Raw genomic sequence first — 109,386 nt, 5'->3', positions numbered from 1 at the left:
AGAGAATTCAGCACGCTGGAAGAAAGAAGAAGAAGAACGTAAGAAACGCGAAGAAACAGCGGATCATCATCTTACGACTTCAACTTATGCACGTGAAGCAGAAGATGTTGCCGATGCTCGTGATGAGCAAGGCACTCGCCGTGCTAAGAAAAAGAAAAAAGCGCCAGCAAAAGATAAATTTGCAGCGTCAAGAGGCCGTAACAAGTCTAAATTAAAAGCACCAGCATCGCTGCAGCATGGTTTCCAAAAACCAACTGTTGATGTTAAAAATGAAGTGCGTATTAGCGAAACAATTACAGTAGCTGAGCTTGCATCACGCATGGCTGTTAAAGGCGCTGAAGTTGTTAAAACAATGATGAAAATGGGTGACATGGTTACTATTAACCAAGTGATCGACCAAGAAGCTGCACAACTAGTTGCAGAAGAAATGGGTCACAAGGTTATCATTGTTAAAGAAAACGAATTAGAGCAAACAGTACTTAACGACCGCCATGAAGATGGTAAGTCAGAGCCTCGTGCTCCAGTAGTAACTGTAATGGGTCACGTTGACCATGGTAAAACATCGACTCTAGATTACATTCGTTCTGCGAAGGTTGCTTCTGGCGAAGCCGGTGGTATTACACAGCATATTGGTGCATACCATGTTGATGTAAATGGCAATATGATTACCTTCTTAGATACTCCAGGACATGCTGCATTTACATCAATGCGTGCTCGTGGTGCTAAAGCGACAGATATCGTAATCTTAGTGGTTGCAGCAGATGATGGTGTTATGCCACAAACTAAAGAAGCGGTACAGCACGCACGTGCAGCTGGCGTTCCTTTAATCATTGCTGTAAACAAAATGGATAAAGAAGGCGCAGATCCAGATCGCGTTAAAAACGAACTAGCTCAGCTAGACGTTATCCCTGAAGAATGGGGCGGCGATACGCAGTACGTTCATATCTCAGCTAAAACTGGTCTAGGTATTGATGACCTTCTTGAAGCCGTACTTATGCAATCTGAGCTTTTAGAGCTTTCTGCCCCTACCGAAGGTATGGCTGCAGGTGTTGTAATTGAATCTCGTCTTGATAAAGGCCGCGGTCCAGTTGCATCAGTACTTGTTCAATCTGGTACGCTTAACCAAGGTGACATTGTATTATGTGGTCTTGAGTATGGCCGTGTTCGTGCAATGCGCGATGAAAACGGTAAAGACATCAAGTCGGCAGGTCCATCTATTCCAGTGGAAATTTTAGGTCTTTCTGGTATTCCAGCTGCGGGCGACGAAGCAACTGTTGTTAAAGACGAGCGTAAAGCGCGTGAAGTTGCTTTATACCGTCAAGGTAAGTTCCGCGATGTTAAACTAGCACGTCAACAAAAAGCTAAGCTTGAAAACATGTTTACTAACATGACTGAAGGTGATGTTTCTGAAGTTAACGTGGTACTTAAAGCAGACGTTCAAGGTTCTATCGAAGCAATCTCTGATTCACTAACTAAACTTTCTACTGATGAAGTGAAAGTGAAGATTGTAGGTTCTGGTGTTGGTGGTATTACTGAGACTGATGCGACACTAGCTGCAGCGTCTAACGCAATTGTAGTTGGCTTTAACGTTCGTGCTGATGCTTCTGCTCGTAAAGTGATTGATACTGAAAACTTAGACCTTCGTTATTACAGCGTAATTTATGCCTTAATCGAAGAAGTTAAGCAAGCAATGTCAGGCATGCTAGCACCTGAGTTTAAACAAGAAATCATTGGTCTTGCGCAAGTTCGTGACGTATTCAAGTCTCCAAAAATTGGCGCAATTGCTGGTTGTATGGTTACTGAAGGTGTTATTAAACGTAGCGCTCCAATCCGTGTACTACGTGAAAACGTGGTTATCTATGAAGGTGAACTTGAGTCACTTCGTCGCTTTAAAGACGATGTTGCTGATGTTCGTAACGGCATGGAATGTGGTATCGGCGTTAAGAACTACAATGACGTACGTGTTGGTGACCAAATCGAAGTATTTGAAACAGTTGAAGTACAACGTACTCTTTAATTGTTAGCTCGCTAAACTAATAAATGGGGGCTTAGCCCCCATTTGTGTATCCATTATTTAATTAGCTTATTATTAAATTTCAATAAGTTATGATTTTAGGACAAATGCAATGAGAGAATTTTCTCGCACTGATCGTGTTGCACAGCAAATCCAAAAAGAAATTGCTGTAATTTTACAACGCGAAATTAAAGATCCACGCTTAGGTATGGTGACAGTGTCAGCGGTAGAAGTATCGCGTGATTTATCTTATGCCAAAATTTTCATCACTGTGTTTAACACACAAGATGAAGATGCAGCTAAGCAAAGCGCTAAAGTACTTAATGAAGCAACGGGTTATATTCGCTCGTTACTTGGTAAGCGTATTCGTGCTCGTATAATGCCTGAGTTAAAGTTTGTAGTTGATAATTCACTGATGGAAGGTATGCGTATTTCTAATTTAGTGGATTCTATTATCCGCGAAGATAACGCAAAGCATGTCGATGAAGATGTAGAAAGTGTTGATGCTGATATTTCAGATAGTGAACAAAGTACTAAGCACGTAGAAGATACAGATAGCGAAGAAGGCACTGATACAGATGGCAAAGCGCAGTAAAGGCCGTGCAGTTGACGGTATTTTGTTGTTAAACAAACCGCAAGGCATTTCATCAAATAAAGCTCTGCAGCAAGCGAAAGGTGTTTATTTTGCACAAAAAGCTGGCCACACTGGGGCTTTAGACCCGCTTGCTACAGGTATGCTGCCAATTTGTTTTGGTGAGGCGACTAAGTTTACGCAGTTTTTACTCGATACAGATAAAACCTATATTGTTCGTGCAAAACTGGGTGAGCGTACAACAACATCAGATTCTGATGGCGAAATTGTAAGCACGAAAGATGTGAATGTGACGCGTGAGCAGTTAACAAAAGAAATTGCAGCTTTTGTTGGTGAGTCTGATCAATATCCGTCAATGTACTCGGCACTTAAGTATCAAGGTAGACCATTATATAAGTACGCACGAGAGGGTATTGAAGTCCCTCGTAAATGCAGAAAAATAAATGTGTTTAGCTTATCGTTTGACGAATTTGATGAACAAAACAACGTATTACAAATGACGGCTCATGTATCAAAAGGGACGTATATTCGTACAATCGTTGATGATTTGGGCGAAAACCTAGGGTGTGGCGCACACGTTATAATGCTTCACAGAACTGCTGTTGGTCAGTATCCGGCAGATAAAATGGTTTCGCTTGATGAAATTGAAGCGTTGCTTGCTAAAGCGAAAGCAGAAGAGCTCGCGCCTTCTACTTATTTAGACTCGTTGTTATTACCTATAGACACTGCTTTAACTGATTTACCTGTTATTGAAATTTCGAAAGAGCAGGGCAAAGTATTTAGTCATGGGCAAGCAGTCGAGTTACCTGAAGCTTTACCTGAGGGGGCAATTAAAGTTGTTGCGGATGGTGTGTTTATTGGTACTGGCGAGCGCAACTCAAGTGGCCATTTAAAGGTTAAACGTGGTCTTGCTAGCCAGCAAGATGATTACGTAAAGCCTGAATAAGCAATTAGTGTGCCCAGCAGTGGCTTATTAGTTGTAGATGGGAATAATTAACTTGTAGTTATTCCCACAGTTGGTAGAATACGCCGGCTTAATCGTTTTGGCTGAATTAGTGATCGGCTAAGACATCTTTTAAATTTAATTTTTGGAGTTACTATGTCACTAAGCAATCAAGAAAAAATCGATATCATTGCTAAATTTGCACGTGCAGAAGGCGATACAGGTTCATCAGAAGTACAAGTAGCATTACTTACTTATGATATCAACAAGCTTCAAGGTCACTTTGCTGATCACAAGCATGACTTCCACTCACGTCGTGGTCTGCTTCGTAAAGTAAGCACTCGCCGTAAACTACTTGATTACCTTAAAGGTAAAGATATCACTAGTTATACTGCACTAATCAAAGAACTTGGCCTACGTCGTTAAGAACTAGATTATAGAAATGGGAGCTTTTTAGCTCCTTTTTTTGTGCCTAAAATTTGTGTTTGAAAATAAAACAAATTTATAAACTTATTGAATTATATTGTAAAACTCCTATTTCATAGCTTATCAAGCATCGTTGTATTTACCCACTCATTAGCCCAGCTTAAATCTAGTAGCTAGTGTGTGTTGACCTTTCGTGATTAATTTTGCAGCTGTATGTTTGGTCTTTAGGCAAGGCAGCGCCTATGTAGTGTGGTTATTCGCCACAAATAGGCGATAACGCAGCATTAATGCCAAACATGCGCTGCCCTGCGGGTTCATCCTAGGGGCGATTAACTCTTTGTTACTCGATTTTTACTTAGCCCACTAGGTTACAAATCTCGCGCCGTGATTAAATCGCCCCTAGATTGAACAAATTTCAATCCACAAAGATCAACACACCCTAGACTCGCATTTTGAAGTAGCTTTGGTATATACTATGCGCGTAGGTAAAAAGGTTTATCTGCAATTATTCACATCATTGCCAATTGTAGTACTTAATTGATTTCCAACTGAATACAATTATGTACTGTAATTGGTACTTTGATGACAACTTATTAGAATACATTTAAGGAATATTTTAAGTGCAAGCAATTATTAAAGAATTCAAACTAGGTCAACATACAGTGACTCTAGAAACTGGTGCAATCGCTCGTCAAGCAGATGGCGCTGTACTTGCAAGCATTGGCGACACTTCAGTTTTAGTAACTGTTGTTGGTAAGCGTGAAGCACAACCTGGTCAAGACTTTTTCCCACTAACAGTTAACTACCAAGAGCGTATGTACGCTGCTGGTCGTATCCCTGGTGGTTTCTTAAAGCGTGAAGGTCGTCCTAACGATGGCGAAACTCTTATTGCACGTCTTATTGACCGTCCAATTCGTCCACTTTTCCCAAGCGGCTTTGTAAACGAAGTACAAGTTATTGCTACTGTTGTTTCTGTTAACCCTGAAATCCAACCTGATATGGTTGCGATGATTGGTACTTCAGCAGCACTTGCTATCTCTGGTATCCCATTCAGTGGTCCAATTGGTGCATCTCGTGTTGGTTACATCAACGGCGAATACGTACTTAACCCTACATTAAAAGAGCTTGAAGAAAGCCAACTTGATTTAGTGGTAGCCGGTACTGATAAAGCGGTACTTATGGTTGAATCAGAAGCTAACGTACTTGCAGAAGACGTAATGCTTGGCGCTGTTGTATATGGTCATGAGCAATCTCAAGCGATCATTACTGCAATCGAAGAATTTAAAGCGCAAGCAGGCAAGCCTACTTGGGATTGGACTGCACCTGAGAAAGATGTTGCACTAGAAGATAAAGTAGCAACTATTGCTGCTGAAAAAGTAGGCGCAGCTTACTTAATCACTGATAAAGTAGCGCGTAAAGAAGCTCTTGGTGAAGCTAAAGATGAAGTTGTTGCAGTATTAACAGCTGAACTTGCTGAAGGCGAGTCTTTAGACAAGCAAGAAATTGGCAAAATCTTCGGTTCACTTGAGAAGAAAATCGTTCGTGGCCGTATAGCTGCTGGCGAAAAACGTATCGATGGTCGTGAACCAGATATGATTCGTGCACTAGACGTAATGACTGGCGTATTACCGCGTACTCACGGTTCTGCTATCTTTACACGTGGTGAAACTCAAGCGTTAGTAACAGCGACACTTGGTACAGAACGTGATTCACAGTTAATCGACGATTTAACTGGTACTCATAAAAACCACTTTATGCTTAACTACAACTTCCCTCCATTCTGTGTAGGTGAAACTGGTTTTGTTGGTTCTCCTAAGCGTCGTGAAATCGGCCATGGTAACCTTGCTAAGCGTGGTATTTCAGCTGTAATGCCTACTCTGACTGAGTTCCCTTACTCAATCCGTGTAGTATCTGAAATTACTGAATCAAACGGTTCTTCTTCAATGGCGTCTGTTTGTGGTACTTCTCTAGCACTTATGAACGCGGGTGTACCAATTAAAGCATCTGTTGCCGGTATTGCGATGGGTCTAGTTAAAGAAGACGATAAATTCGTTGTTCTTTCTGACATCTTAGGTGATGAAGATCACTTAGGTGACATGGACTTTAAAGTTGCCGGTACTGCTGCAGGTATTACTGCACTTCAAATGGATATCAAAATCGAAGGTATCACTCAAGAAATCATGCAAATTGCGCTTAAACAAGCAAAAGCTGCACGTTTACATATCTTAGAAGTGATGGATGAAGCGATTTCTGCTCCTTCTGAAGAGCTATCAATGTTTGCTCCTCGTATCTACACGATGAAAATCCCACAGAAGAAAATCGCTGAAGTTATTGGTAAAGGTGGCGCAACTATTCGTCAACTTACTGAAGAAACTGGTACAACGATTGAAATCGGTGACGACGGTACAATTAAAATTGCCGCTACAGATGGCGAAAGTGCAGCTAATGCCATTAGCCGTATTGAGCAATTAACAGCTGAACTTGAAGTAGGTACTATCTACGAAGGTAAAGTTGTACGTATTGTTGACTTCGGTGCATTTGTAAACATTCTTCCAGGTAAAGATGGTCTAGTACATATTTCTCAAATTAGTACTGAGCGCGTTAACAACGTGGCTGATCACCTTTCTGAAGGTCAAGAAGTTAAAGTTAAAGTACTAGAAGTAGATCGCCAAGGCCGTGTACGTCTAAGTATTAAAGAAGCAATGGAATCAGCAGCACCAGCTGTTGACGCGCCAACTGACGCGTAATTGCTAACTTATTAATCTAGTATATTAGCTAGATGATAAAAAAGGGGCTGTTTAGCCCCTTTTTTTATGCTTTAATGAAACCTTATTGGACAAGGTCTGTCTTATATTAATCGCGATATATCTTGGTATTAAGGATTTTAATGATACTCAAACATTTAGCTTTGGCATCTTTTGCTATTTTGTCTTTAAGCGCTTGCCAAACTACAACCGAATCAGAGCCAACCCCGATTGTTAATGTGCCATTTACTGCACCTTTAGCTTCTGACTTTAGAAGTGAAATTGCCATTGCACGCTACTCAGAGTTATTGAATAGAGCTGACTTAAGCGAAGAGCAACAAGCTAAGCTTTATTATGACCGTGGTGTACTTTTTGATAGTTTAGGTATGACCACTCTTTCGCGTATTGATTTTAACCGCGCAGTAAAGCTTAAACCTGATTTAGCTGAAGTATATAACTTTCTAGGTATTCAACATACGCTTATGCAGCAATACGAAAAAGCCTATGAGTTTTTTGATTCAGCCCTTGAGCTTGATGAAGAGCATGAATATGCTTATTTAAATAGAGGCATAGCCCTTTATTACGGTGATAGAGCAGGTCTTGCTAAAAACGACTTTGATGAGTTTTTAGCCCGCTCTCCAAATGATCCATACCGTGTTTTATGGGTTTACTTAGCCAGTGCACAAGAAGATAAAGCAGCAGCGCTTGAATCACTTAAAACTAATGCAACAGCACTTGATGAATCGCAATGGGCGTATCAGTTAATTTCTCTTTATACGGGGGATATGACTGAGTATGCATTTTTATCTGGCATTAGTGATGGTGTTAGAACCGAGCAAGAATATGCGCAGCGTTTATGTGAAGCTTATTTTTACTTAGCCAAAATGCATCAAGCAGCTGGTGAGCTGTATTTAGCATCAGACTATTTTAGGCTTGCGCTAGCAACCAATGTACACGAGTTTATTGAGTACAAGTATGCGCGTTTAGAACTTGAGTTGATGGAAGGTGTTGACGCAAGTTAAGCGTTTTAAGTTAATAGGTGTATTACTATGTTGTTTGTTAATTACAGGCTCGAGTAATCACCTTGGCGCTATTGGCTTTTGGCATGTTTTAAATACAAAAGCCAATGTTCTACAAAGTTATTGGAATTCACCCGTTCACTTTTCAGATCACCTAGAGAAGTTACCAAAGACCTCTTTAGCTATACTCGCTCGCAATCAAATTTCCTCAGCGCAATATATGTATTCTCTTAAGCTTATTAAAAGCAGTCAGAGTGAAACTGCAAAACCATTTTGGCTCTCCGCTATAAATGACTTAACAATCCCAGAGCGTAAAATATTAGCAGCAAAGTTGCTTGAGCAATCACGTTGGGGGGATTTAAAACTACTCGTTAGTAAAAACAAATTACCAGCAGGGGATGTGCTAAATCATCTAAAACTTCAGTTAAAAACACCACAGAGTAAAGTATCTACCGCGTTTATCCACAATCTTGGTTTTTCATCTTTAAGAAATATAAGCAAACCTAATAAGCAATGTATGTTTAACGTACTGACTATGAGCGATCATCGTAGTGGCTTATATAAACTTACAGAGTTTATTAATACTTATAATAAACAGCCAGAGCCCCGTGAAAATATTTTTTGCTTTTCAAAACCAGTTTACGTTGCGGGTATGCTTGAGTGCAAAAGTAGCACTAGTAAAATAGCAAAGTGTGACTGGGAATTATCTAAACTTAATAACCAGCTTCCTAACAATTATGATTTTATAGTGATGATGCCTAAAGACGGTACGGCTAATGTCACGAAGGGAACAATGCTAATAAACTCAAAAGCAAAATACAGTGTATTTTTGCACGAGCTGATGCATTTTAACGGTTTTGAGGATGAATACGCTTTGCCTAAAACTAAGCAAGCATGGTTGTGTGCAAAAACAGGTTTTGTTGCGCCTAATCTATTTATTTCTCATGGTGAGCCGCCGCCAACAGATTGGCATAAGGCAAAGAGTTGTCAGCAAGGAGGCATTGCTTATAAGCCCAGTGAAAATTGGTCCATTATGCAATATCAGCAGTTAGGTCTCTCAGCGCAGTATAGGCAACTTTGGTTGAAACATTTAGATACGACCAATGGTAAGTTTCATCGTCACTCTAGCGCGCTTACATTTGCAAATAAGACTATATTAAACTAACAATTATCACTATTAATTAATTGTTTTTTTAGGCTTAATAAATTGTTAGTTATTGTTTGAAAAATGTCCATATAGAACCGCTTTTTATAGACAAAATAAGTGTTTTTCAGTATAACTATAGTCATTAATGTCGTTTAAAAACAGGCAGTAAAAGCATCACTTAGTATTAAAAAAGAGATGCCCTGATAAACTTATGATTATAAAAGGCCCTACATTATGACTTTGCTCTGGATACCCTTGTTATCCTTAATTGGCAGTGTTATTTCTGCATGCACAGGTAAGTTATCCCGTAATTTAAGCACTAGTTTAACGGCTCTTGCGCCTTTGACTGCTTTGGGGATTACTCTATACCATGCACCTGCAGTTTTAGCGGGCGAAACAATTCGTTATTCTTTAGCTTGGATCCCGTCAATAGGACTCGACTTATCTCTGCGGTTAGACGGTCTTAGTTTATTGTTTATGTTTATGATTTTAGGCATAGGCCTGCTCGTTATCCTCTACACGCGTTACTACCTCAGTGCTAACGATTCAATGGCTAAGTTATATAGTTACTTAATGCTATTTATGACCGCAATGCTTGGCATTGTTATGTCTAATAATGTTATCCAATTGTGGCTGTTTTGGGAATTAACGAGTATAAGTTCATTTTTATTAATTAGTTTTTGGTGGCATAAGTCAGAAGCGCGTAAGGGCGCACGTATGGCGCTTGCAGTAACAGGGGCGGGTGGCTTAGCACTACTTGCTGGCTTAATGTTATTAGGAGACATTGTTGGTAGTTACGACCTAGATGTTATTTTAGCAAGCAAAGCAATCATTCAATCCCACGATTTATACGAAGTAGCATTGGTATTGGTACTATTAGGTGCGTTTACTAAATCGGCACAATTTCCGTTTCATTTTTGGCTTCCTCATGCAATGGCAGCACCTACTCCAGTAAGTGCGTATTTACATTCTGCAACTATGGTAAAAGCCGGTATATTTTTGTTAGCGCGTTTTCATCCTGCTTTAGCTGGCACGGATACTTGGTTTTTACTTGTAGGGTTAACGGGTTTAGCAACGCTATTGTTTGGTGCATACATAGCATTATTCAAACACGATTTAAAAGGATTGTTAGCCTATTCAACAATAAGCCACTTAGGTTTAATAACGCTGCTATTAGGACTTGATACTGAGCTTGCGACCGTTGCTGCTATTTTCCATATAATTAACCATGCAACCTTTAAGGCATCGTTATTTATGGCAGTTGGTATTATTGATCATGAAACGGGCACGCGTGATATGCGTAAATTAAATGGCATGTGGCGATACTTACCTTACACAGCTACACTTGCAATGGTCGCGGCAGCGGCAATGGCTGGCGTTCCGCTACTTAATGGTTTCTTATCGAAAGAAATGTTCTTTGCAGAAACACTGCATCAGCAAGTGCTTGGTTCTATGTCGTGGTTAATTCCAGTATTGGCAACTGTTGCAGGTGCTTTCGCTGTAGCGTACTCAGCCCGCTTTATTCACGACGTATTTTTTAATGGCGACCCGATTGATTTACCTCGAACGCCGCATGAACCACCACGTTATATGCGTGTACCAATAGAAATACTCGTTGTGATTTGTTTATTGGTGGGCATGTTCCCGCACTTTACAATTGACGGTATTTTATCTGCGGCATCTTTAGCTGTACTTGGAAAAGAAATGCCAGTGTACGAATTAGCTATCTGGCATGGGTTTAACTTACCTCTACTTATGAGTGCAATGGCGATTGCTGGCGGCTTATTTATTTACATTAATCGTAAATATCTATTTCAATTTCAAGCATCACTACCACCTCTCAATGCTAAAAAAACCTTTGAACGTGTAATTTTAAGTATCGTTGCTTGGTGTCAATCAAAGGTAAATAGTACAGAAAATGGTTCCCTACAGCGCTATCTTGTAATTATGTTAGCAGTAGTACTACTGTGTGCGGGTTGGCCATTATTTGAAATGCAACAGCTTGCCGGTAGCATGCCACTTACGCCGGTTGATGTGCACAATGCAATTGGAGCTGGCTTGTTGATTATTGGTGCACTTGCTACCGTTATTTGGCATCGCTCTCGAATGGTATCGTTGTTAATGCTCTCAATTGTAGGGTTAATGGTGTCGGTTGTATTTACACGTTTTTCTGCACCTGATTTAGCACTTACACAACTAACCGTTGAGGTTGTTACTATTATTTTACTTATGCTGGCATTGTTTTTTTTACCGCAGCATACGCCAAAAGAATCAAGTTCGTTACGCGTACTTCGAGACTTAGGCATAGCCTCTACGCTAGGTGTAGTTATAGCGAGTATTTGTTATGCATTACTTACACGTCCATTAGATTCAATTTCAGACTTCTTTATTGCTAACGCTAAGATTGGTGGCGGTGGTACTAACGTAGTTAACGTTATTTTGGTCGACTTTAGGGGCTTTGATACGCTTGGCGAAATTACCGTATTAGGTATTGCCGCATTAGGTATATTTAAAGTACTTTCTCGAATCCCATTATTTATGCCTGCAAGTGACAGTGAAGGGCGCCCATGGGCTAAAGAGCGTCACCCAATATTACTGGCGAGTATTTCACAAAGTTTATTGCCGCTTGCCTTATTGGTTTCTGCGTATATTTTCTTACGTGGGCATAACTTACCTGGTGGTGGCTTTATTGCTGGGTTAGTAACATCAATCGCGTTTATTTTGCAATACATGGCGCATGGTACGGCATGGATTAACGAACGTTTTGATGTTAATTATCGCAAAATTATAGCTTCAGGCATTGGTATTTCTTTGTTTACAGGTGTGGGTAGTTGGTTCTTTGATAAGCCATTTTTAACAACTTGGTTTGACTACTTTGATATTCCGTTTGTCGGTAAAACAGAGCTTGCCAGCGCGATTGCATTTGACCTAGGTGTTTACTTAACAGTTGTAGGCGCTACGTTAATGATTTTAGCAAGCTTAGGTAATATGACAGCAGATACCCAGAAAAAAGAGGTAAATATTTAATGGAATTATTGTACGCATCTTGCGTTGGAGTATTGGTCAGTTGCGGTGTGTTTTTACTGCTGAGAGCTCGTACATTCCCTGTAGTACTTGGGCTTACTATGATTTCATACGCTGTTAACTTATTTTTGTTCTCAGCAGGTCGTCTCACTATTAATAAAGCAGTAGTGCTTGGCACAGGATCAGATTATGCAGATCCTCTACCTCAAGCTTTAGTGCTTACCGCTATTGTAATCGGCTTTGCGATGACCGCATTTGTGGTTATTTTGGCAATACGTGGGCGCGCCGATTTAGGTAGTGACCATGTTGATGGTTATGTGCCTAATACCTCTGCAGATAATAAGGAGCAAAAATGATCCAACATTTAGCTTCGCTACCTATTTTATTACCTATGCTGACGGCAGTTATTTTATTACTGCCGCCGTGTGGTAAAAGCGTCAAAATTCGCCGCTTAGTTTCAATTGTAATGGCAATAGCTACTTTTGCCATTAGTGTGCTTTTACTGGTACATATTAATAATACGGGTATTAATGTTTACGCTATTGGTAATTGGTCTGCACCATTTGGGATAGTCTTAGTTGCTGATATGTTATCTACCTTATTAGTTACGTTAACTTCACTTTTAGGTTTGGGCGCTATTTTATATGGTAGTGCTGGCGATGATGAAAAGGGCAGCTTTTATCATCCACTTGTCCACTTTTTAATATTGGGTGTAAATGGCGCGTTTTTAACGGGCGATTTATTTAACCTATTTGTATTTTTTGAAGTGTTACTGATTGCATCCTATGCATTGTTAATGCATGCAGGTGATAAACAAAACACTCGTGCTGCACTGCAATATGTAATATTGAATTTAGTTGGCTCAAGCGTGTTTTTAATCGGTTTGGGTATTTTGTACGGTGTACTTGGTACGCTTAATATTGCAGATATGGCGCAAAAAGTATCCGAGCTTACGGGCGATGATGTATACCTAGCAAAGGCTGGTGGTTTATTACTACTCATTGTATTTGCATTAAAGGGCGCATTATTACCTCTGCATTTATGGCTTCCAAATACATATTCAAGCGCTAAACCTGTGGTTGCTGCATTATTTGCGATTATGACCAAAGTAGGCGTTTACGCTATGCTTCGTGTTTACACTGTGATATTTGGCGAACAAGCAGGGGCGCTTGAACATATGGCGCAGCCTTGGCTTTGGGGCTTAGCAATTGCCACGATTATAGTGGGTGCTATTGGTGTTATGGCAGCGCAAGACTTACGTAAACTCACTTCTAACTTAGTATTGGTATCAGTTGGAACGTTGGTTGCGCTAATCGCATTACAAAATGTAAATGCCACTGCTGCACTTTTATATTATTTAGTTCATTCAACACTTGTTAGTGCCGCACTATTTTTATTAGCAGATTTAGTTTCAATCCAGCGCGGTAAAGTTGGCGACAGGCTAGTAGCAGGTCGCTGCGTTAAACAACCATTTTTATTAGGTGTGTGCTTTATTGTTGCGGCTTTAACAGTAGTTGGTATGCCGCCACTATCAGGCTTTGTAGGTAAAATTTGGATACTTAAAGCCACATTAAATAGTGAGCAAGCTTTACTATTTTGGCCTGTATATTTAGTAACAAGCTTTGCGTTATTAGTAGCGCTTTCGCGTGCTGGCACGACCTTATTTTGGGAGCATAAAAGTAAAAAAAGCGAAAACGCAGATAGTGCAAATGCACACCCGTTGCAGGTAACTGTAATTATAGGTTTACTTGCTTGTTCGCCATTGCTAGTTATTTTTGGCGGGCCAATAAGTGACTACATGCTAGGTGCTGCTACTCAGTTACATGATATAAGCGGCGGTATTAATGCTGTACTTAAAGGAGGCATGTGATGAGATTACAAGCCCGTTTTCGTTGGTTACCAACACCATTTCGTAGCCTGTTTTTGTTTATGGTATGGTTATTGTTAAATAATAGCGTGTCGGTAGGACACTTAGTGCTAGCGACTATTTTTGCTATATTTATACCCCTATTAAGCTTTTCACTTCGCGAACCTCAACCTCTTATTTTAAGGCCTGGACTAGCATTAAAGCAGTTACTTATAGTGCTTTACGATATTATTGTTGCAAATCTACAGGTGGCTTTACTTATACTTGGGCCATCTAAAAACTTACGCCCGGCCTTTATAAAAGTACCGATTGATTTAACTCATGATATGCCAATTACTATATTGGCCAGTAGTGTATCGCTTACACCCGGTACAGTGAGCGCAGAGGTTTATCCAATTGCAGAATCGTTACCTGAAGGTGAAGAGCCAACACAACGTTACTTACTAATACATGTGCTTGACCTTAAAGATGAAGAAGCACTTATCAAACAAATAAAACAACGCTACGAAGCTCCACTGAAGGAGATATTTCAATGTTAGACACCGTATTACTCATTGTTTTTTCGATGATTGGCTTATCATTATTGCTTAATTTATGGCGATTGATTATTGGTCCGTCAGTGCCTGACCGTGTTTTAGCGCTCGATACAATGTACATAAATGTTATTGCACTGATTATTTTATACAGTATAAGTATGGACACAGGGCTTTACTTTGAAGCAGCACTGCTTATTGCCATGCTTGGTTTTATAAGTACAGTTGCAGTGTGTAAGTATTTACTACGCGGCGATATAATTGAATAAGGTGAAAACATGATCAGCGAATGGGTTGTATCAATACTATTGTTATTTGGTGGTACGTTTATTTTAATTGGCTCGATAGGCTTAATTAAACTGCCTGACTTTTTTATGCGTTTGCATGGACCAACGAAGGCAACAACGTTGGGTATGGCAAGTATGTTAATCGCAGCTATGGTTTATTTTGTAAATTCAGGCCATGGACTCAGTGTTAGAGAAATACTCATTACTATATTTTTACTAATTACGGCGCCGATTAGTGGTTACATGCTAATAAAATCAGCTATTCATCATAAGCTAAAAGCTAAAGAAGGCACTAAAGGTCTCGGTAATGTAGAGGACGATTAACGCAAATGCGCACTAATAAAAGGCCGAATAAACGCGATTTATTCGGCTTTTTAATGATTACCTGTCCCCTTTACAATACTAATTAATCATGTGACTATAAAACGATTATTTATATTAAAGGATATTATTGTGGGTAAGGTACTACTTTTATCATTACTGATTTTTTCTAGCAGTTTATATGCTGAGCAAAATACAAAACAGCAAAAAATAGATGAACTTATTAGTGTAATGAACTTAGATTCAATGGTTGATTCTATGTACGGGCAGGTTGAAGGTATGATGAAAGGTATGTCTGATCAAATGGGTGTTAAGCCTTCTGAACAGGCAATTTTTGATAAATACTATGGTGACATGACGACGGTATTAAAAACCGAAATGAGCTGGGCCAAAATGCAGCCGATGATGATTAGCGTGTACGACAAACATTTTAGTGAGCAAGAGATTGCTGATATGTTAGCATTTTACAAGACAGATACCGGGCAAAAAATACTTGAAAAAATGCCTGTTGTAATGCAAGAGTCTATGCAAATGTCTCAAAGCTTAATGAAAGATGCCATGCCTAAAATACAAACTTTAGCGCAGCAGCTAAGCGACGAATTAGAGCAAAGCCGTAGCGAATCAAACTAGGGCATGTAGATCTTTGTGGATTGAATTTATTCAATCCAAGGAAGATTAAATTGCGGCGCGAGGTTTGTAACCTAGTGAGCTCGGTAACTGCTCCTGCGTTACCCTACAGGCTTACATTCATGTAAGAATAAGCAAAAACCGAGCAAAGCTTCCGCGTCCTGCTCACGGCCCTTATCTATATCCATGTAGGCAACAAAGAGTTAATCGTCCCTAGAAATAACCCAAAGGGCAGCGCATGTTTGGTATTTGTGCTGCGTTATCGCCAACTTATGGGGAATAACCACATAAATAGGCTCTGCTTTGCCTAAAAACCAAACAGCCTGCTGTAAGTTTAACCACTAATGTTCAACAGGCCCTTAGATTAATACGCGCCTTACTTAGGCGCTTCTCTCCTGAATTCACCCCTCCTGATAATAAACGCCAGTATCAGCTTAAGTTAATTCTGTTTGTGTCATTATGCCAATGAGCAATAATACTTAATCATTTTTGATATACGACTGCGTGGAAGCAAGGTAATTAGTGATAACAACTAAATAATAAAATCTTTGCCTTGTTATCAACACGTTTTTATTCTCTCAAACAGGTCACTTAATTAAGCGAATTGGTATTATTTTATTAGCTTTAAAATAGTCATTGACCTATGTGTTGCACCTAGGTTTATTATGAAGCCACTGAAACACGACGGAGCCAAATTATGTATGTTAAACAACTCGCCAAGTTAATGGGCGTGACTGCCGATACTGTTCGTCATTACACGCGTGTTGGGTTACTTAATCCAATACGCAGTGAAGAAAATGGCTATCAAGAATATACAAAGCAAGACCAGCAGCGTTTAAAGTTTATCATTAGCTCTCGTCAACTTGGTTTTTCACTCAAAGATATTCAACACATTATAGGCGAGTCAGAGCAGGGAAATTGTCCTTGTCCTTTAACACGCAAACTCATTACTAAACGCCTAGAAGAAACCGAAGTACTATTTCAAGAAACATTAAAGCTACGAAACAGAATGCATGCAGCCCTTGAGCAATGGGAAACATCAGCCGATGGTGCAAATGCCAGTGACGTGTGTAGTTTAATAGAATCTTTTGTTGATCCAATAAACGATTCCGTAAATAAGGAGCAGCGTAATGACGACTAATACAAAAGACACCGCGCAAAACTTTATTATTGAAGGCGCTAATTGCGGCAGTTGTGTAGCCAAAATTGAAAAAGCCCTTAATAGCGTGCAAGGTGCGCAAAACGTGGAAATGAACTTTGCTGAGCGTACTGTACGCGTAGAAGGTAAAGCTGACGAAAGTACGCTTATTAAAGCAGTTGAAAACATTGGTTATTCAGCCAAACCGATGAGTAACGAGTCTGATCAAGATGCACTTGATGAAAAAGCAAAGTCGGACGAGGCACATTACAAAAAGCTAATGCGTAATATGATATTAGCGTTAGGAGTCGGTGCGCCGTTAATGATATACGGGCTTATTTTTGACATGAGTGTGACCACCGATACACAACGAATAGCATGGTTTTTAGTGGGTATAGTCACGCTTGTGGTTATGGCTATATCAGGTAAACAATTTTACAACGGTGCATGGCAGGCATTCAAAAACCATGCTGCCAATATGGATACATTAATAGCGCTTGGTACAGGTACTGCGTGGTTGTATTCAATGTTTGTGGTAATAGCACCAAGCTTATTACCACAAGTCGCAAGACACGTATATTTTGAAGCATCATCGATGATCATCGGTTTAATTAGTTTAGGGCTCGCTTTTGAAGTAAAAGCACGTGGGCGCACCTCACAAGCAATTAAACGCTTAATTGGCCTGCAACCAAAAACTGCACGCGTAATTCGTGGTGGCGAAGAGCAAGACATCGACATTAGTGATGTTGTAAAAAATGATGAAGTACGCGTACGCCCGGGTGAAAAAATCCCTGTGGATGGCGATGTTATTGAAGGCAGTAGTACAGTTGATGAGTCAATGCTTACTGGTGAGCCAATGGCCGTCCGCAAAAAAACGGGCGATAAAGTTGTTGCCGGAAATATAAATAAAAGTGGCACTTTATTATTTAAAGCCACGCACATAGGTAGCGAAACCACACTTGCCAATATTATCAATATGGTAAAGCGTGCACAAAACTCTAAGCCATCAATAGGGCGCTTAGCTGATGTTATATCAGGAATATTTGTACCAACAGTTATGATTATTGCGGTACTTGCAGGGCTTGCATGGTTAAACTTTGGACCTGAGCCATCAATTGCTTATGCCGTTGTTGCAGTAACTACGGTACTTATTATTGCTTGTCCTTGTGCGTTAGGACTCGCAACCCCTATGTCGGTTATGGTGGGTATTGGTAAAGCCGCTGAGTCAGGAATATTAATTCGAAATGGTGAGTCGCTGCAAACGACATCTAAAATCACCACCATGATTTTAGATAAAACAGGCACTATTACTCAAGGTACGCCGCAAGTTACCGATGTAGTTACCTTTAACAACAGTGATGAAAATACAGTAATGCAACTTGTTGCAAGCCTTGAAAGTAGCTCAGAGCATCCACTGGCAGAGGCAATTACAGCACACGCTAAAAAGCAGGGCTTAGCTTTAAGTAAAGTAGCCGATTTTGATGCAATTACAGGTAAAGGTGTAGCCGGCAGTGTTGACGCTCAAACATTGTTGTTTGGTAATAAAGCGCTAATGGATAAATACGATGTAGCCGTTGATGATGCAACCGAGCAAGCTCAAACACTTGCCAGTGATGCTAAAACGCCCATGTATTTTGCAAGTAATAATAAGCTAATGGCTTTAATTGCAGTTGCAGATCCGATTAAAGAGGATTCGGTTGAAGCTATTAAACGCCTGCAAAATAAAGGTATTCACCTAGTTATGCTAACAGGAGACAATAAAGCCACGGCGCAAGCTGTTGCTAAGCAAGTCGGTATTGATGACTTTATTGCAGAAGTAATGCCCGATGACAAAGTAAACGAAGTAACAAAACGCCAAGCAAATGGTGAAATAGTCGGTATGACAGGTGACGGTATTAACGATGCCCCCGCACTTGCACAAGCCGATGTAGGCTTTGCAATTGGCACAGGTACCGATGTGGCAATAGAAAGTGCAGACATTACCTTAATGCGTGGTTCGTTACATGGCCTTGCTGATGCAATTGCAGTAAGTAACGCAACTATTTCAAATATTAAACAAAACCTATTTGGTGCCTTTATTTATAACGTGGCGGGTATTCCGATTGCAGCCGGCGTGTTGTATCCATTTTTTGGCATACTACTTAACCCTGTTGTAGCCGGTGCAGCTATGGCACTGTCATCGCTTACAGTGGTAAGTAACGCTAATCGCTTGCGTTTTTTTAAACCAAATAAATCGTAATTTAAGCTAAGGAGTACATTATGTTGATGATTAATATAGGTGGTGCACTGTTAATAGCTGCAATTATTTATTGGTTTTGGCTATACAAACCAGAGCAAACACAAAGTGATGACAACAAAGTAACGATAGTGGTTGATAACGGCGTTTATAAACCGGGCCATATTAAAGTGGCAGCCAATAAAGAGGTTGTACTTACTTTTGATAGAAAAGACAGCGCACCGTGCGCCGAAACAGTGGTATTTCCACAGCTTGATATAAGTAAAACTCTAGCAATGGGTGATGGCAATACAGTTAAACTACCTGCGCTTGAAGCCGGTGAGTATGACTTTCATTGCCAAATGCAAATGTATAAGGGCAAGTTAGTTGCTCAGTAACCTGAACTAAGTAGGTGTTGGGGTCGTATAGTTGCCTTATAAAAGTTACTAGTAAGAGTCGCTATATTAAATGAATAAATTAAACCCTAAAAAATTATTGAATAGCAAATGGACCGCAACACCTGCTATAAATAAAGAAAAACACTTCATTATTGTTGAGGTGGAATTTGATGAAGACGGCAATGTAATTGAATGTATTACTGAGGCTGTTATGTCAAAAAATCAATATCCAATTAGTTGGCGAGATTTAAAGGATAACCAAAAGTGGCTGCAAGGGTGGAAGTAGTTTAAATCTATATAATTTACCTCACTCCAATAGCTGGCTGGCACACGATGTAGGTTTGCTTAACTCAAGCGAACCTATGCTTTACAGCGCATTAAATTATGAGTTTAATGCTACAACTTAGCTTTAGCATTGAAACCTTACTAGATAAATTCGCCATTTGGCAACAAAACAGTTAATTTCAAAATATCTTTCCAAAATTTTTATAATAAATTTCAAAAACAATATAACTTACTGATTATAAATAAATTAATTATTTAATAGCCGAAAATAAATCCGATGTAATTTTCATGTTCATATTCAGTTTATTTTGAAGGCTAACCTAAACGCCCCCTTATTGGCTTTTTAGCAAAAGTGTGTCTTTTTAATTAAACTTAACCAATTGATTTATAATGGTTTATTATTTTTAGTTAAATGGCTGTTGCTAAATAGCAACAATAACACCTCCCCAAATCAAGCTTCTCTCGCTTTATATCATTTAACTCATTGTTTTTAAATAATAAATAAAAAGTGGCACCGAAGTTGTAATACCTAGAGTGTATTAAGCAAAACGTGATGAAAGCCAAAGGCCTTAATCGCAACAACCCAATGAAGGAATACTATTATGAAAACATTTCAATCAACATTAGTACTAATGGCGCTAGCTTCTTCATCAGCGGCTTTTGCAGCAACAGATTTTGATACGCTAGACGTAGATGGTAATGGCGCAATCAGCCAAGCCGAAGCCTCAGTAGATGCTGAGCTTTTAAGCAAATTTGAAGAACTCGATACAAACCAAGATGGTGAGCTATCTGAAGATGAGTTTTCTAAGGCCTAAAATTAAAGCCTTAAGCAGTTAATGCTCTGTGATGTTATCTAAATTCTGAGTTGCCAAAGACAACCTAAGTAGGCAAGGGAGCCTACTAAAAAGAATAACCAGGAAGTGACTAGAGAGCACTATAGAGCAAATTTATTTAGGACACCGCATACTTTTGAAGGATTAAATTATGAAAAAGCTACAATCAACATTTGTACTTATGGCTATTGTTTCTTCGTCAGTAGTATTTGCAAGCACAGACTTTGAAACACGCGATGCAGACGACAACGCTTCAATTAGTCGCTCTGAAGAATCGGCGCAAGTGATAGAGCAATTTGACGAGCTGAATGTTCAAAGTAGCGGTGGTCCGACAGAAAATGATTTTTTTGAATATTAATTTATAGACACTTTACTCCTAAAGGATCTTTGAAAAGGACTTCTTACCCCTAATCAGGCCCAAAGCCTAAGGAAACGATTATGAAAACATTACATAAAACTCTAGCTCTTGTAGCCCTAGCTTCTTCTTCAGCGGCGTTTGCTGCGGTAGATTTTGATTCTTTTGATACAGATGGCGACGGCGTAATTAGCAAAACAGAAGCCCAAGTAAATTCGCAACTAGTACAGCTTTTTGATCAATTAGATACAGATGGAAATGGCGAGTTATCTAAAGAAGAGTTTTCGAAGGTTCAGTAATAAGCTCTATGTAGAACCTTACCAGTCATACTCACAAAGCAGCTAAGTAATTAATACTTAGCTGCTTTTTTGTGCATTTAATTTAATATATTACTATTTAGTCACCAAAGTAGTGCAAAGCTTGAGTTTGAATAGTGTCAAGTTACTGATTGTTAAGTTATTTTATTGTTGGTTTTAAACTTGCAAATCTATTTATAACTTAGGTTAATGAGTATTTAAAATGGCGCGAATGAGTTATATCAGTAGTGTTGAGCGCTACCACGAATATGAGCATGTAATACACAGTTTACTTGAATCTATTTTAATGAGTATTGAGGACGGATTAACTAAAGAGCGTGATACCCGCTATCTGATTAAGCAGTACCCATTTTTAGAATTACAATATTGTTTAAATGCAGAAGGTTTGCAGCAGGGTAATAACGTCTGCTTTAAACGCGCATACAGCAAAAAATTAGGTGAAAGTGGTAATCAACAAGATTTAAGCGAGCGACCCTATTTTTTGAACGCTAAAGCAAGTGATAAAGTGTGCTTTACTGATCCCTATATTTCTATAGCGACTAACCATTTATGTATATCGGCGATTAAAGAGCTAAAAAAACCAATTAATAATCAACATTACTTGGTCGTTGATGTGAGCTTAACGCAGCTTATTGAGTTTGTAATGGGTGATACTGCGCGCGCTAATATGTCGCCTTACTTCAAGGCGGGTTACGGTATTATTGTGGCGTGCTTATTTTGCTTAGTATTATTTTTACTAAATATCGTTTTTAGTGATATATACGCTCTATTAACTCATGTAGATACCTCATCAGACCCACTTGAACCCTTTAGTATCATTATTTACATCACCTTGGCATTGGCAGTATTTGATTTGGGTAAAACAATACTCGAAGAAGAAATCCTGATGCATAAGGATATTTTTAGGCACTCGTCTACGCGGCGCACTATTACACGATTTATCTCTACTGTGTTGATTGCTATATCAATTGAGGCGCTGTTAACTATGTTTAAAGCGGCTTTGGGGCAATCGGAGTATTTAATGCCTGCCATAGCGATGATGCTGGCAGTGGTAGGGCTTTTAATTGCACTGGCTATTTATGTTTATTTAGGGGCAAAGGCCGAAACGCTATTAATGCGCGCTCGTTTAAAACAAAAATCCTCCAAGTAGGAGGATTTTTTATATTACATAACTATTTAATAGCTATTTACTGCTTATCTTGCGCGCGTTTGGCTTTAAAGTCAGACTCGCTCGTCCACTTTGGCCAATCGCCATTATTTGCAAGCTGTGTGGCTATATCAACAATAAGATCTATATCTTGCTTAACACCACCTAACGACCAACCAGCTGAGTAGTCGTCTGCTTCTTTATGGTATTTATGCGCAATGTAATCAGGATCGGTATCACCCAGACTCATAAATAATAAACTAGGCACGCCTTGCTTAGAAAGCGAGAAATGATCTGATCTAAAAAACAAACCATTTTGCGGGCGAGGATCCATTTTAACAACACGGCCTTGTGATTTTGCAGCCTTTGCTAAATAGTTTTCCATTGTCGATAAATCTTTACCGTATTGTAAAATGTAGTCAGTGCCATCAAGCACGTTCATGCCATCAATATTTAATAGACCGACCATTTGTTTTGTAGGTACAACCGCACCCGATGCAAACTCTTCAGAACCAATTAACCCCGTTTCTTCTGCTGTAAAGTTAGCAAAAATAATTGAGCGTTTAAATGGTTTTTGCTTGTTCATTTTGCTCATTATACGTGCTATTTCAAGCGTGGCTGCAGTGCCGGAAGCGTTATCTACCGCGCCGTTATAAATCTTAGGGCCGGTATCAGTTTGTTTAGTACCAAAGTGGTCCCAGTGAGCGCTAATAACAACGTATTCGTCAGGTGATTCGCTACCTGTAATTTGTGCAACTACGTTATGCGATTTTGCATGTGATACTTCGTTTTTAAAGGCAAGGTTTGCTTTTAAGTTAAGTGGCGTCGCTTTAAAGTCATCATTTAATGCTGCTTGTTTTAAATCTTGGTAGTTAAGCTTTGCGGCGTTAAACATTTTCTCAGTCGCATCAAGTGTTAGCCAGCCCATAACCGGTAATTTAGACGCGTTTAAATTGTTATCCATTAACGTGTATTTAGTGCCGGTGTTTGAACTTTCAACTACGCCCCAAGGATATGCCGCAGGTGCTGTTTCATGAACAATAAATACAGCCTTTGCACCTTGGCGAGCGGCTTCTTCATATTTATAAGTCCAACGACCGTAGTAGGTCATTGCATTACCAGTAAAAAGGGCGTCGTTTTGAGTAGCAAAGCCTGGATCGTTAACTAGCACAACCACAGTTTTACCAGTTACATCGATATTTTTATAGTCATTCCAGTTATATTCTGGTGCATTAATACCATAGCCAACAAATACAACGTCAGAATTGCGTACATCAATTAATGGCTGAAGTTGCTCGGTACGTGCGGTAAAGTCTTTACCTGATTCAAAGCTTAAATCACCTACCTTTAACTGCATATCCTGATTAGCTGTCACCATTGCCATTTTTACAGGCTGTAAGTATTTACCTTTATAAGCACCGGTTAAACCCAGCGCTTTATATTGCTCGCTTAAGTAGCCTACGGTTTTTACTTCACCATGAGTAAGCGGGCCTCGGCCTTCAAAGTCATCAGAGGCTAGCGTTTTAATATGCTGTTTAATATTGCTAAGGCTTACACCTGCTGTATTTTCTAATGGAGTTTGTTCGCTTGCAGGCTCTGAGCAGCCAAAAAGTGCAACTAGCAAGCTTAGGCTAGCGCTTTTTAAAAGAGTAGATGCCATAGTCTTCATATTGTTATTTAATTAGGCTTTCAATATAAAGGAAGCACCGCAGCGATGTCGAATTTTTATAGAGAACTTTTCATTCAATTGCAGATTGATTTTATAAAGTGTATAAATAACGAACAACCTAAAGGAGCACATAATGGGCCAATGTAAAAAAGTGGGTATTTATTTATAGCTAATGGCATTGCATTTTTTGCTGCTGCAATATTAGCTGAGCAGGAGACATTTTTTGTGCTGTCTGCTTCTTTTATAATACTGGGCACTAAAAGCAAAAAACCAGCATTAGCTGGTTTTTTTGCATAGGTTGCAGTTAGCTTTATGCGTCTGCAAGTTTTACGCGGATCTTACTTTTATCAACAGTAGATTGGTTAAGTGCAGTAATTGCGCTTTTACTTTCTATGTCGTTTGGCATTTCTACAAAGGCAAAACCTTTAGATTGGCCAGTTTCTTTATCAAGTACCAAGTTACAAGTAGTCACTTTACCGTGCTCTGCAAATAAAGTACGAAGCTCATGCTCAGTGGTAGCACGAGACAAGTTACGAACTAATAGTTTCATAATGAACCTAAATAATTATGTCAGTATTAATTATCTCAAGTAACTCAGGTTTAACCTAATTTTATTTTAAAACAAATATAAATAAACATTCTATAGAAATATTTTTATGTATCACTTTGAAAATAATAGATTTTATAATTAAATTTAAAATATCAGTAAATTGGTAATATTAATTGGTAATTGAATTGTGGTTATTTGCACAATAAATTGGTAAATTCATATTTAATTAACTTACTATTAACCACAGAACTACTCATGTCTAAATATACCCTTAAACCCTGTAATACAGTTACAGCTATACTTCTATCTTGTTTAGTTACTGGTTGTGGCAGCTCAGGCTCTGATCCTACGGCGCAAAATAATGAAGCGATTTCTTCACAAACTCCAGCAACAATTGGTGGTAACACTCTAGGTGAAGTTATTAGCGATAGTAATGATGCAATAACAGGCTCGTTAACTATTACGGATCAACAATCAGGTGAAGGTGCTTTTGTAGCACAAGAAAATAGCGCTACAAGCTATGGTTTTTTTAGCTTAAATGCTGGTGGAGATTGGTCATACACACTTGACGATTTAAACGCTTCAATAACATCTTTAAGTGAAGGTGAAACACTACAAGATACAATAACAGTAAACTCTGTAGATGGTACCAGCGCACAAATTATCATAACAATTGTAGGTGCACCAATAGCTCAAGCTGATGGCTTTGAGAAAATATCACACGTTTTATTGCGATCAGATGGCGTTAATTCGGGGCTTGACGCATACACGCTTATTGAAAATGCCTTCGGCGAAGGGTCAATTGAATCTCCAGACTTATATGCTGGCAATCATCAAAGTGTTGTCCATATTCTTGAAGATACCGATACGATAATTGGTAACCATTTTGTCTTTTTAGCTCACCGAGATGATGACCAAGATAAAGACAAAGGCGTAAGTGATAGACAACGTAACGAAATAAAAACCTACGATAAATCACCACAAGAAACACTGGCGTTTGAGGGGGAGACATTTCAATATAGCTGGAAATTTAAAGTAAGCAGCGAGCTTGAGCTTACGAGTAAGTTTAGCCATTTTTTTCAAATAAAAGCTCGAAATGACAGCAACGATAATACTAATGGTAATGACGACCAGCCTATTATCACACTCTCAGGAGCACAAAAAAACAGTACAGGCAATCAACTGCAAGTGCGATATAGTGCAGGCTTTGATGAAAACGGTAACAGTACAGGGCTTGATAAAAACCTCATTGAAACCGACTGGTCACTCATTACAGATGAATGGGTCAAGGTATTTGTACAAGCTACATTTAGTGAAAACGGTAAGATTGATATGACGTTAACGCGCTTAAGCGATAATGCAGAGATATTTAATATAAGCGAGCAAAACATAGATATGTGGCGCGGCTTTAGTGATGCTGATTTTGCTCGTCCTAAGTGGGGAATTTACCGCTCGATTGTTGAAACCGACAGCCTTCGCGCTGATGAAGAACGTGTTAGGTTTGCTGATTTTTCTATTACAAAAGGTAAGATAGCGCAGTAAGCTATTTTATCAATTAGCATGAAAAAGCCGTTAATAATTATGCATCATTAACGGCTTTTTTAATTTTTTGATAAAAGTGATTATTTCACTTCTTTACCCGCTGCTTGTTGATCAGCATGGTAGCTTGAACGTACAAACGGGCCAGAAGCCGCGTGAGTAAAGCCAATTTCGTCTGCATACGCTTTTAAGCCGTCAAACTCTACTGGTGGCACGTAGCGCTTAACCGGTAAGTGATGCTTAGAAGGTTGTAGGTATTGGCCTACAGTTAGCATGTCAACGTTGTGAGCACGTAAATCGCGAAGTACTTCTTCAATTTCGCTAATTTCCTCACCTAAACCAACCATTAAGCCTGATTTAGTTTTTACTTCTGGGTGAGCTTCTTTAAAGCGACGAAGTAATTCTAAAGACCATTTATAGTCAGCACCTGGACGAGCTAGTTTGTATAAACGTGGCGCAGTTTCAAGATTGTGGTTAAACACATCTGGTGGCGTCTCGATTAGTATCTCTAGTGCGCGGTCCATTCGGCCACGAAAATCAGGTACTAAAATTTCGATAGTAATAGTTGGATTATGTTTACGAATCTCGCGAATACAATCGGCAAAATGCTGTGCACCACCATCACGTAAATCATCACGGTCAACTGAAGTGATTACAACGTAGCTTAGCTTCATATCTTTAATAGTAAGTGCTAGCTTTTCAGGTTCAGTGGCATCAGGTTTTAATGGGCGACCGTGAGCAACATCACAAAATGGGCAACGACGAGTACAAATAGCACCTAAAATCATAAAGGTAGCTGTACCGTGGTTAAAACATTCAGATAGGTTAGGGCACGAAGCTTCTTCACATACCGAGTGTAAGCCATGCTTACGTAGCGCTTTTTTAATACCGTCAATACGATCGGTTGATTTAGGTAAGCGAATTTTTAACCATTCTGGCTTACGCAACATTTCAGTTTTTTCTGTAGGTAAAACTTTTACTGGGATCAACGCCATTTTTTCTGCGTCGCGTAGTTTTACACCTGGTTCCATTTTGACTGGTTTATTCATTCGTTTTCAAACCCTTCAGTATGCTTAACCTGTGTTGCATTAAGCTTCTTGATCATATGTTTCACCAATCCTTCACCCGCACTTTCTAGGTTTTGAGGACCATCTAATTCTTTAGTTTGCACCATATTCATGCCCGCATAACCACATGGGTTAATGCGTAAAAATGGACTTAGGTCCATGTTAACATTTAATGCTAAGCCATGAAACGAGCAACCACGACGAACCCTTAAACCAAGGGATGCAATTTTACTGTCATTAACGTATACACCTGGTGCATCAGCTTTAGCATAAGCTTCAATACCATACTCGGCGAGTGATTCAATAATGCACTCTTCAAGCCAAGTAACCAGTTCACGTACACCAATCTTTAAACGACGTAGATTAAATAATACATACATCATTTGCTGGCCTGGGCCGTGGTAAGTTACTTGCCCGCCACGGTCAACTTTAATCACCTCAATGTCGCCAGGAGCTAGTAAGTGTTCGTCCTTACCAGCCTGACCTTGGGTGAATACACTCTCGTGCTCTACAAGCCAAATTTCATCTGGCGTATTTTCATCACGGGTGTCGGTAAAGTCCTGCATTTTTTGCCAAATTGGCATATAACGCTGACGACCCAGTTGGCGTACGATCAAAGTGTTTTCGTTCACAACAAATCTCAACTATGGATTAAAGCATGTGGCGTACGTCATCAATATTGCTGATCACGTTGTAAATTTCTTCAATGTGTTTGCCACTAGTAACTGTTGCTACAAGGCTTACTGACTCGTAATTACCTTTGCTGCTTGGTTTTACTTTAGGGGCGTAATCGCCAGGTGCTATTGGTTGTAACTTAGCTAAAATTTGATCAGTTAAGTTTACGTTAGCTAAACCCATTATTCTGAATGTAAATGGGCAAGGGTACTCTAGGTACTCATCAAATTTAGTATCTTTAACAGGTTGAACCACGACGGTGACTCCTCATACAAAAGTGTGGACTCTATGCAAGCTTGAAGCTTAATACAGATAGGCAATTAGCAGTCTTGCTTATATGGGGCGCATTCTAACATTTTTCAAGCAAAAAAAAACGCCTCACAGTGGAGACGTTTAAATTAGTTACCTAGTTAATAGGGGAGATATAAATTACTGCATGATCTGTAAGCGTAAGTAATCATAAATTTTGCTAAAGAAGCTGCCTTCTTCCACTTCTTCAAGTGTAACTAGTGGGTATTGAGCAATATCTTCGCCCTCTAGTTGTAAGAATAACGTACCTACTTTAGTACCTTTAGCAAGTGGTGCTTCAAGCGTATTATCTAGCTCAAAGTTAGCTTTAAGGTTTTTATGCTGACCACGTGGGATAGTAATTGGTGTATCTTCTAAAATACCTAAAGATACGTTCTCTTTGTTACCCATCCAAATACGTTGTTCTGCAAAGCTATCGCCTGCTTTGTACGGAGTAATTGTTTCATAAAAACGAAAACCATAGTTAAGTAGCTTTTTACTTTCTACTTTACGAGCTCGCTCGCTTGAGGTACCCATAACAACAGCAATTAAACGCATATCGTTTTTAGTAGCGGAGGTAACTAGGCTGTAACCAGCTTCTGATGTATGCCCTGTTTTAATGCCGTCAACATCTAAGCTTTCATCCCATAATAATGAGTTACGGTTATATTGCTTAATGCCGTTATAAGTAAATGACTTTTGCTTATAAAGTGCATATTCATCTGGCACATCACGAATAAGAGCAGCACCAAGTGTCGCCATATCGCGTGGAGTTGTGAAGTGCTCGTCAGTATCAAGGCCGTGGCTGTTGATAAAGTGACTGTTGCTCATACCTAATTTAGCAGCATGGGCATTCATTAAATCAGCAAATGCGCTTTCGCTTCCAGCAATATGCTCAGCCATTGCTACACATGCATCATTACCTGATTGAATAATAATACCGTGGTTAAGCTCATCAACACTAATTTGTTTACCTACTTCAATAAACATCTTTGAAGATTCTGGAAAGTTTTTAGCCCATGCTTTTTCGCTTACCGTTACCATATCGGTAGTGGCAATATTACCTGCTTTAATTTCAGTACCAATTACATAACTGGTCATCATTTTAGTTAAACTTGCAGGCGCTAGCTGTGTATCGGCTTCACCTTCAGCAATAACTTTACCAGTTGTAAAGTCGACTAAAAAATAACCTTTCGCATTAACTTGAGGTGGTGCCGGAATAATTTGGGCGCTGGCTGAGAATACGGCGGCTGTACAAACTAGGCCGCATACACCTTTGAGGATTTTATGTTTAATAGATTTCATCATACTCATTAATGGTTAAAGTTAAAGATTCGCGTTACGCCATTCTATACCCAAACTACCCCGAGATGCGAGCGTCGTTGGAGTTAAAAACGATTTAGGCAAGGCATTGATTGCAAATAATAGTTACTCTATTGTTCAAATCAATAACGCAGTATAAATCGTTTTTAAACCAACCCTTAGGGCGTTTCACTGGAGCTTACTCTCTGTGTTGTTACTTTTTAAAAAGGATTACCATTTCTACAAAGTAACGCCTAGATATTAAGCCCCAGTGCAACGCTGAATTCTGCATCTTGGGATAGTTTGGGTATTAGTCTTACTGAGTGTAAAGCAAGAACGCGTTTTGAAATTGATTTTCTTTTAATTTTTTTAATACTTCGTTTGCATGAGGGGTATCTTTTATTGGCCCTAAATGCAGTCTGTAAATATCGTCTTTTTGCACAATATTTGTTGGTAATTTGTATTGCTCTCGCAATGTGCTGGCAAGTGCTTCAATATTAGCAAGTGTACTACCTGCAGCTACCTGAATATAGGTTTGACGCGCAGTTGCGCCCGCAAGCGTAACTGCCTCTAGCTTAACCTTTGCTGTACCATGGGTGTAGTAGCCAAGCTTATAAGCGGCTGCGTACGAAAGATCAATTATTCTATCGTCATGAAATGGGCCACGGTCGTTCACGCGTACGATTACCGACTTACCATTTGCTGTATTGGTTACTTTAACAAAGCTAGGTAGTGGCAGCGTTTTATGCGCTGCGGTCATGGCAAACATATCATACGTTTCACCATTTGAAGTGTGGTAACCATGAAATTTACGACCATACCAAGAGGCAATGCCTTCCTCACTATAACCCGTCTCATTAAGCATGGGCGAATAGCTTTTACCAAGCACTGTGTATGGGCGGCTAGCGCTAGCACTTTTAGTGGTTTCGGTAACTATAGCGTCTTGCATCTCAAGTGTAGTTGGAGCTCTTAATGGCGCTGCATCATGACGCATACTATAACGGCTACTTGGCCCACTACTACAAGCACTTAAAAGTAAAATTAATAATGTAGTAAATATAAACTGATTCGTGTGTCGCATTATTTTAAAAGCATCCTTTTATCTGTCGCGATTGACATAATAATGCCAAATCCTGCCATTAACGTCACCATCGATGTACCACCATAACTAATCAGTGGTAAAGGTACGCCTACAACAGGTAATAAACCCGATACCATGCCTATGTTTACGAATACATATACAAAAAAGGTGAGGGTGAGTGCGCCTGCGAGCAATTTACCAAATGCATCTTGTGCATTAACAGCAATGTATAAACCACGACCAATAATAAATAAGTACAGGCTAAGTAAAACACATACGCCGAATAAGCCAAATTCTTCGCTTAAAACCGAAAATATAAAGTCGGTGTGGCGCTCTGGCAAAAACTCTAATTGCGATTGTGTACCAAGCAACCAGCCTTTACCTTCTATGCCGCCTGATCCAATAGCAATTTTCGATTGAATAATATGATAACCCGAACCAAGCGGATCGCTCTCAGGATCTAAAAAGGTGAGTACACGTTGTTTTTGATAATCGTGCATACCGTAGTGCCAAAATGGCCATGCAGCAAGCGCTACAATCGAGCTTAAAAAGCCTATTAAACGCCAACTCAAACCAGACAAAAATAATACAAATATACCTGAGCTTGCAATAAGTATAGCGGTACCTAAATCGGGTTGTTCTTTAATTAATAATGTAGGGAGCATTACAATCATAAAACCAATAATTAAGTGTAGCGGGCGAGGTGGTAAGTGGTTTCTACCTATATACCAAGCTACCATCATCGGGACTGCCAACTTCATTAATTCTGCAGGTTGAAACCGTGTCACCCCTAAATTGAGCCAACGCTGCGCGCCTTTTGAGCTTACTCCAAATAAAAGTACACCGACTAGCATTAATAACCCAACACAATAAAGTGGGATCACTAACCGCTTTAACGTGGCAGGCGAAAACTGGGCTAAAACAATCATAGCAACAATCGCACCGCCCATGCGGGTCATATGCCTAATCATCATAGAAGACTCTTGCCCGCTTGCGCTGTAAACAACCATTATGCTGCCAGCCATCATTATAAGTAGTGCAATAAGCAGCGGTAGGTCGAGGTGCATACGCATCCAAATAGAGCGTTTATCGTGCAAAGCGGTCATGGTGTCTCGTTCCTTGCAAGATTAACAGGGTTGGCTGCAAAGTAGTAATCCATAAGTTGGCGAGCTATTTGAATGCCGCCGTGGTTGTTTTCTAATACAACAGAAACCACAATTTTAGGATCGCTATAAGGTGCAAAGCCTACATAAATTGTATTATCGCGTTGGCGTTCTTTAAGAGATTCTGCATCGTAACGCTCACCTTGGGCAATACTAACTACTTGCGCGGTACCGGTTTTACCAGCCGAGTCGTAGTTAGTCCCTTTAAATGCTTTGTGGGCTGTGCCTGATATTTTTTGTACTGTATTATGCATTGCATCTAACGATACCTGCCAATGGCGCGGATCTTTTAAAATAACAGGAGGTTTTTCTTCGTTGTTAATTTGCGTTATGTCGCTATCTTTTTTTATTACTTGCACCAAATGAGGGGGATGATTAATACCACGATTAACTAATATGTTAGTTGCATTTGCAATTTGAATTGGTGTGGCAGTCCAGTAACCTTGGCCAATGCCTACCGAAATTGTGTCACCAGGCCACCAAGACTCTTTAAAGCGTCCTTCTTTCCATTCTTTTGAAGGTAGAATAGCAGTAGTTTCTTCGTGAATATCAATACCTGACAAATCACCGTAGCCAAAACGGGCCATAAAATCGCTTATTTTAGTAATGCCTAATCGATAAGCCGCATCGTAAAAATAGGTATCACACGACTCTTCAATGGCTTTGTATACATCTACATGACCATGGCCCCAACGTTTCCAGTCACGCCATTTATGCTCTACGTTTCGTATTTCAAAAAAGCCTGGATCCCACATTGATGTTGTTTCATTTACTATATTTTCTTCAAGCGCTAATACAGCCATTAAGGGCTTTACCGTAGAGGCCGGCGCATAACGACCTTGCGTAGTACGGTTTATTAATGGCCGGTCTTGGTTAAGCAGCGCTTTATAATTTTTGCTGCTAATGCCGTGTACAAATAAGTTTGGATCGTAACTTGGGTTTGAATAAAGTGCCAGCACGCCGCCATCTTTGGCGTCCATAACTACAACAGCGCCACGCATATCTTTAAGCGCATGTTGTGCTATTTGTTGCAAGCCCACGTCTAAAGTAAGTACTAGGTCGCTACCAGGTTGCGGTTGGGTCATGCTCAGGGTGCGTATTACACGGCCACGGTTATTAACTTCTACCCGTTGTGAGCCTACTTTACCGTGCAGTGTTTCTTCGTAATATTTTTCTATGCCGAGTTTGCCAATGTCGTGCGTAGCGCGGTAATTGGTTGCACGGTCTTCTTGTTCTAATTGGTTTAGCTCTTTTCTATTAAGCTTGGCAACGTAACCGAGCGCATGCGTTAGTGTGTCGCCAAATGGGTAGTAGCGTGCAAGGCGTGCCTCAATGCTAAAACCAGGGAATTTATGTTGATTAACCGAAAATTTCGCCACTTCTGTTTCGTCTAAGCGAGCTTTTAATACTTGTGATTTAAAACGACGGGTGTGTTTTATATCTTTTAAAAAGTCTTGTTTGTCTTGCTCTGTAATCGCAATTATTTTACTTATTTGATCAAGCGATTCGTCAAGGTCGTCTACCTCTTCGGGGATGACCTCAAGGTTGTAAACAGGTTTGTTTTCAGCAAGTAGCACACCGTTACGGTCGTAAATTAAACCACGGTTGGGTGCAATAGGAATAACTTTAATACGATTATCGTTGGAGCGGGTTTGGTAGTCTTGGTGATCTTCGACCTGAATAGTATAAAGATTAGAAAGCAATACTGCGACTAATCCTAATACAAAAACAAAACCCACGAATGCTCGCCTAGCAAATAAGTTTGCTTCTGCGGAGTGGTCACGAATAGTGGGTCTATGTTTTAGCATGGCAAGGGGTTACTCGCGATGATAAGGATGGTTGTTATTTAAGCTCCAGCCTCGGTAAAGGCTCTCTGCAACAATTATACGCACCAAAGGATGCGGCAATGTTAAATTAGATAACGACCATTTTTGCTCAGACGCTGCAATACACTCTGGAGCAAGTCCTTCAGGTCCGCCAATAAGTAAACTTACATCGCGGCCATCGAGTTGCCATTTTTCCATATTTTTAGCAAGTTGGTGAGTATCGAGTGCTTTCCCTGTTACCTCTAACGTTACAATACGATTGCCTTTTGGAATAGCCGCTAATGTTTTTTCACCTTCAATGTGTAAAATACGCTTTATATCTGCATTTTTACCACGTTTACCGGCTGGAATTTCGATTAACTCTAGCGCCATATCCTTAGGGAAACGGCGCTGATATTCTGCAAATCCCGTTTCTACCCATGCTGGCATTTTAGTACCAACAGCAATCATTTGTATTTTCACGTATTACTTCCAAGCATTGTCTAAAATGAGTGAGCGTTTAGCCCCACAGTTTTTCTAGATCGTAATAGCTACGTGCTTCGTTTTGCATCACGTGTACAACCACATCACCTAAATCAACCAGTGCCCATTCGCCGTCGCCTTCACCTTCATAACCTAGTGGCTCTGAATCTGCATGACGCGCTTCTTTTGCTAAGTGATCGGCAATTGACTGTACGTGGCGTTTAGAAGTACCAGAACAAATTACCATGTAATCTGTAATATCTGATGTTTCAGTTACGTCAATATGAACGATGTCACGCGCTTTCATATCGTCAATTTTGTCCATAGCAAAGGCGAGTAGTTGTTTTGAATCCAAGGTTTTGTCTCAATTTAAAAATTTAATGGCGCGCATTTTAACACGCTAGGAGTTTTTAAGCATCAATTTGATAGAGCTGATGCACTTCTATGTAATGACTCACTGCATCGGGCAATAGTTCATTCTTTTTATTACTTTTTTTTAGCTGCTTGCGAATTGTACTTGAGGCCGCATCGAGCATTTCGCCCGGTAAAAAATAAAGTTTACCTGCAAGTGAGTGTTTAAGTGCCGCTACTTCGCCAGCATTTGCGTGTTGCATATAGCTTTTGAGCTCACCTTTTACAGTGCAATGTTGAGCTGGGCGCTGGTACACCACAATATGGCAAAGCTGTGTTATTGCCTTCCACTCAAACCACTTATCGAGATTGTTAAACGAGTCCATACCAATTAAAAATAAAATAGGTGTAGTGGGGTGCTCTTTACGAAGTTCTTGCAAACTAAGTAGCGAATACGATGGACCAGCTCGGTTAAGCTCTCTTAAATCGAGTTCAAAATGAGGATAAGGTGCAATAGCTGCGTTTAGCATATTAATACGGTGCTGCGTACTAATTCCCGGAGCTGCTTTATGTGCAGGGAGTGCACAGGGCATAAAATAAAGCGTATCTAAATTAAACGCATTAACGCATTGCTGCGCCATATTTAGATGGCCTAAATGGACGGGGTCGAAAGTGCCACCAAAAATTGCGATCATTTAACACCCATTATTTATTAATTAACCGCGTGGCACGGCATAGGAATGTTGAGCGGCTGGCAAAATTTAATACAAATATGAGCAAGCGCTTGGTAAGGTGCAATTAAATTACCTTGCTTGTAACTGGCATCAAACAACGCAACATCACTGTTTATTTGTTCCAGTGTGTGCATATTTAAACGGTTAATTGCGTTTTGAACTGGACCTTGTTGGTTTTTCCAAATTGCTTTTTGTTTAAATAAATTTGCTATGGGTTCGCCATTTAATAAACCAAGTTGCACACTTATAAGTGTATTAAGCTCTTTGGTTATAGCCCACAAAATACTCACCACTTCGGTGTTATCGCTGGCAAGTTTGTTTAGTACTTTTATAGCTTGTTTAGCGTGGCCATTTAATAGTGCATCGCTTAAATCAAAAATATCAAACTTGGCTTGATTTAACAGCCCTTGCATAACTAGTTGCTGAGTAATTAATGCATTGCCGTGTAGTAGCGAGAGCTTTTCAAGCTCCTGAAAACAGGCTAATAAGTTGCCTTCAGTGGCATTTATTAAGCTTACTTTGGCGTCGCTTTGCATATTAAGTGATAAACGTTGGCATTGCTCATCAAGCCATCGTTTTACATGAGAGCCCGTAAGTGGGTAGCAAGGTACGAACACGCCTAGTTTATCAAGGGCTTTAAACCACGCACCACGTTGTACTTCTTGACTGGCTTTAGCGCCTTTAATAATTAAAATAGTATCGGGATTAACCAGCTCAACTACTTTTTTAAAGGTATTGCTGCCAATAACGCCTGGCTTTTGTTGGTTTAAATCAAGCTCAATAATAGTGCGGGCGCTAAACAGCGACATGCTCTGATACTGGGCTATGATTTCTTGCCAATCGAATCCTTGCATTAAAGTAAACTTAATTACTTCATCAAAACCTTGTTGCTTAGCACAGTCGCGAATTTGTTGTACGCACTGCGCTTCTTGAAAAGGCTCTTCACCAAATACTAAATAAAAGGGCTTTAGCCCTTTATTTAATTCACTCGGTAGTTGATTAGCGTAGCAGCGCATTATAGTTGCGACAGCTCTCTAACAATACGACGACTGGCTTGCTCACGAATCTCGCTAATGAGTAGCTCAAGCTCTTTTGCTTTTGCTAATGCATGATCCGGATCGTCTTGGTAATTACGGTAAAGCTCAAAACGTTTTTCTATCGCTTTTTCGCCTGGGAGTTTAACTACATACGACACGCCATAAGCAAGTTCGTATTCAGCAACCTGACCATTTTGAAACAGCGAAAGAGTTTGGCGTTCAATACTTTCTTTGCGTAAATACAATTGGGCTTTATCTTTAGCTGACGATACTAGCTCTACGTTACTCGCTTTAAGCTCTTTTTTAAGCTCAGTAAATAAAGTCGATTTTTCATCATCGCCTACAAGTGTTAGCTGTTTTAAGTTATCAGGCAAGCTAGAGGCTTTTTTTAAATGAAAGCCACAGCTTGATAACAAAAAACAGACTAGCACTAAGGCTAGTCCATTTTTAATGGCGTTAAATGCAGCCATATTAGTTAGCTACCACGTTAAGTAGTTTACCTGGAACGTAAATGATTTTACGAATAGTTGCGCCATCCGTAAATTTAGTTACGTTAGATTCTGCAAACGCAAGGGCTTCTACTTGCTCTTGAGTGGCATCAGCTGCCACTGTTAACTTAGCGCGAAGCTTGCCGTTTACTTGTACGATGATTAGTTTTTCATCTTCAACAAGAGCCGACTCGTCAACTTTTGGCCACTGCGCATCTAAAATCTCGCCTTCTTTACCAAGCTCTTTCCAAAGCTCATGTGATAAATGCGGAGTAATAGGTGCAAGCATAATAACTAATGCTTCAAGTGCTTCGTTAGCAATCGCTACATCTTGTTTGTCGCTCAGTGGTGCTTTTAATAACTTATTAGAAAGCTCCATAATGGCTGCAATAGCGGTGTTAAAGGTTTGACGACGTTCAACATCATCAGTCACTTTAGCAATTGCTTTGTGTAAGTCGCGACGTAATACTTTTTGCGGGTTAGTGAGCGCTGATTTATCAAGTGCTTGGTAACCTACTGTTTTAACGTCTACTGCGTATTTCCATACACGTTTTAAGAAACGATGCGCGCCTTCAACACCTGAGTCTGACCATTCAAGCGTTTGCTCTGGTGGTGCTGTAAACATCATAAATAAACGTACTGTATCTGCACCGTATTGGGCAATTACTTGTTGTGGGTCTATACCGTTGTTTTTAGACTTCGACATTTTACTCATGCCTGATGAGAATACCGGCTCACCGTCTTCTTTATGCCATGCTTTAGTTACGCGGCCTTTGTCGTCGGTTTCGGTATTTACATCGCTTGGCGAAATCCATACATCGCCGCCTTTTTCATCTTTACGATAAAATGTTTCAGCAAGCACCATACCTTGACAAAGTAAGCGGTCGAACGGCTCGTCTGAATTTACTAAACCAAAGTCACGTAATAATTTATGGAAAAATCGCGAGTACAATAAGTGTAAAATAGCGTGCTCAATACCACCAATGTATTGGTTTACTGGTAACCAATAGTTAGCAGCCGCTGGATCTAGCATGCCTTCGTCGTAGCGTGGGCTACAGTAGCGTGCGTAGTACCAAGATGATTCCATAAAGGTGTCAAACGTGTCAGTTTCGTGAAACGCAGGTGCGCCATTTACTGTTGTTTTAGCCCATTCAGGGTCTGCTTTAAGAGGTGACGTTACACCATTCATTACCACATCTTCTGGTAAGCGAACTGGTAGCATATCTTCTGTTGCTGCAAGTTCTTTGCCTTCTTCGTCGCTAAGCATTGGGATTGGAGAGCCCCAATAACGCTGACGGCTCACACCCCAGTCACGTAGACGGAAGTTTACTTTACGCTCCCCAACACCGAGTGCTTCAAGCTTGTCGGCAATGGCTTTAAACGCGGCGTCAAAATCAAGACCATCAAATTCACCTGAATTTACAAGTACGCCTTTATCGGTAAATGCTTCTTGCTCAAGGTTTACTTCAAGACCTGAGCCTTCAACCGGTGCAATTACTTGTTTAATATCTAGGCCGTAAGCCGTTGCAAATTCAAAATCGCGTTGGTCGTGTGCAGGTACCGCCATAACAGCGCCTGAGCCGTAATGCATTAATACAAAGTTAGCGACCCAAATTGGTACTTGCTCGCCCGTTAATGGGTGAGTTGCGTAAAAGCCTGTTGCTATGCCTTTTTTCTCCATTGTTGCCATGTCTGCTTCGGCAATTTTGGTGTTTTTGCATTCTTCAACAAACATTGCAACAGCATCGCTATTTTTAGCGGCTTCTTGTGCAATAGGGTGACCACCAGCAACAGCAACATACGTAACACCCATAAAGGTGTCTGGACGAGTTGTGTATACACTAAAAGTTTCGTCGTTATCGGTGCGTTTAAATTCAATATCACACCCTTCAGAGCGGCCAATCCAGTTACGCTGCATTGTTTTAACTTGCTCTGGCCAATCTTCCAACTTGTCTAAATCGTCAAGTAGTTCTTGTGCGTAGTCGGTAATTTTAATAAACCACTGTGGAATTTCTTTTTGCTCAACCACAGCGCCTGAACGCCAACCGCGACCGTCAATAACTTGCTCGTTAGCTAATACTGTTTGATCCACTGGATCCCAGTTAACCGTCGACATTTTTTTATACACTAAGCCTTTTTCGTAAAGCTTAGTGAAAAACCACTGCTCCCACTTGTAGTATTCTGGATGACACGTCGCTATTTCGCGATCCCAGTCATAACCAAAACCTAATTGCTTAAGCTGTGTACGCATGTAGTCAATATTTTCGTATGTCCACTTAGCAGGTGCTGTTTTGTTTTTAATAGCAGCGTTTTCTGCAGGTAAACCAAACGCATCCCAACCCATAGGTTGCATTACGTTTTTGCCTTGCAGGCGCTGGAAACGAGAAACAACATCACCAATGGTGTAGTTACGTACATGACCCATATGCAGTCGACCACTCGGATAAGGAAACATAGAAAGGCAATAATACTTTTCTTTGCTCTCATCTTCAGTGACTTTAAATACCTGGTTTTCTTCCCAGTAGCTTTGTACTTTTGACTCTATATCTTGCGGGTTATATTGCTCTTGCATCTATGGTTCCAGACTTCTTGCAAACTAATAAAAAATTGCCATTAGGATACCCCAAATAAAGTGCTATTCACAGCGTCAAAAACGCGGTTTTGATAAATTCTAACCTTCAGTTCAGGTTAACCTATACTTATCTAAGTTATAGGGTGATTTAACAGCAATTTTGAAGGAGTAAAAAATGGCAGATTATAAAGCATGGCTTGGCGATTTAACCAAATGGCTAAAAGATGTAAAAGATCATGAAGTAAAAGACGCAGTTACTCGATTTGTTGAATCTGAGCAGGCACTTAAAGATTTAGGGCAAGAAAGATACGCTTTATATAAAAGTTATTTACAGCGCGATATAGAACATGTCCAAGAAAACGAATCGCACTATAATTCGCTTGCATGGCAAGAGCTTAAAGAGTCCTTATGGTTTGAGCTTTCGCACATAGAAGATAAAACTCAGCTTGAGTGGCAATCTCTTAGTCAAGATTTTAAGCACAATGGTGTGTATCACGCAGGCGAATGGATAGCCATGGGCACATTAGTATGTAAGAATTGCACCCATAGTTACGATGTTTATCACGCGACACAAATTACACCGTGTATTGAATGTGATGGAATCTATTTTAGTCGTAAGGCGCTGCACCCTTAAATATAATTATTAAGTGGCTGCGGGCCACTTAATACGCCCAAAGGCCAGCGAATATGTTGGTAAAAAAAGAAGTTAGAATGACGAAAAAATTGCTGCCACTATCTGTTTCAAAGCTCGCACCGAGTATTTCTACTAATCACGTACATACGTGTATGAGCAATCCATACCCCGAGCAACTAACATTTATAGGCCAACAACGCGCCCAAAGTGCCTTAGATTTCTCTTTAGGGATGGAACTACCTGGTTACAACGTTTATGTAATGGGCGAGGCTGCCCATGGGCGCTTTACGCTTGTTAAAGATAAACTTAAGCAACACGCAAAAGACCGCCCAACACCAAACGAATGGTTATACGTAAATAATTACGATGATCACAGAGAGCCTATCGCGCTGTTTATGCATGCAGGTCAAAGCAAGCAACTTAGTGACGACATAGATTCATTTTTAGATGAAGTACTCGACACATTTCCTGCTGCATTTGATAACCCAGGATACCAACGCAAAAAAAAATCAATCGACCGTGAATTTAACGATGCCTACGACAGCGCTATTACTGCAGTAGAAATTGCGGCATTTGAGCAAAGTGTTGCATTAGTCGAAGAAAAAAATTCAGTTGGGTTTGCACCGCTTGTAGATGGTAAACAATTAAGCGATAGCGAATTTGGCGAACTTGAAGAAACGTTACGCGAAGAGTTTTTTGAAAAAATTGAAAAGCTAGAAGATGCATTAATAGAAGCGTTAATTGAGCTGCCACGCTGGAAGCGCGAATCAAAAGAAAAACAGCGTAATCTTAAAAAGTCGACTGCAGAGCAGGCCACCAAACCGCTTTTAAAAGACTTAGAACATAAATATGCAACTCATATTGGTGTACTGCGTTATTTAAAAGATATACGCGTTGAAATTATAGACGCGGTACTTGAGTGGCTCGATGACGAAGACGAAAGCGAAGAAAGCAAAGAAGACTTTGATCGTAAAGGCATGCTTACCGACTTTTTTGCACCTAATATTTTAGTTGAGTTTAAAGAAGACGATGCAGCACCCGTGGTGTACGAGCCCAATCCAACATTTGGTAATATATTTGGTAAAATTGAGTATTCCACATCGCAAGGGTCTTTAATTACCAGTTATCGCTCTATTCAGCCGGGAGCATTGCACCGTGCTAATGGCGGTTATTTAATTATGGATGCTGAAAAGGTAATGGCTAACCCTCAAGTGTGGGATGGTTTAAAACTTTCGCTTAAAACGCATCAAATTAAAAACGACTTACCGTATCAAGATAGCTCAGTAGGTAGCAGTTTTACACTGCGCCCGCAGCTTATACCGCTTGATGTAAAAATTATTTTATTAGGCTCGCGCGAACTGTATTACACCATAGGTGAATACGATGAAGAGTTTGCAGAGTTATTTAGAGTATTAGCTGACTTTGATTACTACTTACCAAGTAGCGATAAATTACAGTACCAATTTATAACTAAAGTTACCGAGTACTGCGAGCAAACATTAAAGTGCACTACCACACAAGCAGCTATGGTGCGTTTACTTAAGTTTAGCTACCGCCAAGCAGAGCATCACAATAAGCTTTCTGCGCGCTTTGCTGATGTACTTGAATTAGTTGCAGAGGCAAGTTACTACGCAAAACAAGATAAATTAACTGTTGTAGATGCGCATCATATTGATGAAGCCATTGAAGGTAAGCAATACCGTACCGGCCAAATTAGTGAAAATATGCTAAGCGATATAAAAGAAGGTCACACACTTATTGCAACCGACGGCCAAGCCATTGGTAAAGTAAATGGTTTAACCGTATTACACATTGGCGATACCTCATTTGGTACCCCTGCGCGTATCACGGCAACGGTTTATGCTGGCGCCGATGGCGTAATAGATGTTGAACGTGAAGCCGAGCTTGGTAAAGCAATTCACTCAAAAGGGGTAATGCTACTTACCGGTTATTTAGGTAATAAATACGCGCAGCACTTTAGCTTAACGCTTAGCGCTAATATCGCTATTGAGCAAAGCTACGGTTATATAGATGGCGATAGTGCATCTTTGGCAGAGTTGTGTGCGCTTATTTCGTCTATTACCAGCCTACCTATTAGCCAATCAATTGCACTGACAGGCTCTATTAACCAACATGGTGATGTACAGGCTATTGGTGGCGTAAACGAAAAAATAGAAGGCTTTTTCAAACTGTGTAAAATGCGTGGCTTAACAGGTTCGCAAGGCGTTATCATTCCTAAATCAAACCAAGTTAACTTAGTGCTTGATGATGAAATACTTAATGCAGTTGAGGCGGGTAAATTTAATATTTACGCAGTTGAAACCGTAGACCAAGCGCTTAACCTGTTAATGGATATAGAAGCTGGCGATATTATTGATGACCAGTATCCAGAAAACTCAGTAAACGGAATTGCGCTTGCTCGCCTTAAAGAAATTGCCGACATAGTTAATGGCGATAACGATGACGAAAAAGACGAAGAACTAGATAACGAAAAAGGTTAATAATGATCAATATAATTTTGGCGGTGGTTATCGCCATTTTTTGTTTTTTAATATTTCAAAATAGTAAAAAAGCAAAACAACAAGCAGGCATAAATGCACAAATAGGGGCAGATTACTTAGCCGCTAACGCAAAAGTAGAAGGTGTAGTAGAAACAACTTCTGGCTTGCAGTACAAAATACTGCATAAAGGTGAGAGTGAAAACACACCAAGCCCAACAAGTATGGTTAACGTGCATTACCACGGCACACTAATCGACGGCACGGTGTTTGACAGCTCAGTAGAGCGTAAAACATCGATTAGCTTTGGCTTGCACCAAGTGATTAAAGGTTGGACTGAGGGCTTACAACTGATGAGCCCAGGCGATAAATACATTTTTTATGTACCGCACCAATTAGCATACGGCGAAAAACGTGTAGGGAGTATTCCTCCTGCCTCAGTACTTATTTTTGAAGTAGAGCTACTGGCAATTGAGTCTTAGTGATTAAATAACAAGGAAGTAAATTATGAATAAAGATGAATTACTTAAAATAGCCAAAGGTGATATTAACTTTACCTTTCAATCTATTATTTATGCATTAGCGCTATGCTTACTAGTTGCAGCTGTTTTTTTACTAGAGATGAGCGTTAACCTACAAATGGGGTTAATAGTTTGTATTATCGGTGTGTTTGGAATGACTATTTATAATAATTTAAATACTCGTCTAAATGCGGCGCTTGCACTTATTGCGCTCTCACAAGATAATCAAAGCACTAAGTAAGTAACGAGTTAGTTTGATAAATTGGTATAAGCCTTACTTTAATAAAGTGGGGCTTTTTGCTTTTAGCTAACAATAAAATTTACTCAAGGGTTTTAATACGAGGTCGATACCTATAATAGTTACAAAGCTATTTTAGGGATAAAATAATGAAGATTTCAGCGGCTTCCATTCCATACCAAGTACACAGCTCAAATACTCAACCTTTAGCGCAATCAGATAAACTACCTGTTGAAAAAGCGAGTGAAGAAAAGAGCGAGGAAGAGAATGAGGAAGAGCCAAAATATGTGTTATCAAAGTTTTTAGATACCAAAGCCGAAGAGTATAGTGAAGATAATGCAACGTTTGGCAGTCAGTATAAAAACCTAGAAAAAGTATACAAGCACTTCGCTGGGCGAGTTATTGCGCTGCAAGAGCAAATTAATAAACTTAAACAAAGCCCCGTACAACGTAGTATAACTATAAACACTTCTGTAAGTGAGCCGAATAAAAGTGATGCGAGTTTAACTTTAGATGCTGAGCACCTAGGTGTAAAACAATATAAAAACACGCAACAGCAAGAACAAATAGATATGTTAGAGCTGCAATTAGGGGAGTTAAAATCAGAGCAAGCGGCAATAAAGCAACAAATGGTTGAACTGGTTATTAATGAACTAAAGAGGCGGGGCGACGACTATACTATTTAGCGCGACCAACATGCTGTTGGGTTAGCTTTTAAACTCAATTTTACCCACTTCAAGTTTAAACTTACCTTCTTGCTTGCCTGCAATCATAAAGCCTAGCTGTTTTATATCATCAAAATCAATAATAGGTTGTTGCTCAAGCACGCGACCGCGATACGTTAAAGTAAAATCACTCGGAGCAAAGTTTATATCTACCCATTCATTTTTTACTGTTTTAAATGAGTGAGTGTACGCTGCGCCATCAAGGTAATTGGTAGTTCTGAGCCTAAGCTGATAGATTTGTCCATCACCTTTAACACGCAGCGCTATAGCTTTAGTATTTTGGCTTTGTGTACTTAGCTCTGTACGTATTGATGCAAAACCGCCGTTATTATCAAGCGAAACATTGCCTGTAAAAAGCAAACTTTCTTGAGTTTGTGTTACTTGGCTATTAGATACACCGCCCATTACTGAGTCGTTAACAACGTACCAGCGCTGGTTTGCATTAGCTTGTGCACTTACAACTAATAAATTAAATACAAAAAGTGAGGATAGTTGTTTGGTGATCATGGCTTACTCCTAATTACTTTAAGCTTATCAATACGGATAAACATATTATTTGTTCACTTATTTAAAGTTAATTATTTTTACGGCTCCATTTTTTCATGATTTTTTCAAACATAATTTCTTTATCAGTTTTATCCTCAGGACAGGGTTTACCGCTACCTTGAGGCATGCCATTACTACCAAATACGGTTGAAGTATCAATTAAATAGCATTTACCGTTAAATTTTTCTAATCGTCGTGTGCCTGTTGTATTTTGGCTAATAACTTCTGAATTATCAGATTTTACTGGCGTTTTAATTGTGGGCTTATTGTTTATCTCTTCATTTTCAGAGCTTTTATCTTCACCAAAGGAGACCATTTTTTTATGAGTCATATTATTTACAGGAGAGCCAAATAGCGGCGCGTATGGATTTAGCTTTTTAAATGTTTGAGAAGCTTTTGTTGTAGGCTCTGAAGGCGCTGCTACCAGGGGTTCAACAGGTTTTACAGGGGCTTTTTTAAGCTCTGTTTGTGCCTTTGGTAACGTGATGGTTTTGGCTTGCGTTTTTTTAGTTACCCTTACTTTGGCTTTTGTAGAATCTTTTTTTATAGGTGTAGTGTTAGAGGTTGCTGAATTTGGTGCATCAGTTTTAGTGTTTACAGGTTTTATATCAGGCGCATTGGTTGTTGTAACAACTGAGCTTAGCTTAGGTAGGCTTGCTAAATTAACCGTAACATAGGCCTGTATTATTGCGTTTTTTTCCTCCTTTGGCGGCGCAACTTTAATAGATTGCGAAAACAAAAAGTACAACACAATAGCGTGTATACACAACGAGATAACCCACGGCCATGCATTCCCTTTATTCACATCAAACCCTCAACTTAATAGTGCTGTTAAGAGTCAATAAAATACATTTAGTTCACCTAAAGTTAATGTGTTTTACTTTGTGGCTTTATTGCAGATACAACAAAACTATTTTGCAGTTTTTGTTGTTTTTGCATGTGCTTGGTTACGTTATTATGAGCGCAATCAAACTTAGGAGGCATTATGACATTACTTTTTGAACCAATAGAACTTGCAGGTAAAACATTAAAAAACCGTATTGTTATGCCCCCAATGACTCGCTCGCGTTCAACTCAGCCTGGCGATATAGCTAACGACTTAATGGCAACATATTACGCACAGCGCGCAAGTGCCGGACTAATTGTAAGCGAAGGCACACAAATTAGTGAGCTTGGTAAAGGTTACGCTTGGACTCCGGGTATTTATTCAAATGAGCAAGTTGCAGGCTGGAGTAAAGTAACAAGCGCAGTACATAGCGCTGGTGGAGTGATGTTTGCTCAGCTTTGGCATGTTGGCCGTGTTACCCACAGTGACAACACTGGTGGCGTGCAGCCTATTTCAGCATCGGCCATTGCTGCAAAAGACGTAAAAGTATTTGTAGATACAAACGGCGCACCGGGGTTTGTAGACACCCAACTCCCACGCGAAATGAGCAAACAAGATATTACGCATGTCATAGGCGAATTTCGCCAAGCAGCTAAAAATGCAGTTAATGCAGGGTTTGATGGCATAGAGCTTCATGCTGCAAATGGTTACCTTATTAATCAATTTTTAGACTCAGAGTCAAATGCTCGCACCGATGAATATGGCGGCAGTGTGCAAAACCGCATACGCTTTTTAATTGAAGTGGTACATGCTGTTAGCGACGAAATTGGTAGCAGTAAAGTAGGCGTAAGACTTGCCCCGTTAACAACTCTTAATGGCACAGTAGACGAAAACCCTGAAGAAACTTACTTAGCGGTTTCTGAGGCATTAAATAAAGCCGGTGTAGGTTACATGCATATAGCCGAAGCCGATTGGGATGACGCACCTTTAATGAGTGTCGAATTTAAAAAATCGATTCGCAAAACCTACAGTGGAGTATTAATTTACGCAGGCAAGTACACCAAAGAGCGCGCAGACAAAGCACTTAGCGAAGGCTGGGCCGACATGATTGGCTTTGGTCGCCCGTTTGTATCAAACCCAGACTTACCAGCACGCTTAAAGCAAGGCAAGCCACTTAACAGCCACAACCCCGACACTTTGTTTGGTGGCGCAGAACAAGGCTACACCGATTATCCAACGGTATAATTGCTAGTAAGTAATTAACATTGAGTAAAAACATGAAGGGCTGCATCTTATGTAGCCCTTTTTTGTGCACTGATTCTATTAGCTTTATCTTGAGCAAAAAATAAAAAACGCGTAAGTTAACCGGGTTACCTATTTTAATAACAAGAAAATAAATGAAAGCCACAGAAATAGAACAATTAGAATTATCAAATTCTGAAACCCGAGAAGTTATTACACCCTACGCTTTTAAAATTGACAGCGCTTTACTGGGCTTGCCTTTAGCTATACCTATTCAGCGTGCACTAGCGATTATTATTGATGTTGCACTGATATTTTTAGCGGCCAAGCTTAGCGCTGCTTTAATAGCGTTTGTTGCTGCAATGGCTTTTTATAAAGGTACGGCACAGCAATACCTTCCAAAAATGTCGAATGTGTGGCGAAGAATCTTAAAAATAACGGCAGCAAGTATTTTATTTGTAAGCGCACTTACTGTGCTTTCAATTGGCATTGATTACCTAGAAGACGATAACACTGATCAAGGTTTAGCTGTTCAGGGCGTAAAAATACAAGATGAAATACAGCTTACCGCCACAGAAAAACAACGGGTAAATACTTATTTAGCGCAAACAGCTGATGAAAGCTGTGAGCAACCTTGCCAACAAAACGCGTTTGATAATTTAATTGGGCAAGTTCCCAAATTAGCAGAAATGGACGACCTACAAAGCCCACAACTTGCTACCGTACTTTTACAACTATTAGTACTCAGTGAAAATAAAGAAATAAAGCCTGCACAGTTAATAGAAGAAAAACCTGCACAAACAACCACAAACAGTATTTTGCAGTGGAGCAAGGGTATTATTCAAGACTTAGGCTTAGGTTTTGGCTGGGCTGCTGTTTACTTTACGTTGTTCTCGTTACTTTGGCGCGGCCAAACACCGGGTAAAAAGGTATGTAATATTCGTGTGGTTGCCTTAAGCGGTGAGCCATTAGGTTTATTAGATTGTTTTGGTCGCTACGGCGGCTACGGCGCAGGCTTTGCCACAGGCTTGTTTGGGTTTTTACAGATATATTGGGATCCAAACAGACAAGCCATTCAAGATAAAATATCAGCGACTGTGGTTATTAAAGGCAACTTGAATCAAGTTGTAAATGTTGAAACGGTAGAAGAGACTGTAAAAAGTTAAGTTTGCTCTTATTAATTACAAGGATGGTTATGAAAGCTTTATTAATGGCGTTTAGTTATCTGTATTTTATTACTGCTTCGTATGCGTCAGAAAATATTGTGTTAGCAAAAAAACATCAGCTTAAGTCTATTATTTTAGGTGAGCAGCGCAGTTATAGTGTTTATTTACCGCCAAGCTACAAGCAAAACCTCGAACTAGTATATCCTGTTATTTACTTGCTTGATGGCGACCCAACCCATTTAAAAGCCTTAGCGGGGCTTGTTGAAGCACTCAGTACTGAGCGGCTAGAAAAACAAATTCAACAAGCAATTATTGTCGCTGTTCCTAATAGTAAAAATGCGATAAGAGAGCGCGACTTTACCCCTACCAATGTCGATTGGACTTTTAACGGCAAGCTACTCGAAAAATTTGAAAACATTGGCAATGCTGCAAACTACACCGCTTTTTTTGAAAAAGAACTCATTCCACTGATTAATAAAAATTACCGCACATCAACTAAACGTGTATTAATTGGCGAGTCTTTTGGTGGCTTGTTTGCCAGCTATGTATTGCTTACCAACCATGCGCTATTTACAGATTACTTAATTATTTATGCAACCTACCTGTGGGATAATAACTTCCTAAACCGTTATTTTGATGAGAAGCAACTAATAAATAAGCTGCTTAAAGGCAATGTGTATTTTACCTTTGCAAATAACGGCGAAGCGTTTGGCGAAATTGGTAAAACAAATTACCGATGGGGTTTAGCATTTGTTGAAAAGTTAAAAGCACACTCAAGCGATAATCTAATTATAAATCAACGTTACTTTAAAGATGAAACTCATGGCACGGTGGCAGCGCTTAGTTGGTATTATGGGTTGAGAAGTTTATTCAAATAATGAGTATTTTCATTTTTCGATGTATTTACACATTAGTTAGTAAATGAACGGTTACAGCCCTTTCAAATCATATGCAAAATCCTCAAATTTCTCCCAAGTTAATAAAAGTACGAATTCCGTAGCTCGATTAATTGGTAAGTTAGAGGACTGTTCAAAATTGAATTGCAAATAAGGCTTATACAAATTGGAGTTAATGTTTAAGGTTTCTACTATTTTTTTTGTAGGGTTGTGTAAATCACCGCCAGCCTCAATATGATTATAGTGATTGCGGCCCGCATAAATAATAAGACCCGCAGGTAAGCCTCTAATTTCACGGCCAATACAAAATTTTGAAGTTTTAGCATTAAGACTTAATGTAGTAGTATTCTTTTTATTTTTAGAAAATAATTCAATACCCTTAGCTGCAATCTGTAACAAAGAGCCATCTATAGATGAAAGCGCAAACTGCTCAGATTCTAATTTTATGAGAGCTTTTTTTGATCTTTTAAATCCTTCTACTATATGTTCTTTTTTACTCCAATTTTTTTCGCCTAGTTGAATGGTTTGCTCTGTATTTTGCCTATTAAAAAGGTACATAGGCGGTATCGAATCTTTATAGATATCATTAATATCATTGTGAAACTCTTTGCGGACTTCAAGTAATTTACTTACAGCGCTTTCTACTCCTTCTAGATAGTTTTTTATCATTAGGCTCTTCTTACAATTCGTTTAATAAGTGTGCTAGATAATGAATCTAGTTTTTTCAAATTTAACCCTAACCCCAAACCCAACAATTCCCATCAAAAACACAAATCCCCATACAAACACATTGCCATACTGGCTGTACACGCTGTCGCCTTTTATAAGCTTAATGTTGGCTTTCAATATGGTAGCTTCAAACTGTGGCATGGTTTGTTGTGTGTGGCTTATGGGGTCGTATACGGCGCTTACCCCATTGTTGGTAACTCGCACTAGAGGGCGTTGTAGTTCGAGCGCCCGCATGCGGGCTATTTGCATGTGTTGCAAAGGCCCAATAGAGTCGCCAAACCAAGCATCGTTACTGACAGTAAATAGTAGGTCGGAATCGCTTTTGTAATTACCGCGTACTAAGTCGGCAAATACTATTTCGTAGCAAATAGCAGGGAGTAGGTTATAGCCATTGGCGCGCAAGTTGTTTTGCACTTTGTCGCCACGGGTAAACGATGACATAGGCAAATCGAATAATGGGGCAATAGGGCGCAAAAAGTCTTGAAACGGTACAAATTCGCCAATAGGTAGTAGCTGGTGTTTTTGATAGCGGTTTTTATCAAGGTAATGGTAATGCCCATGCTCGTCGCCACGTTCTTTATTACCGACCACAATAAGTGTGTTGAATATATTTTTGGTGTCTCGCTGGTAGTCAACAATACCGGTTACAAGGGCGGTTTGATTAAACGAGGCGGCACTGTCTAAATTGGCTAGGTAGGAATCGGCAAGCATTTCTATTTCAGGCACTGCGGCTTCTGGCCATACTATTAAGTCGGCATCCCAATGTGGACGTGTCATGTCTTGGTATTTGCTCATTGTGGTCCAAAACTCACTTGGCTCAAAGCGCAGGTGTTGCTGTATGTTCCCTTGTACGAGCAATACTGACATGTTTTTATCTGTGTAATGAATGCTGCCTGTGGTATTTGCACCTGTAAAAATAAGCGCAACAGCTGTCGCAGTAACCGCCGGGGTTTTAAAATCTTTTTGGGTAAGTCTATATAGTGCAAAGCCAATAGCCACACATGTTAGTGTTAAGCCAAACTCGCCAATATAAGGGGCGAGCAGCCTTAAAGGTCCGTCGGTTTGTGTGTAGCCAAAGCTTAACCACGGGAAACCGGTAAGTACGGTGCCACGTAAATACTCACTAATTGCAAAGCAGGCAATTAGTAATGCGCCAAAGCTTTTAGGGCCACTAGCAAAGCGTGTAGTTGCCCAAAAGGCAAGTGCGGGAAATAATGCTAAGTATGAGCACAAAAAAGCCATTAACGAGAGCGACGCTATAAGCGGCATACCGCCAAAGGTGGCAATAGAAACATGTACCCAGCTTATACCTGCACCAAACCAGCCTAGGCCAAATATAAAGCCATATTTAGCGGCGGTTTTTGCGTGTGCTTTACCGGTATTATTGGGATTAATGCAAAAAATTATGGCGCCAAGACTAATAAATACGATGGGCCAAATTTCAAAAGGGGCATAGCCAAAAGTTAAAACAAGGCCCGCAACGAGTGCGAGCCATGCTTTTTTATCTTTTGCTAATAGGGTAAGTCTAGTTAGCAGTTTCTTCACTGTCGTTATCATCAGCCTTAGGAACGGTGACTTGCAGTTGCAAAATACGACGATTGTCGGCGTTGGTTACTTTAAATTGGTAACCTTCTATGTCAATCGTTTCACCACGGCTTGGCATATGGCCAAATGCGTGCAGTACAGTTCCGCCAATAGTATCGGCTTCGTCTGTGCTGTAGCCTGTTTTAAAATGCTCGTTAAAGTCATCTACAGGTGTGAGTGCTTGCACTACGTGGACATGTTTAGCAAGTTGACGAATATCTTGATGTTCTTCTTCTTCGTCGTGCTCATCTTCGATTTCGCCAACAATTATTTCAAGAATATCTTCAATCGTTACTAAGCCCGATACGCCGCCGTATTCGTCAATAACAACAGCCATATGGTAGCGTTGCTGACGGAATTCGTTTAGCAATGTATCAACACGTTTGCTTTCAGGTACTACCATTGCTGGGCGTAAATAATCACGTATTGATGGTAAATGCTCGTCTTTATTTAAGATTAGTGGCAATAAATCTTTAGCGAGTAAAAAACCTTCTACATGATCTTTGTCTTCAATCACCACTGGAAAACGTGAGTGAGTTGAGTCAACCATCATTGGAATTAGTTCTTCAAGCGGGCTGTCGATCTCAAGAGTGATCATTTGTGAGCGCGGAACCATTATGTCTCGCACTTTAAGCTCAGACACGCCAAGCACACCTTCTATCATCTCTTTTGTTTCTGGATCGATTACGTCTCGTTCTTGCGCATCGGCAATAACTTCGACCAGCTCTTCTCTATTCTGGGGTTCCCCTTGCAACATTTGGGCTATTCTGCCCAACCACGTTTTGCCAGAAGAACCCTGGCTAGATTGCGAGTTACCGTCGCTCATTGCGTCTAATTGCTCCGTTAATTTAAATATCGTCCCGGTATGGGTCTGCTATGTTTAGCTCTGCAAGTATTTGCTTTTCGATGCTTTCCATCTCTAAAGCGTCTTCACTCTTTATATGGTCAAATCCAAGCAAATGCAAGCATCCGTGAATAACCATGTGAGCAAAGTGGTCATGAAATGACTTCTCTTGCTCAATTGCTTCAGCTAATACAATGGCTGGGCAAATAATTAAATCACCAACCAAAGGAATATCTATGCCTGGTGGTGCTTCAAATTCGAACGACAGTACGTTGGTCGGTTTATTTTTACCGCGATAGTCGTTATTAAGTTGTTGCGATTGCGCTTCGTCGCTAATAACGATACTGAGTTCGGACTCATCACGGTATTGGCTAAGGGCTTTGTCAGCCCATAGCGCAAATTGTTCTTCGCTTGGGAGGTTGTCAAACTCACAGGCTATTTGTAAATCAAGTTCGGTTGTCAAAGTATTACTCTTTAGTAGTAGGCTGTTGAAGAGCAGCGAGTGCGTCTTTTGCATTTTGCTTTTCAATGCGCTTAAGTCGCTCGCTTTCGTCGTTTCGCTCGTAGGCTTCAACTATGCGTGCTACAACAGGGTGACGTACTACGTCGTGGGCTTTGAAGTAGTTAAAGCTAATTTCGTTTACGCCATCAAGCACTTCAATTGCATGGCGAAGGCCTGAGCGTGTGCCACGAGGTAAATCGACCTGTGTAATATCGCCTGTAATCACCGCTTTTGAGTTAAACCCTATACGGGTTAAAAACATTTTCATTTGCTCGGCGGTGGTATTTTGGCTTTCATCTAAAATAATAAAGGCATCGTTTAAAGTACGTCCGCGCATGTAAGCAAGCGGTGCGACTTCGATGATATTTTTTTCGATGAGCTTTTCTACTTTTTCAAAACCTAGCATTTCAAAAAGAGCATCGTAAAGAGGGCGCAGGTATGGGTCTATTTTTTGACTTAAATCGCCAGGTAAAAAGCCAAGCTTTTCGCCAGCTTCTACAGCAGGGCGCGTTAGTAATATACGGCGTATTTCTTGGCGCTCAAGAGCGTCGACGGCGGCTGCAACTGCAAGGTAAGTTTTACCAGTACCTGCAGGGCCAATACCAAAGGTAATGTCGTGGTTTAAAATATTAGCCACATAAACACCTTGGTTGTCGTTACGTGGTTTAATAACACCACGGCGGGTTTTAATAACCATTTCTTTGCCATAAGCGCTGCTGGATGCATCTTGCTCTAAGGCTTTTGATTCGGTAATAGCTAAATGAACGGCGTCGGGTTCTATTTCGCCTAAAACACCACGAACTGGCTGAGTATCAACATAAAGGTTTTTTAAGATTTCTACAGCGCCGGCGCAGTTGTGTAGTTTACCGGTTACTTTAAAAAAGTTGTCACGGTGAATTATTTCAACAGCCAGGTGGCGTTCAATTTGTTTGATGTTTTCGTCAAACGGGCCACATAAAGAAGATAGGCGTTTGTTATCGGCAGGTTCTAAATAAATCTCTAATGTTTTTAACTGATTACTCAAAATTGCTTCCTATAGTACTGCGCCAGCGTTAACTGGCGCTAATTGTGTGACTAAGGAACGAAAGTAGCTACGCCAATTTCGTTAACAGTGTCTGGTTTTGGCTCTGCAGCTGCAGCTTTAGTTAAAATAGCTGAAGGAGCTACTTCACGTCGTAAGTTCATTTCTGATTCTGTACGAATTAAGTCACCACGTAAAGAGTTAGGTAGTGCTTCGGTAATACGTACATCAACAAACTGTCCGATCACAGTGTGCGGGCCAACAAAGTTTACTACACGGTTGTTTTCTGTACGGCCACGTAATTCCATAGGGTTCTTCTTAGAAGGACCTTCAACAAGTATACGTTGCTCTGTATCGAACATTTGACGACTAATTTGCTGCGCCATTTGTGTAATACGGTTTTGTAGTAAGTATAAGCGCTCTTTTTTCTCTTGCTCTGTTACGTCATCCGGCAAATCTGCCGCTGGCGTACCTGGGCGTGCGCTGTAAATAAAGCTAAAGCTCATATCAAAACCTATGTCGCTAATAAGCTTCATAGTTGCTTCAAAGTCTTCTTTGCTTTCGCCTGGGAAACCAATAATGAAATCTGACGACATACTTAAGTTAGGACGAATTTTACGTAACTTACGAATTGTCGATTTGTATTCAATTGCCGTATGGCCACGTTTCATTAGGTTTAATATACGGTCTGAACCACTTTGTACTGGTAAATGTAAGTGATCTACAAGCTCTGGTACATCGGCGTAAACGTCGATTATATCTGGGGTAAACTCTACCGGGTGCGATGTGGTGTAACGAATACGGTCAATACCATCAATAGCTGCAATAAGACGAATTAAATCAGAAAAGTAACAAATTTCACCATCGTGCGTATCACCGCGGTATGCGTTTACGTTTTGACCTAAAAGATTTACTTCACGTACGCCTTGCTCTGCAAGTTGTGCAACTTCAAGTAGTACGTCATCTACTGGGCGACTAACTTCTTCACCGCGAGTATAAGGTACAACACAAAAAGTACAGTACTTAGAACAGCCTTCCATAATTGATACGAAAGCAGATGGGCCATCTGCTTTTGGCTCTGGCAGACGGTCAAATTTTTCAATCTCTGGGAATGAAATATCAACAACCGATGAGCCTTTGTCGCCTTGCACTTGTTTAATCATTTCTGGTAAACGGTGTAGCGTTTGCGGACCAAAAATAACATCTACAAATGGCGCACGTTGGCGAATAGAGTCACCTTCTTGTGAGGCAACACAACCACCTACACCAATGATTAAATCTGGCTTGTCGTCTTTTAATAACTTCCAGCGACCTAATTGGTGAAATACTTTTTCTTGTGCTTTTTCACGAATTGAACAGGTGTTAAGTAAGATTACGTCGGCATCTGTTGCATCTTCAGTTAGCTGGTAGCCGTTGGTGGCATCTAAAAGTTCAGCCATTTTCTGAGAGTCGTATTCGTTCATCTGACAACCCCAGGTTTTAATATGCAGCTTTTTGCTCATTGAAATATAGCCTCGTGTTCAATTCGATAGTGGCACAAAAATGTGCTTGAAACAGGATTAAGGAGCAAGCATGCTCACTTAAAGGAGGCGTATTTTAGCTGGATACCCGTCCAGATCCAAGTATAGTTTTCATGTTTGTGATCTCAAATCAATACGAGGCGAGTTTAATCAGCGGTTAGGGATATCCTCTGGTATAAAACAAATTAATTTTGATACAATCAAAACAGACTCAAGTAATAATAAAATGATGAAAAACATGACTAAAAATAATGTGATAGTAGTTGGCGGTGGCATGGTTGGCGCGGCTATGGCGATAAAGCTTGCTCAACAGGGCTTTGGCGTACGCATAATCGAAAAACACCTAATAGACCCATCACAGATTCTTAGTAGTGATATGGTTGATATTAGAGTGTCGGCTATTAATCGTTTTTCAGAAAATTTACTTGATGAATTAGGAGCAATGCCGCTTTTAAGGCAAAACCGCATAGCGCCTTATCAACAATTAGAGGCATTTGAGCGCGGTGGTGATAATTTATTGTTTGACTGCGCCGATATAAACACCACGCATTTAGGCCACTTAATTGAAAATAGTTTAATTCAAGCAAGTTTATGGCAGCAATTTGATCATTATAAGATTGAGGTTATTGAGCAAGCCACACCTATTACTAAAATAGAGCAAACGGATGATTTAATTACGCTTGTGTATGGAGCTCAAACCTATACCGCTGATTTAGTGATTGCAGCCGATGGCGGACAATCGCAGCTGCGTGCTAAAGCTAATATAGGAATTACCGGCTGGCAGTATCAGCAGCATTGCATGGGGGTATTAATTAAACTCGATGCGCCGCAACAAATTAAAACATGGCAGCAGTTTACGCCAAGTGGGCCACTCGCATTTTTGCCAATGCAGGCACCATACGCTAATTTAATTTGGTACGACGATGCAAATACACTGCAAGCATTTAAAGGGCTAAACCCAGCTGAGCTAAAAATGCACATACTTAATAAATTTCCTGAACTTGCTGGAGACTTTGAAGTACAAACCCATGCAATATTTCCGCTTACTCGCCAACATGCTAACAACTATTCACAAGGGCGCTTAGTTTTAGTCGGTGACGCTGCACATACAATAAATCCCCTTGCAGGGCAGGGCGTTAATTTAGGTTTTCAGGATGTAGTGGCACTTGCTGAAGTTTTAGACAATGCAGGGGGTATAGGGTGCCCGATAACGCTTAAAGAATACGAGCGAGCTCGCCGTAAAGCTAATTTATTAATGATGAGCATGATGGACGCGTGTTACTTTGGCTTTTCTAACCAAGTTGCGCCACTTAAATGGGCACGTAGCCAGTTTTTAAAAATGGCTAATAATACAGGCCCTATAAAAAACTGGGTTTTAAAATACGCAATTAGCGGTGATTTAGGCTAAATTTAAAGTAGAGATTAAAAAGGCTCATTTATGAGCCTTTTTTTATGTCTGTTTTTAAGTGGACAAATAGTGACCCAGTTATATTAAATAAAATTTTAATTTGACTAGGGTTATATCACTAAACCGCAATTTAATAATTTTAAAGAGCCTATGTGTGGATAATTTTTTTTCAGTAATAATTATTTTAGGTGCGCTACTGCTAGTTGCTAGCTTAAAAACAACCTTTAAAGTTTGTAAAAAAACATCGCAAAGAGCGTGGAGTGTACTGTTATGCGCTATTGTCTGTTTTATTTTAGGGTATTGGTGGATACTTTATTACTTTTCAAATTACGATACGGCACCAATAATAAGAAATGCAGTTGCCACAATATTATTTGGTGGTGCAGGGTTTGTTTTCTTAGTTGTCAAACTGAGTTTGAAAAGCATCCTTAAAATAGAGCAAGCAACGCAGTATCAAAAATATCAAACTGAGCACGATAACTTAACAACCTTACCCAACCGCAATAACTTTTTTAAATCCTTGAGTAAACAAGTCGATTACCCTTCTTCATTTGCATTATTTTATATTGATTTAAATAATTTTAAACAAATTAATGATGCGTTTGGTCATCAATGTGGTGATCAACTACTGGCTGCTTTTGCTAATAAGTTAAGCAAAGAACTATGTGGCATTGCTAAGTTATATCGAATAGGGGGGGATGAGTTTGCGTTTTTACTGAATACCGATACTGATGAAAGCATGGCTCACTGTGTAAATATTATAAACTCAGCCGTTAAAGCTCCGTTTTGTACACATGAGCAAATGGTTAAAATACAATTAAGTATAGGCGTAAGCCGTTTCCCAGATGATAGCCGATTACCCGACCAGTTACTAAAAAAAGCCAACTTGGCACTGCATGAAGCAAAAAAGACATTTCAACCTTTAGTAAATTACTCATCTGAAATAGGTAAACGAGCTGAGGACTTTTTTGATTTATCAGTCAAAATTAAAGCCGCGTTACACAAAGGTGAGTTCGAGCTTTATTTACAACCAATAATGAACTCCAAAGATATTCAATTGCATGGCCTAGAAGCGCTGATCCGATGGCCGCAAGCTGATGGTAGCTTTATTAGTCCTGAAAAGTTTATAAGTGTAGCTGAGCGTACAGGGCTTATTTTTGTTTTATCGAAATGGGTTGTACAAGAAGCAGTTAACCATATTAGAAAACTTAAACTGTTTGGGTTTACCGGTACTATTCATGTCAACTTATCAACGAAAGATATTGAAAGCAGCGAGTTTTACGAATTTATAATTAGCTTACTTACTACTGACCCGACTTTAAGTGATTCACTAATATTTGAAATTACAGAAGGGGCAATGATGACAAACATACCCGCAGCAAGAAAAATGATGCAGCAGTTAAGTATGCGTGGATTTAAATTTAGTGTTGATGATTTTGGTACGGGGTTTTCGTCACTGTCGTTATTAAGGGAGTTGCCCATAAACCAGATAAAAATAGATCAATCGTTTATCAAAGACATGCTCATTAATCCGCCTGATTACGCTATTGTAGAATCTACGTTGTTTTTGGCGAGCCGATTAAATTGCGATGTAGTAGCTGAAGGAATAGAAACCAAAGAAGTAGAGCAAGCGCTATTGAGTATGAACTGTGATTATTTACAAGGGTATTTATATAGCAAACCAATAGATATAGACGAATTTATAAATGTATATTTAAGTACAGAAAAAGTAAGCTGAATTTAATGAATATTGAGAAGTTTTAGAGAAGGAAGTCAAATTGGCTGGGATACCAGGATTTGAACCTGGGAATGCCAGGATCAAAACCTGGTGCCTTACCGCTTGGCGATATCCCAACTATAAATTTGATATTAATTTTAGTTCTTAATAAGAACATGGTGCGGAAGGAGAGACTTGAACTCTCACATCCTAAGATACTGGAACCTAAATCCAGCGCGTCTACCAATTCCGCCACTCCCGCATCACTAATGTGCTCATTTAACCTCTAAGCTAGAGTAATTCTTTTATTCAACTTTCCTTGGTAGAAGAAGTTGGCTGGGATACCAGGATTTGAACCTGGGAATGCCAGGATCAAAACCTGGTGCCTTACCGCTTGGCGATATCCCAACAAAGAATTCTTTTATAATTTTAGTTCTTATCAGAACATGGTGCGGAAGGAGAGACTTGAACTCTCACATCCTAAGATACTGGAACCTAAATCCAGCGCGTCTACCAATTCCGCCACTCCCGCATCACTAATTTGCTCATTTAAACTCTAAGCAAGAGTTATTCTTTTATTCAACTTTCCTTGGTAGAAGAAGTTGGCTGGGATACCAGGATTTGAACCTGGGAATGCCAGGATCAAAACCTGGTGCCTTACCGCTTGGCGATATCCCAACAAAGAATTAATTGATATTTTTAGTTCGTATCAAGAACATGGTGCGGAAAGAGAGACTTGAACTCTCACAACCGAAGTTACTGGAACCTAAATCCAGCGCGTCTACCAATTCCGCCACTCCCGCATCGTTTGTGTTATGAAACACAGGTAGTTATTTTAGACTCTTCATTGAGTGCAATTTAACTCTTGCAGAGCCACTTCTAAAAAAAGAAATGGTGGCTAAGACGGGATTTGAACCTGTGACCCCATCATTATGAGTGATGTGCTCTAACCAGCTGAGCTACTTAGCCATTGTTGGCTGGGATACCAGGATTTGAACCTGGGAATGCCAGGATCAAAACCTGGTGCCTTACCGCTTGGCGATATCCCAACAATAACAATTGATAGTTTTAATTCTTATCAAGAATTATGGTGCGGAAGGAGAGACTTGAACTCTCACATCCTAAGATACTGGAACCTAAATCCAGCGCGTCTACCAATTCCGCCACTCCCGCACACAAGGTAGTTATTTTAAACTCTTCATTGAGCAACAAAAAAATATGGTGGCTAAGACGGGATTTGAACCTGTGACCCCATCATTATGAGTGATGTGCTCTAACCAGCTGAGCTACTTAGCCATCTTTTTTTGTTAGCACTTCATCGCTGAGTGCGGGGCGTATTATGCTGATATGACCCAAATTCGTCAACACCTTTTTTGCAAAAAAACACTTAACTGTGTTTGTTTGCAGGAAAATTAAGCTAAGCGGCTAAATTTTAATAAAAATGATGATTTTTTGAGTGCAATTCACATACAAAATTTGTCGCTAAATAAAAAAAGCAAAAACCAATAGTTTGAAGCTGTTTGATTATTCGACAAATTATTACGCTCTGGTTAAATCTTAACATTAATTTGTTTAAGAGGTACTTATTATTGAGGTTTGATCTTCTGCGCAGTGTATTTTTTAAATTAAACGTAGGCATTTAGGTTGGGGCTATATCAATTTTATAAGTTTATAACGTTGGAGGTACAAAAAAGGCTCGTAAAAACGAGCCTTTAAAATTATTACCAATACTAATTCGGTTTCATTTAACTTATACGTTGAACAAGAAGTTCATTACATCACCGTCTTTAACAATGTACTCTTTACCTTCTTGACGCATCTTACCTGCTTCTTTTGCGCCGCTTTCACCTTTAAAGGCAACAAAGTCGTCAAAAGCAATCGTTTGCGCACGAATAAAGCCACGCTCGAAGTCGGTATGGATTTTACCCGCTGCTTGTGGCGCTGTTGCACCTACAGGGATTGTCCATGCACGCACTTCTTTAACACCCGCAGTGAAATAAGTTTGCAATTGTAGTAATTCATAACCACCACGAATAACAAGATTAAGGCCGGGCTCTTCTAAGCCAAGATCAGCCATAAACTCAAGCTTGTCTTCGTCATCTAATTCTGAAAGCTCAGATTCGATAGCAGCACATACAGGAACAACAATCGCATCTTCTGCTGCAGCAATAGCGCGTACACGGTCAAGGTATGGATTATTTTCAAAACCATCTTCAGCAACGTTTGCAATATACATAGTTGGTTTAATAGTTAAGAAGTTGATAGAGCTGATTGCTGCTTTTTCTTCTTTAGTTAATGCTAAAGCGCGTAAAGTTAAGCCTTCATCAAGATGCACTTTTACTTTTTCAAGTACGGCATTTTGCTCTTTGGCGTCTTTATCACCACCTTTTGCTTTTTTTGCGTTACGGAAAAGGGCTTTTTCAGCGCTATCCATATCAGCAAGTACTAACTCAGTGTTGATTACGTCAATATCGTCAGCAGGGTCAATAGTGCCTGCTACGTGAATGATGTTTTCATCTTCAAAACAGCGAACTACGTGGCCAATTGCATCGGTTTCACGAATGTTAGCTAAAAACTGGTTACCAAGGCCTTCACCTTTAGATGCGCCCTTTACCAAGCCAGCAATGTCTACAAATTCCATACTAGTGGTAAGAACTCGTTGAGGATTAACAATTTTAGCAAGTTCGTCTAGACGAGGATCTGGCACAGGTACCACACCTGTATTAGGCTCAATGGTACAAAAAGGAAAGTTAGCGGCTTCAATACCCGCTTTAGTTAGTGCATTGAAAAGCGTTGATTTACCTACGTTAGGCAAGCCAACGATGCCACATTTAAAACCCATAGTAAGATACCTTGTTTAGAATTCGTTTAAACGGTGTACTTGGACCCAAGTTACTAGGGTTTAAACGAATGTAGTCTGTTTTGTGCTTTTAACACACCATCTTTTGCAAGTATTTCCATGCAACGAACTGCTTCATCAACAGCAGCATCCATTTTTTCTTGGTCTTCTTTGGCCGCTTTTCCAAGCACCCAACCAGTTACCATTTCACGATGCCCCGGATGACCTACACCAATGCGCAAGCGCATAAAGTCTTTTTGATTTGCCATTTTTGCAATAATGTCTTTTAAACCATTATGACCGCCATGCCCGCCACCTTTTTTTAATTTGGCAACGCCTGGGTCTAAATCCAATTCGTCATGGGCAACTAAAATGTCCTCGACAGGGATTTTGAAAAAATTAGCTAAACTACTGACCGCTTTACCACTTAAATTCATGTAAGTAGTGGGGATCAATAATTTGAATTCTTGGCCTTGAATGATCACTTTGCCTGTAAGGCCGTGATATTTAGGATCGTGTTTTAGAGTGCAGTTATAGCGTGCAGCGATTTGCTCGATGAACCAAGCACCTGCATTGTGGCGTGTGTTTGCGTATTCGGGGCCTGGATTAGCCAGGCCCACAAGCATTTGAATAGAATTCAAGGTTGCGAGACCTTAAATATTATTCTGCTGCTGCAGCGTCGTCTTCAACTGGAGCTGCTTTGTTTGCTTTGATAGTCAGGATAGACTGATCATGGCCTTCGCCTTTAGCTAAATCTACAGAGCTAACGCCTTTAGGGAAAGTTAGGTCAGAGATATGAACTGAATCGCCAACAACAAACTTAGAAACATCTACTTCAATGAATTCTGGAAGTGCTTTTGGAAGACACGTAATTTCAACTTCAGTTAACTGGTGAACAACAGTTGCGCCAGCTTTAGTTACAATCTCTTCACCGATGAAGTGTAGAGGAACTTTAGTTTGAAATTTATGAGTAGCATCTACACGTTGGAAATCAAGGTGAGTAAGCTTAGGCTTGAATGGGTGACGTTGGATATCTTTTAAGATTACTTCAACAGCTTCGCCATCAACGTTAAGCGTAAGGATATGCGTGTAGAAACCTTCGTCTTCTTGAGCTTTGATCATATCTTTATGAGCAAAAGTAAGAGATAAAGCTTCTTTATCAGCTCCGTAAAGGATTGCAGGAACTTTGTCTTCGCGACGTAGGCGGCGGCTCGCACCAGTACCAGTTTCTACGCGAAGTTCAGCGTTATACGTATAAGTTTTGTTAGACATGATGTCTCCAGTTATTTAAATGTGTAGGGCCTTTGCGACCAAGGTCCCTAGCCAAAAGGCGCGCTATCATACCACCACGCCCAGATAAAATAAACATCGCTTACAAAAAAAGCGCCAAAAGGCGCTTTTATATTCAGGAATGTTTAATTTTAGTGTTCAAACATCGCTGAGATAGATTCTTCGTTACTAATACGACGAATAGTCTCTGCTAACATGTCAGCAAGCGTAAGTACCTTAACTTTATCAAGGGCTTTAAGCTCATCAGATAGCGGAATTGAGTCAGTTACAATTACTTCATCAATCATTGAGTCACGTAAGTTTTCGGCTGCTTTACCTGAAAGGATAGGGTGCGTTGCGTATGCAAATACACGCTTAGCGCCATGTTCTTTAAGTGCTTCTGCGGCTTTACACAATGTACCACCGGTATCAATCATATCATCTACGATAATACAATCACGACCTTCAACGTCACCAATAATGTGCATTACTTGAGAAACATTTGCTTGAGGGCGACGTTTATCAATGATTGCTAAATCGGTATCGTTTAGTAGTTTTGCAATTGCACGAGCACGTACAACACCACCAATATCTGGAGATACAACAACGACGTCTTCAAAGTCGCGTTCTTTCATATCTTCAAGTAATACAGGGCTGCCAAATACGTTATCTACAGGTACATCAAAGAAGCCTTGGATTTGTTCAGCGTGTAAATCAACCGTAAGAACACGGTCAACACCAACACTTGATAAGAAATCTGCAACAACTTTAGCGGTAATTGGAACACGAGCAGAACGTACACGACGGTCTTGGCGCGCATAACCAAAATAAGGAATGACGGCAGTAATACGACCTGCAGATGCACGACGTAGAGCATCAACCATAACGATAAGTTCCATCAGGTTATCGTTTGTAGGGGCACAGGTTGATTGCAAGATAAAAACGTCCGAGCCACGAACATTTTCATTTATTTGAACACTGATCTCACCGTCGCTAAAACGGCCAACAACAGCATCGCCTAATTCAATATATAAACGTTTTGCAACTTTTTGAGCTAACTCAGGTGTTGCGTTACCAGCGAAGAGCTTCATGTCAGGCACGGTAGGGTTCCTCAGGCACTGAATATTTGGACTAACGGGCAATGATAAATATCACTGCGGGTTAACTTATGATTACTTGTACGTTACTTCATTGATCGAATATGGCGGTTAACTCCGTATGAGCAGGTGAGACATTTGCGCTTGAAGCCACAAAACCCTGCCAAGTATGGGGGAGATTTTCAAGTACATCTTGTGCTTGAACTTGGCTAGCAAATTCGACAAAACAACATGAACCTGTTCCGGTCATCTTCGACGGTGCGTATTTTAGCAACCACTGGAGGGTTTTTTCAACCTCGGGGCAAAGCTTTTTAACTAAAGGCTCACAATCGTTGGTCAAAGTATGGTGTTTCCAGTCGCCTATTATTTTTGGTGTGTCGCGTTTTAAATCTGGATGTGTAAATATTTTTGCGGTACTTACATGTTGGTTAGGGTGTACAACGCAGTACCATTTTTGTTCAAGTGTTACGTGGTGTAGTTTTTCACCAATACCGTGCGCTATGGCGCTTTGACCTTGTATGAACACCGGAACATCTGCCCCTAACTTGAGCCCCAATTGTGCTAGTGTTTCTAAATTTAGTGCCAATTTCCATAACTTATTTAGGGCTAATAAAGTACTCGCTGCGTCAGATGAACCTCCTCCAACACCGCCCCCCATCGGCAAGCGCTTAATTAAATTTATTTTTACACCCAAAGAGGTTTTACAGTGTGTTTGTAATAATAAAGCCGCTTTATAGATGAGATTATCATTTAGAGGGATGTCTTTAGTATCACCACCGACAGAAATACTCCCATCTGTTGTTAACTCAAAATGCAGCTCATCGCCAAAATTTAAAAAAGTAAATAAGGTTTCAAGTTCATGATAGCCATCTTCTCGGCGAGCATTAATATGTAAAAATAAATTGAGTTTTGCCGGAGCAATAAGTGAAAAAGAGGTTTTGTTATTCATACTTATTTAAACTGCCAATCGTATAGTTGAATTTTAATTTTTATTTGTTGGTGCTTTAACGTCAGTTTAGTAGGTAACCAGTAACCTGCGTTTTGTACATAGGTGCCATAATCTATTTGCCATTTTTTGCCTGTATTATCAAACCATAATACTTGCTTTGCACGCCCAAGCTCATCAACAATTAAACTTTCATCGTCAATAGTGCCTTTAAGCCAGTTATCGGCATTATCAACCGGTAGTGTAAAACCCGTTAATCGTTTTAAAAGCTCTGCAGCGTTAGTATCAAAGTATTGTTCACCGTCAAACTCTAATTCAGCACCGTTAGCTGTTTGTTTAAGCGACAAAATACGAGTACCAATAAAAGTAGTCAGTATTAAATTATTGGAATTTGTTGTTTGCTGCCAATTTAAGTTTGCAGATTGACGCTCTTCTGGGCTAATAAATGCAAGTTTACCTTCTACTTGCCAAGTTTTTTGAGCAGCTAAACGTGGTTTCCAATCATCATAAAGTGTTGTTTTTGTATCAATTTGATGAGCACAGCCACCTAAAAACAAAAAAAACATGAATAAAATCAAATATTGTCGAATCAAATGTTGTTCCTTACTTTCCATATTCCGCTGATTTTTGGTAAAATTACCGCCTTTGAAGTAGGGCTCAGCAATATTTGGCAAATATGACCATAATAGCACTAGGTATAAATCACAAAACCGCATCCGTAGAATTACGTGAAAAAGTGGCTTTTTCGCCTGAGCAAATTTCAGAGGCGTTGCAACAATTAAGTGGCCATGCCGACTTTAATGAAGCGGTTATTGTGTCTACCTGCAATCGAACCGAGATCTATTGTAGCCTCGCTCAGCAAAATTCCCAAACACTGTTGAGCTGGCTTGCCAGTTTCCATGGTTTGGATGAACATGAACTGAGCAAAAACACTTATTGCTACGAAGATAACGATGCTATTAATCACTTAATGCGCGTGGCGTGTGGGTTGGATTCTTTGGTGTTGGGGGAGCCGCAAATTTTGGGGCAAATAAAACAATCGTTTTTTAGTGCTAAAAACCACGATGCAGTAGGTGTTACGTTTGATAGGTTGTTTCAAAAAACATTTTCGGTAGCGAAACAAGTTAGAACTGAAACCGATATTGGCGCAAGTGCGGTATCGGTAGCGTTTGCTGCAGTTAACTTGGCAAAGCATATTTATGGCAAGCTTGATAAGACCAATGTGTTATTAATTGGCGCAGGTGAAACCATTGAATTGGTTGCTAAACATTTATACCAAAATGAGCCTCAAAATATCACTGTTGCAAATAGAACTATTGAGCGAGCTCGTAACTTAGCTGATGAAGTGTCGGCAGATGTGATTGCTTTGGCGCAATTGCCTGAGCGTTTGCATAAAGCCGATATAGTGATTAGTTCTACAGCCAGCACTTTGCCTATTATTGGTAAAGGGGTGGTTGAGCAGGCGCTAAAGCAGCGACGTCACAAACCTATGCTATTTATAGATATAGCGGTTCCGCGTGATATAGAAAGCCAAGTTGGGGAGCTAGATGCTGCCTATTTATATTCCGTTGATGACTTACAAACCATTGTAAGCGAGAATATGGCAGCGCGCGAGCAAGCTGCACAGCAAGCGCAAATAATTATTACTGAACGCACCAAAGAATTTGCAATGTGGATGCGTTCACTCGATTCGGTAGATTTAATCCGCCATTATCGAAACGATGTACAAACAATTAAGTCTGAACTTGTAGAGCGTGCTGTTAGTCAGCTCAATACAGGTAAAGATGCAGAAAAAATTATATTAGAGCTCGCCAATAAATTAACCAATCGCTTAATGCACGCGCCTACCCGTGCAATACAAGATGCAGCGAAAAAAGGTGAAGTGGCGCAGCTAAACCAGTTGAAAAAAATGTTAGGTATTGATCAGGAATAACCGTTAAATGAAAGAGTCTGTTTATAATAAATTAGAAACCTTAGTAGAGCGTTATGAAGAAGTACAAGCGCTGCTAAGCGACCCGTCGGTCATTAGTGATCAAAACCGTTTTCGTGCGCTTTCAAAAGAGTATTCTGAGCTTGAAGAGATTGTAAAAACGTTTTTAAACTATAAAGAAACGCAAGACGATTTAGCCAGTGCAGAAGAAATGCTTAAAGATTCTGACCCTGAAATGCGTGAAATGGCGCAAGAAGAATATAAAGAAGCAAAAGCACAAATACTAGTGATTGAAGATCAAATTCAAGTATTAATGTTGCCAAAAGATCCGCGAGATAACAACAACGTGTTTGTTGAAGTACGTGCAGGGACGGGCGGCGATGAAGCGGCTATTTTTGCTGGTGACTTATTTCGTATGTACAGCCGCTACGCAGAAAATAAAAAATGGAAAGTAGAAGTTGTAAGCACCAATGAAGGTGAGCATGGCGGTTACAAAGAAGTTATTGCAAATATCAGTGGCGAAGGAGTTTACGGTCAATTAAAGTTTGAATCAGGCGTACATCGCGTACAACGTGTACCAGAGACTGAATCACAAGGTCGTGTTCATACCTCAGCGTGTACTGTTGCGGTTATGGCAGAAGTACCAGAAGCAGAAGCGATACAAATTAATACAGCAGATTTAAAAGTTGATACATTTCGTGCATCAGGCGCAGGTGGTCAGCACGTAAATAAAACTGATTCTGCTATTCGACTTACACATATACCTACCGGTGTTGTGGTTGAGTGTCAGGATCAGCGTTCGCAGCATAAAAACCGCGCTAAAGCGATGTCAGTACTTGCAGCTCGACTGCAACAAGCTGAAGATGAAAAACGCCATGCGGCAGAAGCCTCTGAACGTCGTGACTTGGTAGGTAGTGGCGATCGTTCTGAGCGTATTCGTACTTATAACTACCCGCAAGGTCGTATTACCGATCACCGTATTAACTTAACACTTTATCGTTTAAACGAAGTGGTAGCCGGTGATTTAAGTGCGATTATTGACCCATTAATGCAAGAGCATCAAGCTGACTTATTAGCGGCTATGGGCGACGAGTAGTCGTGAGCCAAACTCTTGAACAAGCTATTGCTGCAGGCGCTAATTTATTAGCACCTAGCAGCGAAAGTGCTAAATTAGATGCACAAGTTTTACTTTTACATATTCTTCAAAAACCTCACAGTTACCTTTTCACTTGGCCAGAACATGCGCTTAGTGATGAGCAACAACAGCAATTTAATACATTTTGCCAAAGGCGTTTAAACGGTGAACCTGTTGCACATATTACGGGGCAGCGTGAGTTTTGGAGTTTATCGCTTGAAGTTAACGCAACAACCTTAATACCTCGACCAGATACCGAAACGCTAGTAGAACAAGCACTTGAAGTGACTGTACCTGCTACAGCTAAAGTACTTGATTTAGGCACCGGTACTGGTGCAATTGCGTTGGCACTGGGTAGTGAAATGCCTAATTGGCAAATTACTGCAGTAGATAGAGTAAGCGATGCAGTTGCACTTGCTACACGTAACCAGCAGCGATTAGCGATTAATAATGTACATGTTAAACAAAGTAACTGGTTTAGTGAGTTGCATGGCGAAAAATTCAATTTAATTGTCACTAACCCTCCTTATATAGAAAGTAGTGATATACATTTAAATCAGGGTGATGTGCGCTTTGAGCCTCTATCGGCATTAGTGGCTGATGATTGCGGAATGTCTGATATTAAACAAATAATTACACAATCACGTGACTATTTGTCATCTAATGGCTATCTTTTAATAGAACACGGTTTTGAGCAAGGTGAAGCTGTTCGTCATTTTTTTGAAAAAATGGCATTTGTTAATATTAAAACAGTGAAAGACCTTGGTAACAATGACCGTGTAACACTTGCACTGTGGCCCTAGAGAATAATAATTGCCTACTAGTGCGTTAAATAATGCCATGAAGGAATTTCGACTATGATGGGTGATTTTTTATTTTCAGATGAACCAGAAGAAACAATCGATGAGATTGAACACGGTACCTGGAAAGTATTAATCGTTGATGATGAACCTGAAGTTCATGCTGTTACAAAACTAGCACTGAGTGATTTTGAATTTCAAAATAAACGCTTAGAGTTTATTAGTGCCTACTCAGGTGCTGAAGCGAAAGAGCTCATAAAAGAGCATCCAGATGCCGCTATTGTGCTACTTGACGTGGTAATGGAAACCGACGACGCTGGTTTGCAGGTTGCTAAGTTTATTCGTGAAGAAGCTAAAAATAATCATATACGGATTATTTTAAGAACAGGCCAACCTGGCCAGGCACCTGAACGTCAAGTCATTATTAATTATGATATTAACGATTACAAATCGAAAACGGAGCTAACGGCTCAAAAATTATTTACTGTTATTATGTCGAGCCTACGCTCGTATCGGGATATTATTTCGATTGAGCAGTCACGCGAAGGGCTTGAGAAAATAATTATAGCGTCTCGTGATATTTTTTCTGCGCATTCAATAGAGCACTTTATTGAAGGCGTTATGCAGCAATTAACATCTTTATTGGGTATTGCTGATCAAGCTATGTATGCCACCACTTTAGTTGCACAAAACCCAGAACATGAAAAAAATAAAAAACTAATAGTTTGCTCTGGCACTGGCGATTTTGAAAAAAGTGAAGGTAAAGAGCTTGATGAGGTATTACAAGCTGAGCAGTTAAGTGCGTGTCATCAGGCGCTTAATGATAAAAGTATCATTTATAAAGATAATTACTTATTTGCGTACTGCAGTAGTGAGTACAATCATAATTCAATGCTGTTCATATCAGGTGTCCCAAAGGATTTAACGGATACTCAGCGTCATTTAATCAAAATATTTTCTCAAAATGTGCAACTTGCCTTTGAAAATGTGCAGCTTCAGTCTGAAATAGAAGCGACACAACAAGAGCTTGTTTATAGGTTAAGTGAAGCAGTAGAGCAGCGCTCAACCGAGACAGGTAATCATGTTAAACGTGTAGCACATATTTGTCATATTTTAGCTGAGGGCTATGGTTTATCTAAACATGATGCAGATTTAGTAAGGTTGGCGTCTCCTCTTCATGATGTAGGTAAAGTGGGTATTCCTGATGCGATTTTAAACAAACCAGCAAAGTTAGAACCTCAAGAATGGGAAGTGATGAAAACCCATACTGATAAAGGCTATACTATTTTAAAAGACTCTCCCCATGAAATTGTGAGTACAGGTGCAATTATTGCAAAAGAGCATCATGAAAAATGGGATGGGTCTGGTTACCCACAAGGTCTAAGCGGAAACGCAATTAATGTATTTGGTCGCATAGTCGCACTTGCTGATGTATACGATGCACTTCGCCATAAACGGTGTTATAAAGAGCCTTGGACATTACAAAATGTGGTTGATGAAATTAATGCTGAAAAAGGCACACATTTTGAACCAAAAATGGTTGAAGTATTTAACGAAAAGCTTGATGAGTTAGAGGCGGTTCTTAGCCGTTTTCCTGATTAAATTTTTATAAAACAGAAGTACAGGGGCATATGGATTATTTAGCAGTAAAGCACTCGCACATGGCAATTGCGATGTTAAGTGTAATATTATTTTATGTTCGCGCTTTTTCGCGAATGGGCAGTGGTAAATTAGCAAAAAATAAAGCGGTAATGATTGGTAGTCACAGTATAGATACTTTATTATTAGTGTCTGCACTTACGCTTATATTTATGGCTAAAATTAATCCGTTTGAACAATATTGGCTATTAGAAAAAATAGTTTTAGTGGTTATATATATTGGTATTGGGGCTAAAAGCGCCCGACAAACAAAAATGGCGGCTAAAGTTGCTTACGTTTTAGTTAACACTGCTGTTATTTTAGCGATAGGTTATTTAGCGACGTCTAAATCAGCTTTTTTGCTTTAAGTAATATCTGACTATTTGAGCTTTATAGTTGTTTTGTAAAGCTCAAATACAACTCCCTCTCAGAAAATATTCAAATACACCTCTATATTGGTATATAGCTTTAAAGTTAGGTAAACTACGCCTTCGTTTTCTAAAATGTTGCAGTATTAATGACTACCCTCGGGTTTGACGAACACGATGAATCTTATCTTGATGATGCTTACGATGAATTTACACCTCCAGCGATTTACCGCTGTATTAAAGCAGAGTCAAAGTGGGACCCTCAGATAGATTTAACACCATGTTATGAAACTTTAACTGACTTTGAACAGCAAATTTCAGCGCTGTGTTTAAAAGTGAGTGATGAGCACGATCGCCTCGAAAAATTATTAGATATGTTTTACAGTGATTGGCTATTTAGTGCATCAGGTTTAAAAGTGCCTGAATATAAATTAAATACATTAAGCTATACGCTTTCTATGCGCAGTGGTTCACCTACAACACTGGCAATTATACTTTGTCATTTTTTACAACAAGCTAACTGTGACGCGAACCTTAGTCTTACCCAAGGTGATGTTGGTGTACATGTGGCGATTAGTGATGAAGAAGGCTACATAATAGAGCCAAGCAGTGGACAACAAAGTTGGTATATTATCCCTGAAAACGCAGATGAAGATGATGGTCAAGAGCAAGAGCCACTAGAACTGATTTTTGATGACGAAGTATATAAGTTATTTTTAGCTCAGCAAAAATGGTCTTTCATTAGCGAAAATAAATTTGGTCATGCTTTAACCTGTGTAGAGATGCTAATGGAGTTAATAGGCGACGACCCGTATGAGAGACGCGACAGAGGTTACTTATTAAATCAGCTCGGTTGCCCTAAAATGGCACGTGATGATTTACAGTTTTTTGTAGATGAGTGTCCGGACGATCCTGCAATAGAGATTATTCAACACCAAATAGAAGAACTAGAAGATAATAATAAAACGCACCATTAAGAATAGGAATAATTATGGTTGAAACTCAAAGCGCATTAATTACAAATGATGCCGTTGTGCTTGGTTTGCTTGCTATTATTTTGGGGTTTATTTTTAAAACCTCAAACAGTGAGCGTCCAGCTTTAAAACGATTTTATAAATACGTACCTGCTTTATTACTGTGTTACTTTTTACCTTCGTTATTAAATACCTTTGGTATTGTAGATGGTAATAAATCTAATGTTTATTATGTGGCTTCGCGCTACTTACTACCTGCCTGTTTAATACTACTTACCATTAGTATTGATTTAAAAGCGATTATTAACTTAGGCCCTAAAGCACTTATTATGTTTTTAGTGGGTACTTTAGGCATTGTTATTGGTGGGCCATTAGCTATTTTAGTGGTGAGCGCATTTGACCCAAGTATTGTTGGTGGGCATGGCCCAGATGCCGTATGGCGCGGTATGACAACTGTTGCAGGTAGCTGGATTGGCGGCGGTGCTAACCAAGCATCAATGAAAGAAATGTTTGAAGTTGGTGGTGATATATTTTCTGTAATGATTACAGTCGATGTAATTGTCGCTAATATTTGGATGGCTGTTTTATTGTTAATGGCAGCAAATCATAAAAAGATTGATGCAGCGACGGGTGCTGATACAAGCGCAATTGAAGACTTGAAAAAGCGTGTGGAAGAATATCACGCAGAACATGCACGCATCCCAACTCTTAATGATTACATGACGCTGATTGCAATTGCATTTGGTATAACTGGCTTAGCACACTTTTGCGCTGACTTTTTAGGACCATACTTTGGCACTACTTATGAGTGGGCAAAAGAATACAGCTTAAACAGTAAATTCTTTTGGCTAATTGTTATATCAACAACGATTGGTATAGGCTTATCGTTTACTAAAGTGAGGCAAATAGAAGCGTTTGGCGCTTCAAAAGTAGCTTCTAGCTTTTTATATATTTTGGTTGCATCGATTGGTTTACACATGAATGTAACCGCTATTTTCAATAACCCTGGGCTATTTTTAGTGGGTGCAATTTGGATGTTAGTGCATGCAAGCATTATGTTAATTGTGGCTAAACTGATTAAAGCACCGTTATTTTATATGGCAGTGGGTTCTCAGGCTAATGTGGGCGGCGCAGCGTCAGCACCTGTTGTAGCATCAGCGTTTCATCCGTCATTAGCGCCTGTTGGTGTCTTGTTAGCTGTACTAGGCTACGGTGTGGGTACTTATATGGCTTATATTTGTGGATTAATGATGCAAGCAGTTGCACCTTAAGGAATTTAAATGAAAGACCAAATTATTAAAATTAATGAAATTGAACTTGCAAACAACAAGCCGTTTGTATTGTTTGGTGGTATTAACGTATTAGAATCTCGCGATTTAGCAATGCGTGTTGCAGAGCATTACGTAGAAGTTACGACGAAACTAAATATTCCTTATGTATTTAAGGCCTCATTTGATAAAGCTAATCGCTCTTCAATCAATTCGTACCGTGGTCCAGGTATGGAAGAAGGTTTAAAAATATTCGAAGAAATTAAAAACACGTTTAAAATTCCACTAATTACTGACGTACATGAACCGCATCAGGCTGCACCTGTTGCAGAAGTTGTTGATGTAATTCAGTTACCTGCTTTTTTAGCGCGTCAAACAGATTTAGTTGTGGCGATGGCTAAAACAGGTGCAATTATTAATGTGAAAAAACCACAGTTTTTAGCGCCACATGAAATGCGTCATATCATTACTAAATTTAATGAAGCTGGTAATAACAACGTAGCTCTTTGTGAGCGTGGCTCTAGCTTTGGTTACAACAACCTTGTGGTTGATATGCTGGGTATGGATGACATGAAGGCAATGGCACCTGTTATTTTTGATGCAACACACGCGCTACAACGCCCTGGTGGACGAGCTGACTCTGCTGATGGTCGTCGTGCACAAGCTGCAGAGCTTGCGCGCAGTGGTATGGCGTTGGGTATTGCTGGTTTATTTATCGAAGCGCATCCAAATCCTAACGAAGCTAAATGTGATGGCCCATGTGCGCTAGCGCTTAGCAAGTTAGAAGGCTACTTAACGCAAATGAAAGCGGTTGATGATTTAATTAAAAGTTTTGCTCCACTTGATACAAGTGCAAGCGATTTATAATTAAGCATGATGTTTATTAAAAAGCGACTCAGGTCGCTTTTTTTATGCCTTTAATATACACAAACTTATATGATGTATATAATCTCACGCATAAGAAAAACTAATTCTAAGCTTGGTTATTATGTCAAGACGGGTACCTCCATTAAACGCATTAAAAGCCTTTGAAGCGGCTGCACGCCATTTAAGTTTTACAAAAGCTGCAGAAGAGCTTTATGTAACGCAGGCGGCAGTGAGTCATCAAATAAAAACACTTGAAGAGCATTTAGGGCTGAAGTTGTTTTTACGTAAAAACCGCTCTTTATTGTTAACTGAAGAAGGCCAAGGCTATTTTTTAGATATTAAAGAGATTTTTACTCAGCTTATTGATGCAACTGAAAAGCTATTAGCTCGTGGCGCTAAGGGCTCACTAACGGTAAGCCTAACCCCTAGTTTTGCTATTCAGTGGTTAGTGCCTCGTTTGAGTTTGTTTAATGAGTTACATCCAGAGATAGACGTGCGAATAAAAGCACAAGACCAAGATGAAAACTCACTCACGGATGACGTAGATATTGCTATTTATTATGGAAGGGGTCATTGGAATGGCGTACAAGCGTACAAGCTTCATACCGAATATTTAGTACCACTTTGTAGTCCTATGTTATTAAGCGGGTTAAAGCCGCTTGATCAACCTAGTGATTTAGCGCATCACACACTATTACACGACACTACACGTAAAAACTGGAAAACGTGGATGAAAACCGCAGGCGTGCGTAACATCCAGGTAAATCAAGGGCCTATATTTAGCCACTCCTCTATGGTGTTACAAGCAGCTGTACATGGACAAGGTGTGGCAATTGGCAATAGTGTATTAGCTAAACCCGACATAGACGCAGGGCGTTTGGTAATTCCGTTTAATCATAGCCTAGAGAGTAAAAATGCGTATTACTTAGTGCTTCGTGAGTCGCAAACAGAGCTTGGTAAAATAGTTTCGTTTAAAGAGTGGATGCTGAGCTTAGTAGAGCATGAGCAAGAACATGAGTATTAATAATGATTGAATGGTTTAAAAGCACGGAGAAACCTGCAATAGCACAGTTTATATTTGCACATGGCGCAGGTGCTGGTAGCGATTCTGACTTTATGCAGCACATGGCAAAATTAATAAGCGAGCAGGGTGTTGATGTTGGTTTATTTGATTTTGAATATATGCAAATCGCTAAAAAAACTAATAAACGCAGGCCTCCTGAGCGAGCACCAAAGCTACTTATTTATTATGAACAAGTGCTAACGAGTGCGCAGCCAGATTTGCCGTTGTTTATAGGCGGTAAATCGATGGGCGGTCGCATGGCATCAATGCTTGCATGTAGTACAGAGCAAAGCCTTTCAGGTGTTATAGCATTTGGTTATCCATTTCATCCGCCGGGTAAGCCAGAAAAATTACGCACCGATCATTTTGCTGATATTGTTTGCCCTTTTTTAGTATTACAGGGCGAGCGAGATACATTTGGTACACGTGAAGAACTTCTTACTATGAAAATGCCAAAGCAGCCTTTGTTTACTTGGCTGAGTGATGGCGATCACTCATTAAAACCACGTAAAAAAAGTGGCGTAACTGAACTGCAAAATAGAGAAACAGCAGCGTTAAGTGCTGTTGAATTTATTAAGCAACAAATTGAGATACGTTAAGACTCGAGTAGGGGGTTAGATGATTAAATTATTTTTAATGACCGGTAGTATTTTTTGTATGCTTTCGGTGATGTTAGGTGCATTTGCTGCCCATGGTTTAAAAAGCCGCTTATCGGAGTATTCATTAGGCGTTTTTAAAACGGCTGCTGAGTATCAAATGGTACATGGACTTGCACTTATTGCGGTGGCTATTTTAATTAAATGGGGCATAAACCTGAGTTGGGCTGGTGGCTTTTTTATAATGGGCACACTACTTTTTAGTGGTAGTTTATATTTACTCGCTCTAACAGGAATGAAGTGGCTTGGGCCTATAACACCGCTTGGTGGGTTGTGCTTTATTATTGGTTGGATTGTTATTTTAGTGCAAGTTGCACGATTTAAGTTTTAAAGAGTTTAAGGGTTAATATGTCTAGTGTTGTGATTTTTTGTCGTAGTGGTTTTGAAAACGATGCCGCTGCTGAAATAACGTTTCATGCTGCAGAGCAAGGTTTTGCAGGGTATGTAAAAGCAAAACCAAATACAGGTTATGTTGTTTACGAATGTTTTGAAGCGCATCACAGCGATGAAATAATCAAAAAAGTTGATTTTAAAAACATGGTGTTTGCACGTCAATGGTTTGCCGGCACATTACTTGAAAACATGCCAGTAGAGGACCGTGTGAGCGCAGTAGTTGAAGCTGCTAAAGATTTTACATTGTGCTCAGAACTGCGCGTTGAAACGCCAGACACAAATGAAGGCAAAGAGCTTTTAACGTTCTGTAAAAAAATCTCAACACCGCTTAAAAAAGCCCTCGAAAAACAAAATACTGTACTACGTGAGCCAAAAGCAAATCGCCCAGTAATGCATGTCATGTTTTTAACAAACAATACGGCTTATGTTGGTTACTCGTATAGCTTTAATAATTCTCCATTTTTCATGGGTATTTTGCGCCTTCGTATGCCAAGCGATGCACCGAGTCGCTCAACGTTAAAACTCGATGAAGCATTTAACGTATTTATACCTGAGCAACAACGCGAGTCACGCGTAGCTGCCGGTATGCGCAGTGTTGATTTAGGTGCATGCCCTGGTGGTTGGACTTATCAGCTTGTACGCCGTGGTATGTTTGTAAGTGCGATTGATAACGGCCCAATGAATGACGATTTAATGCAAACTGGGCAAGTTAAACATTTTAGAGCCGACGGTTTTGAATATCGCCCAGAAAAAAGAAATATTACTTGGTTAGTGTGCGATATGGTGGAAAAACCGACCAAAGTGACTACGCTAATGATTGACTGGGCAGTAAATGCATACGCAAAAGAGTTTATATTTAACTTAAAGCTGCCTATGAAAAAACGCTTTGATAGTGTTTATGAATGTCTTTCGATGATCAGAAAAGAGCTTGAGAAACAAGGTATCAATTACGAGTTGCAAGCTAAACATCTATATCATGATCGTGAGGAAATAACCGTTCATTTAAACGTTACTAAGGTGCCACAAAATTTGTATAGTTAATATGTAGAGGCTAAAAGTGGTAAAAAACAATATTAATAAATGGCTAAGTTTACTTTTTTTATCACTTTTAATCACAGGCTGTGGCGGGGGAGGCGAAAGTAGTGATACAACTACGGCCCCTGGTAACGCTGCGCCCAGTGTTACGCTTTCGGTTAGCAGTAACGTTATTACTTCAAATCAATCATTTACCATTACAGCGCTTGCAAGTGATAGCGACGGACAAATTGCCAGCTATCAATGGCAACAACTTAGCGGGCCTGAGTTTACGTTTACCTCTAACGGTAACACGCTTACAGCCACTGCACCTAGTGTAACAACCGATACGACCTTTAGCTTTTCGGTTACAGTTACTGACAACTCAGGTGCTACTGCACAACAAGTTTTTTCAGGCACTATCACCTCTCAAAATAATGCTCCTACAGTTAATATAACAGGCCCAAGTAGTGCACTTGCCAGCACACAAGTTAGTCTAGTTGCTAACGCTCAAGATACAGATGGCACTATAAGTAATATTAATTGGATTCAGTCTGCTGGGGACAATGTTGAGTTTTCACAAACTGATGGAGTCCTTAGTTTTACCGCCCCTAATGTATCTGAAAATACAACACTAGGTTTTAGCGTAACCGTAACTGACAATGCAGGTAAAAGCGCTCAAGCGAGTAAAACGGTTTTAATTAATCAAGTAAATAGCGCGCCAACAGTCATTGTTACAGGCCCTGAAGAAGCTGAAAAAGGTGACAGTGTAACCTTAGTTGCAGATGCACAAGACAGCGATGGTAGTATTAATAGCATAACTTGGCAGCAAATAAGTGGTCCTGTAGTTGAACTTACTCAAACACAAACAAGCATTAGCTTTAATGCGCCCACTGTTTCACAAAATACCAATGTTACATTTGTGGTTACTGTAACCGATGACGATAACGCTACAAATAGCGCTCAAAAAACAGTTGTAGTATTAGCACCAAACAATCCACCAACTGCAGATGATGTAAGTATTAGCGTGCAATATAATCAAGCCACTGAATTTAGTTTAGTTGTTAGCGATGCCGATAACGATACCGTTCAGATTAATTTTGGTGATGATTTAAATGGTGCACAAATTAGTGTTATTGATGCACAGGCCTTACTTTTTAGCTACACGCCTCCTGCAAACAGTATTACTTCACAAAGCTATACGTTAACTGCGTCTGATTCAAAAGACACAACCGAATTTACCCTGAATATTACTGTGGTTGATTCAACGCCCGCTACAATTAGTAATGTAACACCCCAAAGTAATAATGACCCAGTTCTTGTAGATAGCCCTGTTAGTATTACATTTTCAGATATTATGCTAACGAGCACTTTAGCAGTTAATTCTAGTAGTGGTGTTTGTACAGGAAGCGTACAAGTGTCGGCAGATAATTTTACTACTTGCTTGGCCTTAAATATTGAAAGTTTGTCGGGTACTACTAGTGACACAAGTACTTATTTTCATACTGTAAATGTAAGCGCAAGCTTTAATGAAGATAGCCAATATATTGTCCGTGTTACAGCTGATTTAACTAATTTTGATGATACGGCCATTGAAACGCAAACAGCTACTTCTTTTACTACCTCTAGCCAAGATATAAAAATAACTGAAGTTTCTTCTGTGCAATTTAGTAACGACCTACCTTGGATTGAAATTTATAACGGCACAGGGGCTGCTGTAAACTTACAGAGTTATTCGCTTAAAACCCGCAGTATTAATATGATTAATAGCTCGACTAGTGCAGAGACAACTTTTTCACTGCCCAATAAAGAGCTTGAAAATGGTGAGTACCTTATTTTACAAAGTAAGTTTGGGGATGATTTTTTAGTAAATGCGTCAGTTAACAACCCTAAAATAGCGCTTGTGGGTAATGCTAGTGATGAAATTAGACCTTATTGGTACATAAACGGTTTTGTAGAATTACTTAATAGCGCAGGTACACAAACAATCGACTTTGTAAAATTTGGTAACTCAGTACAAGAACCAGTAACGCCATCACAATGGCAAGGTGGTAACGCAGAGCAAATCATCTCCGAGCAAGGAGGCAGCTTAAAGCGCGAGCTTAATGCGACAGACACTAATCAAAGTACTGATTGGAGTTATTCTGTGTTTAACACACCCGCTGGGCCAAACAATATAAATTGCACAATAGATGATGATGAGGATGGTATTCCTGATTGCGCTGAGCAACAGGGGACAACATTCGCGGGTTTACCACTTTATGCGTGGGGGGCGCGTACCTCACAAAAAGATATATTTATTGAAGTTGATTATATGGACAGCAGTGATGTAGGTATTACTCCACATCGAACAGCACTTGAAAAAGTAGCCACTGTTTTTGCAGAAAAAGGCTATACAGTCCACTTTGACGTAGGTGATTTGTTTGATCAAAATACAAATACAGCACCGCAAAACTTTGATTTAGGTGGCGGAAATCTTGTCCCTTTTAATAGCTATACCCCGTTTGAATACGATTTAAGTAGCCCTAATTTATTTGCTTATAAAATGGAATATAGCGATATAACTCGCAGGCCCATTTTCCATTATTTATTAATGGCAAGTAGTGGTAACGAAGACGGTAGTATTAGTGGGTCGGGTATTGCTGAGATAAGCGGTAATGATTTAATGGTAACTATGGGAGGCTGGGGTTTAACGCTTGATACGCAAGTAGCAACCAATGTAACTTATAATTATCAAGCATCAACAATATTTCATGAGTTAGGTCATAACTTAGGTTTATACCATGGCGGTGATGAAGAAGTTAATTTTAAGCCTAATCATTTAAGCTCTATGAACTATTTATATCAATTAGCGGGTTTATCAACAATAGGTAATAACGAAGGCGATCGCTACTATGAGCGTTTTTACCCAGGCAATGCTAGTTGCGATATTGCACCAAATACTAATAGTCATTTAGGCTCTACGGATGATTTTATTATTGATTATTCAAATGGTAGTTCAGCAGATTTAAATGAAAGCACCATACTTGAAATACAGGGGTTAAATAGAAATAGCTCACTACCAGTTGATTTTAATTGTAATGCAATTAACACCGAAAGCTTAACCAGCTTTGATACTAACCAAGATAATACAATATCAATACTGAGTGATGTAGATGAGTGGAGCATGCTTAATTTACAGTTTTATATGCAAAGTGCAGGTAATCGATTTGGCGTGCCAAATACAAATAACAGTAAGGTGCATAATTTACAAAGCTCGCCTACTAATATTGAAACGCTGCCCAGTTATATAAAAGAAGCACAGCCAAGTAGTGCAATTATTGCTGAGTTAAAAGCAATTAAAGAGCAATAGTATGAAGCCAATGCTAAGCACTAAGTTTATTATCTTGAGTAGTTTTTTTAGCTTACTAATAGCGTGTAGCGATACTAACAATGCACGTGAGTGGTTACTAAAAAATGATAATTTGTATTATAAAAATACAGCTGTTGACTGGCGAATTGAATCAGTAAAGGACTGTAATACATGCGTTATAAGCCAAGATGTTGTTTATCAGCCTGAAGGTATTAGTCGTTATAATACGTTAATGCAGAGTCAGAATTGGGTCGCGGTACATGAACTAAGTAAAATCAATGTCATTCGTTTAAAGATGCCAGACCAAACACCTTATTTATACGTAGAGCGTGTAAAAGGTCAAATACTAAAGCTGTTTGATCAGCAGCAAAACTACAGTATAAAAATTGGTGAAGTTACAGCCGTTAATATTAATAATCAGCGCTTTAGTATTTTGATTAAAAAATTTGAAGAAGTAGATAAACAAAGCGATGCATTACCAAGGCGTGCATCGCTTGAGTTTATTGCTTTAAAAATAGATTAAAAAAAGCACCTTAGGTGCTTTTTAATCTAGAAGGCGGTGTCCTTCGAATATTGAAAAGTCAGCAACCTTTTAATTAACTGCGATATTTTGGACGATAGTTATCTACCCATAAACGTGTTGCACCGCACACTGCGACTGGCATAACTATTAAGTTTATAAAAGGGATAGCAGTTAACAGCATAACAGCAAAACCAAATCCGTATGACAAACCTTGCTTAGATTTTAAATCGTCTTTCATTTGCTTAAAGTCAATTTTATGATTATCAAACGCATAGTCTTCGTATTGAACTGCGTACATCCAACAAGTAAATAACACCCATAGTATTTGACCAATGACCGGTAAAACCCATAACAATATAAAAAAGCCAATTGCGCGAGGAAGGTAGTAGCATAGTTTTGTCCACTCACGGGCAAGCATGCGAGGTATATCTTTAACTAGTTCGGCAAAGCCGTCATCGTTAATTTTTTGACCTGTTAGGTAAAGCTCAACTTTTTCACTCAAGAGCGCATTGAAAGGGGCTGCAATAAAATTAGTGATAACTGTAAAGAGCATACTATAGCTAAACAAAACAACTAATACAGCAATAGGCCACATTAGCCACTCTAACCAGTTTAACCACTCGGGGAGCATGTTGTTTATGTAGCTAAAACTATCACTTAACCAGCCAACTAAAAAAAACAGCGAGCTACCAAACAGCAAAATATTAATTAATAGCGGAATAAGGACAAAACGCTTTAGCCCTTTTTGGCTAATTAATTTAAACCCCGAAAAAAAGTATTCCATACCTTGTGTGATCTGCACTGTAACCTCAAAAAATATTTACCATTACTTATAGTATAAATAGCTTAAAAATTTTGAACAGTACTTTTAAGTAACAAAGTGTTAGCTTTAATATTGTGGTTTTGTTTATATAGTAACAATAGGTGTTCAGTAATATGCAACTATGATTATTTTAGACAGGCCCGATTATTTTTTGCCAATAAAATAAAAAACTTACTAATCATGACTATACTGAACTTTACTGCGTAAGAAAAAAGCGCTTGATTAAAGCTTTTGTTGTTTCAATGTGTATAAATAATACGGGTAAAGGAAAATGGGTACGGATAGGTTAAAAAAGTTATTATCTCACCAGCAAGGCATTTTATCTAAAATTGCATTAGGGGTACCTTTAAGTGAGGTGCTTACTGAAATTTGTTCATCAATCGAGCAGATTATTGATGATGAATCCGCTAGGTGTTCAATCTTATCAGTTAAAGGCCAGCAGCTTTTTCATTGCGCAGCTCCTAATATTCATCCAGAGTACTGTAGTTTGCTTAATGGAGTCTATATAGGGCCAAAAGTGGGCTCATGTGGTACTACTGCATTTTCGAAATCGCGCACTATTGTTGAAAATATCGAAACTTCACCGCTGTGGGAGGACTTTAAAGACTTAGCACTAAAGTTTGGTCTTAAGTCATGTTGGTCAACGCCTATTTTTTCAACTCAAGCCGATTTATTAGGCACCTTTGCTATCTATCACAGCACTCCTAAATCACCATCAAAGCAAGACTTAGAGTTAATCGATTTTTTTGTGCACTTTTCTAGTATCGCTCTTGAAAAAAGTAACGAATTTAACAAAGCAAAACAGCTGCTCGCGAATTTACAGCAAAGTAATGAAAAGTTTAAAGCCTTCACTAAGGTAATGCCTGATCTCATTCTTATTTTAAGTGAAGAGGGAATTTATACCGATGTGTATGGTACCTCTAATGAGTTACTGCTTGATTCAAGCAAGGACCTTATTGGTCAAAGTGTTAAGGATCTGCTCTCCCAAGACGATGCACAAATGATAATGGACGTTATTAAAAAAACACTCTCGACTAACGAGACGCAAATTTTTGAATATGAATTAGCTGTACCAAAGGGGAATATAGTTTTTGAAGGCAGGGCTGCTGCATTAGATCATTACCACCCCAATAGTCCTACAAAAAGGCACGTAGTATGGATGGCCAGAGATATTTCAATAAAGAAAAAGGCCGAACAAGAAGTACATAAGCTTGCTTTTTACGACCCATTAACGAATCTTCCAAATAGAAGAATGCTTAGCGACAAATTAAGCATGTGTGTGGAGAGTGTTAAGCGTGATAAAAATATAGGGGCGTTATTATTTTTAGACCTAGATAATTTTAAGCGTATTAATGATTCACTTGGGCACAGTGCGGGTGATGAAGTACTTGTGGAATTATCAAAAAGGTTAAGCGCAATAATAAAAGGCTCTGATACGTTGGCCAGAGCGGGTGGCGATGAGTTTATTATTTTACTAAAACACGTTGGAGAAAATACACAGCAGGCGAGCATCGAGTGCAAAATAGTAGCCAAAGAGATTCAAAGAGCTTTTCATGATAAATTTGAAGTGGGCAACCTTGCATTTCAAGTAAGCTGCAGCATAGGTATTTGTCTAATTGATAGCGTAAATGCGCAGGCAGGCAATATATTAAAATTTGCAGACACGGCTATGTATCGTTCTAAAAATAAAGGGGGGAATAGCAGTAGCTTTTACGATCCAGCCTTACAAACACTGCTTGAAAAACAAACTGAACTAGAAACCGATATAGTCAGGGCGATTGCATCTGATGAGTTTTGTGCTTATTTTCAGCCTCAGGTAAATACGTATGGTGATGTTATTGGTGCTGAAGCACTCATTAGGTGGAACCATCCTCAAAAAGGGTTAATAGCGGCAAACGAATTTATACCAATTGCAGAGCAATACGGGCTTATTCAAAAACTACAAAATATTGTTTTACATGATATATGTATTTTAATAAACGAACTTAAAGCAGATAACATAATTGACGACTCGTTTAGTGTTTCAATTAATATTAGCCAAAGCCAGTTTAATTCATCAAATTTAAAAGGAGAGCTGTTTAGCACTATCAATAAATTTGATATTCGAGCACAGCAAATTAAGTTAGAAATAACCGAGTCAATGCTCTCAAGCGATATAGATTATACAATTAGGCAAATGAAAGAACTCATTGCCGCTGGCTTTTTATTTTCGATTGATGATTTTGGAACCGGTTACTCCTGCTTAGCGTACTTAAGTGCGTTTCCTGTTAAAGAATTAAAAATAGATAAAAGCTTTATTGATAAAATTTTAGATAGCACGGTTGGCTTTAATATTGCGCAAACAATTATCAGTTTAGGAAAAAGCTTAAACTTAGAGGTAGTTGCAGAGGGCGTAGAAACAACAGAACAATATGACTTACTTAAAAAAATGAATATTGACGCCATGCAAGGCTACTTAATTGCAAGGCCGATGGATAAAGAAGGCTATGCAAAATGGCATAGCGCTAATACTAATGCGCAATAATACTTGAACACTACTATTTATTAATTAGTAATAATTTAGCAAAATTTATACACTTGCTAGGCCACTTTTGCTCTTTTAGCTGGTGAAATGTCATAACCCATATGCTAAATAAGGAGTAAAGATTTTTTAATTAAACAATGCTAAGCTATGACCGCTTAAATATATTATTTAAAGCTTAATAAACTTATAACAATGAATGGAAGCTTTATGCAGTTAGTCGATTTGAACCCGAATGATCCCGACGTGGTAAATGTATTTGATGATATAGACCGACTTATAAATTCTTTATATCCTGTGGCTACCGCACAGTCTCTGGAGTTAAACGAATTAACCTTACCTAATGTGTACGCTATTGGTTTAAAAACTGAAGAAGGTATTATTGCCTGCGGTGCGATTGTAGAGAAATTTGATACCCAGCCTTACGGCGAAATAAGACGTTTATATGTAAAACCAAGTCATCGTGGTAAAGGGCTATCAAGACGTATTATGCAGATTTTATTGCATCAAGCTGGCGAAAAACAAATCCCGTTAATACGCTTAGAAACAGGCCCAAAACAAATAAAATCAATCAATTTATATGAAAATTTAGGCTTTAAACGCTGTAGCAGTTTTGGCTCATATGTAGATAATCCACAAAGTGTTTTTATGGAATTAGGGCTTAGTAAATAAGTTCATTAACGCTGCGACATGTTAAAGCTTAATGTGTCGTAAATATCTGCCTTCATTATTATCTTGTAATAAAAGTCATACTCAAACTAGTAACTATAAAAGCAGCTTTTATAGTGATGCAAAAATACTTCACTGTTTTTAACACCTGTCTTCGTATAAAATCTGCCTCGATAATTAGTGACTAACTTACAAAGCGAGAATTTTTATCTTTTCTAAAAGTAGCAATAAACAAATGAGCGAAATAACAGTAGTAACCCACAATGGTAATTTTCATGCAGATGACGTTTTTAGTATTGCGGTACTTAAACATGTTTTGCCAACGTTTAAATTGGTACGCACACGCGATAAAGCGCTTATAGAAAGTGCCGACTACGTAATAGATGTAGGTGGGGAATACGATCCTGAAACTAATCGCTTTGATCATCATCAACGTGGTGGTGCAGGCGAGCGAGAAAATGGCATTCCTTTTTCATCATTTGGTTTAGTGTGGAAAAAATACGGCTTAGCACTGTGTGATGATAACCAGGCCGTTGCTGATAGAGTGGATTCAGGTTTAGTTTCAACTATTGACGCCATTGATTGTGGTCATGTTGAAGGTGTATCAAAAGGGATAAGCTTGAGCCAAACAATTTCAATGTTTAACCCTACATGGGAAGAAGAAAGTAACTTTGATACCTGTTTTGATGAAGCCGTTGAATTTGCAGCACGTATGCTCATTCGTTTTATCGCCTCAGCTCACGGTAGTGTTAATGCAAAAGAGATTGTCGCCAGAGCAATTGAAAATGCAGACGATGCCAGAGTAATCGTGCTTGAAAAGTACACACCGTGGAAAAAAACAGTGCATATTTTATCAAGTGAGGCGCTATACATGGTTTACCCATCGCATTCTGGGCAATGGATATTACAAACAGTACCCGTTGAGCCTGGCTCGTTTGAAGATAGAAAACCGCTTCCTAAAGCATGGTCTGGTTTATCTGATCAAGCGTTCGTAGATGAAACAGGTATTGATGACGCAGTGTTTTGCCATAATGGTTTATTTATAGCGGGTACCAAGTCGTTTGAAAGCACAATGAAACTTGCCACTATGGCGCTTAGCGAATAACAACGCACTAAGCATAACAATTTATATAGATTGTTATGCTTGTTATTTTTGCGCGGAGCATTATGTTTGAATTAAAAACAATCGCACTTTTTATTATTACAGCCTTAGCTGAAATAGTGGGGTGCTATTTGCCCTACCTTTGGCTAAAACAAGATAAAAGCATTTTACTTTTAATTCCTGCGGCTTTAAGTTTGGCACTATTTGCATGGTTGCTATCTTTACACCCTACTGCTGCCGGACGTGTATATGCAGCTTATGGCGGCGTATATATTTGCGTTGCGCTATTATGGTTATGGGTTGTAGATGGCGTAAAGCTTACTATGTGGGATATTATCGGTGGTTTAGTAGCACTGCTAGGTATGGCAATAATTATGTTCGCCCCAAAGTCTATTTAATTCAAATGCATGCCAAAGCTTACTCATAATGAAATTACCCTTGAGCTTCCTGAAAGCCGATTTTTTGAAGATATGTTTGGGGTAGACTACCCAGGTTATCTCCCTTATTGGCTTGCTTATATGAGCCCAAAAGAGAGGCAAGCGTACCTCCTAGCTACAAAATCTGAGTATATGGATATAGTTGATGAAATGTATAGCGAAAGTTTTAATTGGCAGGAATGGCTACCTTACCCTTATTAAAACATCGCAAATTGTAATACCAAACCAGCACTCATATTTTAATGGAATAAAAGATTGAATATATTATACCTTGTGATTATTTTTATATTTATAGCAGCTAGTTTCCTATTTTTTGCATTTTTAATTTATAGACTACCAAAACCCCTGCAGCAAAAATGTATTGAAGGTGAAATTGTATTTGTTTTTATTGATAAAAATACATGTTTTAGACACTTTCTTGAAACTGTTATTTTAAGAAATAAAGTAGTTACTTTAGCTGATAATAATACGGCCTTTTATGTAAATGCAAATGACTATAAAAAACTCTGGAAAGTTAGTCCACATAAATTATCTACAATAGGCAATACTTACAAGTTGAGGTTAATTACTACGACTTTACTGTTTGGTGGGTATGGTTTATCTACGGTTGAAAATATGACAGAGATAGATAAAAAGCCAATAATAGTTAAATAAAGAGTCAGTTATACAATACTCATAAGTAGTTGTGTGCGGTTATTGGTGCTGGTGGATGTATGCTAAGCGTTTTTGACGTGCAGTTTTTATTCACTTTGCAGAATACATAGGTAATACTTGGTCACAACACGTTGGCTAAATAGCAGTAATTTGAGGTGTTGAGAACACCTTACTCTAATCCATCAAAAGTAAATTTTATAAACAAAGTAACTCAAGATGAATTTTATTGAATGAGCTAACTCATTTTTGCTAATAAAATTTATAATGAGTCATTTAAAAACAGCCATTTTTTATAACTTTTCTTATCTTTAAAAATCATCAAAGTCCTGTTTTATATATGCTAGCGGGCAATAGTTGTTTGGTTATTTTTTTATCATCAAAAATCACTCGTTACGAGCAAAAATACTTGTTGGACTTGAATCTCTATTTTTCTTTTAATGCGCGGCACTAGCCGAGTCGGCATTAATTAAACAAAAGAGAAAGATAAATGAAAGAGACAACATCACTAGAACAAGCTCGTACGAGCTACAATGTTCGTCATTGGAGCCAAGGTTTTTTTGGTATTAATGATCAAGGTGATGTGTATGTTGCGCCCAAGGCTCATGCACCAGAGCAAACCATTGCATTAACAGATATCGCAAAGCAACTACAAGATAAAGGTTTAAGCTTACCTGCTTTAGTTCGTTTTCCGCAAATTTTACACCATCGTGTACACAGCTTATGCGGCGCATTTAATACTGCGATTGAAAACTATGGTTACCCTAAAGACTATCTATTAGTTTACCCGATAAAAGTAAACCAACAACGTGAAGTGGTTGAAGAAATAGTAGCAAGCCAAGCACAAGTAGAAAAAAAGCAACTTGGTTTAGAGGCAGGCAGCAAGCCTGAATTACTAACTGTACTAGCACTGGCTGAAAAAACCAGCGCTGTTATTGTATGTAATGGCTACAAAGATAAAGAATACGTACGTTTAGCACTTATTGGCGAAAAGCTAGGTCATAAAGTGTATATCGTACTTGAAAAGCTTTCTGAGCTAGACATGGTGCTTAGCCAAGCAAAAGAGCTTAACGTAAAACCACGCATTGGTATTCGTGTACGTTTAGCGTCGCAAGGTAAAGGTAAGTGGCAAGCGAGTGGTGGCGAAAAATCAAAATTTGGTTTATCCGCATCGCAAGTTTTACATGTAGTTAATCGTTTAAAAGGCGCAAACCAGCTTGATTTATTGCAGCTTGTGCATTTTCACTTAGGGTCACAAATGGCGAACATTCGTGACGTACGTTTAGGTGTAAGCGAAGCTGCGCGTTTTTACTGTGAGCTACGAAAATTAGGCGCAGAAATTGATTGTCTTGATGTAGGCGGTGGTTTAGCTGTTGATTACGACGGCACACGTAGCCAGTCGCATAACTCTATGAATTACAGTTTAGCTGAATATGCGAATAACATTGTGTACACCATTGGTGATACATGTAAGCAATATGAGCAACCAATGCCGACTATTATTTCTGAGTCGGGTCGTGCGCTTACGGCGCATCATGCTGTGCTTATTTCTAATGTTATTGGTACTGAAAGTTACATGCCAGAAGAGTTAGTAGCACCAGCGGCAGATGCACCCCTGTTATTAAAAAACATGTGGGCATCGTTTGTACAGTTAACTGATTTAACGGATGACCGTGCATTAATTGAGATTTATCACGACAGCCAAGGTGACTTAGCTGAAGCGCATAACCAATTTGCACTCGGGTTACTTGATTTATCGCAACGTGCATGGGCTGAACAAATTAATATCCGTATTTGTTATGAACTCAACAAGCACATGGATAATAAAAACCGTTTTCATCGTCCTATTATTGACGAGTTAAACGTACGTTTAGCCGATAAGTTTTTTGTAAACTTTTCGTTATTTCAATCGCTTCCAGATGCATGGGGCATTGATCAAGTGTTTCCGGTATTGCCATTAAGTGGCTTAACTGAAGCACCAAAAAAACGTGCTGTATTACTTGATATAACCTGTGATTCAGATGGCGCACTTGAGCATTACGTAGATGGACAAGGTATTGAAAGCACATTACCTGTACCAGAATTTAGTGCCGATAAACCTTATTTAATGGGCTTTTTCTTGGTGGGCGCTTATCAAGAAATTTTAGGTGATATGCATAACCTGTTTGGCGATACGCACAGCGCAATTGTTAATATGGATGAGCAAGGCGTTGCAAGTATTACCGAGATAAACCAAGGTGACACTGTTGCCGATATGATGCGCTATGTACATTTAGATGTTGAAAGTTTTCAGCAATCATACGAGCAGTTAGTAAGCACTAAAATTGAAAAACACGAACAGCAAAGCGTTTTAGACGAGTTGCAAAGCGGCCTTGATGGCTACACTTATTTAGAAGAGTTATAAGCAATGTCAACTTTGTTTGGTCACGCAGATCACTCATTGTACTCAAATGGGATGACGTTTTTACGTCGTCCTATGGTGCAAAACATTAATGCAATTGATGCAGACGTAGTGGTTTTAGGCTTACCATTTGATTTAGCGACCTCGGGCCGCCCTGGTGCGCGCTTAGGCCCTGATGCAATTCGTCGTGCATCGGTTCATTTAGCATGGGAAGACACTAAATACCCGTGGACGTTCCCGTTGTTTGAGCGCTTAAAAGTGGCAGACGCAGGGGACTTTACTTACCCTGTCGGGGATCCTGAGTATTTTACTGCGCAACTAGAAATGGCTGCTGATCAAATACTTCGCCAAGGTAAAACACTATTAGGTTTAGGGGGCGATCACTTTGTAACGCTTCCGCTATTACGTGCTCACGCAAAAATACATGGCAAAATGGCGTTAGTACATTTTGATGCGCACACCGATACCTATAGCAATGGCTCGCGTTTTGATCACGGCACTATGTTTTATCATGCACCAATGGAAGGGCTGATTGATGTTGAGCACAGTATACAAATAGGTATTCGTACCGACTTTGATCAAAGTAAACATGAGTTTGCTGTGATTGATGCAATGCAAGCCAACGATTTACATGCTAATGATATTGCAGCGCAAATACTTGAGCGAGTAGGTGACCTACCTGTTTACTTAACGTTTGATATAGATTGTTTAGACCCTGCGTTTGCGCCTGGTACAGGCACTCCTGTGTGTGGTGGTTTAACGTCAGATAAAGTACTTAAAGTACTGCGTGCGCTAAAAGGCATAAACATGGTGGGTATGGATGTGGTAGAAGTATCACCTTCGTACGACCAAAGCGAGCTTACCGCAATTGCTGCAGCAACCATTGCGAGCGAATTACTGCATTTGTGGACGCATAACAATAAGTACTAATTCTATAATTTAAGTACTACAAAAAAGGGTATGCATTTGCATACCCTTTTTTATTTAGAGGTATCGATTATTCAACTGCTTAATTTCTTTTAACCAAATAACGCTTAGCCCAATAAGCGGCAGGTTAGTAGTTACAGGGTTAAATGCTTCAATAAGCAATTGTGGCTGCATTACAACTACTGCGAGTAAAAGGCCAATTAATGCTAAAACATTTAAAATTACTAGATATTTATTTTTATAAAATACAAATAAACACAAGCCAAATATAATTTCGCCAACACCCGCCGAACGTGTAATTAAATCAGACACTTCGGCTGAAAAACCAGCACTGCCAGTCATTAATTTTTCAAGTGGTGCTACGTGATAAAGCTTTGGGAAAAAGCCGTGAATGATACTAACCCAAATAACTATTTGAACAATTTAACGTTCTAAATCAATTACTAACGTCGTTAAAAAACTTTTATTTAGAACCACTAAACACAAAGTTTTTTGCCTAGTTACTAAATGATTTATTTAACGTTAAAATAGCCCCCATAGTTAATTGAATTAGTATATCCAACTTAAACTCACTATGTAGCGAGCAAGTTGAATATAACCGCGATTATTTCCTAGCATTGTCAATACGCTCTTGTGCACTTGGGTGGCTAGATAAGTACTCTAATAAGTCATTTACTTTTTCGAGGTGTTCGTTTTCGCTGGTATGGCTTTCTTGCAGCGCTTCTATTGCATCAGCAAAGTCATTACTCGAATACCCAAGCGATTCTAATTGGGTGAGTGCAAAGCTATCTGCCTCGCGTTCCATATCTCGTGAAAACCCTTGCTGAGCAAACGATGCACCCGTACCTAATGCAACCTCTGCAACTCCCTCTAAATCACCAAATACAACTGCTAGTACAATCGTACTTGCGGCAGATTGTGCTGTAATACGTACGCTATGCTGGTGGACTACATGGCCCATTTCGTGTAGCAATACCGCTTTTAGTGCATTGGGTTTATCGGCAAGTAAATTTGCTAAATCATCGGTTACCACGATACGGCCATGGGGTAGTGCAAACGCGTTAGCACCAAAGCTGTCTGATTTATAAAACGATAACCTATAAACCGATTGATCAAGCGATAACGCATTAAGCATACTTGTAAAATGTGCTTGTACTTTAGTTTGCTGCTCTGCGGGCAGCTCACTTGGGTCAAGCGCAATCTTTTTAATTAGTGTAAAACTTTGCTCCCCCATCTGTTCCACAACATTACGTGGCAGGGTATCAACACTATAAACAGCAATGGCCGGTACCGCTTTATAAAGTACTAACCACATAAAAAGTGGTGTAAATATGACTGCGGCTAAAATTACCCATTTACTTTTTTCAAGGCGCTCCATTATGTGATGGTTATTTTCTTTAAATGGCCATCTGTAACTTACATCTTGAGGGATAAAACGACTGCCATCTTCAAAGTTTAATTCGTCGGCAAGTCCTGCCATCCCTGAACTTAATGTTAGACTTGAGATTACGTGGCGAGCGATAACGTGTTCATCGTTGATAACCTCAATGTGTGTGTCGCTAATAGTGGCAACACACACTTGATAGTTACTCGATGCGATGGGGAAAAAATGTCCCTTTACATGCATGGTGAGCTCTTAAGTTAGAGAAAGGTCAATATCAAATACGTTTGCAGCTTCTTCAGCAAATGATGATTGCTGTTCTTGCGCGGTATCGATTAGGTTTAATGCACCAGGATAAATAGTGACGTTAGTTACATCAGCGAGCATTTTTGATGTACGTACTTTTGTCCATGGGTATGCAAGCCCTAAAGAAAATACAATAGCCAACATATTAGTTAATAGTAAAACAGCGAAAGGAATTGGTTTTAGCTCTGATTTAAATGTAGCAACGCCTTCAAAATGGCTGTTATCAAAAATGTGATTTCTAATAGCGGCGTGCCATACAGCAGAAACAATGGCAATCATTAGCACATAGGCAATCATCATAAAGATAGGAAGCATAACCATCGCTGCAGAGTTTTCTAAATTTTGTTGGTTTTCAATATCTACTAAGTTGAGGCCAAATAATCCTAAAATCCCCATAAATACCACCATGGTGATAGAGCTCACTACAAAGCAAATAAGCGCTGTTAGGTAATAGGTTTCGCCTTTAAGATTTACAGTAAGTGGTTTATCGCCATAACTAATATTGCTATGGATATAACTATCAATACGTTTTATAACGTAAGGCATTAATAAATAAAGCGTAAATATGCTTGCAATAGGTAAAAGTATAAAGTTAACAAAGGCTTCGCCATAACTGCCTTTAAAAGCAAAGCGAACATTACGATGGCGGGTCATACGCAGATTAAAACGTAAACCTTGGTTAATAATCCATGGCATTAAAAAGATAAAACCAAGAGCAATAAATAGGCCTAAAATAGGCATAAAGCTAATTGAGAATGTGTAAATAAAAAATACAACAACCGCTAAAATCCGACCTTTTAAAATTTGTATTGGTGTTGCTAGGTAGTCAAAACTATGGCCATCTATACGGGTGTGGCCGTAAAAATAGCGATGCGTACGTACTTTAGCCCACGCCGAATATATGCCAAGCGTAATAACGCTAAGTAATATATTTACAATCCAAATTCCAAAAAACTCACCACCTTTACCACTAAATTGCACTTTTCCGCTAAAAATTGGTTCAGCAGGTTCATTTATTGGTGGGGTTGTTTCAGATGGGGTAGGGTGTATTGATTCCATTAAATTATATCCATGTTGTTTTTTTGTTAATTTACCCATTTTTAGTGCAAAATTCAATGTTTATAATTATCCAACCCTTCTGCAAACAGCTATAAATAGGCGTTTTAAATATTGAGTTAAATACTCTAATACTTTTTTATAAATAAACCTCGCTGGTTTATTTATTTGGCTGGTAACTGGGGTCTTTAGCTTATTAATATGCGATTTAGCTACTATACATACTTAGTGCTGCTTAAATGTAATGGCATTAATTATGTATTAAGCACACCTACGTACAATTAAGCTAATTGATTTATATGCCAAAATAATAGATTGTAAGAGTAGTGCGGATGTAAATTTATTTAGGTTTTACAGCTTTTATCACCGCTTTAAATAACATTAGGATATTTATTATGTTCCAAGCAGTCGTGTTAGGGGGGTTAGAGTTTAGCCCGCTGATTGTTTACTTCCCAATAGCATTTATTTTAACGGCGTTGACTCGTTTTGCTTTGCATCGACTAGATTGGCATGACCGTATTTGGAAAGTGGCTTGGTTTGAGGTGTCACTATTTGTTTGTTACTTGGCACTCGCCGTCTATTTATACCAATCTGTTTAATTAATTGAGCTATTTTGAGGCAAGAAAACCGTGTCGATAACAAGGCAAAAATTTCGTTATTTAGTTGTTCTATATCAGAAATTTTTAACACAGTTAGCGTCAGGTTTAAGCCCTCAAATTACTCAAGTATTATTGCGGGTTGGTATTACTAAGTGGAAGATAAATTGAATGATTAAATATCTGCGTATTACTTTTACTATCTTGATTGTTATAGCTGCGGTTTTTGCTGGGCGTTGGGTATGGACTGACTACATGCATACTCCTTGGACGCGTGATGGGCGTATTCGAGCCGATATTGTCACGGTTGCTCCAGACGTGTCGGGTTGGGTAACTGCTTTAAATATTAAAGATGGTCAAAACGTACAAAAAGGCGAAGTACTTTTTAATGTTGATAAAAAGCGTTATCAAGCAGCGCTTGATAAAAGTAAAGCAAACACAGAAAACGCATTGTATACATGGGAACTTGCTAAACATAAATACGAAAGACGTGTTGAGCTAAACACTCAACAGGCAATAAGTGAAGAAACTTTAGAATCAACGCGTATCAATACTAAAATTGCTGAGGCAAATTATAACCTAGCTAAAACAGAGCAAACAATTGCGCAGTTAAATGTTGATAGAACTAAAATTGTTGCGCCTGCATCAGGGCAAATAATTAATTTAAATTTACGCCAAGGTAACTATGTAGCTCAAGGCACACCTGTTTTTGCTATTGTTCAGTCAGATTCATTTTACGTAACGGGTTACTTTGAAGAGAGTAAAATACCGCTTATTTATCCTGATCAAAAAGCAAAAATAGCGCTTCTAAGCGGTGGTAAGCAATTAACAGGGCACGTAATGAGTGTAGGTAAAGCCATTGCAAATACGAATACACAAAGTAACGGTCAGCTTTTACCGCAAGTGCAACAAACATTTAATTGGGTACGTTTATCACAGCGTATACCTGTTGATATTAAGTTAGATTCATTGCCCGAAAATACACAGCTTAGCGCAGGAATGACCGCCACTATACATCTCGCTACACGTTAAGGGGAATACAGTGGGCGTTGTATTACAAAATTTGTTTTTTCCTAAAAAACAGGCAATTATTTTTGCGACTAAGGGCGTTATAGCCATGGTGATGGCGCTCACTATTGCTATGTCGCTTAATCTTGAAAGGCCTTATTGGGCGTTAGTCTCGGCTATATTTTTGCAATTACGCCCGCAAAGCGGATTGGTTATTGAAAAAGCAATTTGCCAAATAATAGGCACCATAGTGGGCGGTTTATTTGGCATATTGCTTTTAACTCAGTTAATTCTCTACCCTTATTTAGCGCTCGGTGCACTGGCATTATGGTTGGGGGTGAACTCTGCGTTATCGGCAATGGTACGCCAAGCAAACTTTGTGTATGCGTTTGCTATGGCCGGTGTAACAGCCGCCATTATTGTACTTTTAGTCATGGTTACTCCGGCAATGGTGAGCAGCCAAAGTATATTTGATATTGCACAAGCGCGAGTAAGCGAAATAATAATAGGCTCTGTATGTGCTGGGCTTGTGAGTCATCTATTTTGGCCTGTAAAGGTTAAACATTTACTGCAAACACAAGCGCGGTCGGTTATAAATCAAACGTTACATTATTTAGTTATTGAGCTTGATTCTAAGGGCTCGCACGAAAACCGTCATCAGCAAATAGATGGCATTATGGCAACATTGGGATCAATAAACGAAGATTCCAGCGCAGTAAGGTACGAAGGACCAAAAGGTCCAGGGCGCTCGCGTGCTGCAAATCAGTTGTCGCAAAAAGTACTTTCTTTATTGGCCTTAATTCAAATAATTGGCCGTCTACAGCGAAACCACGAAGACCTTATTACACCTACTTTAGATAAATTAATAAGTAAACTTAAGCACGTATTTGCGCAAATTAAGGAGTCTGACGATTTTGATTACTGCGCCGAACAAGTTAAAACGCTGCGTAAAGAGCTAACCGACTATAGAGCAAATACGGTGTGTGATTCGCCATTTGAATCTCACATGCTCAATGTGAGCTTAGAAGTAGCAGCCGACTTAACAATTTTACTACGCGCATACAGAGCGTTAGAAGAGCGTGATAAAACATTATTAAATGCACCCAGTATGCTTACATATCGCGACCCATTAGCTGGCATTATTGTTGGATTTAGAACTGCTTTGGTATTTTCTATCGGCGCATTTATTTGGATTAATACAGGTTCTTCTGCTGCATTATTAATTATGATTTTACCGGTCATATTTTCGATAATGTTGGCGAGAATACCGTTAGCTATTTTACAGGTGGTAATAAAGCGTTTATTGGTAGGCGTGGTGGTTGCTGCTATTGTAACTATTTTTTACGCACTCAATTTATTATCACAAAGTGGTGGGCAATTAGAAATATTGCTACTTGTATTAGCAGGGCCTTATTTTTTGGGTTTACTGCTGCTAGCTGATCAACAAACATTGCCATATGGCTTGGGGTTTTGTATCCCATTTACGATTTTGGTAAGACCCAGTACCGATATGAGCCTTGCGTTTTCAATCGATTACACACTTAGCTCTGCAATGGCAATTTTTGCGGGGGTGAGTATTTTATTTTGGATTTTTCAGTTATTCACAGGCCCGAGTGTACAATTACTTGTTCATCGTGTTTTTAAGGCCACTTATAAAGATTTACTCGAAATAAATAACCATCCAACCCCAAGTATTTGGTATAACCGCCGCATGGCCGATAGGTTAATTCGCCTAACTAATTACGATCAAGGTTCACACTCACGCGTAATTACTGATCTTGCACTAACCGCTCTAAATTTAGGGCATGCGTCGGTTCGATTAAACTCAATTTGTGAAAATTTGGCTGGTAATACAAAGCTAAAGTATTTAAATGAGTGGCAGCGTACATTAGCCGATGCATTTATGTTGGCAACCAAGGGCAAATTTAATAATAAGTTTAAGCAAGCGTCAGATAATCTTTATGGGGAATTGGCTCAGACGGTGGACGATTCAAATCAATTAGAGGCAATAAAAGGCATGTTTATTCGCATTAATCTGACCTTTGAAAGAAGTGCGAGTAAGATAAATTAGCCCCATTCGCTGCTTTTCGAGTTCAGATGTTATAACGAAATCTGTTATACTTGCTGGATAATTTTATGGGGCTGTTATGATTTCAAAAAACCAACTCAAACTTATTCGCCAACTTGGCCAAAAAAAGTACCGAAAGCAATATAATCAATACCTTGTACAGGGTGAGAAAAACGTACTTGAGTTATTAAACAGCCCATTAAATGTGGTTAATATTTTTGCTACAAACGAATTTATAAATGCGTACCAAGGTAAGTATCAGCACGCTAATTTTATTGAAGCTGATGAAGAAGTCCTCACCAAAGCCAGCACGCTAGTTAGCAATAATGCAGCCATTGCTATTGTTGATATGCCAAAGGCAGCTTTACCACAAGCAAGTGGCTTAATACTCGCACTTGATGGCGTATCAGACCCTGGTAATTTAGGCACAATAATAAGAGTGGCAGACTGGTACGGTATTAAACAAATAGTAACTAGCACCGACAGCGCAGACGCTTACAACCCAAAAACAATTAGCGCCACGATGGGCTCATTTGTAAGGGTATCGGTAAGCCAAATAGATTTACCTGATTACCTACAGTCTTTAAATTTACCTGTTTACGGTGCTTTTTTAGATGGGCAAAGCGTGCATAAAACCCAATTTACGGGCTCAGGCGTTTTACTAATGGGCAGTGAGTCGCATGGAATACGCGAGACATGTGCAAAATTAGTAACTAATAAAATCACCATCCCCGCTTTTGGTGGTGCAGAATCGCTTAATGTTGCAATGGCGACCGGTATTATTTTAGATAATTTTAAACGACAAGCTTAACAATTTAACTGTTAATGAGTTAAATTGTTTGTAATCAATAACAATAATAATCGGTAATAACAATAAGATGCGCTTAAGCACTATTAAATTAGCGGGCTTTAAATCCTTTGTAGAGCCCACTAAAATTCCATTTCCTGATCAAATGACGTGTGTTGTTGGCCCCAATGGCTGTGGCAAATCTAACGTTATTGATGCAGTACGATGGGTGCTAGGTGAAAGCTCTGCTAAAAACCTGCGTGGCGACGCCATGACCGACGTTATTTTTAATGGCTCAACTAATCGAAAAGCCATATCACAAGCCTCTGTAGAGCTTGTTTTTGATAACGATAAAGGAAGTCCTTCAAACACATTTGCCGATCGAAACCAAATTGCTATTAAGCGTTTAGTAACGCGCGACGGACAGTCACTGTATTTTTTAAATGGCAGTAAATGCCGTAAGCGTGATATTACCGATATATTTTTAGGCACCGGTCTTGGTCCACGTAGTTACGCAATTATTGAGCAAGGGATGATCTCGCGCTTAATAGAAAGTAAACCACAAGAGCTGCGCGTATTTTTAGAAGAAGCCGCTGGCGTTTCTAAATACAAAGAGCGTCGCCGTGAAACACAAACTCGTATAAAGAGCACTCGCGAAAACCTTGAACGTTTGTTAGATGTGCGTAAAGAATTACAAAGCCAGCTCGATAAATTGGCTGTGCAGTCGGTTGATGCAAAAAAATACCGCGAATTAAAAGTACAAGAACGTACGCTAAAAGGCCAAATTGCCGTTTTAAAATGGCAAAAGTTACATCAGCAGCAACTTGAAAAAAGTGCCCAAATTAAAAAACTTAATGATCAAATTTTGTTTTTTAAAACCGCTAACTCAGGGCATGACGATGTACTTGCAAGCCTAGAGGGGCAAGTACAAGCCCAGCAAGATAAACTAAGCGATGCACAGCATCAGCAACATGTAATACACACCGAGCTTACTCGCGCTGAGCAACAACAAATCAATGTAAAGCAGCAAACCCAAACGCTTAAACAAAGTTTAATTAAATTACAGCAACGCCAAATTCAAAGTGCTGAGGTAAAATCGCAGCAGCAAATTGTGTGCGAGCAACTTAATGAAGCCCTGCAAGAGGCAAATGAAAACGCCTTAATATGTGAAGAGCAAGTTAGTGGGTTAACGCATGAACTTGAGGAATTATTAGCACTTAAGCAGCGCCACCATACTCATTGGCAAGCTTTGTGTGAGCAACAGCAACAGCTTAATAATAACGTGCAACTACATAGTAGTCACATTAAACAAACTCAGCAGCAAATAAGCCACGTTAACGAGCAAATTGATCAGTTAACTGTTCAGCTTAGTGAGCTACAAAGTAGTGATGTAGAGCAGCAGTTAATACAGCAAACACAGCAAACACAAACCTTAACTCAAGAACTTGCCGCTAAACAAACAGCACATACGAAGTGCACTGCTAAGCTTGAAGTGCAAAATGAGCTTGTTAATAACTCACAAAAACAATATTCGACGCTCACTCAAACAATAAACGAGTTAAAAGCCAGTATAACGGGGCTTAAAAGTACATTAGGGCTTGATGAGAAAAGTGAACGTACTAATGGTTTGTTTAATCAGCTAGGTGTTAAAGAAGGCTTTGAGCTTCTAATAGAGCAAGCACTTAAATCTTTAGAGCATTTAAATGTAAGTGAGCAGCAAGCTGATAACAGTGTGTGGCCAAATAGTGATAAAAGCATGCCAACAAATAGCTTAGCTACATATATAACAAGCGGTGTTTATCCAGAGCATTTAGCACGTATTGCTTATAGTGAAAGCGGTGATTTAGAAATACTAAAAGATAGTTTTTATACAGCCATTATGGATAAAAACGGTGCTTTATATGGTCGTAACTGGCATGTAAGTGCCGAATGTAATGCAGAAAACTCATTACTTTTAAAGCATAAGCAATTGCAAGATAAAGCTCAGCAGTTAAATAATGCCGAGGACGAGCTAAAACAAGTAACACACACTCGTGACGAACATACAGCTGAGCAAATAAAATTAATTAACGAACAAAGCGAGCTAAAAGAAACCATACATGAGCTTGCGCAAAATATAGCAGTAGCCAGTACGCGCAGCGATATGCTCAAACAGCAAGTAGCGCACTTTAAGTTACAACTAGAAAAGCTACAGCAACAAAAACAGCAATTAACCACTGCGCTTTTACAATTAAATACCGTGCTTGATGAGCAAGTAGCGCAATTTGAAGTGTTAAATGAGCAGCAACTTAACTTAGCGGATGAAGTAGACGCTGCAAATAGCTTGCGCTCACAAAGTGATAAAAGTTATAGCGAAGCATTAAGCATGCTTGAGCAATATAAAACACAAGCGCATAAGGCAACGCTCTCAGAGCAAAAGGCACGCAGTGAATGGCAGTTAAGCCAAACCAAATTGAGCCATGCAGAGCAAGAGCACGTTAGTGCATCTGAAGGTGCGCAAGAACTACTTAGTGAAATAGAAGAGCTGCTAATACCAAAGCAAGAACTTAGCGATAAAATTACGCAGCTCTTAGCACAGCATCAAAAAGGTGAGCAGGCATTAGTATTGCTACAAAAAGAATTAGCTCAGGCGAAAGAGAGCTTAAACACTAAGCAAATAAGCCTTAAAAATTCACAAGGTGAGCTGGTGGGCTTGCAAGAGCAGCACCAAAAGCTAACAATTGAAGAACAAAGTTTAGTAATAAAAGCGCAAGTTGCGCTTGAGCCATTAGAAGAATTAAAACAAAGCTTAAAAGCAATACTTGATGAATTACCAGATTCATTAAATTTAAGTGCAGCACAAAATCAGTTAACAGGATTTACTAATCAGTTAGATAAATTAGGTGCAGTAAACTTGGCGGCAATAGAAGAGTTTGATTTAGCCAAAGCACGTAGTGACTATCTTGATAATCAATTAGATGATTTAACAAAAGCGTTAAGCACCCTTGAAGGTGCAATTCGTAAAATTGATAGTGAGACCAAAACACGCTTTAAAGCGACGTTCGATCAAGTTAACGAAGACTTTACTGAGCTATTTCCTAAAGTTTTTGGTGGTGGGAGCGCGTATTTAGAATTAACCAGTGACGATTTACTCGAAAGTGGTGTTAGTATAATGGCACGACCACCGGGTAAGAAAAATTCAACAATTCATTTGTTAAGTGGTGGAGAAAAAGCGCTGACCGCATTATCATTAGTGTTTTCTATATTCAGGCTCAATCCAGCTCCTTTCTGTATGCTGGACGAAGTAGATGCACCACTAGATGATGCCAACGTTGTGCGTTTTTGCCGTTTGGTTGAAGAAATGTCACAATCAGTGCAGTTTATTTATATTAGTCATAATAAAATTGCGATGGAAATGGCAGGTAGATTAACAGGTGTTACTATGGCAGAACCTGGCGTATCGCGTATGGTTGCTGTAGATATAGAGCAAGCTGTGCAACTTGCACACGCATAAATTTTTATAACAAGTGTATTAGTTTTTCATTAATATACAGGTTTTAGGCATATCAAATAATAAAAGGTGAGGGGATGGCCGAACAATTAAGATGGGTTTTAATCGTTATCAGTGTAATTGTCATTGGTGGTTTATTAATACATGGATTGTGGTCAGTTAGAAAAAAAGACCGCCCAGAAGTATCGGATAATGAACGGGTTGAGCCATTACAACAAAGCGCACCAGCTTCATCTAAACCGTTTCGTACTGAGGCTGAGCCAAAAGAGCCAATGCAAGACGAACGTGATGAGCCACAATTTGGCGAGCTTAACTTTGATGCAAATGAGCCGCAAATTGATACAAGCGTGCCAGAAACACCAATTGAAGACGACCTAGAGATAGTTGATGATCTTGAAACAAAAGATCAAAGTGCTGAAGAAGCGCCTACTCAAATGTCTGACTTTGTTATTGTGCATATTCAAATGCCAGAAGAGCTTAGTATGCAGGGCAGTAAATTATTACCAGCAGTTAATACTTTAGGTTTTAAATATTCTGAGGAAGGTTTTTTTAATCGCCACTTAGATCCGGCTGGCCAAGGCCCTGTTTTATTTAGATTAGTAAATATGTATAACCCAGGTACGTTTGATATTGATAATATGGAACAGTTTAGTACCGCTGGGGTAAGCTTATTTATGACGTTACCGTGCGACGGCGATGGTCTAGCGGCATTTAATATGTTGCACAGCGCAGCTAAAAAGTTAGCGGATGAATTTGGTGCACAAATTTTAGATGCTGAGCGAAATGAAATGACCGTAGATCGCGTAAGACAATATGTTGAGCAGGTCCGTTCTTTTTCAGCGTAAATAACGCACACATTATATTTTTATAAGCCACTGGACGGTGAATCGTCAAAGTGGCTTTTTTTATGTTTATTGAGGTTTAAATGTCTAGCAGCATTAGTGAGCAAGTTAATCATCTTCGTACTACATTAGAGCAACACAACTATAACTATTATGTGCTCGACACCCCCAGTATTCCTGATTCTGAATACGATAGGTTATTACGCGAATTAAGCGCACTAGAGATGCAGCACCCTGAATTTTTAACCGCCGACTCTCCGACACAAAAAGTAGGCGGTGCCGCACTGAGTAAATTTGAGCAAGTAGCGCACCAAGTACCCATGTTATCGCTTGATAACGCGTTTAGTGAAGAAGAATTCACTGCGTTTAATCGTCGTATAAAAGAGCGCTTAATGAGTACTGATGAGCTTACTTTTTGTTGTGAGCCAAAACTTGATGGATTAGCCGTATCAATTATTTATCGTGATGGTGTGCTTGTACAAGCGGCTACGCGGGGTGATGGCTTTACCGGTGAAAACATTACTCAAAATGTTAAAACCATTCGTAATGTACCGCTTAAGTTACGTGGTGATTACCCAAAAGAGCTTGAAGTGCGCGGCGAAGTATTTATGGACAGCGCTGGCTTTGATAAATTAAATACTGAAGCGCAAAAACGCGGTGAAAAAGTATTTGTTAACCCGCGTAATGCAGCCGCGGGGAGTTTGCGTCAACTCGACTCTAAAATTACCGCTAAACGCCCACTCATGTTTTATGCGTACAGCACCGGGCTTGTTGCTGATGGCAGCATTCCTGAGGATCACTATCAGCAATTAGAAAAGCTGACTGATTGGGGGCTACCTTTGTGCCCAGAAACAAAATTAGTTGAAGGTCCAAAAGCCGCGCTCGATTACTACAGCGATATTTTAACGCGCCGTGGTGAGCTTAAATATGAAATTGATGGCGTAGTAATAAAAATAAACCAAAAGGCCTTACAAGAGCGTTTAGGCTTTGTGGCACGTGCTCCTCGTTGGGCTATTGCGTATAAGTTTCCGGCGCAAGAGGAAATAACCCAACTACTTGATGTTGATTTTCAAGTCGGTCGTACTGGCGCCATTACACCTGTTGCACGTTTGAAGCCTGTTTTTGTGGGTGGCGTTACCGTATCAAATGCAACGCTTCATAACAGTGATGAAGTTGCACGTTTAGGCGTAAAAGTAGGCGATACAGTTATTATTCGCCGCGCAGGAGATGTAATCCCACAAATAACGCAAGTTGTACTTGAGCGCCGCCCTGATGATGCCAGCGATATCGAATTTCCAGTAACTTGTCCTATTTGTGACTCTCATGTTGAAAAGGTTGAAGGCGAAGCTGTCGCTCGTTGTACGGGTGGGCTTGTATGTCCTGCACAACGCAAACAAGCAATTAAACACTTTGCGTCACGCAAAGCGCTGGATATAGACGGCCTTGGCGATAAAATTGTTGATCAGCTGGTAGACAGAGAGCTTATAAAAACACCCGCTGATTTGTTTATTTTAAAACAAGGACATTTTGAGTCACTTGAACGCATGGGACCTAAGTCAGCCAAAAATTTAGTAACAGCCCTTGAAGAGGCGAAAGGCACTACGCTTGCTAAGTTTTTATATTCATTAGGTATTCGCGAAGCAGGTGAGGCAACAGCACAAAATTTAGCTAATCACTTCCTTACCCTTGAAAATATAATAAATGCCAGCATTGATAGTTTAACGCAGGTAAGTGATGTAGGCGAAATAGTTGCAACACATGTTCGTGGCTTTTTTGATGAAGAGCATAATTTAGCAGTTGTTAATGCGCTTATAGAGCAAGGCGTAAACTGGCCAGCGTTGAGTGCGCCTTCTGAGGAAGAGCAACCACTCGCAGGACTTACATATGTACTTACCGGCACGCTTAATACACTTAACCGCAATGATGCTAAAGCTCGCTTGCAGCAATTAGGTGCTAAAGTATCTGGTAGCGTATCAGCGAAAACTGATGCGTTAGTCGCAGGTGAAAAAGCAGGTTCAAAACTAACTAAAGCGCAAGATTTAGGTATCGACATACTCACGGAAGATGAATTAATTGAGCTGCTTAAAAAGCATAATGGCTAGGAAAGCGACAATGAGCCGATATGGGCCAGAATACTGGGATAAGTACGGAAGTTACCGTACACCTATAGCATTTCATTTAAGTTTGCTGGTGCTTTTACGTGGCTATTTTATTTGGGTGATTGCGGCTTTAAGCCGCAGGCCTGAACTGGATTTAATGTCGTTATTTTTTAAAAATAAAAATGATTTTTTTATCGCAATAGCAATTGGAAGTATTGCAATAATACCGACTATTTTATTTTGTTTACGCAGACCACGAGATTCACACAGTGCGAGCGATAAGTTAGCAAAAATATGGCGACATATGCGCTGGCCTCTTATTTTATGTGCTGTTGTTGATTTAACATGGTTAAGTATTCAGGCAGCGCATAGCCATTATCGATTTTCATCATTTTTAGCAGTACAAATGATGATTGTTTTATGGGTATTGTGGTATTTGGTGAAAAGCCGTTATTTAACCGTTTTTTTTAATGATTGGCCTGAGCCGACAGAAAAAGCATCAGAAGAAAAAAAGCGACTTAAAAGGGATTAGTTGTGGACGCTGTAAATAAAAAAATAGCGATAGCTATATCGTTAATAGGGTTAGTGCTTATTATTTTAATGATTAGCACTGAGCTTTTAGAGTCTATGTGGTTTAAAGCGCTATTTGGGTTGTGGGTATTTGTTTTTTGCTCAAGCGTTTATAGGCTAACGCCCTTATTTAAATCAAGAAATAGGCTAGAGGATTTTATTCAGCGAGATGCCCAACATTTACTACTTTTTAGTTTGATGGGATTTTTTGATAAAAAGCATGGTCCAAATTGGTTAGTTATTGAGAGTATTGAACGCATAACAACAAAGGATGATGAGCTAATTATTTACAGTAATAACGAGCGCCAAATGAGTGTTAGTTTACCTGTAAAAAAAGCAGAGCTAGATAGTTTTATTAAACGAATACTTACCGACTCAGAAAAACAAAATATTACCTTTAGCTGAGGAGATTACCTTTAAAATTGAACGAGTTTTAGTTTTAAACGCTCAACACTCTTTAGCTGATCTTTAGTGTATTAAATAACGTAATAATTAACCGTACTTCTTATAAATTTATTAAGTACGGTTAATCAACTATTCAATGAGGCTATTATGTTGAAGTGGAATGATGTTATTAACTTTGCCACCAACGGCAATCCTACCCCAAGTAAAAAAGTAGTCAAAACTGACGAGCAGTGGCGGATGCAACTATCAGAAGATGAATATTACGTAACACGTAAGAAGGGAACAGAGCGCCCAGATAGCTCGGGTAGTTGTACATTACTCGAACCTGGCAAGTATGTGTGTATTTGCTGTGATAATCTATTGTTTGATGCCGATGAAAAGTTTGATAGTGGCACTGGTTGGCCGTCATTTACGCAACCTGCAACAATTGAAGCGATTGGTTATGTAAACGATACAAGTCATGGTATGGAGCGCATAGAGGTGGTTTGTAACGTATGCGATTCGCACTTAGGCCATATTTTTCCAGATGGCCCATTACCAACAGGTTTACGTTATTGCGTTAATGCCGCAGCAATGAAAAAGATCTAATATTTTATTTACTAGCGCTTTGAATATCTAAATTCATTTCTTTTGCTATATGTAAAATCTTATCTAAACGCTGCGTCTGATCTGCTTGTAATTTAGTTTTATCAAGAAGGGCGTAGCATCTTCTAGCAAGATCCATATTAAATGAGCTGCCAGATTGCTTGGTTGAATCAAATAGGCACTGTAATAAATTAAGTGCAATACTCTGATTGCGAGGCATTACTCTAAATGCTTGCGTAAAAGCTTCCAGCGCAGTATTTAACTGCCCTTTATTAAATTGATTAACGGCATGGTTATTAAGCTCTTTTGGACCCATTTTAATATCGCGTCGCTCACTTTGTTGCTGCTGAATATAACGCAAGTAAGTTGTGTCGCTAACTGCAGGGTGTCTTTCACAGTGGCTAATTATTTGTGTGAATAAGGTTTGCGCCTTCTGATGAAACCCCAGTTCATGAAATGCTTTTGCTTTATCAAGTGCTCCATCAACCGATCGGATATGAGTATCGTCGTCATCAAGCTGCTCAATTAGCTTTTTCGCTTTTTGATGCTCGTCTTTTAAGTAATGAAGTCGTGCATTAAGTACATCAATTTGAGCTTGATTTGCATTATTAGGAAACTGTTTTTTTAAATCATTAATGTACTGATTTGTTTGTCTAGAAATTCGTTGAATTTGATCAGTTTGATCAGTCGTTAACGCAAAGTCGATACCGGCACGTGCTGCATTTAAATATACATCGGGGTGGTCGTGTATTGAGTGCTTTGCAAAGGTGGCTATATCTTTTTGAGTTAAATAGCTTTTTTCGTAGTCGTGATTAATTAGCGACACATTACTTAACGATTTTTGGCGTGTGATGTTTCGCGGTGCAATGTCTGCTGCTTGACTTAAAAAGCTTTGTGCTAGTTCAAACTGATTTAGCTTTATTTCTAATCTGCCCAACAAATCAAGGGCTACTAAACGAGTTTCTTGGCGCTCTAACATTGTCTTGAGCATTCGCTGCGCCAAAATATGTTCGTTATTCGCTATAAGTGCCTCTACTAAACCTACTTTTGCCCAAGCAAATTTTTGAATATCGAGAACAGACTTAAAAAAGTCTTTTGCATCTTGAGCACGCTTTAAGCGAAGTAGGGCATCGCCTTTTAAGCGAAGTAGGATAGGACTGTAATTATTATTTTTTTTATCCAGAGCGGTATCAATAAATTTAATAGCTTTTGAATCGTTACCATCATCAATTAATGAATACACTGTTTGTAAGTCGTGTTTACGCTTTAAGATTCGTTCAATGCGTGTTTTAAGCTCTTGTACTGTAAAAGGCTTAACTAAAAAGTCATCTGGCTGCAGCTCAAGAACACTATGAACGAGTGAGCCACTTGTTTCTGCTGAGATAAAAATAAAGCCAGTCGAACTTTTTATGAGCTGCTTTACACGTAGCTCTTCATAAAGCTGGTAGCCATCTTGGTGTTTGTTTAAGTTGAATGAGCAAACTATTAGATCAAATTCTTCACTTAAACACTGCTCTTTTGCAGAGTTTGCATGATCAGCAAAGCGCAACTGCCGAAAGCCAAGCCTTTCTAACGATTGTTTCATATAGCTTTGAGCAAGTGGCTGCTCCTCTACTATAAGTATTTTGGCTTTTGAATAGATCTTAGTTGGCATTGGCTTAAGCGTAATTGTATTTAACACAGACTATAATCAACAGTTTAACTCCTTACAAGGGAATTTAAATGATAGCTGTATTTATTAGGTACTTAACTTTGTCTAATACGTTTATCTAACTTCGAAAGTACTGAGCCGAATAGCATAATTAAAAACTAAATAAGTAAAATGGAAACGCTATATTTGATGAGTGCTTTGATATGGTAATTTAGATTTTAATAAAAATATGAAATATATTTAAGGTAAAAAGAGGAGTTAAACGTATTTAATATGGGAAAAAGTTATTACTAGAGAAGTTGTCTGATGGTATTTATATGTGGTGGGTGATTACTTGGCTTGATACCAGGGACCCTCGCCATTATTTGTAAAGAGTGGGGATGCTCTTTATTAAATGCGATTTATATATTGAGTTTTTATAAAGTTTGTAAATGTGTTTAATATGAGAAGGAAGAGTTATTACTAGAGAAGTTGTTTAATGGTATTTATATGTGGTGGGTGATACTGGACTTGAACCAGTGACCCTCGCCTTGTAAGGGCGATGCTCTCCCAACTGAGCTAATCACCCACATATAATAGATATGCCTGTTATTTAATTCTTTATTATCAATTAACCGCTTGATGTAATTTGGTGGGTGATACTGGACTTGAACCAGTGACCCTCGCCTTGTAAGGGCGATGCTCTCCCAACTGAGCTAATCACCCAAATTACATTTTAATATGCACCATTCTAGGAATGGTGGGTCGTACTGGACTTGAACCAGTGACCCTCGCCTTGTAAGGGCGATGCTCTCCCAACTGAGCTAACGACCCATATTAAATTTTAAAACGCGACTATTGATATAATAATAGGTTTATATGTGGTGGGTGATACTGGACTTGAACCAGTGACCCTCGCCTTGTAAGGGCGATGCTCTCCCAACTGAGCTAATCACCCACATATAAATTAAAACGCTACTATTAAAATAAATAGTACTGGACTTTAACCAGTGAACCTCGCCGTTACTTGTAAATAGCGGTGATGCTCTCTTTTTTCTAACTGAGCTAACGACCCATTTAGATTTTTTTGTAATATGCACCATTTAAAAAATGGTGGGTCGTACTGGACTTGAACCAGTGACCCTCGCCTTGTAAGGGCGATGCTCTCCCAACTGAGCTAACGACCCATATTACAATTTTAAAACACGACTATTAATATAGTAATAGATTTTATATGTGGTGGGTGATACTGGACTTGAACCAGTGACCCTCGCCTTGTAAGGGCGATGCTCTCCCAACTGAGCTAATCACCCACATATAATTTAAAACGCTAATATTAAATAAATAGTACTGGACTTTAACCAGTGAACTTTGCCGTTACTTGTTAGTAGCGGTAATGCTCTCTATTTTCTAACTGAGCTTATGACCCATATAGAATTTAGATGTGAACACTTTAACTAAAAAGTGGTGGGTGATACTGGACTTGAACCAGTGACCCTCGCCTTGTAAGGGCGATGCTCTCCCAACTGAGCTAATCACCCACATCTAAACAACATTGCATTGCTGCGTTGTTGTGGGGCGCTATTATAGATAGAGTTGGAAATGTGTCAACACTTGAATGATAAAAATGTGCTGAATGAAGGTTTTATAAACAATAGGATATGGTTGAAGTCTATTTTATCATCAAATTTGATATTGCAGTTCAATTAAGCACCTAAAAGTGAGTAGGGAATTGTATTTTATTAACCTTAAATTTAGTTTTACGATACTCATTGTTTTTTTACTGGAGTCGTTTTTATGATTATGAGCAAGATCGATTAATATAAGGGCGAGTTATTTAGTGAATAGAGCGGTCCTTTAAAAATGAATTTAATCTAAACTTCCCAAAATAAATGCTATTTCAGCATTCTAAACTCTATTTTTGTACTTACTTTATTTTTATAAGCCAACCTAGCCATCTCGTAAATACGTATTCCTCGCTACTAGCTTCGGGTTAAGACTAAATAGATCACATATAACCAGGGCGTGTTGACCTTTGTGGATTCAAATTTGTTTAATCTAGGGACGATTAAATCGCGGCGCGAGGTTTGTAACCTAGTGGGCCAAGTAAAAACCGAGCAAAGCTTCCGCTTCACCCACCAAAGATCAGCGCGCCTTGAAGTTTTATACATAGAATTACGAAGTAACAGTGCTCTTTTAAAAATGCTCTTCAAACAATAATCGAATTTTTTAGTACGAGTTACGCTGGTTATTAAGCAAGTAAAGGCTGCGGGTACTCTCAAACCCACATTTAAGTTTTGGTTATTATAAGCAATTGTAACTTTTAAAAGATTAAGGCGATTGGCGGGGCCTTAATTGGTAGTGTATAGATAAGTTTAATTTGCATATAAATGTATACCTTTGCTTTGATGCAATTTTGTTTCATTAAATGGGGGAGTGGGGGCTATTGAGTATTCGCTGCAATATAGTGATGTTATTATAAGCAGTAGGGCTTGAATCTTATTCAAATTGTATTTTTTAGCACGCTTGATAGCCAGTTTGTTGAAAATTAAACCATTTAAATAAAGCTAGGTAAAAAACTGTTGACTTTATTTTGGGTGGTGCATAGAATGCGCCCCGCACTAAGCGATACACGATGTGTTTATCACGGTGGGTATTGATTAAGTTGGGGCCATAGCTCAGCTGGGAGAGCGCTTCGCTGGCAGTGAAGAGGTCTGCGGTTCGATCCCGCATGGCTCCACCAAAAATTAGTGTTTTGTCCTAGGGTAGCAGTTTTCTGTGTCCCCATCGTCTAGAGGCCTAGGACACCGCCCTTTCACGGCGGTAACAGGGGTTCGAATCCCCTTGGGGACGCCACTTAACTTTTATTAGTTAAAGGCGGTTTTACCGAGAAAATAGCGTCACAATTAAAGCTCGAGTCTTTACTTGTATTAAACGTAATTACCTTAAAGCTCATGATGTGAGTTAAACTTATCAACTGTCCTAGTGACACATTTATGTGTCCCCATCGTCTAGAGGCCTAGGACACCGCCCTTTCACGGCGGTAACAGGGGTTCGAATCCCCTTGGGGACGCCACTTACTTATTTTAATAGGGAAGTGCAGTGTTATTAAGAAAGCTCGTCTGAAACGAGTCTAAAAATTCAGTTGTCCTAGTGACACATTTATGTGTCCCCATCGTCTAGAGGCCTAGGACACCGCCCTTTCACGGCGGTAACAGGGGTTCGAATCCCCTTGGGGACGCCACTT

Annotated in this window: 99 protein-coding genes and 21 tRNA genes; 69 read left to right on the top strand and 51 right to left on the bottom strand. The window is 39.4% G+C overall.

What is annotated here, in order from left to right; all coding sequences use genetic code 11:
• The 22 genes from infB to H5089_RS11350 all read left to right on the top strand — a co-directional run.
• A partial coding sequence (gene infB / locus H5089_RS11455) for a translation initiation factor IF-2 (protein ID WP_182712234.1) occupies positions 1 to 2,017 on the top strand: 2,017 nt, incomplete at its 5' end.
• 109 nt (positions 2,018 to 2,126) lie between these two features.
• Positions 2,127 to 2,609, top strand: coding sequence for a 30S ribosome-binding factor RbfA (gene rbfA / locus H5089_RS11450; protein ID WP_002958487.1), 483 nt, complete (start codon positions 2,127 to 2,129; stop codon positions 2,607 to 2,609).
• On the top strand, positions 2,593 to 3,552 hold the full coding sequence (gene truB, locus H5089_RS11445; protein WP_002958489.1) for a tRNA pseudouridine(55) synthase TruB: 960 nt from the start codon (positions 2,593 to 2,595) through the stop codon (positions 3,550 to 3,552). The genes rbfA and truB overlap by 17 nt, the downstream gene beginning before the upstream one ends.
• A 153-nt stretch (positions 3,553 to 3,705) precedes the next feature.
• A complete protein-coding gene (gene rpsO, locus H5089_RS11440) occupies positions 3,706 to 3,975 on the top strand; it encodes a 30S ribosomal protein S15 (protein ID WP_002958490.1) in 270 nt (89 codons plus the stop codon).
• 620 nt (positions 3,976 to 4,595) lie between these two features.
• On the top strand, positions 4,596 to 6,722 hold the full coding sequence (pnp, locus tag H5089_RS11435) for a polyribonucleotide nucleotidyltransferase (RefSeq protein ID WP_182712233.1): 2,127 nt from the start codon (positions 4,596 to 4,598) through the stop codon (positions 6,720 to 6,722).
• A 140-nt stretch (positions 6,723 to 6,862) separates the two neighbouring features.
• A complete protein-coding gene (gene nlpI / locus H5089_RS11430; RefSeq protein ID WP_024598203.1) occupies positions 6,863 to 7,741 on the top strand; it encodes a lipoprotein NlpI in 879 nt (292 codons plus the stop codon).
• Complete coding sequence (locus H5089_RS11425) at positions 7,728 to 8,903, top strand: hypothetical protein (protein WP_182712232.1); 1,176 nt, start codon at positions 7,728 to 7,730, stop codon at positions 8,901 to 8,903. The genes nlpI and H5089_RS11425 overlap by 14 nt, the downstream gene beginning before the upstream one ends.
• A 216-nt stretch (positions 8,904 to 9,119) precedes the next feature.
• On the top strand, positions 9,120 to 11,912 hold the full coding sequence (locus H5089_RS11420) for a monovalent cation/H+ antiporter subunit A (RefSeq protein ID WP_024598205.1): 2,793 nt from the start codon (positions 9,120 to 9,122) through the stop codon (positions 11,910 to 11,912).
• The gene (locus H5089_RS11415) at positions 11,912 to 12,265 is read left to right on the top strand and encodes a Na+/H+ antiporter subunit C (RefSeq protein WP_024598206.1); all 354 of its coding nucleotides are present in this window, start codon (positions 11,912 to 11,914) and stop codon (positions 12,263 to 12,265) included. The genes H5089_RS11420 and H5089_RS11415 overlap by 1 nt, the downstream gene beginning before the upstream one ends.
• On the top strand, positions 12,262 to 13,779 hold the full coding sequence (locus tag H5089_RS11410) for a monovalent cation/H+ antiporter subunit D (protein WP_170072132.1): 1,518 nt from the start codon (positions 12,262 to 12,264) through the stop codon (positions 13,777 to 13,779). Before H5089_RS11415 ends, H5089_RS11410 begins: the two co-directional genes overlap by 4 nt.
• Positions 13,779 to 14,315, top strand: a complete 537-nt coding sequence (locus H5089_RS11405) for a Na+/H+ antiporter subunit E (protein WP_024598208.1) — start codon at positions 13,779 to 13,781, stop codon at positions 14,313 to 14,315. The genes H5089_RS11410 and H5089_RS11405 overlap by 1 nt, the downstream gene beginning before the upstream one ends.
• Positions 14,309 to 14,578: a K+/H+ antiporter subunit F gene (locus tag H5089_RS11400; protein WP_007378493.1), complete on the top strand. Its 270-nt coding sequence runs from the start codon at positions 14,309 to 14,311 to the stop codon at positions 14,576 to 14,578. Before H5089_RS11405 ends, H5089_RS11400 begins: the two co-directional genes overlap by 7 nt.
• Positions 14,579 to 14,587: 9 nt before the next feature.
• Positions 14,588 to 14,920 carry a Na+/H+ antiporter subunit G gene (locus tag H5089_RS11395; RefSeq protein WP_182712231.1) on the top strand — a complete coding sequence of 111 codons (333 nt, stop codon included), beginning with the start codon at positions 14,588 to 14,590 and terminating at the stop codon, positions 14,918 to 14,920.
• Between the two features lie 129 nt (positions 14,921 to 15,049).
• Positions 15,050 to 15,547 carry a DUF2059 domain-containing protein gene (locus H5089_RS11390; RefSeq protein ID WP_024598210.1) on the top strand — a complete coding sequence of 166 codons (498 nt, stop codon included), beginning with the start codon at positions 15,050 to 15,052 and terminating at the stop codon, positions 15,545 to 15,547.
• A 694-nt stretch (positions 15,548 to 16,241) separates the two neighbouring features.
• Entirely contained in the window at positions 16,242 to 16,685 is a 444-nt protein-coding gene (locus tag H5089_RS11385; RefSeq protein ID WP_182712230.1) for a MerR family transcriptional regulator, read from the top strand.
• Entirely contained in the window at positions 16,675 to 18,921 is a 2,247-nt protein-coding gene (locus H5089_RS11380; RefSeq protein WP_182712229.1) for a heavy metal translocating P-type ATPase, read from the top strand. The genes H5089_RS11385 and H5089_RS11380 overlap by 11 nt, the downstream gene beginning before the upstream one ends.
• Before the next feature lie 20 nt (positions 18,922 to 18,941).
• On the top strand, positions 18,942 to 19,295 hold the full coding sequence (locus H5089_RS11375; RefSeq protein WP_007378488.1) for a cupredoxin domain-containing protein: 354 nt from the start codon (positions 18,942 to 18,944) through the stop codon (positions 19,293 to 19,295).
• A 70-nt stretch (positions 19,296 to 19,365) separates the two neighbouring features.
• Positions 19,366 to 19,581, top strand: coding sequence for a TIGR02450 family Trp-rich protein (locus H5089_RS11370; RefSeq protein ID WP_002958506.1), 216 nt, complete (start codon positions 19,366 to 19,368; stop codon positions 19,579 to 19,581).
• Between the two features lie 601 nt (positions 19,582 to 20,182).
• Positions 20,183 to 20,395 (top strand): calmodulin, encoded by a 213-nt coding sequence (locus tag H5089_RS11365; protein ID WP_007585535.1) that lies wholly within the window; start codon positions 20,183 to 20,185, stop codon positions 20,393 to 20,395.
• 169 nt (positions 20,396 to 20,564) lie between these two features.
• Entirely contained in the window at positions 20,565 to 20,771 is a 207-nt protein-coding gene (locus H5089_RS11360) for a hypothetical protein (protein ID WP_024597050.1), read from the top strand.
• 80 nt (positions 20,772 to 20,851) lie between these two features.
• On the top strand, positions 20,852 to 21,067 hold the full coding sequence (locus H5089_RS11355) for an EF-hand domain-containing protein (RefSeq protein ID WP_024597051.1): 216 nt from the start codon (positions 20,852 to 20,854) through the stop codon (positions 21,065 to 21,067).
• Positions 21,068 to 21,287: 220 nt separating this feature from the next.
• Complete coding sequence (locus H5089_RS11350; protein ID WP_024603579.1) at positions 21,288 to 22,235, top strand: PDC sensor domain-containing protein; 948 nt, start codon at positions 21,288 to 21,290, stop codon at positions 22,233 to 22,235.
• 37 nt (positions 22,236 to 22,272) lie between these two features.
• Here the strand turns inward: H5089_RS11350 and H5089_RS11345 are convergent, their stop codons facing one another.
• Together H5089_RS11345 and H5089_RS11340 are read right to left on the bottom strand one after the other, a co-directional pair.
• On the bottom strand, positions 22,273 to 23,892 hold the full coding sequence (locus H5089_RS11345; RefSeq protein ID WP_182712228.1) for a M28 family metallopeptidase: 1,620 nt from the start codon (positions 23,890 to 23,892) through the stop codon (positions 22,273 to 22,275).
• 319 nt (positions 23,893 to 24,211) lie between these two features.
• On the bottom strand, positions 24,212 to 24,451 hold the full coding sequence (locus H5089_RS11340; RefSeq protein WP_002958513.1) for an RNA-binding protein: 240 nt from the start codon (positions 24,449 to 24,451) through the stop codon (positions 24,212 to 24,214).
• A gap of 255 nt (positions 24,452 to 24,706) precedes the next feature.
• On the opposite strand from H5089_RS11340, the gene H5089_RS11335 reads away from it, so the two are divergent.
• Positions 24,707 to 25,993: a VCBS domain-containing protein gene (locus H5089_RS11335; RefSeq protein ID WP_182693374.1), complete on the top strand. Its 1,287-nt coding sequence runs from the start codon at positions 24,707 to 24,709 to the stop codon at positions 25,991 to 25,993.
• A gap of 80 nt (positions 25,994 to 26,073) precedes the next feature.
• Here the strand turns inward: H5089_RS11335 and lipA are convergent, their stop codons facing one another.
• From lipA to leuS, 13 genes are all read right to left on the bottom strand, one after another.
• Entirely contained in the window at positions 26,074 to 27,039 is a 966-nt protein-coding gene (lipA, locus tag H5089_RS11330) for a lipoyl synthase (RefSeq protein ID WP_002958515.1), read from the bottom strand.
• Complete coding sequence (lipB, locus tag H5089_RS11325; protein ID WP_010554695.1) at positions 27,036 to 27,689, bottom strand: lipoyl(octanoyl) transferase LipB; 654 nt, start codon at positions 27,687 to 27,689, stop codon at positions 27,036 to 27,038. Before lipB ends, lipA begins: the two co-directional genes overlap by 4 nt.
• Positions 27,690 to 27,708: 19 nt before the next feature.
• Entirely contained in the window at positions 27,709 to 27,987 is a 279-nt protein-coding gene (gene ybeD, locus H5089_RS11320; RefSeq protein ID WP_002958517.1) for a DUF493 family protein YbeD, read from the bottom strand.
• Between the two features lie 174 nt (positions 27,988 to 28,161).
• Positions 28,162 to 29,325, bottom strand: coding sequence for a serine hydrolase (locus H5089_RS11315; protein WP_002958518.1), 1,164 nt, complete (start codon positions 29,323 to 29,325; stop codon positions 28,162 to 28,164).
• Positions 29,326 to 29,638: 313 nt separating this feature from the next.
• On the bottom strand, positions 29,639 to 30,403 hold the full coding sequence (locus H5089_RS11310) for a septal ring lytic transglycosylase RlpA family protein (RefSeq protein WP_182712227.1): 765 nt from the start codon (positions 30,401 to 30,403) through the stop codon (positions 29,639 to 29,641).
• Entirely contained in the window at positions 30,403 to 31,509 is a 1,107-nt protein-coding gene (gene rodA / locus H5089_RS11305) for a rod shape-determining protein RodA (protein ID WP_002958520.1), read from the bottom strand. The genes H5089_RS11310 and rodA overlap by 1 nt, the downstream gene beginning before the upstream one ends.
• Positions 31,506 to 33,374: a penicillin-binding protein 2 gene (gene mrdA, locus H5089_RS11300; protein ID WP_154903378.1), complete on the bottom strand. Its 1,869-nt coding sequence runs from the start codon at positions 33,372 to 33,374 to the stop codon at positions 31,506 to 31,508. Before mrdA ends, rodA begins: the two co-directional genes overlap by 4 nt.
• A gap of 9 nt (positions 33,375 to 33,383) precedes the next feature.
• Positions 33,384 to 33,854: a 23S rRNA (pseudouridine(1915)-N(3))-methyltransferase RlmH gene (rlmH, locus tag H5089_RS11295; RefSeq protein WP_002958522.1), complete on the bottom strand. Its 471-nt coding sequence runs from the start codon at positions 33,852 to 33,854 to the stop codon at positions 33,384 to 33,386.
• Positions 33,855 to 33,891: 37 nt separating this feature from the next.
• Positions 33,892 to 34,209, bottom strand: a complete 318-nt coding sequence (rsfS, locus tag H5089_RS11290; RefSeq protein ID WP_002958523.1) for a ribosome silencing factor — start codon at positions 34,207 to 34,209, stop codon at positions 33,892 to 33,894.
• A gap of 55 nt (positions 34,210 to 34,264) precedes the next feature.
• Positions 34,265 to 34,900, bottom strand: a complete 636-nt coding sequence (gene nadD / locus H5089_RS11285) for a nicotinate-nucleotide adenylyltransferase (protein WP_024594705.1) — start codon at positions 34,898 to 34,900, stop codon at positions 34,265 to 34,267.
• A 17-nt stretch (positions 34,901 to 34,917) separates the two neighbouring features.
• Positions 34,918 to 35,955 (bottom strand): DNA polymerase III subunit delta, encoded by a 1,038-nt coding sequence (holA, locus tag H5089_RS11280; RefSeq protein WP_182712226.1) that lies wholly within the window; start codon positions 35,953 to 35,955, stop codon positions 34,918 to 34,920.
• Complete coding sequence (gene lptE / locus H5089_RS11275) at positions 35,955 to 36,446, bottom strand: LPS assembly lipoprotein LptE (protein WP_024594704.1); 492 nt, start codon at positions 36,444 to 36,446, stop codon at positions 35,955 to 35,957. The genes holA and lptE overlap by 1 nt, the downstream gene beginning before the upstream one ends.
• 1 nt (position 36,447) lies before the next feature.
• Complete coding sequence (gene leuS / locus H5089_RS11270) at positions 36,448 to 39,036, bottom strand: leucine--tRNA ligase (protein WP_024594703.1); 2,589 nt, start codon at positions 39,034 to 39,036, stop codon at positions 36,448 to 36,450.
• A 175-nt stretch (positions 39,037 to 39,211) separates the two neighbouring features.
• Between leuS and H5089_RS11265 the strand changes: the two genes are divergently transcribed.
• From H5089_RS11265 to H5089_RS11245, 5 genes are all read left to right on the top strand, one after another.
• Entirely contained in the window at positions 39,212 to 39,670 is a 459-nt protein-coding gene (locus H5089_RS11265; RefSeq protein ID WP_002958528.1) for a zinc ribbon-containing protein, read from the top strand.
• Positions 39,671 to 39,747: 77 nt separating this feature from the next.
• Positions 39,748 to 42,171 carry a Lon protease family protein gene (locus H5089_RS11260; RefSeq protein WP_024594702.1) on the top strand — a complete coding sequence of 808 codons (2,424 nt, stop codon included), beginning with the start codon at positions 39,748 to 39,750 and terminating at the stop codon, positions 42,169 to 42,171.
• A gap of 2 nt (positions 42,172 to 42,173) precedes the next feature.
• Entirely contained in the window at positions 42,174 to 42,650 is a 477-nt protein-coding gene (locus H5089_RS11255) for an FKBP-type peptidyl-prolyl cis-trans isomerase (RefSeq protein WP_182712225.1), read from the top strand.
• Between the two features lie 25 nt (positions 42,651 to 42,675).
• Positions 42,676 to 42,930, top strand: a complete 255-nt coding sequence (locus H5089_RS11250) for a hypothetical protein (protein ID WP_002958531.1) — start codon at positions 42,676 to 42,678, stop codon at positions 42,928 to 42,930.
• A gap of 146 nt (positions 42,931 to 43,076) precedes the next feature.
• Entirely contained in the window at positions 43,077 to 43,613 is a 537-nt protein-coding gene (locus H5089_RS11245) for a hypothetical protein (RefSeq protein ID WP_182712224.1), read from the top strand.
• A gap of 21 nt (positions 43,614 to 43,634) precedes the next feature.
• On the opposite strand, the gene H5089_RS11240 is transcribed toward H5089_RS11245, so the two are convergent.
• Both H5089_RS11240 and H5089_RS11235 read right to left on the bottom strand, forming a co-directional pair.
• A complete protein-coding gene (locus H5089_RS11240) occupies positions 43,635 to 44,159 on the bottom strand; it encodes a CIA30 family protein (RefSeq protein WP_182694060.1) in 525 nt (174 codons plus the stop codon).
• 67 nt (positions 44,160 to 44,226) lie between these two features.
• Positions 44,227 to 45,003, bottom strand: a complete 777-nt coding sequence (locus H5089_RS11235) for a hypothetical protein (RefSeq protein WP_182712223.1) — start codon at positions 45,001 to 45,003, stop codon at positions 44,227 to 44,229.
• 180 nt (positions 45,004 to 45,183) lie between these two features.
• Here H5089_RS11235 and H5089_RS11230 point away from each other — a divergent pair, with 180 nt between their 5' ends.
• From H5089_RS11230 to H5089_RS11220, 3 genes are all read left to right on the top strand, one after another.
• On the top strand, positions 45,184 to 46,269 hold the full coding sequence (locus H5089_RS11230; protein WP_182695321.1) for an alkene reductase: 1,086 nt from the start codon (positions 45,184 to 45,186) through the stop codon (positions 46,267 to 46,269).
• Between the two features lie 152 nt (positions 46,270 to 46,421).
• On the top strand, positions 46,422 to 47,432 hold the full coding sequence (locus tag H5089_RS11225) for an RDD family protein (protein WP_182712222.1): 1,011 nt from the start codon (positions 46,422 to 46,424) through the stop codon (positions 47,430 to 47,432).
• 29 nt (positions 47,433 to 47,461) lie between these two features.
• The gene (locus H5089_RS11220) at positions 47,462 to 48,310 is read left to right on the top strand and encodes an alpha/beta hydrolase (RefSeq protein ID WP_182712221.1); all 849 of its coding nucleotides are present in this window, start codon (positions 47,462 to 47,464) and stop codon (positions 48,308 to 48,310) included.
• Positions 48,311 to 48,361: 51 nt separating this feature from the next.
• Here H5089_RS11220 and H5089_RS11215 read toward each other — a convergent pair whose 3' ends face one another.
• Genes H5089_RS11215 through miaB form a run of 6 tightly spaced genes read right to left on the bottom strand, consistent with a single transcriptional unit; the run spans position 48,362 to position 54,510 of the window.
• Positions 48,362 to 48,997, bottom strand: a complete 636-nt coding sequence (locus H5089_RS11215) for a hypothetical protein (protein WP_182712220.1) — start codon at positions 48,995 to 48,997, stop codon at positions 48,362 to 48,364.
• A gap of 33 nt (positions 48,998 to 49,030) precedes the next feature.
• On the bottom strand, positions 49,031 to 50,602 hold the full coding sequence (lnt, locus tag H5089_RS11210) for an apolipoprotein N-acyltransferase (RefSeq protein WP_182712219.1): 1,572 nt from the start codon (positions 50,600 to 50,602) through the stop codon (positions 49,031 to 49,033).
• Entirely contained in the window at positions 50,583 to 51,467 is an 885-nt protein-coding gene (gene corC / locus H5089_RS11205) for a CNNM family magnesium/cobalt transport protein CorC (RefSeq protein ID WP_002958541.1), read from the bottom strand. The genes lnt and corC overlap by 20 nt, the downstream gene beginning before the upstream one ends.
• 22 nt (positions 51,468 to 51,489) lie before the next feature.
• Entirely contained in the window at positions 51,490 to 51,948 is a 459-nt protein-coding gene (gene ybeY / locus H5089_RS11200) for an rRNA maturation RNase YbeY (protein ID WP_182671337.1), read from the bottom strand.
• 4 nt (positions 51,949 to 51,952) lie between these two features.
• Positions 51,953 to 53,011, bottom strand: a complete 1,059-nt coding sequence (locus H5089_RS11195) for a PhoH family protein (protein ID WP_002958543.1) — start codon at positions 53,009 to 53,011, stop codon at positions 51,953 to 51,955.
• A gap of 50 nt (positions 53,012 to 53,061) precedes the next feature.
• On the bottom strand, positions 53,062 to 54,510 hold the full coding sequence (miaB, locus tag H5089_RS11190) for a tRNA (N6-isopentenyl adenosine(37)-C2)-methylthiotransferase MiaB (RefSeq protein ID WP_002958544.1): 1,449 nt from the start codon (positions 54,508 to 54,510) through the stop codon (positions 53,062 to 53,064).
• A gap of 244 nt (positions 54,511 to 54,754) precedes the next feature.
• Here miaB and H5089_RS11185 point away from each other — a divergent pair, with 244 nt between their 5' ends.
• Together H5089_RS11185 and H5089_RS11180 are read left to right on the top strand one after the other, a co-directional pair.
• Positions 54,755 to 55,936, top strand: coding sequence for an FAD-dependent monooxygenase (locus H5089_RS11185; RefSeq protein WP_182712218.1), 1,182 nt, complete (start codon positions 54,755 to 54,757; stop codon positions 55,934 to 55,936).
• Positions 55,937 to 56,090: 154 nt separating this feature from the next.
• A complete protein-coding gene (locus H5089_RS11180) occupies positions 56,091 to 57,674 on the top strand; it encodes a bifunctional diguanylate cyclase/phosphodiesterase (protein WP_182712217.1) in 1,584 nt (527 codons plus the stop codon).
• A gap of 41 nt (positions 57,675 to 57,715) precedes the next feature.
• Here H5089_RS11180 and H5089_RS11175 read toward each other — a convergent pair.
• The 16 genes from H5089_RS11175 to lolB form a co-directional block, all read right to left on the bottom strand.
• Positions 57,716 to 57,790 (bottom strand) — tRNA-Gln (locus tag H5089_RS11175).
• A 40-nt stretch (positions 57,791 to 57,830) separates the two neighbouring features.
• A tRNA-Leu gene (locus H5089_RS11170) sits at positions 57,831 to 57,915 on the bottom strand.
• Positions 57,916 to 57,986: 71 nt separating this feature from the next.
• Positions 57,987 to 58,061 (bottom strand) — tRNA-Gln (locus H5089_RS11165).
• A gap of 39 nt (positions 58,062 to 58,100) precedes the next feature.
• Positions 58,101 to 58,185, bottom strand: a tRNA-Leu gene (locus tag H5089_RS11160).
• Between the two features lie 71 nt (positions 58,186 to 58,256).
• A tRNA-Gln gene (locus H5089_RS11155) sits at positions 58,257 to 58,331 on the bottom strand.
• 40 nt (positions 58,332 to 58,371) lie between these two features.
• Positions 58,372 to 58,456, bottom strand: a tRNA-Leu gene (locus H5089_RS11150).
• 89 nt (positions 58,457 to 58,545) lie between these two features.
• Positions 58,546 to 58,622: transfer RNA gene (locus H5089_RS11145), tRNA-Met, on the bottom strand.
• 5 nt (positions 58,623 to 58,627) lie between these two features.
• Positions 58,628 to 58,702 (bottom strand) — tRNA-Gln (locus H5089_RS11140).
• A 39-nt stretch (positions 58,703 to 58,741) separates the two neighbouring features.
• Positions 58,742 to 58,826 (bottom strand) — tRNA-Leu (locus tag H5089_RS11135).
• Between the two features lie 46 nt (positions 58,827 to 58,872).
• Positions 58,873 to 58,949, bottom strand: a tRNA-Met gene (locus tag H5089_RS11130).
• 454 nt (positions 58,950 to 59,403) lie between these two features.
• Positions 59,404 to 60,495, bottom strand: a complete 1,092-nt coding sequence (ychF, locus tag H5089_RS11125) for a redox-regulated ATPase YchF (RefSeq protein ID WP_002958547.1) — start codon at positions 60,493 to 60,495, stop codon at positions 59,404 to 59,406.
• 53 nt (positions 60,496 to 60,548) lie between these two features.
• The gene (pth, locus tag H5089_RS11120) at positions 60,549 to 61,133 is read right to left on the bottom strand and encodes an aminoacyl-tRNA hydrolase (protein WP_002958548.1); all 585 of its coding nucleotides are present in this window, start codon (positions 61,131 to 61,133) and stop codon (positions 60,549 to 60,551) included.
• 19 nt (positions 61,134 to 61,152) lie between these two features.
• Complete coding sequence (locus H5089_RS11115; RefSeq protein ID WP_002958549.1) at positions 61,153 to 61,764, bottom strand: 50S ribosomal protein L25/general stress protein Ctc; 612 nt, start codon at positions 61,762 to 61,764, stop codon at positions 61,153 to 61,155.
• A gap of 149 nt (positions 61,765 to 61,913) precedes the next feature.
• Entirely contained in the window at positions 61,914 to 62,861 is a 948-nt protein-coding gene (locus H5089_RS11110) for a ribose-phosphate pyrophosphokinase (RefSeq protein ID WP_002958550.1), read from the bottom strand.
• 88 nt (positions 62,862 to 62,949) lie between these two features.
• A complete protein-coding gene (ispE, locus tag H5089_RS11105) occupies positions 62,950 to 63,807 on the bottom strand; it encodes a 4-(cytidine 5'-diphospho)-2-C-methyl-D-erythritol kinase (RefSeq protein ID WP_154903382.1) in 858 nt (285 codons plus the stop codon).
• Positions 63,808 to 63,809: 2 nt separating this feature from the next.
• The gene (lolB, locus tag H5089_RS11100) at positions 63,810 to 64,397 is read right to left on the bottom strand and encodes a lipoprotein insertase outer membrane protein LolB (RefSeq protein WP_033020640.1); all 588 of its coding nucleotides are present in this window, start codon (positions 64,395 to 64,397) and stop codon (positions 63,810 to 63,812) included.
• A gap of 83 nt (positions 64,398 to 64,480) precedes the next feature.
• Between lolB and hemA the strand changes: the two genes are divergently transcribed.
• The 14 genes from hemA to H5089_RS11030 all read left to right on the top strand — a co-directional run bounded on the left by hemA (position 64,481) and on the right by H5089_RS11030 (position 79,785).
• Entirely contained in the window at positions 64,481 to 65,737 is a 1,257-nt protein-coding gene (gene hemA / locus H5089_RS11095) for a glutamyl-tRNA reductase (RefSeq protein ID WP_024594740.1), read from the top strand.
• 7 nt (positions 65,738 to 65,744) lie between these two features.
• Positions 65,745 to 66,830, top strand: coding sequence for a peptide chain release factor 1 (gene prfA / locus H5089_RS11090; RefSeq protein WP_002958554.1), 1,086 nt, complete (start codon positions 65,745 to 65,747; stop codon positions 66,828 to 66,830).
• 2 nt (positions 66,831 to 66,832) lie between these two features.
• Complete coding sequence (prmC, locus tag H5089_RS11085; RefSeq protein WP_182695313.1) at positions 66,833 to 67,672, top strand: peptide chain release factor N(5)-glutamine methyltransferase; 840 nt, start codon at positions 66,833 to 66,835, stop codon at positions 67,670 to 67,672.
• A 54-nt stretch (positions 67,673 to 67,726) separates the two neighbouring features.
• Positions 67,727 to 69,271, top strand: coding sequence for a response regulator (locus H5089_RS11080; protein ID WP_024595292.1), 1,545 nt, complete (start codon positions 67,727 to 67,729; stop codon positions 69,269 to 69,271).
• 29 nt (positions 69,272 to 69,300) lie between these two features.
• Positions 69,301 to 69,675 carry a SirB2 family protein gene (locus tag H5089_RS11075; RefSeq protein WP_024605422.1) on the top strand — a complete coding sequence of 125 codons (375 nt, stop codon included), beginning with the start codon at positions 69,301 to 69,303 and terminating at the stop codon, positions 69,673 to 69,675.
• Between the two features lie 149 nt (positions 69,676 to 69,824).
• The gene (locus tag H5089_RS11070; protein WP_002958558.1) at positions 69,825 to 70,652 is read left to right on the top strand and encodes a tetratricopeptide repeat protein; all 828 of its coding nucleotides are present in this window, start codon (positions 69,825 to 69,827) and stop codon (positions 70,650 to 70,652) included.
• Positions 70,653 to 70,666: 14 nt separating this feature from the next.
• The gene (locus H5089_RS11065; RefSeq protein WP_024595290.1) at positions 70,667 to 71,920 is read left to right on the top strand and encodes a DUF819 domain-containing protein; all 1,254 of its coding nucleotides are present in this window, start codon (positions 70,667 to 70,669) and stop codon (positions 71,918 to 71,920) included.
• 9 nt (positions 71,921 to 71,929) lie between these two features.
• Positions 71,930 to 72,784: a 3-deoxy-8-phosphooctulonate synthase gene (kdsA, locus tag H5089_RS11060; protein ID WP_002958560.1), complete on the top strand. Its 855-nt coding sequence runs from the start codon at positions 71,930 to 71,932 to the stop codon at positions 72,782 to 72,784.
• A 121-nt stretch (positions 72,785 to 72,905) separates the two neighbouring features.
• A complete protein-coding gene (locus H5089_RS11055) occupies positions 72,906 to 73,808 on the top strand; it encodes a transcriptional regulator GcvA (RefSeq protein WP_002958561.1) in 903 nt (300 codons plus the stop codon).
• A gap of 2 nt (positions 73,809 to 73,810) precedes the next feature.
• The gene (locus H5089_RS11050; protein ID WP_182712216.1) at positions 73,811 to 74,446 is read left to right on the top strand and encodes an alpha/beta family hydrolase; all 636 of its coding nucleotides are present in this window, start codon (positions 73,811 to 73,813) and stop codon (positions 74,444 to 74,446) included.
• 19 nt (positions 74,447 to 74,465) lie between these two features.
• The gene (locus H5089_RS11045) at positions 74,466 to 74,834 is read left to right on the top strand and encodes a DUF423 domain-containing protein (RefSeq protein ID WP_024595287.1); all 369 of its coding nucleotides are present in this window, start codon (positions 74,466 to 74,468) and stop codon (positions 74,832 to 74,834) included.
• A gap of 17 nt (positions 74,835 to 74,851) precedes the next feature.
• A complete protein-coding gene (rlmM, locus tag H5089_RS11040) occupies positions 74,852 to 75,937 on the top strand; it encodes a 23S rRNA (cytidine(2498)-2'-O)-methyltransferase RlmM (RefSeq protein ID WP_182712215.1) in 1,086 nt (361 codons plus the stop codon).
• A gap of 16 nt (positions 75,938 to 75,953) precedes the next feature.
• Positions 75,954 to 79,262 (top strand): PKD domain-containing protein, encoded by a 3,309-nt coding sequence (locus H5089_RS11035; protein WP_182712214.1) that lies wholly within the window; start codon positions 75,954 to 75,956, stop codon positions 79,260 to 79,262.
• Position 79,263: 1 nt separating this feature from the next.
• The gene (locus tag H5089_RS11030; protein ID WP_024605426.1) at positions 79,264 to 79,785 is read left to right on the top strand and encodes a hypothetical protein; all 522 of its coding nucleotides are present in this window, start codon (positions 79,264 to 79,266) and stop codon (positions 79,783 to 79,785) included.
• Positions 79,786 to 79,858: 73 nt separating this feature from the next.
• On the opposite strand, the gene cysZ is transcribed toward H5089_RS11030, so the two are convergent.
• Positions 79,859 to 80,569, bottom strand: coding sequence for a sulfate transporter CysZ (cysZ, locus tag H5089_RS11025; RefSeq protein ID WP_182712236.1), 711 nt, complete (start codon positions 80,567 to 80,569; stop codon positions 79,859 to 79,861).
• A gap of 310 nt (positions 80,570 to 80,879) precedes the next feature.
• Here cysZ and H5089_RS11020 point away from each other — a divergent pair, with 310 nt between their 5' ends.
• From H5089_RS11020 to speB, 8 genes are all read left to right on the top strand, one after another.
• Positions 80,880 to 83,132 (top strand): EAL domain-containing protein, encoded by a 2,253-nt coding sequence (locus H5089_RS11020; protein WP_024597466.1) that lies wholly within the window; start codon positions 80,880 to 80,882, stop codon positions 83,130 to 83,132.
• A gap of 207 nt (positions 83,133 to 83,339) precedes the next feature.
• Positions 83,340 to 83,801, top strand: a complete 462-nt coding sequence (locus tag H5089_RS11015) for a GNAT family N-acetyltransferase (protein WP_002958569.1) — start codon at positions 83,340 to 83,342, stop codon at positions 83,799 to 83,801.
• Positions 83,802 to 84,033: 232 nt separating this feature from the next.
• Positions 84,034 to 84,903, top strand: a complete 870-nt coding sequence (locus H5089_RS11010) for an MYG1 family protein (RefSeq protein ID WP_154903389.1) — start codon at positions 84,034 to 84,036, stop codon at positions 84,901 to 84,903.
• A gap of 62 nt (positions 84,904 to 84,965) precedes the next feature.
• Positions 84,966 to 85,298: a YnfA family protein gene (locus H5089_RS11005; RefSeq protein ID WP_096794091.1), complete on the top strand. Its 333-nt coding sequence runs from the start codon at positions 84,966 to 84,968 to the stop codon at positions 85,296 to 85,298.
• Positions 85,299 to 85,307: 9 nt separating this feature from the next.
• Positions 85,308 to 85,538 (top strand): hypothetical protein, encoded by a 231-nt coding sequence (locus H5089_RS11000; protein ID WP_024605430.1) that lies wholly within the window; start codon positions 85,308 to 85,310, stop codon positions 85,536 to 85,538.
• 54 nt (positions 85,539 to 85,592) lie between these two features.
• A complete protein-coding gene (locus H5089_RS10995; RefSeq protein WP_024605431.1) occupies positions 85,593 to 85,991 on the top strand; it encodes a hypothetical protein in 399 nt (132 codons plus the stop codon).
• Between the two features lie 487 nt (positions 85,992 to 86,478).
• Positions 86,479 to 88,392 (top strand): biosynthetic arginine decarboxylase, encoded by a 1,914-nt coding sequence (gene speA / locus H5089_RS10990; protein WP_182712213.1) that lies wholly within the window; start codon positions 86,479 to 86,481, stop codon positions 88,390 to 88,392.
• A gap of 3 nt (positions 88,393 to 88,395) precedes the next feature.
• Complete coding sequence (gene speB, locus H5089_RS10985) at positions 88,396 to 89,319, top strand: agmatinase (protein ID WP_182712212.1); 924 nt, start codon at positions 88,396 to 88,398, stop codon at positions 89,317 to 89,319.
• Between the two features lie 54 nt (positions 89,320 to 89,373).
• Here the strand turns inward: speB and H5089_RS10980 are convergent, their stop codons facing one another.
• The 3 genes from H5089_RS10980 to H5089_RS10970 all read right to left on the bottom strand — a co-directional run bounded on the left by H5089_RS10980 (position 89,374) and on the right by H5089_RS10970 (position 92,062).
• Complete coding sequence (locus H5089_RS10980) at positions 89,374 to 89,739, bottom strand: DoxX-like family protein (RefSeq protein ID WP_310735808.1); 366 nt, start codon at positions 89,737 to 89,739, stop codon at positions 89,374 to 89,376.
• 181 nt (positions 89,740 to 89,920) lie between these two features.
• Positions 89,921 to 90,943 carry a M48 family metallopeptidase gene (locus tag H5089_RS10975; protein WP_182695307.1) on the bottom strand — a complete coding sequence of 341 codons (1,023 nt, stop codon included), beginning with the start codon at positions 90,941 to 90,943 and terminating at the stop codon, positions 89,921 to 89,923.
• Between the two features lie 9 nt (positions 90,944 to 90,952).
• Positions 90,953 to 92,062, bottom strand: coding sequence for a YjgN family protein (locus H5089_RS10970; RefSeq protein ID WP_002958576.1), 1,110 nt, complete (start codon positions 92,060 to 92,062; stop codon positions 90,953 to 90,955).
• Between the two features lie 392 nt (positions 92,063 to 92,454).
• Between H5089_RS10970 and H5089_RS10965 the strand changes: the two genes are divergently transcribed.
• The 10 genes from H5089_RS10965 (at position 92,455) to msrB (ending at position 104,512) form a co-directional block, all read left to right on the top strand.
• On the top strand, positions 92,455 to 92,658 hold the full coding sequence (locus tag H5089_RS10965) for a DUF1656 domain-containing protein (RefSeq protein WP_024605434.1): 204 nt from the start codon (positions 92,455 to 92,457) through the stop codon (positions 92,656 to 92,658).
• 168 nt (positions 92,659 to 92,826) lie between these two features.
• Positions 92,827 to 93,687, top strand: a complete 861-nt coding sequence (locus H5089_RS10960; RefSeq protein WP_024605435.1) for an HlyD family secretion protein — start codon at positions 92,827 to 92,829, stop codon at positions 93,685 to 93,687.
• A 10-nt stretch (positions 93,688 to 93,697) separates the two neighbouring features.
• Complete coding sequence (locus tag H5089_RS10955; RefSeq protein WP_182695306.1) at positions 93,698 to 95,734, top strand: FUSC family protein; 2,037 nt, start codon at positions 93,698 to 93,700, stop codon at positions 95,732 to 95,734.
• A gap of 76 nt (positions 95,735 to 95,810) precedes the next feature.
• Complete coding sequence (locus H5089_RS10950) at positions 95,811 to 96,542, top strand: RNA methyltransferase (RefSeq protein WP_024605436.1); 732 nt, start codon at positions 95,811 to 95,813, stop codon at positions 96,540 to 96,542.
• 67 nt (positions 96,543 to 96,609) lie between these two features.
• Positions 96,610 to 100,011: a chromosome segregation SMC family protein gene (locus H5089_RS10945; protein WP_182712211.1), complete on the top strand. Its 3,402-nt coding sequence runs from the start codon at positions 96,610 to 96,612 to the stop codon at positions 100,009 to 100,011.
• 74 nt (positions 100,012 to 100,085) lie between these two features.
• Positions 100,086 to 100,853, top strand: coding sequence for a cell division protein ZipA (gene zipA, locus H5089_RS10940; RefSeq protein WP_182712210.1), 768 nt, complete (start codon positions 100,086 to 100,088; stop codon positions 100,851 to 100,853).
• A gap of 80 nt (positions 100,854 to 100,933) precedes the next feature.
• Positions 100,934 to 102,952: an NAD-dependent DNA ligase LigA gene (gene ligA / locus H5089_RS10935; protein ID WP_182695303.1), complete on the top strand. Its 2,019-nt coding sequence runs from the start codon at positions 100,934 to 100,936 to the stop codon at positions 102,950 to 102,952.
• Between the two features lie 10 nt (positions 102,953 to 102,962).
• Positions 102,963 to 103,481, top strand: a complete 519-nt coding sequence (locus H5089_RS10930) for a DUF2919 domain-containing protein (RefSeq protein WP_182712209.1) — start codon at positions 102,963 to 102,965, stop codon at positions 103,479 to 103,481.
• A gap of 2 nt (positions 103,482 to 103,483) precedes the next feature.
• Complete coding sequence (locus tag H5089_RS10925; protein ID WP_138489371.1) at positions 103,484 to 103,924, top strand: hypothetical protein; 441 nt, start codon at positions 103,484 to 103,486, stop codon at positions 103,922 to 103,924.
• A gap of 147 nt (positions 103,925 to 104,071) precedes the next feature.
• Complete coding sequence (msrB, locus tag H5089_RS10920; RefSeq protein ID WP_024605441.1) at positions 104,072 to 104,512, top strand: peptide-methionine (R)-S-oxide reductase MsrB; 441 nt, start codon at positions 104,072 to 104,074, stop codon at positions 104,510 to 104,512.
• Positions 104,513 to 104,516: 4 nt separating this feature from the next.
• Here msrB and H5089_RS10915 read toward each other — a convergent pair whose 3' ends face one another.
• The 8 genes from H5089_RS10915 to H5089_RS10880 all read right to left on the bottom strand — a co-directional run bounded on the left by H5089_RS10915 (position 104,517) and on the right by H5089_RS10880 (position 107,680).
• Positions 104,517 to 106,163, bottom strand: coding sequence for a tetratricopeptide repeat-containing response regulator (locus tag H5089_RS10915; RefSeq protein WP_033020645.1), 1,647 nt, complete (start codon positions 106,161 to 106,163; stop codon positions 104,517 to 104,519).
• Positions 106,164 to 106,652: 489 nt separating this feature from the next.
• Positions 106,653 to 106,728: transfer RNA gene (locus H5089_RS10910), tRNA-Val, on the bottom strand.
• A gap of 61 nt (positions 106,729 to 106,789) precedes the next feature.
• Positions 106,790 to 106,865 (bottom strand) — tRNA-Val (locus tag H5089_RS10905).
• A gap of 32 nt (positions 106,866 to 106,897) precedes the next feature.
• Positions 106,898 to 106,973 (bottom strand) — tRNA-Val (locus tag H5089_RS10900).
• Between the two features lie 48 nt (positions 106,974 to 107,021).
• Positions 107,022 to 107,097 (bottom strand) — tRNA-Val (locus H5089_RS10895).
• A gap of 153 nt (positions 107,098 to 107,250) precedes the next feature.
• A tRNA-Val gene (locus tag H5089_RS10890) sits at positions 107,251 to 107,326 on the bottom strand.
• Positions 107,327 to 107,376: 50 nt separating this feature from the next.
• Positions 107,377 to 107,452: transfer RNA gene (locus H5089_RS10885), tRNA-Val, on the bottom strand.
• 152 nt (positions 107,453 to 107,604) lie between these two features.
• Positions 107,605 to 107,680, bottom strand: a tRNA-Val gene (locus tag H5089_RS10880).
• A 1,126-nt stretch (positions 107,681 to 108,806) separates the two neighbouring features.
• Between H5089_RS10880 and H5089_RS10875 the strand changes: the two genes are divergently transcribed.
• From H5089_RS10875 to H5089_RS10860, 4 genes are all read left to right on the top strand, one after another.
• Positions 108,807 to 108,882: transfer RNA gene (locus tag H5089_RS10875), tRNA-Ala, on the top strand.
• A gap of 37 nt (positions 108,883 to 108,919) precedes the next feature.
• A tRNA-Glu gene (locus H5089_RS10870) sits at positions 108,920 to 108,995 on the top strand.
• A 144-nt stretch (positions 108,996 to 109,139) separates the two neighbouring features.
• Positions 109,140 to 109,215: transfer RNA gene (locus tag H5089_RS10865), tRNA-Glu, on the top strand.
• Between the two features lie 92 nt (positions 109,216 to 109,307).
• A tRNA-Glu gene (locus H5089_RS10860) sits at positions 109,308 to 109,383 on the top strand.
• Positions 109,384 to 109,386: the final 3 nt, after the last annotated feature.

Origin of the sequence: Pseudoalteromonas sp. SR45-1 (assembly GCF_014163655.1) — a bacterium.
Lineage (GTDB): Bacteria > Pseudomonadota > Gammaproteobacteria > Enterobacterales > Alteromonadaceae > Pseudoalteromonas > Pseudoalteromonas distincta.
This window is presented reverse-complemented; position numbering and strand designations above follow the sequence as displayed.

Coding starts and splice junctions, on each gene's coding strand:
- rbfA (WP_002958487.1), top strand. CDS start 2,127: ATGAGAGAATTTTCTCGCACTGATCGTGTTGCACAGCAAATCCAAAAA.
- truB (WP_002958489.1), top strand. CDS start 2,593: ATGGCAAAGCGCAGTAAAGGCCGTGCAGTTGACGGTATTTTGTTGTTA.
- rpsO (WP_002958490.1), top strand. CDS start 3,706: ATGTCACTAAGCAATCAAGAAAAAATCGATATCATTGCTAAATTTGCA.
- nlpI (WP_024598203.1), top strand. CDS start 6,863: ATGATACTCAAACATTTAGCTTTGGCATCTTTTGCTATTTTGTCTTTA.
- H5089_RS11420 (WP_024598205.1), top strand. CDS start 9,120: ATGACTTTGCTCTGGATACCCTTGTTATCCTTAATTGGCAGTGTTATT.
- H5089_RS11415 (WP_024598206.1), top strand. CDS start 11,912: ATGGAATTATTGTACGCATCTTGCGTTGGAGTATTGGTCAGTTGCGGT.
- H5089_RS11410 (WP_170072132.1), top strand. CDS start 12,262: ATGATCCAACATTTAGCTTCGCTACCTATTTTATTACCTATGCTGACG.
- H5089_RS11405 (WP_024598208.1), top strand. CDS start 13,779: ATGAGATTACAAGCCCGTTTTCGTTGGTTACCAACACCATTTCGTAGC.
- H5089_RS11400 (WP_007378493.1), top strand. CDS start 14,309: ATGTTAGACACCGTATTACTCATTGTTTTTTCGATGATTGGCTTATCA.
- H5089_RS11395 (WP_182712231.1), top strand. CDS start 14,588: ATGATCAGCGAATGGGTTGTATCAATACTATTGTTATTTGGTGGTACG.
- H5089_RS11385 (WP_182712230.1), top strand. CDS start 16,242: ATGTATGTTAAACAACTCGCCAAGTTAATGGGCGTGACTGCCGATACT.
- H5089_RS11380 (WP_182712229.1), top strand. CDS start 16,675: ATGACGACTAATACAAAAGACACCGCGCAAAACTTTATTATTGAAGGC.
- H5089_RS11375 (WP_007378488.1), top strand. CDS start 18,942: ATGTTGATGATTAATATAGGTGGTGCACTGTTAATAGCTGCAATTATT.
- H5089_RS11370 (WP_002958506.1), top strand. CDS start 19,366: ATGAATAAATTAAACCCTAAAAAATTATTGAATAGCAAATGGACCGCA.
- H5089_RS11365 (WP_007585535.1), top strand. CDS start 20,183: ATGAAAACATTTCAATCAACATTAGTACTAATGGCGCTAGCTTCTTCA.
- H5089_RS11360 (WP_024597050.1), top strand. CDS start 20,565: ATGAAAAAGCTACAATCAACATTTGTACTTATGGCTATTGTTTCTTCG.
- H5089_RS11355 (WP_024597051.1), top strand. CDS start 20,852: ATGAAAACATTACATAAAACTCTAGCTCTTGTAGCCCTAGCTTCTTCT.
- H5089_RS11350 (WP_024603579.1), top strand. CDS start 21,288: ATGGCGCGAATGAGTTATATCAGTAGTGTTGAGCGCTACCACGAATAT.
- H5089_RS11345 (WP_182712228.1), bottom strand. CDS start 23,892: ATGGCATCTACTCTTTTAAAAAGCGCTAGCCTAAGCTTGCTAGTTGCA.
- H5089_RS11340 (WP_002958513.1), bottom strand. CDS start 24,451: ATGAAACTATTAGTTCGTAACTTGTCTCGTGCTACCACTGAGCATGAG.
- H5089_RS11335 (WP_182693374.1), top strand. CDS start 24,707: ATGTCTAAATATACCCTTAAACCCTGTAATACAGTTACAGCTATACTT.
- lipA (WP_002958515.1), bottom strand. CDS start 27,039: ATGAATAAACCAGTCAAAATGGAACCAGGTGTAAAACTACGCGACGCA.
- H5089_RS11315 (WP_002958518.1), bottom strand. CDS start 29,325: ATGAAATCTATTAAACATAAAATCCTCAAAGGTGTATGCGGCCTAGTT.
- H5089_RS11310 (WP_182712227.1), bottom strand. CDS start 30,403: ATGCGACACACGAATCAGTTTATATTTACTACATTATTAATTTTACTT.
- rodA (WP_002958520.1), bottom strand. CDS start 31,509: ATGACCGCTTTGCACGATAAACGCTCTATTTGGATGCGTATGCACCTC.
- mrdA (WP_154903378.1), bottom strand. CDS start 33,374: ATGCTAAAACATAGACCCACTATTCGTGACCACTCCGCAGAAGCAAAC.
- nadD (WP_024594705.1), bottom strand. CDS start 34,900: ATGATCGCAATTTTTGGTGGCACTTTCGACCCCGTCCATTTAGGCCAT.
- holA (WP_182712226.1), bottom strand. CDS start 35,955: ATGCGCTGCTACGCTAATCAACTACCGAGTGAATTAAATAAAGGGCTA.
- lptE (WP_024594704.1), bottom strand. CDS start 36,446: ATGGCTGCATTTAACGCCATTAAAAATGGACTAGCCTTAGTGCTAGTC.
- leuS (WP_024594703.1), bottom strand. CDS start 39,036: ATGCAAGAGCAATATAACCCGCAAGATATAGAGTCAAAAGTACAAAGC.
- H5089_RS11265 (WP_002958528.1), top strand. CDS start 39,212: ATGGCAGATTATAAAGCATGGCTTGGCGATTTAACCAAATGGCTAAAA.
- H5089_RS11260 (WP_024594702.1), top strand. CDS start 39,748: ATGACGAAAAAATTGCTGCCACTATCTGTTTCAAAGCTCGCACCGAGT.
- H5089_RS11255 (WP_182712225.1), top strand. CDS start 42,174: ATGATCAATATAATTTTGGCGGTGGTTATCGCCATTTTTTGTTTTTTA.
- H5089_RS11250 (WP_002958531.1), top strand. CDS start 42,676: ATGAATAAAGATGAATTACTTAAAATAGCCAAAGGTGATATTAACTTT.
- H5089_RS11245 (WP_182712224.1), top strand. CDS start 43,077: ATGAAGATTTCAGCGGCTTCCATTCCATACCAAGTACACAGCTCAAAT.
- H5089_RS11240 (WP_182694060.1), bottom strand. CDS start 44,159: ATGATCACCAAACAACTATCCTCACTTTTTGTATTTAATTTATTAGTT.
- H5089_RS11230 (WP_182695321.1), top strand. CDS start 45,184: ATGACATTACTTTTTGAACCAATAGAACTTGCAGGTAAAACATTAAAA.
- H5089_RS11225 (WP_182712222.1), top strand. CDS start 46,422: ATGAAAGCCACAGAAATAGAACAATTAGAATTATCAAATTCTGAAACC.
- H5089_RS11220 (WP_182712221.1), top strand. CDS start 47,462: ATGAAAGCTTTATTAATGGCGTTTAGTTATCTGTATTTTATTACTGCT.
- H5089_RS11215 (WP_182712220.1), bottom strand. CDS start 48,997: ATGATAAAAAACTATCTAGAAGGAGTAGAAAGCGCTGTAAGTAAATTA.
- corC (WP_002958541.1), bottom strand. CDS start 51,467: ATGAGCGACGGTAACTCGCAATCTAGCCAGGGTTCTTCTGGCAAAACG.
- miaB (WP_002958544.1), bottom strand. CDS start 54,510: ATGAGCAAAAAGCTGCATATTAAAACCTGGGGTTGTCAGATGAACGAA.
- H5089_RS11185 (WP_182712218.1), top strand. CDS start 54,755: ATGATGAAAAACATGACTAAAAATAATGTGATAGTAGTTGGCGGTGGC.
- ychF (WP_002958547.1), bottom strand. CDS start 60,495: ATGGGTTTTAAATGTGGCATCGTTGGCTTGCCTAACGTAGGTAAATCA.
- H5089_RS11115 (WP_002958549.1), bottom strand. CDS start 61,764: ATGTCTAACAAAACTTATACGTATAACGCTGAACTTCGCGTAGAAACT.
- ispE (WP_154903382.1), bottom strand. CDS start 63,807: ATGAATAACAAAACCTCTTTTTCACTTATTGCTCCGGCAAAACTCAAT.
- hemA (WP_024594740.1), top strand. CDS start 64,481: ATGACCATAATAGCACTAGGTATAAATCACAAAACCGCATCCGTAGAA.
- prfA (WP_002958554.1), top strand. CDS start 65,745: ATGAAAGAGTCTGTTTATAATAAATTAGAAACCTTAGTAGAGCGTTAT.
- H5089_RS11080 (WP_024595292.1), top strand. CDS start 67,727: ATGATGGGTGATTTTTTATTTTCAGATGAACCAGAAGAAACAATCGAT.
- H5089_RS11075 (WP_024605422.1), top strand. CDS start 69,301: ATGGATTATTTAGCAGTAAAGCACTCGCACATGGCAATTGCGATGTTA.
- H5089_RS11070 (WP_002958558.1), top strand. CDS start 69,825: ATGACTACCCTCGGGTTTGACGAACACGATGAATCTTATCTTGATGAT.
- H5089_RS11065 (WP_024595290.1), top strand. CDS start 70,667: ATGGTTGAAACTCAAAGCGCATTAATTACAAATGATGCCGTTGTGCTT.
- kdsA (WP_002958560.1), top strand. CDS start 71,930: ATGAAAGACCAAATTATTAAAATTAATGAAATTGAACTTGCAAACAAC.
- H5089_RS11055 (WP_002958561.1), top strand. CDS start 72,906: ATGTCAAGACGGGTACCTCCATTAAACGCATTAAAAGCCTTTGAAGCG.
- H5089_RS11050 (WP_182712216.1), top strand. CDS start 73,811: ATGATTGAATGGTTTAAAAGCACGGAGAAACCTGCAATAGCACAGTTT.
- H5089_RS11045 (WP_024595287.1), top strand. CDS start 74,466: ATGATTAAATTATTTTTAATGACCGGTAGTATTTTTTGTATGCTTTCG.
- rlmM (WP_182712215.1), top strand. CDS start 74,852: ATGTCTAGTGTTGTGATTTTTTGTCGTAGTGGTTTTGAAAACGATGCC.
- H5089_RS11030 (WP_024605426.1), top strand. CDS start 79,264: ATGAAGCCAATGCTAAGCACTAAGTTTATTATCTTGAGTAGTTTTTTT.
- cysZ (WP_182712236.1), bottom strand. CDS start 80,569: ATGGAATACTTTTTTTCGGGGTTTAAATTAATTAGCCAAAAAGGGCTA.
- H5089_RS11020 (WP_024597466.1), top strand. CDS start 80,880: ATGGGTACGGATAGGTTAAAAAAGTTATTATCTCACCAGCAAGGCATT.
- H5089_RS11015 (WP_002958569.1), top strand. CDS start 83,340: ATGCAGTTAGTCGATTTGAACCCGAATGATCCCGACGTGGTAAATGTA.
- H5089_RS11010 (WP_154903389.1), top strand. CDS start 84,034: ATGAGCGAAATAACAGTAGTAACCCACAATGGTAATTTTCATGCAGAT.
- H5089_RS11005 (WP_096794091.1), top strand. CDS start 84,966: ATGTTTGAATTAAAAACAATCGCACTTTTTATTATTACAGCCTTAGCT.
- H5089_RS11000 (WP_024605430.1), top strand. CDS start 85,308: ATGCCAAAGCTTACTCATAATGAAATTACCCTTGAGCTTCCTGAAAGC.
- speA (WP_182712213.1), top strand. CDS start 86,479: ATGAAAGAGACAACATCACTAGAACAAGCTCGTACGAGCTACAATGTT.
- speB (WP_182712212.1), top strand. CDS start 88,396: ATGTCAACTTTGTTTGGTCACGCAGATCACTCATTGTACTCAAATGGG.
- H5089_RS10975 (WP_182695307.1), bottom strand. CDS start 90,943: ATGCATGTAAAGGGACATTTTTTCCCCATCGCATCGAGTAACTATCAA.
- H5089_RS10970 (WP_002958576.1), bottom strand. CDS start 92,062: ATGGAATCAATACACCCTACCCCATCTGAAACAACCCCACCAATAAAT.
- H5089_RS10965 (WP_024605434.1), top strand. CDS start 92,455: ATGTTCCAAGCAGTCGTGTTAGGGGGGTTAGAGTTTAGCCCGCTGATT.
- H5089_RS10960 (WP_024605435.1), top strand. CDS start 92,827: ATGATTAAATATCTGCGTATTACTTTTACTATCTTGATTGTTATAGCT.
- H5089_RS10950 (WP_024605436.1), top strand. CDS start 95,811: ATGATTTCAAAAAACCAACTCAAACTTATTCGCCAACTTGGCCAAAAA.
- H5089_RS10945 (WP_182712211.1), top strand. CDS start 96,610: ATGCGCTTAAGCACTATTAAATTAGCGGGCTTTAAATCCTTTGTAGAG.
- zipA (WP_182712210.1), top strand. CDS start 100,086: ATGGCCGAACAATTAAGATGGGTTTTAATCGTTATCAGTGTAATTGTC.
- ligA (WP_182695303.1), top strand. CDS start 100,934: ATGTCTAGCAGCATTAGTGAGCAAGTTAATCATCTTCGTACTACATTA.
- H5089_RS10930 (WP_182712209.1), top strand. CDS start 102,963: ATGAGCCGATATGGGCCAGAATACTGGGATAAGTACGGAAGTTACCGT.
- msrB (WP_024605441.1), top strand. CDS start 104,072: ATGTTGAAGTGGAATGATGTTATTAACTTTGCCACCAACGGCAATCCT.
- H5089_RS10915 (WP_033020645.1), bottom strand. CDS start 106,163: ATGCCAACTAAGATCTATTCAAAAGCCAAAATACTTATAGTAGAGGAG.